Below are 113,757 nucleotides of genomic sequence, written 5' to 3'. Positions count from 1 at the left end.
AGCGCCCTTCATTTCTGGCAGGTAAATTGCATTCCGGTTCTCACTGTACGGCTCAGGCCGTCATGGTGCTGAGATCAACGGTGTCGGCGCCGGGGGAATTTCTCTTGATCGACTCAATCGCGTGAATGGCCGAGGCCTTGGCCTTATAGCCTTCAGAGACAAACATCGTCTCGCCGTTCGAAGCCTTGAAGCGAAAGCGAAACTCTCCGGCTTTGTCTTGATAGATCTCGAATTTGTACATCGGCTTTACGGCTCCTTCGCGCTGAAAAACGAACTCTACGCAATTCTGGTCTGGCACCATGATATTCGCAACAGAAAATCCGTCAGATGAGCCGCACCCAGGCACGGGCAATCTCCAGACCCGCTGCATCCGCCATCCCCGCGCGGAGATCGCGATGATCGGGATATTGTGCCAGCCAGCCGGGCGCCATTTTTTCGATGGAAGCGGGAAAGGCCTCGCACCAGCCGTCAACGACTGCGGCGGAGGCCTCAAAATGGAACTGTGTGCCATAGACCGCCCGTCCGAGGCGAAAGGCCTGATTCCGCGTCACGGCATTGGTCGCAAGCCGGGTGGCACCGGGTGGTAGTGTAAATGTATCGCAGTGCCATTGAAAAATCGGAAAAGCTCTATCCAGCCCGGCCAAAAGCGGATCGGATATGCCCTCTTCCGTGAGGGACACCTTTTGCCAGCCGAATTCCGGTGGACCGGATAGAATATTTTCGCCACCATAAGCGCGGGCCAGCAGCTGGCTGCCGAGGCAAACACCCATGACGGCCCTGCCCGCATCGCCAAAGGTTTTCATTAAACGCGCAAGCTCTGGAAGATAGGGATAGAGGGCATCGTCGAGTGCGTTCTGCTCCCCGCCCAGAACGATAAGGGCATCATGACCGCCCGCATTTTTCGGAAGCGGTTCCCCCGCATAGGCGCGAATGACGTGTACCTCCGCATTTGCCTCCGCCAATGCCACGCCGAGTTGTCCATGCGGCGTGCCCGCCATGTTTTCGATAATTGCGACGCGCATGCGACCTCTTGATGATAACAGATGATTCAGCCGGCGGGTTTCGCCGATTGAACCCAAGCTTCACCATGATGAAAAGGGATTTTCAAGAGGTACGGCAGCAGTGGCGTGGCACAGCATGGGCCCCGCCACTGGATATTAGAATTCCCGCGAGAGCTTCGCGTCGACCGAATGCCGGTTGCCGCCCCGAATCGCGAAGAACAGGAAAATCGCCGCCCAGAGAATCGATTTTTCCGCACCGCCCAGACCTTCCGCCTTCACCACACCATGGAACCAGACCGTTACCAGAAGGACGATCATGGCGGCGAAGGATGCCGGCCGCGTGAAAAGGCCGATGGCAACGAAAATACCGCCGAAGAATTCCGTTGCCGCCAGCAGCGGCGACCAGAAGACGCCCGGGTAAAAACCGAGGCTCTCCACCATGCCGACCGCCCTGAAGGGATTGAGAATCTTGCCAAAACCATGGGTAACCAGCAGAAGTCCCGCCGTGACACGCAAAATGGTCTCCACCACATCGTGTGTCCCTTTATAAAGCGGTGCAACGGCGGGAACGAACAGACGCTGACGATTATTGTCGAACTGGGCCATAGGATCTCTCTGCTTGAGCCTTCGATTGACTTATCTGTTCGCAAAGCCCCGTGATAAGAACAAGCATATGCCGGGTAAAAACATGAGCGTTAAAGTTAACATTATCGTGACTCGGCCGCGAAGGAGACGTGATGATGACCGACACCAAACCGCGCATAACGATACGCTACTGCACCCAGTGCAACTGGCTGCTGCGGGCTGGATGGATGGCGCAGGAAATCCTGCAGACCTTCGCCTCGGACATCGGCGAAGTGAGCCTTGTCCCCTCAACCGGCGGCGTGTTCGAGATCGGGGTGGACGGTACCATTATATGGGAACGCAAACGTGACGGCGGTTTTCCCGGCCCAAAAGAGCTCAAACGGAGAATCCGCGACATCATCGACCCGGAACGAGACCTCGGTCACGTCGACAGGACGAAGCACGAAGGCCTCGACACCTGACCCGGCGACGGGTTTCAACAGCACCAGACAAGTTTTTTCCCTTTAAAATCAATGACCGTCATAAAAGTTCAAAAAGCCTGTTGACACCGGGCGGCTGCCCTCGTACATCGCTCTCCGTCGCCCAGATGGCGGAATTGGTAGACGCGCCAGCTTCAGGTGCTGGTACTCGCAAGGGTGTGGAGGTTCGAGTCCTCTTCTGGGCACCATTCCATTTTTGATCTTAGCCAGATCAAATACTTAGACGAAAAAACAGCAACATTTGGTCCTCCTGCAGAACGCAGGGGTACATGTTGCGGTTTTTCGTTTTGCTGATGTCCAGCGCCAATCTTACCCTTAGGAAAAGATGCAGATGACGAGCCGAGGCTCACGCCTTCACGTCATCGAATGCGGCGGCTCGATCGTTCGGATTTGAGGCGGACCAAGCCCTGTTAAGGCTGGGCGTCTTTGTCGCCACTGTTTTGCGAATGCTGCTCACAATTGGGCGTACAGGAAAGAACGGTTCGCTCCGTCTGGCGGAAAACACGGACCGTATTGCCTTCATCAATGGAGACGAGAATCCGCTCATCGACGATTGGATTCCCTTCAGCGTCGAGAAGTACGAGATTTGTCGTGCCGAAACTGCGACCGGTCAGCACGATCGTGGTGGCGTCGGCAACCGTGGCATCGGCAACTTTCGAATTGCCGACGATAACCTTGCTGACAGGACGGTCGAGACGGAGGACGCGGGCGTGATTCATCGAGACGCGCAATATGTCTTCCTGGGCAAAACCGGGCTGGAACGCCGCTCCCAGAATGACGGACAAGCCGACCACAATTTTCGTCAGTTTTCCGGATGACACGCTTTTTGCCCTTGCTCACTAACCAGCAGTTTACCGCGTCAAAGAATGCGTGGTTTTAGTGAATGAAGCGTTAAGTGACGAAAATGCACGATTAAAGCGATAACCATGCGCATCTCAAGTCATTCCCCACTGCCGCAAACCCGCACCAAAAATGAACATATATGTCTCATCTATAGCGCGCTCTTCTCAAAACAGGAAACAGCTTGCAGCGGAATATATTCGTTTTCCAGCAAATATAAAAATACAGGCAATACTTTTTATATTTGTTTACCAAGAGAAACTCAACAGGACGTTTACTTTGGATTAATCCTTTTTTTTAAGTGCTTGGAAATTGCTCGGCGGTAGTTTGAACGCAACCGAACAACGGAGAACAGTTGTCGGCGTGCTGAACCAAACAAGAGTTAGGAGATACTCATGACCAAGATTTTCGCTCGTTTCCTCAAGGACGAATCCGGCGCCACGGCAATTGAATACGGCCTGATCGCCGCGCTTATTTCCGTTGCAATCATCGGCGGCGCTTCGGCCGTTGGTACGCGGCTCAATGCTTTCTTCACCGCTCTTTCTCAGAGAATCAACGCCAATGCGCCTGCCCCAACAAACTAAGCGTTACTGAATCAGAAGTGGACACGCCGCCCTTGAGGCGGCGTGTCTTTTTATGAATACCTTCGATAGAGTAGCTGCCGTGAAAAGCAGCACGAGGAGATGGTCGTGGTAGTCGCTGCAATTTTCCTGATATTGCCTTTTTGCCTCGCTTTTGCTGCTCTGAATGATCTCTTCAGCATGACGATACCGAACAGGATAACACTTTTCCTGCTATCGTCTTTTGTGGTCATAGCCCCTTTTTCCGGAATGGACTGGCATACTTTTGCCATGAGCCTCGCGGCCGCCGCTATTGTATTTTTTGCCTGTTTTGCGCTTTTCGCCGCCAATGTCATGGGTGGAGGAGATGCCAAGCTTCTGACGGCCGCTGCCGTGTGGTACGGCTTCAACATCTCCCTCATGGAATTTCTGCTCGCAGTGACCTTCATCGGCGGTGTGTTGACACTTGGCATCCTGCTTTTGCGATCCCGCTCACAGGAAATAATGGCGATAGGCATTCCTATCCCAGATTCACTGATGGTGGCAAAGAAAATCCCCTATGGGATCGGTATCGCCATTGCCGGACTTCTGACATACGGTGAAGCGCCGCTGGTAAAGGCCGCCATCGCCGGTCTTCTTTGAATGAATTACTTCAAGGACCGAAATTAAAGGCTCGTTAACCACAAACCCAAGTATAATATTAACCATAATTATACCAATGACGCGCCATCCTGACGGGAGAAGAATCTGATTCCCTCAAGGATCGAGCATGAAACCGTCGCGTATCGTCATTCTCTCCGTTGCCCTGGTTGCAGCCGGCCTTGCCGGTCTTGTCGCCATGCAGATTTCCGGTGCAAAACAGGTTATCGAAAAGGCGGAAACGATCATCCAGAAAGAGCCGACGGTCAACGTTCTCGTTTCCTCGGTCAATTTACCCGTCGGCAGCCGTCTGAATGACAGCTCGGTGCGCTGGACGCCCTGGCCGCAGGGCAATGTCGTCGACAGCTTCATAACCGAAGCCAAAAACCCCAACGCAATCACCGAACTCACCGGCGCCGTCGTGCGGTTGCCCCTGTTCGAGGGGGAACCGGTGCGGCCGGAAAAAGTCGTCGATTCCAGTACCCGCATCATGTCATCGCTTCTGCCGGCAGGAAAACGCGCCGTCGCCACGGAAATTTCCGTTTCAACCGGCGCGGGCGGCTTCGTACTGCCCAATGACCGTGTCGACGTCATCATGGTTCGCAAGGGTGAGAACGGAAACTTCCTGACCGAGAATGTTTTGAACAATGTCCGGGTTCTCGCGATCGACCAGCAGATCAAGGAAGGCGAAGACGGGATTTCCGCCGTCGTGGGCGCAACGGCCACACTGGAACTGACGCCTGAGCAGGCGAAGATCATAACGGTGGCGCAGCAGATGGCGGATCGCCTCACTCTCGCCCTGCGCTCGATCGCCGATGCACAGGAAAACGACACGCTTTCGGCGGGCTATCTTCTCAACGGTGGCTCCGGCCAACCGGAAATTCAGGTGATCAAATCCGGTTCAATCGTCAAGGGCAATCAGGGAGCATCACAATGACCAGGGGGTTCATGGCAAAGCGCGTTAAAAAACACCTGCGTTCATCGATGCTGGGCGGACTTGCATTCTGCGTGGCTTTTTCAGGCATTCCAGGCCCGCATTCGCCCGAATTTCTGCGTCTCGGCGAGGCCGCGGCACAAAGCGCCAGCATCGTGCGCATCACCGAGAGTGGCTCGGGCGTTCGCAAACGCCTGAAACTCGGCCTCAACAAGGCTTTGGTCATCGACCTGCCCGAGGACGCCCATGATATTCTCGTTGCTGACCCCAGCCTTGCCGATGCCGTGACCCGCACGTCGAGACGAATCTATCTCTTCGGAAAAACGGTGGGGCAGACCAATATTTTCATTTTCGGCGATAGTGGCCGTGAAATCGTCAGCCTCGATCTCGAGGTGGAGCGCGATATTGTCGGGCTGGAGACCAATATTCGCCGCTTTATTCCCGACTCCGACATCAAGGTCGAAATTGTTTCAGACAATATCGTTTTGACGGGAACGGTTCGTACACCGCAGGACTCGGCACGGGCAGTACAGCTTGCCGAAGCCTTTCTGAAGGGTGGTGAAGCCACCACCCGTAACATATCGCTGACAGGTGGCGACAATGGCGGAGACGCCGCAATTTTTGCCGAAAACCGCCAGGTATCGCAAATCGTCAATATGCTGACGATCGAAGGCGAAGATCAGGTAACGCTGAAGGTTACCGTCGCCGAGGTCAGCCGGCAGGTGCTGAAACAGCTGGGTTTCAATGGCTCCATCAGCAGTTCGACAAGCAATAACGGCTTCGAATTCGCAAATCCGTCCAATCTTGGAAATGCAATCAGCGGCGCCTCGCGGATCGCCAGCGGCGCGATCGGTTCCGGTTCGCTCAACTTTGCCACCTATCTCAATGCCATGGAGCAGGCCGGCGTCGTACGCACGCTGGCCGAACCCAGCCTCACCGCCATTTCCGGCGAGCAGGCAAAGTTCTATGTCGGGGGCGATTTCCGTCTGCCTGCGGAACAGGAAGTCACCATCGACAAGGATACGGGCCAGCAGACCATAACGCGCACGACCGACACGGTCGACTACGGCATAACCTTGAATTTCCGGCCGGTCGTGCTTTCGCCAGGACGGATCAGCCTCAAGATCGAGACCAATGTTTCCGAGCCTACCTATGAAGGTAACGTGGTAACCGGAAATGCAGGCCGGAACATCCCAGGTTCGACTTATATGTCGATCCGCAAGCGCGAGACCTCGACAACCGTCGAACTCCCATCGGGCGGCTCGATCGTCATCGCCGGCTTGGTCCAGGATAATATCCGCCAGGCCATGTCGGGGCTTCCGGGCATTTCAAAGGTTCCGATCTTCGGCACGCTTTTCCGCAGCAAGGACTTCCTTCGCAACGAAACGGAACTTGTCATCATTGCAACGCCCTATCTGGTGCGCCCGGTCGCGCGCAACCAGATCGCCCGGCCGGATGACAACTTCAATCCGGAAAACGATGCAGCCATGTATTTCATGAACCGTGTCAACAAGGTCTATGGCCGCAAGGATCAGGTTCAGGCAGCTCCCTATCAGGGATCAGTGGGGTTCATCTACAAATGACGACACGCGCACGAAACCCCCTCTTCAGAACAGGCCTCCTCAGGGCAGGAAACACCATGCGGGAAACGTCCTCCTCTTCTTCCCTGGGGCGCGCCGGGCTTGTCGCCGTGGTTGCACTCACCGCCGGCCTTCTGCAAGGCTGTGCGCGCGATCCGCTCACGACCAACGCCATTCCCGACGATTACCGGACCCGCCATCCGATCACCCTGTCGGAAGCGGAACATTCGCTTGATATACCGGTTTCGGCAGGCGATAGCCGTCTCACCACGGCGATGGCGGACAATATACGTGGTTTCGCCCAGAATTATGCGTCGATGTCGACGGGTGTCATCAACATCCAGATGCCATCGGGATCAGCCAATTCGGCAAGCGCCGCTAGAATGGCGAAACAGATCCGCACTACGCTGTCCGGCGCCGGGGTCGCACCGGGCAAGATCATGGAGACACGTTATGCGGCTTCGCCGAACGGCGACTCCGCCCCCATCCGACTGAGCTATGTCGCTATTACCGCCATGACCGGGCAATGCGGCCAGTGGCCGGAAGACCTTTCGGACAACACCTTCGCCAACAAGAACTGGTACAATTTCGGGTGCGCTTCGCAAAGCAATCTCGCGGCTCAGGTCGCCAATCCGATGGATCTGGTCGGCCCGCGCGGCATGAGCCCCATCGATGCCGAGCGCCGTGCAGTGGTTATCGATACGTATCGTAACGGCAAGAACACGGCCACCGCAAACTGATGCGGTCCCAACAATTGTCACGGCAGGAAAGACGATGAGCGCTGTAGAATACGACATCAAGTCAAGCGACGGAGCAGACACCCTGCAGCCGGTGCGCACCTCCGATATGGACCGCCTGCGGCCCCTGCCCCGCATCTCCATCCACGCCTTCTGCATCAGCGACAACATGCAGGGCGTCATGGACGCATTGTCCGGTGACAGGCGCATGAGCAAGGTAACATTGCGGGTGACGAAGGGTGACATCAACGCTGCGGCCACGATGTTCTCTGCCTCGCCTACGCCAAATCTCATCATTCTGGAGACGGCAAGCGCGCCGGCTTCGCTGCTGGATGATCTTGCTCCTCTCGCGGAGGTTTGCGATCCCTCCACCCGTGTCATCATTGTCGGCCGCCACAATGACATAACATTGTATCGCGACCTCATCCGCAACGGTATTTCCGAATATCTGGTCGCCCCGGTCAACATGGCCGATCTTCTGGCTTCGATCGCCGCGATCTTCGTCGACCCCGAAGCGGAGCCGCTTGGCCGCAACATCGCCTTCATCGGCGCCAAAGGTGGGGTTGGGTCCTCGACGGTCGCACATAATTGCGCCTTCGGCATCTCGACCCTGTTTTCGACGGAAACCATTCTCGCCGACATGGATCTGGCTTATGGCACAGCCAATATCGATTTCGATCAGGATCCGGCCCAGGGCATGGCGGAAGCGGTTTTCTCGCCGGAGCGGCTGGATGAGGTATTTCTCGACCGCCTTTTGACGAAATGCTCCGATCACCTATCGCTGCTCGCGGCACCGTCGCTTCTTGACCGGACTTACGATCTAGACCGCCAGGCCTTTCTGCCGATCCTTGAGGTTTTGCAGCGTAGCGCCCCCGTCGCCGTCCTCGACCTTCCCCACCAATGGTGCGACTGGACACGGGCTGTGCTTGCGGAAGCGGATGAGGTCGTCATCACCGCGGTTCCGGATCTTGCGAATCTTCGCAACACGAAGAACCTGTTCGACGCGCTGATAAAACTGCGTCCCAACGATAAATTGCCGCATCTCATCCTCAACCAGGTGGGCATGCCGAAGCGACCCGAAATCGCTCCGGCGGATTTTTTCGACCCGCTGGAAATCGAGCCGATTGCGATCATTCCATTCGAGGCGCAATTGTTTGGAAACGCCGCAAACAGCGGACGCATGATTAGCGAAATGGATGAAAAATCCCAGATCGCAGAAACCTTCTCGCAAATTGCCCATACCATCACCGGTCGCACGGTGCTGCGCAAAAGCCGGCGCGGCGGTCTGGACAGACTTAAGAATATTCTCAAGCGCAAGTAGGGATTCCCTCCGCGCCTATTGACGGAAACGCCGATGTTCGGAAAACGCGGGGCCGAGGGCCCAGCCAGAAACACGAAGCCGGATCCCGTCGCACCTGTCCCCATGCAGGTGGCGGCGCCCGAGCCGCGCTCTCTCTCCATCGACACGCTCGAGCCGGGCCAATCACCCGTAGCGCGACAGATGGCGGTCACGCAGCCGGCGCAAAAAAAGCGCGCCCGCACGGAGGATTATTACAATACCAAGGGCCAGGTATTTTCCGCGCTCATCGATACGATCGACCTTTCGCAGCTCGCCAAACTTGATGCGGAGAGCGCGCGCGAGGAAATTCGCGATATCGTCAACGACATCATCACGATCAAGAATTTCGCAATGTCGATTGCCGAGCAGGAAGAACTGCTTGAAGACATCTGCAATGACGTTCTCGGTTATGGGCCGCTTGAGCCCCTTCTTGCCCGCGACGATATCGCCGATATCATGGTCAATGGTTCTGGCCAGACCTTCATCGAAGTCGGCGGCAAGACCATCGAATCCGACATCCGCTTCCGCGACAACGCGCAATTGCTTTCCATCTGCCAGCGCATCGTCAGCCAGGTTGGCCGACGTGTGGATGAATCGAGCCCCATATGCGACGCCCGCCTGCCGGACGGCTCGCGCGTCAACGTCATCGCGCCGCCGCTCGCCATCGACGGCCCGGCGCTGACAATCCGAAAATTCAAGAAGGACAAGCTTACGCTCGACCAGCTCGTGCGTTTCGGTGCGATCACACCCGAAGGCGCGACACTGCTCAAGATCATCGGTCGTGTCCGCTGCAACGTCGTCATCTCGGGCGGCACCGGCTCCGGCAAGACCACGCTTCTCAATTGCCTGACGAGCTTCATCGACAGGGATGAGCGCGTCATTACCTGCGAAGACACCGCCGAACTGCAGCTGCAGCAACCGCATGTCGTCAGACTCGAAACGCGGCCTCCGAACATCGAAGGGGAAGGTGAGATCACGATGAGGGATCTCGTCAAGAACTGCCTTCGCATGCGGCCGGAACGCATCATCGTCGGCGAAGTGCGCGGACCGGAGGTATTCGACCTGCTCCAGGCGATGAATACCGGCCATGACGGTTCAATGGGAACGCTGCACGCCAATACACCACGCGAGTGCCTCAGCCGCATCGAATCCATGATCGCCATGGGCGGCTTCACCCTGCCGGCCAAAACCGTGCGTGAAATCATCTCGGGATCAATCGATGTCGTCATTCAGGCGCAGCGCCTGCGTGATGGTTCACGCCGGATAACCCAGATCACGGAAGTGATCGGCATGGAAGGCGACGTCATCGTCACTCAGGATTTGATGCGATACGAAATCGAAGGTGAGGATGCCAACGGCAAACTGATCGGCAGACATGTATCGACGGGCATCAGCAAACCCCATTTCTGGGACCGTGCACGCTATTATGGCGAGGAAAAACGCCTGGCCGCCGCGCTCGATGAAATGGAAAAGACCTCTTAACGGAAAGCGACCGCCATGGACCCGACAATCCTCTTATTGGCCGCACTCGTCGCCGTTTCGGCGGGCGCGCTCGCTTACGCTTTTCTTTTCCAGCAGATAGAGGTCGAAAAAAAGACCACCAGCCGCTTCAAGCGGGTCCAGGCCGCGGAGACTGACCACACCAACATCAAAGCCGCACGTGACCGCGTGCAGGAGCTCAGCAAACGTCGCAAATCCATGCAGGACAACCTGCGGGAAATGGAAAAAAAACAAAATGAGAGGGCAAAAAAGGCAAAAAATGTCGGTTTGCGCGAAAAGCTCGTTCAGGCAGGGCTGACGCTGTCCCTGCGACAGTTTCAGCTGCTGAGCGTCGGCGCGGCGGGCTTTGCCACCCTCATCGCACTTCTTTATGGCCTGTCATTGCTTATCGCCCTACCGATAGGCGCCGTTATCGCGCTGGGGCTGCCGCGCTGGGCACTGGCGTTCCTCCTCAAGCGCCGGCAGAAGAAATTCCTCGAAGAGTTTCCCAACGCACTTGATGTCATGTGTCGCTCGATCAAATCCGGCTTGCCGCTGAACGACGCGGTGCGATTGATCGCGTCTGACGGCCAGGAGCCGGTGAAAACGGAGTTCCAACGGGTTGTCGACGCGCAGCAGGTCGGCATCGGCATTCCCCAGGCGATCGAGCGCATGATGCTGACCATGCCGCTTTTCGAAGTGAGCTTTTTCAGCACCGTCATCAACATTCAGGCGCAGGCCGGCGGCAACCTCTCCGAAGCGCTGTCGAACCTTTCCAAAGTTCTGCGCGACCGCAAGAAGATGCGCGCCAAGGTGAATGCACTTTCGATGGAGGCAAAGGCGTCTGCGGTCATCATCGGCTCGCTGCCCTTTGTCGTCATGATGCTGGTGCACTTTACCTCGCCGGAATATCTATCGGTGCTTTTTACCGATATTCGCGGCCATATCATTCTTGGGGCGTCGGCCGTCTGGATGTTGATCGGGATATTCATCATGCGCCAAATGATCAATTTCGATATTTGAGGGCGCAGAATGAGCGGGAGTTTTCTTTCGAGCCTCACCAATCCGCAAACGATCGTCGCCGTTCTGGTGACGCTGGCGGTTTTCGCCACCCTTTATACGCTCATCATGCCGGTTTTCGAGCGGAAGGATTTTGCCAAACGCATGAAAGCCGTGTCGTCTGAACGCGATCTCATCCGCAGCCGCGAGCGCGAGCGGCTTGCGACCGTTACCAGGGAAGGCAAAACCTCCCTGCGCGGCACCAATAACAAGTCCGCCCGGCGCATCGTGGAAAAATTCAACCTCCAGGAAGCGCTTGCGGACAAGAACACGATGAACAAGCTGCGGGCAGCGGGTCTTCGTTCCCAAAACGCGTTCAACACGTTTCTCGCCGCCCGCTTCATCCTGCCTTTCATTTTTCTGGCCGTAGCCTTCACCTGGATCTTCGTGCTCGGCAATCTCTCCGACAAAGCCTTCATCGTCCGGCTGATGGCTGTGTTGCTGTTCGGCTATATCGGTTTCTATGCTCCCAATATCTATGTGTCGAACCGCATGAACAAACGGCAGGCATCGATCAAGAAGGCCTGGCCGGATGCGCTCGACCTCATGCTGATCTGCATCGAATCCGGCGTGTCCATGGAGGCCGCGATGCGCCGCGTGGCGGAGGAAATGGGCGAGCAGTCACCCGAACTGGCTGAAGAAATGATGCTGACAACGGCGGAACTGTCGTTCCTGCAGGACCGGCGCGTCGCTCTCGAGAATTTCGGCACGCGAACACAGCTCGAAGCCGTGAAAAGCGTGGTGCAAGCGCTTATTCAGGCGGAACGTTACGGAACGCCGCTCGCTCAGGCGCTGCGCGTTCTCGCACAGGAAGGCCGCGACGAACGCATGAACGAAGCGGAGAAAAAAGCGGCTGCACTACCGCCGAAGCTGACTGTGCCGATGATTGTATTTTTCCTGCCGGTCCTCATCGCCGTCATTCTAGGCCCTGCCATCATCCGCGTGCTGGACACGTTCTGAAAAACATTTCGCCCGAATTTCGCGGCGACGCGTCAAGTTCCGGATATAAGGACGCGGCATCGCGCGAAGCATCAGCCCGCCGGCTTTCCGTCTTTTTTTGCGAGCTGCTGCCAGGAATTTTGCTGGGACAGCATTGCCCGCAGATAAGTCAGGTTTGCCTGGGCCTGCTGCGGCGAGAGTTCCTGTACCGCAATGCGCTCTGCTTCGGCGAAGCGACCCTGGAGGCCGACAACGAGCGCGAGGTTCTGGCGAACGCGGCTGTCGGCGCCAGGCTGGGCGATGGCCGATTGCAGATAGGTTTCGGCAGTGCGCGGATCGCTCGATAGCACATAGGACATGCCGAGATTTGAAAGCACGCTCGGATCGTTCGGCTTCAGGTCAAGCGCCTGCCGATAGCGGGAGCGGGCTTCGCTGGAACGTCCAAGCTGGTCAAGCACCGCGCCTTCGGCCGAATAGAGGCGCCAATCGGGTCGATCGGGTGTCTGCGCCCGCTGGATGGTTGAAAGCGCCTGCTCCAGCTGTCCCGCGGCCGCCTGTGCCTTGCCATACGCGGCAAGCACGTCGCGGTCGGCGGGATTGGCGATGGCTATCTGCTGCATGACTGCAAGAGCCTGCGTGTTCTTGCCCGTCATCATCAAGACGCTGGCATAATTCATGCCCACCGACTTGTCCTTGGGATTGCGTTCATAGGCTTTGCCGGCGGTTTCTTCCGCCTGGCGAAGCTGGTCCATGTTCATGTGATCATAGGAGCGCGCGGCGGCGGGAATGGAGCCGGTAGACATCCGGTCCGGTTTGTTGGTGCTTGCACATCCAGAAACCGCAAGAACCAATGCGGCAAAACACACGCCCCGCAGCAACCCTGTCCGGCCTGTCTCAGCCAAAGAAAAAGCAGTCATGGCAGCGCCCTCGCCCAAGAATGATCAATCTTGCGCCCGACAAACGACAGACTCACATGACGCAACTTTCGCTTAAGCAATAATCTGTTAACCCTAACAGAGCGTTAATCGCACCGATTCTCGACATTTACGGAAGCATATAATGGCGCCCTATCAGTTCATCGAACGCCCGACCCCTTTCAGCTCAAAGGCAGGCAGTACACTGCCGGTTTTCGCAGTCACGCCGGCCCACATCGAGCAGGGCGCCATTGATCCCGTGGCTCTGGACTGGGCAAAGAAAGCAGGGTTCAAGGCCGAGGCCGGTGCCATCCTGCTCGTTCCCTCCGCCGATGGTTCGCTCGGCGGCGTGCTTCTCGGCCTTGGCGGCAATCCCTCTGAAATCCCGTTCATCACCGGTAAACTCGCCCGCGAACTGCCTGAAGGCGAGTGGCACATCGAGACCGCACCACTGACGGCCAATCGCCTCGCTCTCGGTTTCGGCCTCGGCAGCTACCGCTTCGACAAATACAAGACCACCAAAACCAGCGGGGCGAAGCTGCTCATTCCCCAGGATGCCGAAGACGGCGAGATCAAGCGCGTTCTCGCGGGCGTCTTCCTCGCGCGCGATCTCATCAATGTGCCTGCCAACGACATGGGACCGGATGAGCTGGAGATCGCTTTCCGGGGCCTTGCCGCCCATTACAAGGCGAAGGTGAAGGTGACCACCGGCGACGACCTGCTGAAGGAAAACTTCCCCCTCATCCACGCCGTCGGCCGCGCCAGCGAAAGCGCACCACGGCTTCTGGAAATGAACTGGGGTAAAAAGGGTAATCCGCGTCTGACGCTTGTTGGCAAGGGCGTGTGCTTCGACACCGGCGGTCTCGATATAAAACCCGCAGCGTCCATGGCCCTGATGAAGAAGGACATGGGCGGCGCCGCCAATGTCCTTGGCCTGGCGCTGATGATCATGGACGCGAAGCTGCCGGTCGACCTGCGCGTCCTCGTGCCCGCCGTCGAAAACTCCATCTCTTCCAACGCCTTTCGTCCCGGTGACATTTACCGGAGCCGCAAGGGGCTGACGGTGCAGATCGACAATACCGATGCGGAAGGCCGCCTCGTTCTGGCGGACGCTCTGGCCTACGCCGATGAGGACGCCCCAGACCTGATGATCGACATGGCAACATTGACCGGCGCCGCCCGCGTCGCACTCGGTCCCGATCTGCCGCCCTTCTACACCGACGACGACGATCTGGCCCATGACATCGCTGAAGCCAGCATCGATACCGACGATCCGCTGTGGCGCATGCCGCTCTATATGGGATACGACAAGGACATTCGCTCGCGCGCGGCCGATATCACCAATGCGCCTTCCGGCGGCATGGGCGGATCGATCACCGCCGCGCTGTTTCTCAAGCGTTTCGTGACCAACACCCGGCGCTGGGCGCATTTCGACATTTACGGCTGGTCGCTGAGTGAAAGGCACCACTCATCGATCGGTGGAGAAGCGCAGGGTATTCGCGCCCTCTTCCATTATATCGCACACCAGTTCACGAAATAGCGGCGTCGCGGGCGCTTCGTCGACCGGAGCGCCCTGCTTTGATCAAACCAGAACCTTCTGTTCCTTGTGATCTTCCTGGCCGAAGAATTTCAGGTAACGCTCCACTTCAGCCGGTTCACCAGTTGCTTTTTGCGGGTTGTCCGAGAGTTTCACAGCCGGTCGGCCATTGGCATCGCTGACCTTGCAGACGATGGAGATCGGCTTGAGGCTGGCGATGGTTTTTGGCGCGCAGCCAGCAAAATCATTGGTGAGGTTGGTGCCCCAGCCGAAGCTCATGCGAACGCGGCCTTCGAAATGCCTGTAAGTGTCAATGATGGCATCGACATCGAGGCCATCGGAGAAGATCAGCATCTTCTTGCGCGGGTCGCGACCCATCTTCTGCCACCACTCGATGATCTTCTCGCCACCCTCGATCGGCGGTGCGCTGTCCGGGCGGAAACCCGTCCAGTCAGCCACCCATTCCGGCGCATTGCGCAGAAACGCCGCCGTGCCGAAGGCGTCGGGCAGAACAATCAGCAGGTTGCCACCATAAAGCCGGTTCCAGTCCTTCAGAACCTGATAGGGCGCGGCAGCCAACTCCTCATCAGTCTGCGCCAGCGCCGCGACCACCATCGGCAGTTCATGCGCGTTCGTCCCGACGGCTTCAAGGTCCGAATCCATGGCGAGCAGCACGTTGCTCGTACCGGTAAAGGCCGGCCCGATGCCTTCCTTCAACGCCTCGACGCACCAGCGCTGCCACAGAAAGCTATGGCGGCGGCGGGTGCCGAAATCGGAAATGCGCAGGCCCGGCAGTTCCCGCAGCCGCTCAACCTTCTCCCACATCTTGGCCTTTGCGCGGGCATAGAGAACATCCAGCGTGAAGTAACCGAGCGAGCGCATGGCGCTACGCGAACGCAACTCGTTGATGATGGCGAGCGCCGGGATTTCCCAGAGCGTCGTATCCATCCAGCGGCCGTGGAAATTCAGCTCGTACTGCCCGTCGCGCTTGAAAAGCTCATATTCCGGCAGCTGATAGCTTGATAGCCAGGAGAGAAATTCCGGCTCGAAAATCTGCGAGCGGCCGTAAAACGTGTTACCCGCAAGCCAGATATTCTCTTTTTTGGAAAGACGCAGCGTACGCGCATGATCGAGCTGTTCGCGCAGCTCCATCTCGTCGATCTCCTCGGCCAACCGCACCGTCTTGGTGCGGTTGATCAGCGAAAACGTCGCGTCGACTTCCGGATAAAGCTTCCAGATCATCTGCAACATCAACAGCTTGTAGAAATCCGTGTCGATCAGGCTGCGGACGATCGGGTCAAGTTTCCAGGTATGATTGTGGACACGGGTGGCTATATCGGTCTTCGTCATACTTGCATTCCCCAGTATCGGCCAAAGGTCAGAATAGCCGATGTCAATCCGCACCCCGGCAGGTATCAACCCGTCATGTGGAAGATTTATCTGAAAAAGCGACAACAAGTCCAGAGCACCGGCCCGGCAAATGCCTCACCAGCCTGCTCGCGCGTTGATTTCCCGGCAACCTCATTATCGTTTTCAGCCCGGCGCTACGGGCACGCCGCGTCAGAAAGTCGGATCAACGGGATTGATGCCGGGGTACCAATCCTTGGAAACGGGGTTACGTCCGCCAAAGCTGGAAATACCGTTTTCATCGGTGCAGCGGTAACCCTGGACGGGAAGTCCGCGACTGCCGAAGACGGTCCGGTAGGGCCCCCGTGAATATCCGGTACTTCCCAGTTCGCTATGGCAGTTATAACGGACCTTGGGTTGGAGCGTTCGAGGGTCTTTTACACCGGGCAGGTTGGCATAGGCGTCGGGTGCCGGGGCAAAACCGTTCTGGAACACCGTCTGGGCCTCTGCCGAAGTGCTCAATAAGACCGCCGCGAGGATCGCTGCCAATCGTGCCGCCGTTCTTGTCTTCATGAGTGTCGGTCCCGTACCATTATTGACAGCATGTAGGCCGGCGACGGCTCTCCCACAAAGGGCAAGACGGGAACAATTTCGTGAAGCGCCCCCTCAGTCCTCCAGGCGACGGAACGCCGTCGGCTTTTCATAAAGCCAGCCGATGCGCTCAATGGCCGCATCGAGATTTTCGCGCGCGACATTCATGGTATGGCCGTTGGCGTGCAGCAGCGTTTCCTCATTTTCCATCAGCCCGACATGGCCTTTCCAGAAAACCAGATCGCCGCGCCGCAATTCGTCCCGCTCTATTTCCACACCGAGCGATTTTACCTGCATGTCGGTATCGCGCAGCACCCGCCGGCCCGCCATCGCCATGGAAAGCTGTACGAGACCTGAACAATCGATACCAAAGCCGGAGCGACCGCCCCAGAGATAGGGGGTTTCGATGAAGCGCAACGCCACCGCGACATAGTCGTCGTCTGCGGCAGCATCGACGGTTCGGCAGTGGGCGGCAATGATGCCTTCGCCATTTTCGGTCATGAGATACCGGGTGCCACGGGTCTCCTCTTCACCGACGATCCGGATCAGGCTGCCCATGGACAGCGCCGCCACCGGTGGCTTGCGCAGTTCGGCCGAAGGATAAACAAAGGTACGGGGAGCAACGATACGGTGAGTGGCCGCGACGACATCACCAATGGCCGTTTCCGGCACGTAACCCGCATAACCATCCGCATCCGCCTGCACCCAGGCCCAGCCGTTCGCCCTGTCGAAAACGCGCAGGGTCTCGCCGAACAGCAGTTCGGTATCGATACCGGCGACAAGGTCCGGCGTGGGCCGCAGGCCGATGACAGGTACCACGACCTGTGCGGGAGATCCGCTGACGAAACGATCGGCCTGCACCGCCCCTTGCAGTTTTTCGTCGGCGAGATCGGAGCGGAAGATATTCAGGCGGCGGTCGAGCATCATGGGGTTCACGTCCAGAGGTTAGATATTACGGGCCTGATCAATAATCAGATCGCAGAATTTTTCCAGATAAAGCGCGCCTGCGACGGTGCGCTTTATCACGACATTGCGCCTGTCCCGCTCATCCCGGGCCCGGTCAACCAGCCCTAGCGCGCCGAGACTGTCGAGCGCGCGGGTGATGACCGGCTTGGTCACGCCCAGCAGGCCGGCGAGGCCGCGCACGGTATGCGGCGGCGGCACAAGATAAATCTGCAGCAGGATGGCCGTCTGACGCAAGGTCAAATCGGGCGCATCGGCCGTGACCTGCGCCATCGAGACGCGATGCCAGAGCCCGAGGGCGGCCGTGGGCGAAAGTTCTGCAGGCAAGCCGATAAACCTTCCAGTCGTTGTCCTATCGTTTTCATGCAACAGCGCGAAAAACTCAAGAACCATCCCCACAAACAGAACCGCCGCACGGCGCAGATCCGAAAGATCGCGCGGCGCGGCGGTACTTGTTGACCCATTTTTGGGCCATATGTCCCCTCTGGACTTGCAAGATGAGGTGCAGAAATCGTGCCAGTTTTGCCGCGCCGCACAAGTATATTTTAAATCAGGGACTTAATGGATAAATGACGCGCGCAGCGAAGGCGTTTGCAAGGCGTAAATGGCGATAAAAAGAGGCAAGAACGAACTCAACGCTTAAAAACTGTCTCCCGCCGTGACGGCGGAAGACAGGGGTATTGTGGATCAAATCTCTGCGCCGCGTGCGGCATCGACTGCATCGGCATTCTGCTGCCGATTATAGCGGATCGACGACCAGAGCGAGATACCGATCAGGGTTGCACCGCCAAGGCCCGTGATGACTTCAGGTATGTGCACCATGGTCTGCACATACATGATGACGGACAGGATCAGGATCGCATAAAAGGCGCCGTGCTCCAGATAGCGATATTCGGCAAGCGTTCCTTTCTCGACCAGCATGATTGTCATCGAGCGCACGTACATGGCGCCGATGCCGAGGCCAATGGCGATGATGAACAGGTTCTGCGTCAGCGCGAAGGCACCGATCACGCCATCGAAGGAGAAGCTGGCGTCAAGCACTTCGAGATAAAGAAACGCACCGAAGCCGCCCTTTGCTGCGCCTTCCAGCATTTCCTGGCTACGATCAAGAATGCCGCCGACAACTTCTACCAGCAGGAAGGTCAAGAGGCCCCAGATCGCCGAATGGAAGAACGTGTTGGCCGCGACCGGACCGAGTTCCGGGTTGTCGCTGGCGCCGATGATGCGCGAAAAGATCAGCATGACAACAAGCACGAAGGCGATCTCGATCCCCTTGACGGAGGAATAGGTCGCAGCCTTTTCCTCGATCCAGCGCACCCAATGCACGTCCTTTTCATGGTCAAAGAAGAAGTTGAGACCGACCATCATCAGGAAGGTGCCGCCGAAAGCCGCAATCGGCAGATGGGCGTCCTGCATGATTTCCGCATAACGTTCCGGCTGGGTTGCCGCCATGACGATGGCCGTCCAGGGACCGACATTGGCGGCGACGACAACGATCAGCAGCGGGAAGACGATACGCATGCCGAAAACGGCAATGAGAATGCCCCATGTCAGGAAGCGGTGCTGCCAGACCGGCGTCATGTCCTTCAGCTTGTTCGCGTTGACGATGGCGTTATCGAAAGAAAGCGAGATTTCCAGCACCGCCAGAACGACGCAGATGAAGAAGATCGTCGCGGTACCGCCAACCGTACCGGTCATTTCCCAGCCAAGATAGCCGCCGAGGATGAGACCGACGATGGTGACGATAAAAGCCCACTTGAAGTAGGAGAGCGTGGTTTTCTGGGCAGCGCTCATGTCCGGTCACCGTTCATTACGAGGACGGTTGCAGACCGACGCGGGGCGTCAGGCCGCACGCAGAAAGCACGCGCGCGAAGCACATTCAGGTTTTTCATAGTTTTTAATCCGCCGGCGAATTTTGCAGGCGGTACCGACATCACGAGAGCGCCGTAAAACTCTCGCCAGAGGGGCCCGGCACCTTTGTTTCCTCTGCCCTTGCGAGACAAATCATCGCAGGGCCCCTTCTTACTCCCTGAAGATCACGCCTTCGTCAAGTCCCGTGATTGCAACCAGAGATCAAACCTGCTCTGCGGCCAGATCTTCGGCGGTTTCGCGGCGGCGTTTGAGCGTATTTTCGCGAAAGAAGATGTAAAGGCCCGAAAGAACAATCAGACCCGCGCCGACCACGATACTTGTCTGGGGCACATCGCCGAAGAACAGCCATCCAAAAATGACCGCCCAGAGCAGCAGCGTATATTGCAGCGGCGCAACCGTTGCAGCATCGGCAAGTTTGAGCGCCCGGTTGACCAGCACATGCGCCGCCATGGCGACGACGCCGAGCAGGCCGAGGAAAGCAAGATCAAAACCGGATTGCACCGGCAGCCATCCCGATGGCGTGACGAGCACGGCGACAATGCCCGCAAGCGCCGCGCCGATGATCTGCCAGAAGGCGAGCACCGTGTCGGGCGTATTGCGCAGCTGGCGGCCGGACAACATCATGAATGCAAAGGCGGCGCTGCCGAGGATAGAAAAGAGTGCAGCGGAGGTTAGGCTTGCCGAGCTCGGCTTGAGCGCGATGAGAACGCCGACAAAACCGATACCAATGGCCGTCCATCTACGCCAGCCGACCTTTTCTCCGAGCAGAAACGGGGAGAGCGCCGCCACGTAAATCGGCGCCGCGAGCCAATAGGTCATGACGTCCGCCAGGGGCAGCGCCGCGACCGCGAAATAGAAACAGAAAAGCTCGGCCGTGGAGAAAAAGACGCGCGCCGCCTGAAGGCCGGGCCGCTCGATTTTCACGAGGCCGGAGAGGCCGGCTCTCCAGACGATCGGAACAAGGATGACCAGCGCCGCGGCGCTTCGGATAAGGATCACCTGGCCCTGGCTGTAGGTCGATACGAGCCATTTTCCCATGGCGTCGTTCAACGCAAACAGCAGCATTCCAAGCAGCATCACGGCCACGCCGAGGCCCGTCGGCGAAAGCTTTTTTATCATAGTCGACATGTCAGTTCCGATCTCCCAATGGTTGCATTGGTCGTCCAACCAGCCGTCCTTTGTCAAGTCCAGAACGGACGGGTTTGCACAATTAATAGTACTATTACGCCGGGGCTTCGGATATCAGGTGAAGATGCGTCGTTCTTCGGCCACGAGTTCCTGGAGAAAATTGACCACCGTGCGGACACGGACCAACTGGCGAGCGGATTCGTGATAAGCCGTCCAATAGGACCGGCTGATGGTGAGATGCGGGATGATCCGTATAAGTTCGGGATATTGGCCCGCGATGTAATTGTGCAGGATGCCGATCCCTGCACCGGATCGTACTGCCTCCGTCTGGCCGGTAGCGCTTGAGATTTCAAAGGCGGCGTCCCAGTCACGCATGATTTCGCCGGTGAAGTTTAGCGAAGGCGAAAAGATCAGGTCCTCCACGTAACCGATCCGCCGGTGGCGTTTCAGTGCCTCGACATCATCAGGCGTTCCGTAGTCAGCCAGATAATTCGCCGAGGCATAGAGGCCGAGTGAATAATCGGTGAGCTTGGAAAACATCAGCCTGCCCTGTTCCGGCCTTTCGATGGTGATGGCGATATCAGCCTCACGTTGCGACAGCGAAAAGGAACGCGGCACCGGAACGAGCTGGATTTTCAGATCGGGATAACGCGCCGTCAGTCTGCCAAGCCTTGGCGCGAGGAAGGATACGCCGAGGCCGTCCGGCGCGCCGATGCGCACCGTTCCCGCAACCGCCGTATCGACGCGACCGAGATTAGCCTGGGCATTCAGCATTTCGGTTTCCATGCGCTCCGCACTCGCAAGAAGTCGCTGACCCTCCTCCGTCAGTTCGCAGCCATTGGTGCTGCGCAGGAAGAGCTGGGTACCGATGGCGGCTTCCAGTGCGGAAACCCGGCGGCTGAGAGTGGCGTGGTTCACACCGAGCTTTCTGGCCGCGGAAAGAAACTGGCCGCTTCGCGCCACGCTCAAGAACAAACGTACATCATCCCAGTTCACGCCACGTTCCTTGTGTCTGTTTTTGCACAATTGATGCTTATTTCAGGCGATTGATTTGTGCAAATCGAAAGGCAATGCTGCGCCATCACATTCTGGAGGAACACCATGAAGGAAATCGGTCATTTCATTAATGGCAAACATGTGCCGGGCACCAGCGGCCGCACATCGAATGTCTACAATCCGGCCACGGGCGAAGTTCAGGCTACGGTCGCGCTTGCCAGCGACGCCGAACTGCGCGCGGCTGTCGAAAGCGCCAAGGCGGCACAGCCGAAATGGGCTGCGACCAATCCGCAGCGTCGTGCCCGCGTTTTCTTCAAGTTCGTCGAACTTCTGAACCGAGACATGAACGAGTTGGCGGTGCTGCTCTCCAGCGAGCACGGCAAGACTGTCGAAGATTCCAAGGGCGATATCGTCCGCGGGCTTGAAGTCTGCGAATTCGTCTGCGGCATTCCGCATCTGCAGAAGGGTGAGTTCACCGAAGGCGCGGGCCCGGCCATCGACATGTATTCGATCCGCCAGCCGGTCGGCATCGGCGCAGGCATCACCCCGTTCAACTTCCCCGGCATGATCCCGATGTGGATGTTCGCCCCGGCGATCGCCTGCGGCAACGCCTTCATCCTCAAGCCTTCCGAGCGCGACCCGTCGCTGCCGATCCGCCTCGCGGAACTGATGATCGAAGCCGGTCTTCCGGCCGGCATCCTGAACGTCGTCAACGGCGACAAGGGTGCCGTCGACGCCATCCTCACCGATCCCGATATCGGCGCGGTTTCCTTCGTCGGCTCGACGCCGATCGCCCGTTACGTCTATGGCACCGCTGCCATGAACGGCAAGCGCGCGCAGTGCTTCGGCGGCGCGAAGAACCACATGATCATCATGCCGGACGCCGATCTCGATCAGGCCGTGAACGCGCTGATGGGCGCCGGTTACGGTTCGGCCGGCGAGCGCTGCATGGCTGTTTCCGTTGCAGTTCCTGTCGGCGAAGAGACGGCAAACCGTCTCGTTGAAAAGCTCATTCCGCAGATCGAGGCACTGAAGATCGGTCCTTACACCGACGACAAGGCCGATATGGGCCCGCTCGTCACCAAGGAAGCCCAGACGCGCGTCAAGGGCCTGATCGACAGCGGCGTGGAACAGGGCGCGAAGCTTCTGGTCGACGGCCGCGACTTCAAGCTGCAGGGCTATGAAGACGGCTATTTTGTCGGCGGCTGCCTGTTCGACCACGTCACCCCTGACATGGACATCTACAAGACGGAAATCTTCGGACCGGTTCTGTCGGTCGTTCGTGCCAAGAACTACGAAGAGGCGCTGGAACTGCCGATGAAGCATGAATATGGCAACGGCGTCGCCATCTTCACCCGCGACGGCGATGCAGCCCGCGATTTCGCAAGCCGCGTCAATATCGGCATGATCGGCATCAACGTTCCGATCCCGGTTCCGCTCGCCTACCATTCCTTCGGCGGCTGGAAGGCTTCGAGCTTCGGCGACCTCAACCAGCACGGCACGGATTCGATCAAGTTCTGGACGAAGACCAAGACCATCACCTCGCGCTGGCCGTCTGGCATCAAGTCGGGTGCCGAATTCGTCATGCCGACGATGAAATAAGCCGCAAGCAGGCATACAAAAAAGCCCCGCTGTTTTGCAGCGGGGCTTTTTTGACTGGAATTCATCGTGCTGGAAGCAGGGCCCGAGATCAGTTGGTCGGGCCGTCATTAAAGCCCACTTCGTCCACCAGTTCGGATGCCTGCTTGCGATGGGCGGCGATGTCCGTCAGCGGCAACTTGTCGGGATTGATGGGGCCGAAGCCCTTGACCACATCCGACGGCTCGGCGCCGGGCAGCACCGGATATTCGAAGACCTGCCTGGCGTAGATTTCCTGTGCCTCGCGCGATGCCAGGAATTCCATGAGTTTCAGGGCATTGTCCTTGTTGGGGGCGTATTTCGTCAGGGCCATGCCGGAAATATTCACATGGGTGCCGCGGTCGCCCGCATTGGGAAAAATGACGCGCACGGAACCCGCCCATTCCTTTTCTTCCGGCTCGCGGTCATTTGTCAGCATCAGGCCGACATAATAGGTGTTGCCAAGGGCAATATCACACTCCCCGGAAAAGATTGATTTCGCCTGGCTGCGGTCGGTTCCATCAGGTTTGCGGGCAAGGTTGTTCTTCAGGCCGGTAAGCCAGGTGCGGGTATAATCGACACCATGATGTGCAATCATTGAGGCGATCAGCGCAATATTATAGGAATGCTGGCCGTCGCGAATGCAGATCCTGCCCTTCCATTTCCGATCCGCCAGTTCCTCATAGGTGATATCCTTCTGGCTCACCCGCTCCTTCGAGGCATAGACAACCCGGCCGCGTGTCGTCAGGCCGAACCATTCGCCCTCGGGATCACGCAGATTGGCGGGGATATCCTTTTCGATGACGGGATCGTTGAGAACAGGCTGCGTGACACCGCCCTCCTTGGCCTCGACCAGCCGGGCGATATCGACCGTCAACAGCACATCGGCCGGCGAATTGACGCCTTCTGCCTGGATGCGTTCCACCAGTCCCTTGTCGAGAAAAAGAACATTCGTCTCTATTCCCGTTTCCTTGGTAAAGGCGTCGAGCAGCGGCTGGATCAATTCAGGCTGGCGATAGGAATAGACATTAACCTCTCCCTCTGCCCAGGCTTTGGGTGCGCAGGAAAGGATCATCATCCCTGAAAAAACGGCAGCGGAAAAATATGATTTCAAGCTTGCCATTGTGAATGCCTCCATTACATTCCGATTCTTGACTTGTTTGTTCATGAATCATGAAGGCGGTCAACAAGGCTGTTTGAGAAATCTCGGATGGATGCCAGTTTTTTCGGTTTCTGGAATTGTTCTAAACTGAAAAAGAGACTATATAACTCCACATTGAGAGTTAGGAGACCAGCATGCGCTTGACCAAACAGACCAACTATGCCGTGCGCATGTTGATGTACTGCGCCGCAAATGAAGGCCATCTGAGCCGCATTCCGGAGATTGCCAAGGCCTATGGCGTTTCCGAGCTGTTCCTGTTCAAGATCCTCCAGCCGCTCAACAAGGCCGGCCTGGTGGAAACAGTTCGCGGCCGCAATGGCGGCGTGCGGCTTGGCAAGCCTGCCGAAAAGATCAGCCTGTTCGATGTGGTCAGGGTCACCGAAGACAGCTTCGCCATGGCGGAATGTTTCGAGGACGGCGCCGTCGAATGTCCTCTTGTTGACAGCTGCGGCCTGAATTCGGCACTGCGCAAGGCGCTCAACGCCTTCTTCGACGTACTGGCCGAATATTCGATCGACGATCTCGTCAAGGCTCGGCCGCAGATCAACTTTCTGCTTGGCCTCGACACCACGATGCCGAAGGTCGCTGCCCTTCCGGCTGCATGATCGTCTTATTGCTTCCCTGGCGATTACACCATAGCCCGTGCCCATGAGGTCACGGGCTTTTCTTTAAGGAAGCCGCGCGAGACAGAATATTTTTGATCCCGCGTGTTGACCTCGCGAACGGAAGCGGCGCATTTGGTCGCGAGCTTTTTCAAGCAACCAATCAGCGTCGCAATGATCATCAAGCCTGAATTCCATACATTTGCGCTTACCGCGCTCATCGGCAGCATAGGTGCGCTGCTCGCCAGCCTCATCGATATCCCGGCACCCTTTCTATCCGGCCCGGCACTTGCGGTGACGATCTCTGGACTGGCAGGCCTCAGGCTTGGCATTCCCGCCTTCATACGCAATGCCTGTTTCGTCGTTGTCGGCATTTCGATGGGAACGAGCGTGACGCCCTCCGTGATAGACGCTGCGAAGACCTGGCCGGTGAGCTTTGTCGTCGTCCTCGTCGCTGTCGTCATCATGCTCTATGTCGCTTACTGGATACTGCATTACGGCTTCGGTTACGACAGGACCACGGCAATGCTCGGCGCTTCCCCCGGCCACCTCAGCTATATCATCAGCCTCGGGGCCGAGACGAAAAGCGACCTCGCAACCGTCAGCATCGTGCAAAGCGTCAGGGTACTTGCGCTCACTCTTTCCGTACCGCTGATCGTGGAATATTTCGATCTTGTCAGCACCGAACCGCTCCTCACCAAACCGCCGATGGATCTCCTTACCTTGGGACTGACCATCGTCGCTTCCCTGCTGACCGGCTGGCTTTTCCTGCGCTGGAAGTTTCCTGCTGCCCTGCTGCTCGGCGGCGTCGCGATCTCCATTGGCACGCATATTACCGGCCTCACTGAAGGCGGCGTCCCGACCTGGCTCAGCCTTCCAGTGTATGTGCTGATCGGCTGCCTGATCGGGACACGGTTTTCGAATGTCTCGCTGATGGAGGTGCGCAAGGGCTTTGTAGCGGGCTTTGTCGTCACCATCGCCGTCATGGTGATCGCCGGCAGTATTGCCTGGATGATTTCCCACGTGACCGGCGTTCCGCTCAATGCGGTAATGATCGCCTATTCACCGGGCGGCCTCGAAACCATGGCTGCGATGGCGGTCATGATGCACGCAGATACCGCCTATGTCGGCTCGCATCACGTCATCAGGCTTCTGTTCCTGTCGGTTCTTATGCCGCTCGTCATGGGAAAGGATGCCCGAAAACGAGACGGCGAAACCTGACATCTGCCGGAAAAATGCTGGCAGCATTGCAACCTTTTTCTCTCCGGTACGTTCACGCTTAGCCGCAATTGCGGGCGGCGACCTTTCGCCTGTTCGGCAGGCTGACCCATCGGAGGACCATTCATGAACCGCTTGATGACGTTGACGGGCGCCGGACTTGCGCTTGCCTTTTCTGTTTCGATCGCTCAGGCGCAAGTGGTCGTGTCGTCGAAAATCGACACGGAGGGTGGCGTTCTCGGCAACATCATTCTCGCCGTTCTCAGCAAGAACAATATCGAGACGACGGATCGCATTCAGCTCGGCGCAACGCCAGTCGTCAGAAAGGCGATTACCGCGGGCGAGATCGACATCTACCCCGAATATACCGGCAACGCCGCCTTCTTTTTCTCCAAGGCGGATGACCCGCTCTGGAAGGACGCCGCCAAGGCCTACCAGGAAGCAAAGACGCTCGACTATGACGCCAACAAAATCGTCTGGCTGACGCCCTCCCCGGCCAACAATACCTGGGCAATCGCGCTGCGAAAGGATGTTGCGGACAAAAACAAGCTGAAGACGCTCTCCGATTTCGGCAAATATGTTGCCGGCGGCGGTGAAGTGGTTCTTGCCGCTTCTTCCGAATTCGTCAACTCGGCTGCTGCCCTGCCGGCGTTTCAGACCACTTACGGCTTCACCATGAAGCCGGACCAGTTGATCACGCTGTCCGGCGGCGATACGGCCGCTACCATCGCAGCCGCAGCCAACCAGACCAACAACGCCAATGCCGCCATGGTCTACGGCACGGATGGCGGCATCGCCCCGTCCGGTCTCGTGGTGCTGGAGGACGACAAACATGTGCAGCCTGTCTATCAGCCGGCGCCCATCATTCGCGAAGAAGTCCTGAAAAAGCATCCGAATATCGAGGAACTTTTGAAACCCGTGTTTGAAAAGCTCGATCTGGCGACCCTGCAGGAGCTTAACGCCCGTGTGCAGGTGGGCGGCGAGCAGGCAAAAACCGTCGCGCTCGACTTCCTGACCAAGAACGGCTTCGTCAAGTAATAGTCTGTGGTTCCGGGCGACGGGTCGGGAAAATTCGTTCTTCCGGCCTTCGCCTGATCGATGAGACAGGGGAGCGGGATTTTGACGAAATGGCCTGACAAGGTGGGGGTGGTGATTTCATGCCTGCTTCTCTATGCGCTTCTCGTGGCGCCCTTCATGACATTCCGTGCGAACCGGATCGTTCAGGGTGAGACACGAACGGTTTTCGAAGCCCTCCCGGCTTCGGCTGCCGCAATTATCACCACCGTCGTTCTTCTTGCTGCTTTCATCGCGTTCTTTCGCTTTTCCACCAGCCTCAAACTCACGATTGCGCTGGTCGGGCTTGCAGTACTGGCGGTTTTCGTCGGTCAGGCTGCTTCTTTCCTGACACCGGAGGGCAATAGTTTTGCCCGCGTCTCGCCTGCCAGCGGTTTCTGGCTGATTTTTGCCGGGCTGGCTCTGCTTGCTACGGATTGTATAGCCCGTCTCAGGCCCAGGCCCGTCGTTCGGATTTTGCTGTTGCTGCTGGCGATGGCTGCGCTTGCGGCCGTGCTGACAAGCGGTCTCTGGAACGATCTCTCGATCATCAGGGAATATACCGGGAGAGCCGACACATTCTGGACCGAGGCACTGCGGCACGTGCAGCTCGCCATCGGCTCGCTCGTTGCGGCGACGCTCGTGGGCATTCCGCTCGGCCTCCTCTGCTACAAGGTGGAGCGGCTGAGGGCGGGCGTGCTGAACACCCTCAACATCGTCCAGACCATACCCTCCATCGCTCTTTTCGGTTTGCTGATCGCGCCGCTTGGATGGATCGCAGCGACGGTGCCGGGCGCGGCAAAGATCGGCATCGCCGGCATAGGCATGGCGCCCGCCTTCGTGGCGCTATTTCTCTATTCGCTGCTACCGGTGGTTTCCAACACGGTGGTTGGCCTTTCCGGCGTTTCGCGAGCAGTCCGGGAGGCGGCGCGCGGACTCGGGATGACTTCGACGCAAAGCCTGCTGCGGGTGGAGTTTCCGCTGGCCATGCCGGTCATCCTCACCGGCATCCGCATCGTGCTGGTGCAGAATATCGGGCTCGCGACGATCGCGGCGCTGATTGGCGGCGGTGGTTTTGGCGTTTTCGTCTTCCAGGGCATCGGGCAGACGGCGATGGACCTCGTGCTGCTGGGTACCGTGCCGACCGTTCTCCTCGGCTTTGCGGCTGCAATCATGCTTGACGCCCTCATCGACAGCAATCTCTTCAGCGCAGGCGGAAGGCAAAAGGCATGATCGAAATCGACACCATCACGAAGCGATATGGCGATACGACCGTTGTGGACCAAGTATCACTAACGGTCGCGCCGCGCACCGTCACCGTCATCGTCGGCACGTCGGGGTCGGGAAAAACCACCCTGCTGCGCATGATAAACCGGCTGGTGGAGCCAACTTCCGGCGCAATCCGGATAGACGGAAAAGATGCCAGCGCGATACCCGGATTCAAGCTTCGCCGCCAGATAGGCTATGCCATTCAGGGCCATGGCCTGTTTCCGCATCGAACGGTGGCGGAGAATATCGCGACCGTGCCGCAGCTGATCGGCTGGGACCGCAAACGCATCGCTGCGAAGATCGATGCGCTGATGCATCTCTTCCAGCTCGAACCTGCGCTTTATGCCGAGCGTTTCCCACATGAACTTTCCGGAGGCCAGCAGCAGCGTGTCGGCGTGGCGCGGGCGCTGGCCGCTGAACCGAACATTCTCCTCATGGACGAGCCATTCGGCGCTCTCGATCCGGTTATCCGCGCCAAGGCCCAGAAAGACCTCATCGATATACAGAAGAAGCTTGGCGTGACCATTGTTCTCGTCACGCACGACATGGACGAGGCTTTTCATCTGGCTGATCGTATCGCAGTCATGGACAAGGGACGTATCGTGCAGGACTGTCCGCCGGCAGAACTGGTGCTGAAACCCGCGAATGACTTCGTGCGCACCATGATCGGGGAAAACGAACGCGCGCTGAAACTGCTCTCGGTCCTCTCGGTTGCCGATGTTGTGGAGCCGGGAAGCGCCGAGGGCGAGCCGCTGAGCGAACATACAAGCCAGCGCGACGCGCTTTCGGCCATGTTATGGGCGGGCCGCGATGTCCTGCCAGTAATAAAAGACGGCGGACAGCCCGCGGGCCTGGTGCGGCGTGACGTTCTCCTCCAGCGCGCCGCCGGAAACCGATGAGAAAAGCCGCTTCTTTCTTCGCCCTGGGGCTTCTGGTGCTGGCGCTGATGGCGTTTCTTACCTCGCCCCAGAGCTTCTCGCCCCTGTTCAGCCCCCTTGTGCAGGCCAATGCGCCAGCCATCTACACGCAGGCCAATCTGCTTTCCCTCACCCTTTCGCATCTCGCCACTGTTGCTATCGCAACGGGGTTTGCCACGATGATGGCGGGTGCGCTCGCCATTCTCGTAACCCGGCCCTTCGGAAGGGATTTCCTTCCGCTCTCCCGCAGCATCGTCAATATCGGCCAGACCTTTCCCCCCGTGGCGGTGCTGGCGCTTGCGGTGCCGATAATCGGTTTTGGCGAAAAACCCACTCTGATCGCGCTGTTTCTTTATGCCCTGCTACCCGTCTTCGAAAATACGCTGACCGGACTTACCACCCTTCCGCCAGCAGTGGTGGATGCCGCAAGAGGCAGCGGCATGACCGGCTGGCAACGGCTCGTAAAAGTGGAGCTGCCGCTCGCCCTGCCGGCCATCCTCGCCGGGATCCGACTTTCGGCGGTCATCAGCCTTTCCACCACCACCATCGGCTCAACCGTTGCCGCAAGGACGCTTGGGGAAGTTATCATCGCCGGCCTGCAATCCAACAATCTCGCTTTCATCCTTCAGGGCGGGCTTACTGTTGCGGCACTGGCGATCCTGATACACACCGGCTTTTCCGCCCTGGAAAGGACCGCGGCCCGCAGAACCGGGCAATGACCCGGACATGCGTCACATTTTATATTCCCGACATTCGCCGCACATGGTAGGGGCAGACCGTCGAAACAGAAATTTCAGAGGTTCGGGTGACACAGGCAATCGTCGTGATGGGAGTGAGCGGTTCTGGCAAGTCCACGGTCGCGGAAGGTCTGGCGGAGAAACTGGGCATTGCCTTTATTGAGGGCGATAAACTCCACCCCAAATCCAATGTCGACAAGATGTCAGAGGGTATTCCCCTTACGGATGAAGACCGCTGGCCCTGGCTCGATCTCGTCGGCGCGGAACTGCGCAAAGGCAGCGAAAGCAACGGTGTTGTCGTTTCCTGCTCGGCGCTCAAGAAAATCTATCGCGACCGCCTCCGCCAGGCCGCAGGCGGCCCGCTGGCGTTCGTCTATCTGGATGGCAGCCTGGAACTGCTTAGCCGGCGGATGGGCGAGCGCAAGGGCCATTTCATGCCGCTCTCGCTGCTTCAGACCCAGCTTGCCACGCTGGAAGTACCAACGGGAGAGCCCGGCGTCGTGGCCGTCAGCATCGATACGACCCCGGAAGAGATCGTTTCGAACGCGCTTTCCGCTTTGAAAACGGTCGCGTTTTAAAGCCCGAGCCTGTCTCTCAGGCCATACCACCAGGCGCCAAGTACGGTCAGCGGAACGCGGAACGTCTTGCCACCCGGGAAGGGGTAGTTCGGCAAGGAGCTCCAGATATCGAAACGTTCGGCGTGGCCTGCAACGGCCTCGCCCAAAATCTTGCCGAGCAGATGCGTGGTCGTGACCCCGTGACCGCTGTCGCCATGGGAAAAGTAGATATTGTCCGACAGTTTGCCCATGTGCGGAATACGCGTCAGGGTCAAGGCGAAGTTGCCGCTCCAGGCATACTCAATCTTTATCTTTTCCAGCTGCGGGAAGGTCTTCAGCATGTTCGGGCGGATCACGCCTGTCAGGTCGGCCGGATCGCTGCCGCCATAACCAATACCTCCGCCGTAAAGCAGACGGTTGTCCGAGGTGCGACGGTAATAATCGAGAATGTAATTGGCATCTTCGACGCAGTAATTGGCGGGCAGAAGCGCCTCAATCAGATCGGCATTAAGGGGCTCCGTTGCCATGACCTGGCTCGAGACCGGCATCATCCTTTCGCCGATTTCCGGCAGCAATTTGCCGAGATAAGCATTGCCGCAAACGAGAACATATTTCGCCCTCACGCTGCCCGTTGCCGTCCGCACGACGGGGTTTTCCCCCTGCTCTACCGCAATGACCCGCGAATTTTCGAATATCCGAGCGCCCAGGCTTTCGGCAGCCGCCGCCTCGCCCTGCACGAGATTAAGAGGATGGATATGGCCACCGAAACGATCGATCATGCCACCGGCGTAACGATCGGTCTTCACGTAGCGGCCGACATCCGCTCCGGAGACCATTTCCAGGCCGCCATGACCATGTTTTTCCCAATGGGCCTTGTGTGCCTCCATTTCGCGAATCTGCTTTGACGTGAAGGCGGCGAAGAAACCGCCGTCGACCAGATCGCAGTCGATGGCATATTTGGTGACGCGGTTGCGGATGATCGCGCCGCCTTCAAGCGACATCTCCCCAAGCTTCACTGCCTTGTCATGCCCGTAGCGGCCGGCGATGGTTTCGAGATCCCGGCTGTAACCGTTGACGATCTGCCCGCCGTTGCGCCCCGACGCGCCGAAGCCCACCCGCACGCCTTCCAGCACAATGACCGCGTAGCCACGTTCACTGAGTTCAAGGGCGGCGGAAATGCCGGTGAAACCGCCGCCGATCACGCAGACATCGGCTTCCAGCGCGCCCTCAAGCGTCGGGCGCACGGTTTTGACATTGGCGGAGGCCGCATACCATGACGATGTGTGGCCGGGATTGGGAATGTTGGTGACCTCAGCCATTCACACAGTCCTGATATAGGCGTCATATTCGACGTCGGTTACACGCAGGGAGAATTCGGAAAGCTCCTGCTGTTTGCAGGCGGAAAACAGCGTACGGTATTTTTGGCCAAGCGTCGCATAGGCGAAGCTGGACCGCGTGAAGCGTTGCAGCGCATAGTCCCAGTTGGTGGGCAGCGGCTCATGGTTGATCGCGTGACTGTCGCCGGAAATCGCGCCGCCGGGCTGGCGCTTCTCCTTCATGCCGGCGAGCGCGGCGCTCAGTATCATCGCGAGAACCAGATAGGGGTTGGTGTCGGCGCCGGCGACGCGGTGTTCGATACGCGTCGCCGCCTTGCTGGCAACAATGACGCGCACCGCTGCCGAGCGGTTATCGATACCCCAGGAGGCATAGGTCGGCGCATGTTCGCTCGGTGTGAGGCGGCGATAGGAATTGGCATGAGGTGCAAAGATCGCCATGCTCTCTCCCATGTTTTCAAGGAGGCCGCCGACCGAATGCAGCAGCGCATCCGAAGGGCCGTTTTCTCCCGCGTAGATATTCCTGCCATCCCTGTCGAGAACGGAGAAATGCACATGCATGCCATTGCCTGCCTGCAGCCCATAGGGCTTGGCCATGAAGGTGGCGTCGAGGTCATGCCGACGCGCCACTCCTTTAACGATACGCTTTAGAAAAACGGCAAAATCGGCAGCCTGCAACGCGTCAGGCACGTGATTGAGGTTGATCTCATATTGGCCGGGACCGTTTTCCCGCAGCGTCGTATCGGCAAGCACGCCCTGCGCGCGGCACGCTGTCGCGATGTCGTGGAAAACATCTTCGAAATCCTGCAACTCTGAAATCGACAGGACCTGCGTCTGGCCCGTATGCCACCGGCCCTCGCGGCTGTGCGGCGGACGCACGGGATCGAGCGCCGAACGAACGGGATCGATCAGGTAAAACTCGAGTTCAGTGGCCACGACAGGGGTCAAACCCGCTTTTTTATAAGCATTGAGAACCTGCGCCAGAACATGGCGCGGATCGCCGTAAAAACCGGTTCCATCCGGATTCTTCATGGCGAGCAAAACCTGCGCCGTCGGCCGGCCGAGCCATGTCACACGCGACAGTGTGCCGGGAACGGGAAAGCAGAAGCCGTCCGGATCACCCGTGCCCTCCGCGAGGCCCGCAGCGTGGACATCACGGCCCCAAATATCCAGCGCATAAACGGAACGGGGAATGGCCATCCCCTTTTCAAGCACGTCGATTGCCCGTTCGCGCGGAATCCATTTGCCGCGCGGCACGCCGTTGGCATCTATGACAAAGGCTTCGAGTATTTCGATATCGGGGTTATCGACGAAAAATTTCTTTGCGTTTTCAATATCATCCATCATGCACCAGCAAGCCGTTTCCATCTCTGATCATGCGCAGCAATCTTCGCTAGCGAAAATCATCCTGCTGCTGATAGATGAGAAACCTCGCCACCATGATGACGTCTGCCCCTTTTCCCCTTTGCATGGGACCATGTTACGTGGCCCGCTCACAGAAGGCCAGCGGATTTCGTTCTCAGGGATTGAACCTTCCCGGGCGATACGCGTCAATCGCGATAACAGGTGTTTCGCCCAGTATCGTTTCAGCCAGAACACGACCAGTAATGGGCCCGAGCGTCAGCCCGTGATGGGCGTGGCCGAAGGCAAACCATAAAGTCCGGTGACGTGGCGCCTTGCCGATTATCGGCATCATATCCGGCGTGCAGGGCCGGGCACCCATCCACGGTTCCGCATCCAGCCGGCCGCCAAGAGGAAAGACGGTCCGCGCCACCCGCTCCGCCCGTTCAATCTGCACGGGCGATTTCGGCGCATCGCGTTCGGCAAATTCCGCACCCGTCGTCAGCCGGATACCTTTTCGCATCGGCGCAAGGAAATATCCCCGCTCGGCATCGATCAGCCAGTTATTGAGCTTAGCGCCTTCCTGCGGCGCGTAATGCATGTGATAACCGCGCTTCACGCCGAGCGGAAAACGGTAGCCCAGTCGCTCGGTGACGGTATCCGCCCAGGGGCCTAGTGCCACGACGGCATGTTCGGCCTCGACTGCGCCGGTTTCGGTGCGCACCGTCCAACCGCTTGCCGTCTGACTGAGGGTGGACGCATCGCCCCTTGACACTCGTCCACCGAGGCTCTCGAACAGCCGGACATAAGCGAGCGTCAGCGCATGCGGATCGAGCACCGACCAGGGATCGTTCCATTTCAGGCCGCCGACGAAATCATGGCTCAGATGCGGTTCGGCAGCGGCAAGTTCCTCAGCGTCGAGTTTCGTATGGGAAATGCCATGGTCTCGCGCCAGACGTTCGGCAAAGGCAAAATCAGCGTCCCGCCGTGCGGCTGTCCGGTAGGCTTCCATCCAGCCATTCTTGACGATCAGGTCACCGGCTTTGGCCTCCTCGATCAGGATGTTGTGCTCGGATACCGAATGCTCGATCAGCGGTGCATAGGCGCGGGCAATTGCCGCATGGCGCGCGGCTGCGGAATTATACCAGTAGCGGCCCAGAAAAGGCGCGATCTTGGGCAGAGCTGAGAGATGATAACGGGCATCGATGCTGTTATTCAGGGAATAGCGCAGCAGCAGGGCGATATCCTGCGGAAAGGCATAGGGCACCACACCTTCTCTCTGGATCAACCCGGCATTGCCGAAAGAGGTTTCCTCACCCGGTCCGCGCCGGTCGACCAGCACCACCGACCTGCCCCTGCGGGCCAGCTGCAAGGCGGTGGAAACCCCGATGATCCCCGCCCCCAAAACGATCACATCCGCTGCCATGGCAATCAATCCGTCTCTGGGTCACATACCCAGCAACATGGGTCGGCATTTTCCGCGAAGCAACAGAAAAATCATTGCCTTAACAGAAACACCACGCGGCCTACTGGCTAATCGCCTTCGTTTTCACGGCCTCGATGTGGAAGGCAGCCGCCAGGAGCGCCCGGGTGTAATCCTGCTGTGGACTGGCGAAGATTTCCGCCGCCGGGCCGCTCTCCACCACCTTGCCGTGACGCATGACGATCAGGTCGTTGGCAAGTGCCTTCACCACCTTCAAGTCGTGGCTGATGAAGAGATAAGCGAGTTCATGCTTTGCCTGGAGATCACGCAAGAGATCGACCACCTGCGCCTGCACACTCATGTCGAGTGCCGATGTCGGCTCGTCCAGCATGACAAAACGGGGTTTAAGCACCATGGCGCGGGCAATGGCGATGCGCTGGCGCTGGCCGCCGGAAAATTCATGCGGATATCGCCAGCGGGTGGCCGGATCGAGACCGACCTCTTCCAGCGCGGTGGCGACGCGCGTATCGCGTTCGTCGGCAGACAGCGACCGCTCATGCACCTTCAAGCCCTCGGCGACGATCTCACCCACCGACATGCGCGGGCTGAGTGAACCATAGGGGTCCTGAAACACGACCTGCAGCCGGTTCCTGAGCGGCTTCATCATCTCATAGGAATAGTGGTCGATCGACTGGCCGATGAAGCTGATACGTCCTTCAGATGCGATCAACCTGGAGAGCGCGAGACCAAGGGTTGTCTTTCCGGACCCGGATTCCCCGACCACACCCACCGTCTGGCCGGCACGCAGCGTGATATCGATACCGTCCACCGCCTTAACATGGTCGACAACGCGACGCATCAGCCCCGCCTTGATGGGAAACCAGACCTTGATATCGTCGCCCTGCATGACCACAGGCTTACTGCTGTCGGAAACCGGTGGCTCGCCCTTGGGCTCCGCCGCCAGCAGGTGGCGTGTATAGGCATGCTGCGGATCGTTGAAAACCTGTTCGACGGTCCCGGTTTCTACGATCTTCCCCTTCGTCATGACGCAGACGCGGTCGGCAAATTTACGGACGATGCCGAGGTCATGGGTGATGAACAGCATGGACATGCCGTGTTGCTTCTTCAGATCACCGAGGAGTTCAAGAATCTGGGCCTGAACCGTCACGTCCAACGCCGTCGTCGGCTCGTCGGCAATCAGCAGTTTCGGCCGGTTTGCCAGCGCCATGGCGATCATCACACGCTGTCGCTGGCCGCCGGACAATTCGTGCGGATAGGCTTTCAGGCGTTTTTCCGGTTCACGGATGCCGACCTGGCGCAGAAGCTCCAGTGTGCGTTCACGCGCCTCGCTCCCCGTGATTGCCTGATGCAGCTCAAGGATCTCTCCGATCTGACGCTCGATGGTGTGAAGCGGATTGAGCGAGGTCATCGGCTCCTGGAAGATCATGGTGATATCGTTGCCGCGCACCGCACGTAGCGAGCGCTCCGGCAATGTCAGCATGTCCTTGCCATCGAACAGGATTTTGCCCGAGGGGTGGCTTGCTGCCGGATAGGGCAGCAGTTTCAAGATGGAATTGGCTGTCACCGACTTGCCAGAGCCGGATTCGCCGACAAGGGCAACGACTTCGCCCGGCATCAGGTCAAAGGAGACGTGATCGACCGCAACACTTGTCGCGCCGCCCTGGTGGAAGGCGACGGAGAGATCGCGAACGGAGAGCAGCGGCTGGATATTTGTTTCCGTCATGGCGATCACCGGAACGTCTTGCGTGGATCGAAGGCGTCGCGAACGGCCTCGCCGATGAAAATAAGGAGCGACAGCATGATGGACATGGTGAAGAAGGCCGTGAGACCGAGCCAGGGCGCCTGAAGGTTATTCTTGCCCTGCGCGATCATCTCGCCCAGCGACGGTGAGCCCGGCGGCATACCGAAGCCGAGGAAGTCGAGCGAGGTAAGCGTGGTGATGGAGCCGGAAAGAATGAAGGGCAGGAAGGTCAGCGTCGCCACCATGGCATTGGGCAGAAGATGCCGGAACATGATCGTCCAGTTGCCGACGCCGAGCGCACGGGCGGCACGGACATATTCGAAGTTTCTGGCACGCAGGAATTCGGCACGAACGATGCCGACGAAGCCGACCCATGAAAACAGCAGCATGATCCCAAGCAACACGAAGAAGCCGGGCGGCAGAATGGCCGCAATGATGAGCAGGATGTAAAGCACCGGCATGGACGACCAGATTTCGATGAAACGCTGCAAAAGCAGGTCCGTCCAGCCGCCGAAATAGCCCTGAATTGCGCCGGCGGTGACGCCGACAATGGCGGAAGCAATGGTCAGCGTCAGGCCGAACAGCACGGAGATGCGGAAGCCGTAGATCATCCGCGCCGTGACGTCGCGGGCCTGATTGTCGGTGCCGAGCCAGTTCAGATTACCAAGCGTGCAGCCGGGATCGGCATCGCCCTGCGGATAGGCCGAGCAGCGCTCCTTTTTATCCATCAGCCAGAAAGGTGCCGTGGGCGCGGAATGCGGAATATTGGAATTGACCGTCTGGTAGGAGTAGCGGATCGGTGGCCAGATCATCCAGCCATTGGCGTTGATCTCGTCCTGAATGAAAGAGGATTTGTAGTCGGTCTGGGCCAAGAACCCGCCGAATTTCTCCTCCGGATAATCCACCATGACCGGCACCAGCAGCTCGCCCTTGTAGGAGGCGAGGATGGGTTTGTCATTGGCGATGAATTCCGCCATCAGGCTCAGGAAAAACAGGAGCAGGAACAGCCAGAATGACCAGTATCCACGGCGGTTTGCCTTGAAATTCTGCCAGCGGCGCTTGGTCGTCGGCGAAAACCACGGGCGGTTGGGATTTACCAGCGTCTCGGTTCCTGCAGGATGAGCGAGCGACATCACACGTCCCTCCGCTCGAAGTCGATACGCGGATCGATCCATGTGTAGATGAGGTCAGAGAGCAGGCCGACGACAAGGCCCATCAGCGAGAAGATGAACAGTGTGCCGAAGACAATCGGGTAATCACGGTTGACGACCGAGAGATAACCGAGGCGGCCGAGACCATCCAGCGAGAAGATATTCTCGATGAGCAGTGAGCCTGTGAAAAAGGCCGAGATGAAAGCACCCGGAAAGCCAGCGATCACGATCAGCATCGCGTTGCGGAAAACATGCCCATAAAGGACCTTGCGCTCGGTGAGACCCTTGGCGCGGGCAGTGATGACATATTGCTTCTTGATCTCGTCGATGAAGGAATTTTTGGTCAAAAGCGTCGTTGTCGCAAAGGCGGAGAGCGACAGCGCGATCAACGGCAGGGTAAGATGCCAGAAATAGTCGATGATCTTCTGCCACCAGTTCAGCTGGTCGAAATTATCAGACACCAAGCCCCGCAGCGGAAACCAGTCGAAAAACGATCCGCCGGCGAAAAGCACGATAAGCAGGATGCCGAACAGGAAACTCGGCACCGCATAACCGATGATGATGATGCCTGAGGTCCAGACATCGAAGGTCGAGCCATCGGAAACGGCCTTCTTGATGCCGAGCGGAATGGAAATCACATAGGATATGATGAGAATCCAGAAACCGAGCGAGGCCGAGACCGGCAGCTTGTCAATGATGAGATCGATGACCGACGAATTGCGGAAGAAGCTGTCGCCGAAGTCGAAGCGAATGTAATTCCACATCATTTCAAGGAACCGGGTGAGCGGCGGTTTGTCAAAACCGAACTGCTTTTCGAGCTTCTTGATCAGCTCCGGATCGAGCCCCTGCGCGCCGCGATATTTCGAACCGCTTTCATCGAAGCCGCCTGACTGTCCCATGAGATCGCCGCCGCCCGAGAGCCGGTCGGAGGCGCTGTCGCCCTGACCCGTCAGCTGCGCGACGACCTGTTCCACCGGCCCACCGGGGGCGAACTGGATGACAAGAAACGAAATGCCCATGATGCCGATGATGGTCGGGATCATCAGCGCCAGACGTCTGAGGATATAGGCGCCCATCAGCCTCTTCCCCCAGCCGTTCGGTCAGCGATTTTCGTCTCGGTCAAGCCCGGTCCTTTCCTCAAAGCGGCGTCACGCGCATTTCAAGCGATTCGTCTCGGCCTATGTGAATCAAGCCTTGATCGCGAAAGCAAGGCCGGCGTCATTTTCCGGCCTGGCTGGACCACCAGGCTTCAGGAAAACCGATGCCATATTCAGGCAGGTTTTCCGGGCGGATAATCGTGTTCCAATAGGCGATGAACAGCTCGCCGCGGTAGAATTGCGGAATGACATAGCTGTTGGCGAGCAGCACCCGGTCGAGCGCCCGGGCAGCAGCGACCTGCTCATCGCGATTGGGCGCAAAAATGACTTTGCGCACCAAAGCATCGACGGCCGGGTTCTTGATGCCGGCGAGGTTGTTCGATCCCTGACGATCAGCAGCCGCCGAACCCCAGTAATCGGCTTGCTCGTTGCCCGGATTGGCCGACGTCGCCCAGAGCTTGACGATAATGTCGTAATCGAAGCTGCGGGTGCGGTTGGTGAATTGCGAGGCATCGACTGTGCGGATGGTCGCGTTGATGCCGATTTTCTTCAGGCTCTGGACGTAAGGAAGGATCGTTCGTTCCATGCCGGCGGAATCAATCAGGAATTCCATATCGAGTTGCTGGCCGGTTTTCGCATTGACCATGCGATTGCCGCGCAGTTCATATCCCGCCTCCTTCATCAGCCTGACGGCTTCGCGCAGATTGTCGCGTTGCTTGGCCGGATCGCCCGCCACGGGATTCTTGTATTCCGTCGTGAAGACCTCAGGTGGAACCTGATCCTTGAGCTCCTGAAGCAGTTCCAGTTCGCGACCCGTTGGCAGGCCTGACGAAGCCAGTTCGCTGCCCATGAAGAAGCTGTTGATACGCTGGAACTGACCGTAAGCCAGCGTGCGGTTGAGTTCCTCAAAATCGAAAGCATAGTTCAGCGCCTTGCGCAGTTTCGGGTTCTGGAACTTTTCCCGCCGCATGTTCGGCACAAAGGCCTGCATGATGCCGACGGAACGGTAGATGTTCGGCAGCTCCTCCTTCTTCACCCGACCGTCTTTGACAGCGGGAAAATCATAACCCGTGACCCAGCGGCTGGAGGAAGCCTCCCGCGCGAAATCGATCGTGCCCGATTTAAACGCCTGGAATTCCACGTCCTGATCGGCAAAAAAGGTGTAGGCGATGGTTTTGAAGTTGTTCATCCCGACATTTACGTTGACGTCCTTGCCCCAATAATCGTCACGGCGTTCATAAGTGATGGTCGATCCGGGGGCGACGGCAGCGATCTTGTAGGGGCCGGAACCCATCACAGGCTCCAGCGTGCCGCGCGATATGTCACGCGGTTTGCCGTCCGGGCCGGTGCCCTCCCACCAGTGCTTGGGAACGATCAGCAATTGACCGACGATCTGCGGCAGCTCGCGATTGTTCTTTTCATCGAAGGTGAAGGTGATGTCCCTGTCACCGCTCACCTCCGCCTTGGTGACGTGGGTGTAATAGGTCGCAAGCTGCGGGCTCAGGTCCTTGGCTTTTTCGAAGCTGAACACGACATCCTCAGGCGTCACAGGCTTACCATCCGCCCACTTGGCCTCCTGACGCAGGCGAAACGTCGCTTTGGAGATATCCTCGGGATAGCTGACGCCTTCCGCCAGCAAACCATAGGAGGCCGAGAGTTCCTCTTCCGTCGATTTCATCAGCGTATCGAAGACGAGCGAAAGGCCCGTCGCAGCCTCGCCCTTCGCCAGCAGCGGGTTCAGCGTATCGAAGGTGCCCGATGTGGAGAGGCGCAACGTGCCGCCTTTTGGTGCATTGGTGTTTACATAATCGAAATGGTCAAATCCATCGGGATGCTTCAGCTCCCCGACCGTCGAAATCCCCTTTCGCCAGACATCGCCCGACTGGGCGGAAGCCGCCGCCGGCATCAGAAGGGCGGACGCCATAAGGGCGATAAGAAGTCGGGATTTCAGTGGTGCCAATATCATCGGGTCAATGTCCCTGTTTTTGTGCCTGTTGCGGAGAGCATAAAAGAAACATTGGCAAAAAACAGATGCGCTGTCTCACAAGCTCTTTATCAGCGTCGTTATCCCGCCCTGAAGGGCAACACGAAACACGGTTTTAACAAAATCCCGTTCCAGTTTATTCTTGGGGCAAGAGAATCAACTGATCGGGCGGGCACGGCTATATGACGGCGGGATCATCGAGAATTTTCAAGGCGACCATGCTGGCGATGTCGGTCGTCTCGTCGCTGCAGCTGCAGATCGAAACCGCGTCAGCCGAAGACAGGCCCGCAAAAGAAGTGTTCGGCCACATGGCGCTGCCTTCCGCCGCCGCATCGCAGCCGATCGGCTCCTATGCCAAGGGTTGCCAGTCCGGCGCAGTCGCCATGCCAACGGATGGTCCCGGCTGGCAGGCCATGCGCCTTTCGCGCAACCGGCGCTGGGGCCAGCCGCAGTTGATTTCCTTCCTTGAGCAATTTTCGCAGGACGCCCAGAAAATCGGCTGGCCGGGCCTGCTGCTTGGCGACATTTCCCAGCCGCGCGGCGGTCCGATGCTGACAGGCCATGCCTCGCACCAGATCGGCCTCGATGTAGATGTCTGGTGGCGGCCCATGCCCACGCCTCGGCTCACTGTCGAACAGCGCGAAACGGTGCCCTTCATCTCCATGCTGGACAAGAGCAAGTTTCTGACGGTTGACGACCGCAAGTGGTCGCCGCTGAACGCACGGCTGGTGATGATGGCGGCAAGTTACCCGCAGGTGGAGCGTGTTTTCGTCAACCCGGCGATCAAGCAGAAGCTCTGCCAGACCTGGACCGGCGATCGCACCTTCATGGGCAAGATCAGGCCGATCTACGGCCATGACGAGCATTTCCACATCCGTCTCGAATGCCCGCCCGGCGCGCCGAACTGCAAGCCGCAGGCCGCCGTCGGCAGGGGCGATGGCTGCGATAAGTCTCTTGCCTGGTGGTTCACCAAGGAGCCATGGGCGCCGCCGAAAAAGGACCCCAATGCCAAGCCGGTGAAACCGCGTCCCGTCATGGTTTCCGACCTGCCCGCTGCCTGCGCCGCCGTGGCCGCCGCTCCTTCCGCCAACCCCGAGGGTATTGCTGCCCAGGCTTATTCAACTTCGCCGACCCAGGCCGTGCGCCAGCAAAGCGTGGAACAGGTCATTCAGGCGGCCCCCGCCCTGCAGCCGCCTTCGGATATTCCACTTCCGACCCAGCGCCCGACATTGAACTGAAACAGAAATGAGGCATTCAACAGCTTCCCTTTTCAAATGGCGGCAAGCTGTTATAGAAGGCTTCAAATCGATTTAATTCTACGGGGACGGGCTGGGACCATGGAAGGACAACGCTGTATCGCGCTCATCGCTCACGACGAGAAAAAGGACGATATGGCGGATTTCGCCCGTCATCATCAGAAGGCGCTTGCCAATTTCAAGATTGTCGCAACCGGCACCACCGGTGGACGGGTGCAGGAAGCCTGCCCCGGGCTTGAAGTCATTCGCCTCAAAAGCGGCCCTCTCGGCGGCGACCAGCAGATCGGCGCGATGATCGCCACTGGCCAAGTGGACATGCTGATCTTCTTTACCGATCCACTGACGGCAATGCCGCATGATGTCGACGTGAAGGCTTTGACGAGGCTTGCCACGGTCTATGATATTCCCATGGCGCTCAACCGCGCCACCGCAGAAAATCTCATCGACTTCCACGTCGCCAACTGACCCTCCCACCATGGAACAGGCAATGCCGAAGACGTCCGATACCGAATATCTGTCCTTTCCAATCCTTCTTGGCGACATCGGCGGCACCAATGCCCGCTTTTCCATCCTGATCGATTCCTTTGCGGAGCCCGTGCACCTTACAACGGTGAAGACGGCGGAATACCCAACTATTGACGACGCCATCCAGCAGGCTGTTCTGGACAAGACCTCGCTTCAGCCCGTCTCGACCATCCTTGCCATTGCCGGCCCGATCGAAGGTGACGAGATACCGCTCACCAACTGCCATTGGGTCGTCAAGCCGAAGGGAATGCTCGCCAATCTCGGCCTGAAGGACGTCATCGTCATCAATGACTTCGAGGCGCAGGCGCTCGCGATTGCGGCTCTGGATGACAACAACCGCGACGCCATCGGCTCCGGCAAAAAAGACGTGCTGGCCTCTCGCGTCGTTCTTGGACCGGGCACGGGACTTGGTGTGGCCGGCCTGGTTTATGCGCGCCATATGTGGTTTCCGGTTCCGGGCGAAGGCGGCCATATCGATATCGGCCCGAGAAGCGCGCGTGATTACGCGGTTTTCCCGCATATCCAAACCATCGAAGGTCGCGTCGCTGGCGAACAGATTCTGTGCGGGCGCGGGCTGGTCAATCTTTACCGCGCCGTCTGCAAGGCCGATGGCATCGAAGCCGTCTTTTCCGATCCGGCCGATATTACCGCGCAGGGGCTCACGGGCGAGAATGCACAGGCCAAAGAAACGCTTTCGCTTTTCAGCACCTATCTCGGCCGCGTGGCGGGCGACCTCGCGCTAATCTTCATGGCCAAGGGCGGCGTTTATCTCGCGGGCGGCATTTCGCAGAAGATCATTCCGGCGCTCAAGAGCCCGGAATTCCGGACCGCCTTTGAAGACAAGGCGCCGCACAGCGCGCTGATGCGGACCATCCCCACTTTCGTCGTCACCCACCCTCAGGCGGCCCTTTCCGGCCTCGCCACCTATGCGAGAACACCTTCCGATTTCGGCCTGGCGCTGGACGGGCGGCGCTGGAGGGTCTGATCGCCCGAACCGTTCCAACGTGATGCTTGCGAAGCGGGCGGACGGTCTTTAACGTCAATGCGGAACACATCAAACATCCGATACCGGCGGGTTCCGATCCGCCCGACATGAGAAGTGAGTGACAGCATGGGCAGCAGCGGCATGAAACTGGTGGTGGTCGGCGCGGCGGGCCGCATGGGACAGGCGTTGATCCGCCTCATTCACCAGACGCCGGGCGTTCAGCTGCATGCTGCGGTCGCGCGCGAGGGTTCGGCCTTTGTCGGCCGCGATGCCGGGGAGATTGCCGGTCTCGGCCCCATCGGCGTCGAAATCACCAGCGATCCGCTGCAGGCATTTCTCCACGCCGAAGGGGTGATCGACTTCACTTCACCGGCAACCAGCGTCACCTTTGCGGGTCTCGCTGCACAGGCCCGCATCGTGCATGTCATCGGCACCACGGGCTGCGCGCCGGAAGATGAGGAAAAATTCAAGGCGGCGTCGCGCCATGCCCGCATCGTCAAGTCGGGCAATATGAGCCTCGGTGTCAACCTGCTCAGCGTCTTGACGCAGCAGGCGGCGCAGGCGCTGGATGCGCAGAACTGGGATATTGAAATCCTGGAAATGCACCACAAGCACAAGGTGGATGCACCTTCCGGCACAGCGCTGCTGCTGGGCGAAGCCGCCGCCGCCGGCCGCAACGTCGATCTTTCCACGTCATCCGTTCGTGTGCGTGACGGCCATACCGGGGCGCGAGAGACCGGAACCATCGGCTTTGCCACACTGCGCGGTGGTTCGGTGATCGGTGAACATTCTGTCATCTTCGCCGGCGAAGGCGAGCGCGTCGAACTTTCCCATTACGCCGGCGACCGCTCCATCTTCGCGCGCGGCGCGATCACGGCAGCGGTCTGGGCCTTCGACAAGAAGCCCGGTTTCTATTCGATGCTGGATGTGCTGGGGTTGTCGCAGGCGGAATAGTCTTCCACCTCGATTTTGACCCTAGTTTTCCACCGTGAATTCGACCGTATCGGCCGAGAAGCGGCTGATGGCGTATTGCACCGGCACGCCGTCCATATCTGCGTTCAGTGCCTGGGTTATCAGCAGGATGGCGCCTGGTGACAATTCGAGATCGGCGAGATCGCGCGTATCCGCGTGACTAGCGGAAATGACGGTCGAAATGCGCACGTAGTCAGCCACGCCAAGCATCTTGAACGCAGCCGTAATGGAGCCGCTTTTCTGATAAGCCTCTCCTATTCCGGCAAAACGGTCGGCGGGGAACCACGTGGTCGAGCGAGAGACCGGGCGAGTGTCCGCCTTGCGGAGCGTTTCGAGACGTATGAGCGGCGCACCCACCGGCAATTGTAGTCGCGCCGCCAGATCGGCATTGGCCGGCTCGGTGATGTGGGAAAGCAGCAGCGCCTCCATTTCCTTTACCTGATCGCCGATGCCAGCAGTGAAGCGCGTGCGTAGCGATATCGGAAAGCTGAGACGCTCCTTGCGGGCGATGATCGTGCCGCGTCCTTGCATCGGCTCGAGTATGCCCTCGCTCGCCAGTGCGGCAATGGCACTCCGGACAGTATGGCGGTTGACGCCGAATTTTTGCGCCAATGTCATTTCCGGCGGTAACATGCCGGTTTCGTCGTGATCACCAGCGGCGATTTCGCCTCTGATCCGGTCGGCGATCTGCCGCCAGAGCGCCACTCCATTCTTTCTTTTCATCGTTGCCGAAGGGCTCATGTCACACGCTTGTCATTCATCGCCATTACTTGTAGCTTATATTGTATAGTTGTCTATATCAATAGACATTAGAGGTCAAGCGATGACAAACGATACGGCAGACATACACGCAGGCAGAAAAAGAGCGGCAGCGCTTCTTGCCCGCGCCACGGTTCAGGAACTTGAAACGGCCTGGAACCGCCAGGGTGAGAACCCCAAAACGGAAACCGTACGCGGGCCGGAAACCGGGTTGGTGATGGTCAAGGGCCGGATCGGCGGTGGCGGCGCTCCTTTCAACCTCGGTGAAACGACAGTCACCCGGGCGACGATCAAGTTGGCCTCCGGCACTGTGGGTCATGCGCATGTTCTCGGCACCGGTCGCAAAAAAGCCTGGTACGCCGCCGTTTTCGATGCGCTCTGGCAGGAAAGCCCGACACGGGATTTCATCGAGACCGAGCTTCTCTCGCCTCTCGAAAAAAGGCTGACCGCAGAGAAAGAGCGGACAATGAAAGAGACTGCCGCCACACGGGTCGATTTCTTCACCATGGTTCGAGGAGAAGATTGATGGGTGTCAAGGCCGAAGCACTGACGGGCGGTTTCTCCGACGCCGTCTTCGATTCCCAACGGGTTTTCAAAAAACTGATGGACGGCATGGCCCGTCCGGGCACCACACAGGCGGTCGAAACAGCAGTCTTTCCGCCGCTGCCGCTTGCCGCGGCGACCGGAGCGGTTCTGCTGGCGCTCTGTGACCATGACACTCCGGTCTGGCTGAGCAGCGCACTACGAAAAACCGCTGTCCCCGGCTGGATCGGTTTTCACACTGGCGCAGCTGCGACAGAAGAAAAGGGCGCGGCACATTTCGCGGTCTTCGAGGCCGGCAGCGCCATTTCGTCCTTCGGTCTCTTTGCTGTGGGAAGCCAGGAATATCCCGACCGTTCCACCACGCTCATCATCGAGTTGCCTGATCTGGATGGCGGCCGGGAATTGCAGCTTTCCGGCACTGGCATCCGCCACGTCAACGTGATCAGTCCTTCCGGTCTGCCCGACATATTCCCGAGGCTCTGGGCGGAGAACAACGCCTTCTTCCCGCGCGGCGTCGACGTGATCCTGACGGCTGGCGATAGATTCGTCTGCCTGCCGCGCACGACGCGCATCAAACTCGTGGAGTCATAAGATGTATGTTGCTGTCAAAGGCGGTGAAACCGCCATCGCCAATGCCCACCGGCTTCTGGCCGACAAGCGGCGCGGAGACCGGGACCTGCCTGCCATGACGGTCGCGCAGATCGTTTCACAGCTTTCGCTCGCTGTCGACAGGGTAATGGCGGAAGCGTCTCTCTACGATCAGTCGCTCGCGGCCCTAGCCATCAAGCAGGCGCGCGGCGACATGATCGAAGCCATCTTTTTGCTGCGTGCCTACCGCACCACGCTGCCGCGCTTCAGTTACTCGGTACCGGTGGACACAGCTGATATGACGGTGAAGCGGCGCGTTTCCGCGACTTACAAGGACCTGCCGGGCGGACAATTGCTGGGGCCGACCTTCGATTATACCCACCGCCTGCTCGACCCCTCTCTTCTCGAAGACCAAACGGTCGAAGCAGCAACCCAGCGGGATAGCGAGCCGGAACATGTCATGCGCGTTTCCGATATTCTCGCCCAGGAAGGGCTGATCGAAAGCGATGGCGAGTTGCCGGACGACCATATTGCCGGTGACCTGACGCGGGAACCGATGGAATTCCCGATGTCGCGCGATCTGCGCCTGCAATCACTGGCACGCGGCGATGAGGGTTTTCTTCTGGCGCTCGCTTACTCCACGCAGCGCGGCTACGGCCGGACACATCCTTTTGTCGGCGAGATTCGCATCGGTGAAGTTGAAATCCAGCTAGACGTGCCGGAACTTGGCTTCGCGGTCTCATTGGGCGATATCCAGGTTACCGAATGCCAGATGGTGAACCAGTTCAAGGGTTCGTCCAAGGCCCCTCCGCAATTCACGCGCGGTTATGGCTTGGTGTTTGGTCAGAGCGAGCGCAAGGCGATGGCGATGTCGCTGGTCGACCGTGCACTACGCGCCGGCGAATTCGGCGAAGATGTCGTCGCGCCAGCGCAGGACGAAGAATTTGTCATCTCACACGCCGACAACGTGCAGGCAACGGGCTTCGTCGAACATCTGAAACTGCCGCATTACGTGGATTTCCAGGCGGAACTCGGGCTCGTCCGAAAAATGCGTGCTGATTTCGAAGCGACGAACGCGACTGGCGCGGAATGGATGGGCGATGCGGCCGAATGACTCAGCGGCTGTGCTGCTCGCCGAACCAGTAAGCACAAAAGACGGTCGTTGCTGCAAAGACAGCAAAGAACACGGCTACAAGAATTCCAATCTCCATGAGCTTGTACTCCTTTTTTCACAAGGCTAACGCGCAATGCTTGAAGAAGTTTCATTTGACGACGGACTGGCTGCCTACAACTTCGCCTATCTGGACGAACAGACCAAGCGGATGATCCGCCGGGCAATCCTGAAAGCCATCGCGATTCCGGGTTATCAGGTTCCCTTCGCTTCCCGTGAAATGCCCATGCCCTATGGCTGGGGCACGGGCGGTGTGCAATTGACCGCCTCCATTCTTGGCCCCGACGACGTGCTGAAGGTAATTGACCAGGGCGCCGATGACACGACCAATGCGGTTTCCATCCGCGCCTTCTTCCAGAAGGTGTCGAATGTTGCCGTCACGACCCGAACGAAGGATGCGACCATCATCCAGACGCGGCACCGCATTCCGGAAGAGGAACTGCATTCGGGCCAGGTGCTTGTCTATCAGGTTCCCATTCCCGAGCCGTTGCGTTTCCTTGAGCCGCGCGAGACCGAAACGCGCGTCATGCACGCGCTAGAGGAATATGGCCTGATGCACGTCAAGCTCTATGAGGACATTGCCCGCAACGGCCGCATCTCCACCACCTACGCCTATCCGGTGAAGGTGGCCGGGCGTTATGTGATGGATCCATCGCCAACCCCGAAATTCGACAACCCGAAAATGCACATGTCGGACGCGTTGCAGCTGTTCGGCGCCGGGCGCGAGAAGCGCATCTATGCCGTACCGCCCTACACCGACGTCGTCAGCCTCGATTTCGAGGATCATCCTTTTGAAATCCAGCGCTTCGACAAGCCCTGCGCGCTGTGCGGCGCAGAAAATGTCTATCTCGACGAGGTGGTGCTTGATGACAGAGGCGGACGGATGTTCGTCTGCTCCGATACCGATCATTGCGAGGACCGCCGCGCCCATGGCCACAAGGGCCATATGCTGGCGGATGTGAAGGAGGCCGCAGAATGAGCGACGCACCGCTTCTCAAAGTCCGTGACGTTTCAAAATATTACGGTGACCGAGCCGGTTGCCGCAATGTTTCTTTCGAACTTTATCCAGGTGAAGTTCTCGCCATAGTCGGCGAATCCGGTTCCGGCAAAACCACGCTCCTCAACTGCATTTCCACCCGGCTGATGCCAACGGCAGGCAGCGTGGAATATCGCATGCGCGACGGCTCTATGCGCGATCTCTACCATATGGGTGAGGCCGAACGGCGTTTCCTGATGCGCACCGACTGGGGCTTCGTGCATCAGAACCCGGCAGACGGGTTGCGAATGGCGGTTTCGGCCGGTGCAAACGTCGGCGAGCGGCTGATGGCAGTTGGCAACCGGCATTACGGGAATATCAGGCAATCTGCCAGCGAATGGCTGGAGAGGGTGGAAATCAGCACCGACCGTATCGATGATCAGCCGCGCGCCTTCTCAGGCGGCATGCGCCAGCGTTTGCAGATCGCCCGCAATCTCGTCACCTCGCCGCGCCTGGTTTTCATGGATGAGCCAACAGGTGGTCTCGATGTGTCCGTGCAGGCGCGTCTGCTTGATCTTGTGCGTGGCCTCGTCAACGATCTCGGCCTCGCCGTCGTCGTCGTCACCCACGACCTCGCGGTAGCCCGGCTGCTGTCTCACCGCATGATGGTGATGAAGGGCGGCGACGTCATCGAGCACGGCCTGACCGACCGGGTGCTGGACGATCCGCGCGAGCCCTATACGCAATTGCTTGTTTCCTCCATCTTGCAGGTCTGACGCCATGCCGACGCCTCTCATCGTTTCGGAAGTCTTCAAAAGCTTCACCATGCATCTTCGCGACGGCATCGAACTGCCTGTCGTCCGCGATGTCAATTTCTCTGTCTGCAGCGGCGAATGCGTCGTGCTCGGCGGACCCTCCGGCATCGGCAAGAGCTCGATCCTGAAGATGCTCTATGGCAACTATGCCATAGACAGCGGACAGATTCTGATCCGCCATGAGGGTGAAGTTGTCGACATCGGCAGCGCTTCCCCTCGCACGATCCTCGACATTCGCCATCGCACCATCGGTTATGTCAGCCAATTCCTCCGCACGGTACCCCGAGTCGCCGCCATAGACGTTGTTGCCGAACCGCTTCTGGCGCGCAGGATTGCCACTGAAGAGGCACGTGAGCAGGCGGCCGCTCTGCTTTCGAAACTTAACCTGCCGCGCGAATTGTGGTCGTTGCCGCCCGCCACTTTCTCAGGTGGTGAACAACAGCGCGTCAACATCGCCCGCGGCTTCATCACCGATCATGCGATCCTGCTGCTCGACGAGCCAACTGCTTCCCTTGATGCCACCAACCGGCGTGTCGTCGTTGAGATGATCAGGGAGAAAAAGGAAAAGGGCACGGCACTGCTCGGCATCTTTCATGATGAAGAAGTGCGGGAAGCCGTGGCCGACCGCATTCTCGACGTTTCGCAGTTTTCTCCACGGAAGGCTGCAGCATGAGTGTGAAGGTCGGCCTCGAGCCCGTCATCCACGAAACCGCCCGCGTCACCAACAGCGCGATCGGCCGCTACACCGAAATTTCGGAGCGCTGCCGGATCGAGGAGGTCGAGATGGGCGACTATTCCTATGTCATGCAGGACGGCGCCATCTGGTGCGCGACCATCGGCAAATTCGTCAACATCGCTGCCTCCGTCCGCATCAATGCCACCAATCACCCCATGCAGCGGGCGACCTTGCATCATTTCACCTATCGCGCGCGCAATTACTGGGACGATGCGGAAGACGAGACCGATTTTTTTGCCGCTCGCCGCGCCAGACGCGTGGTGATCGGTCACGATGTTTGGATCGGCCACGGCGCCACCATCCTGCCTGGGGTCGCCGTTGGAAACGGCGCGGTGATCGGAGCAGGTGCTGTCGTCTCGAGGGACGTAGCGCCCTACACCATCGTGGGAGGTGTACCCGCAAGACTGATCCGGGAGCGTTTCCCCTCAGAACTGGGCCGGCAGATGGATGACCTCGGCTGGTGGGATTGGGATCACAGAAGACTGCGCGACGCGCTCGATGATTTTCGCAGCATGTCGGCCGAGGATTTCATCAGAAAATATCGCGGCTGAAACATTACAGACCTGATCGACCCCGGGAAGTTCCCGGGGTTTGCTTTTTCAGTTTGGTGTCCTGAAGACGCGGCGGGCTGGTTCCCAGACATTCGCCGGCAAACATGCGGCCGTAATACATGAGCTCTTTGTAATATTTTCTTCATCAAACTGACATTCGCACTTCACGCACCGCTGTTACGCCGAACCCCGTCAAAAGAAGATTGGACGGGGAAATGAGCTTTCACCTGAAGCAAGTCACGCGCCGTTTCGGCAATCACACTGCGGTCGATTCCGTGAATGTCGAAATTCCGCAGGGCCAGATGGTCGGCGTGATTGGACGTTCGGGCGCCGGCAAGTCGACGCTGCTGCGCATGATCAACCGCCTCGTCGACCCGTCCTCGGGTTCCATTTATTTCAATGACACGGAAGTCTCGTCACTAAAGGGGGCTGCACTGCGCAACTGGCAGCGCGACTGCGCCATGATCTTCCAGCAATTCAATCTTGTTCCGCGCCTCGACGTGCTCACCAATGTCATGCTTGGACGCCTCAACCACCGTTCCACGGCATTGAGCCTCTTTAACATCTTCACACATGAAGAGCGTCTGATGGCCATCGCCGCGCTGGAGCGGCTTGGTATCGAACATGTGGCCATGCAGGCGGCCGGTACGCTTTCCGGCGGTCAGCAGCAGCGCGTCGCCATAGCCCGCGCCCTGATGCAGTCTCCGAAGATGGTCCTTGCCGACGAGCCGATCGCCTCGCTCGACCCGCTGAACGCCAAGATCGTGATGGATGCGCTGCGCGACATCAATGAGCGCGAAGGCATCACCGTCATTACCAACCTGCACACGCTGGATACCGCGCGCAACTATTGCGAACGCATCATCGGCATGTCTCAGGGCCGCGTCGTTTTCGACGGAACGCCCGCCGAACTGACGGCCGCAGCCGTTACCGAGATTTACGGAACCGACTCTCAGGGATCCGGCATCGACGAGACCATGACCTCGACCAGCATCAATATTCCCGGCGCGCAACTTGCCGCGCGTCCGGTGCAGCAATCTGCCGGTCCCGAACCGCTCGCTCTCGCCGGGCTCTGAGGGAACCGCCCAGCATCGTTTGCGCCCGCGTCAAGGGCCGATGGTTCACAACAAACTCCGGCTTGCCGGGAAACAGGAGAAAGTCCATGTTGAAGAAAATCCTTCTTTCGGCAGTCGCCCTTGGCGTTCTGGCCGGTTCCGCCATGGCCCAGGACGTCAAGGTCCTGCGCATCGGTCTCGACGGTTCCGAAAACGAAGCGGACCAGATCCGCAACACGAAGTGCGTAGCCGACGGCCTGAAGGCCGCGACCGGCGTTTCCGAAGTTCAGATCTTCCCATCGCCGGACTATAACGGCGTCATCCAGGGTCTGCTCGGCGGCACCATCGACATCGCCTCCATGGGCGCTTCTTCCTACGCCAAGATCGCCCTGGCCGATCCGAAGGCCGTTGATCCGATTCTGACCACCGCCGGCGCTGACGGCTCGACCGGTTATTACACGATCATGGTTGCCCGCAAGGACAGCGGCATCAAGACGCTGGCTGATGCCAAGGGCAAGAAGATCGGCTTCGCGGACCCCGATTCCACCTCCGGCTTCCTCGTTCCCAACGTCGCTATTCCGAAGGAAACCGGCGTTCCGGTCAAGGAATACTTCTCCGAAACCGGCTTTGGCGGCGGCCATGAGAACCTCGTTCTCGCCGTTCTCGACAAGAAGTTCGATGTCGGTACCACCTTTGGTTCGGGCGTGGGCAAGTGGGAAGAAGGCTACACGGCCGGCAACCTCTACCAGATGGTCAAGAAGGGCAACCTTGACATGGACGATATCGTCGAAGTCTGGAAGTCGCCACTGATCCCGAACGGCCCGCTGATGGTCGCCAACAAGCTCGGCGACGCGATGAAGCAGAAGGTCGAAAACTTCTTCATGGAACTGCCGAAGAAGGACCTCGCCTGCTTCCAGGGCTTCACCCAGGGCAAGAACACCGCCTACATCAAGGTCGATCCGTCTTTCTACCAGACGATCATCGACGCCCGTAAGTCGGTTATCGGCGGCTGATCCTCAGATCATATCCGGAAGCGGCGGTGCCTTGCGGCGCCGCCGCTTTTGCAAATAAAGGAAAAGCGGCATGGCGACCACACTGCACCATGGTACCTTCTCGCCAGAAGGATTGAGCGCATCGTCACAGACGGTCATGCGTCATTATCAACAGCAGCTTGCGACTCGGCGAATCTATACCGTCATTTCGCTCGTGATCTTTCTCGTCATCCTTGCCGCCTCCCTGAATTTCGCCAATGCGGCCAATTCAGGCAAATTTTTCGAGCGCCTGCCCTATTTCTTCGATTTCATGAAGACCTTCGTACCCGATAGTCCGCTGGAAATCTTCCGGGCCATGTTTGACCTGCCGTCGCCCTATGCGGACGGTTCGCTGAAATACAACTATGTCGCGGATCGCGTTTACATCACCAGCGGTTTCTACATCCCGCACTTCATCTACCAGCTGATCATCACTCTCAATATTGCGCTGGTCTCGACAATCATCGGCACCGGCTTCGCCTTCGTGCTCTGCTTCTTCGCCTCCACCAATCTCGTTGGCGCCGGCCTTGTGCGCTGGTTGGTGCGCCGGGTGATGGAAGTGCTGCGCGCCTTTCCTGAAATCGTCGTCGCCGGGCTTTTGACAGCCATTCTGTCGATCGGTCCGATCGCGGCGATCATCGCAATCTCGGTCCACACCATCGGCGCTCTCGGCAAGCTCTTCTTCGAAGTGGTGGAAAATGCCGACATGAAGCCGGATGAAGGCCTTCGCGCCGCCGGTGCCAACTGGCTGGAGCGTGTGCGTTTCGCCATCGTGCCGCAGGTGCTGCCAAATTTCGTTTCTTATGCGCTGTTGCGCGCCGAAATCAACGTGCGCGCCTCCACCATCATCGGCGCCGTGGGCGGCGGCGGCATCGGCGAAGTGTTCCGGCTGTCCATCGGCAATGATCATGCGTCGAAGACCTATGCCATCATCATTCTGCTGCTGATCACCATCATCGCCGTCGATCAGTTTTCCGGCTGGCTGCGCCGCAGGCTGATCGGCCATCAATCCTTCGAATTCGGACGGGGAGCGGCCTGATGTCTTCCAGCTTCATTCTCAACACTGCCGAGCGCGAGAGGCTGACGGCTGCGCATCCTGAGGTATTCAATCGCAGTTTCATGCAGCGATATGGTCTGCTTGTCGGACTTCTTGCCGTCACCGCCTACCTCGTCGGCTGCTTTTTCCTCTTCAATGTTGGTCCGGCTTTCATGCAGGGCCGATGGGATCGCGCCTCCAGCTACATCCAGGACTGGTATTCCTGGCGCGCCCAACCGCGCCTCCGTTTCGAAGCCGGCAAGGTTGAACCGCAATGGTCGAGCCGCGGTCAATATCCGGTCGATGCGAAGATCGACTGGCTGCAACCCCTGCCCGATGGCGGTTACAGCGTTGTTTATGTGGGTTCGGAAAACCGCCTCGATGTGACGCCAACCCGCGTGGATGTCTATGTCGACGGCAAGAACTATCCCGTCATGATCAACGACGACGGCGTTGTTGCACCACAGGGGCTGCCTGCCGAAATCCAGCAGGACGGCAAGAAGGTGCTGGTGCATTACGGCTTTGCCGGTCAGGCGGAAATCCGCACCAGTCAGGTTTATGTGCAGCGCCGTTTCCTTGGATGGGCGAACTTCCTGTTCGATACGAAATCGGAATTCTGGGGCAAGGGTTATGGCGAGCTTGCCGCTCTCGCTCTCTGGGAAGAGAGGCTCGATCCCGCGCGCTCCAATCTCAGCCATATGGTCGATGATTTTCTCGACAACAGTGTCTGGCAACACGCCGACATCCTGTCCAAGCTGATGCAAACGCTGGTCATGGCTTTCGTGGGTACGCTTTTCGGCACCGTCGTTGCCCTGCCGCTCGCCTTTATCGCCGCACGCAACATCACCGCGAACAGGGCGGCGAACTGGGGCATGAAGCGCCTTTTCGATTTTCTGCGCTCGATCGACATGCTCATCTGGGCACTGTTCTTCACCCGCAGCTTCGGCCCGGGACCGATCCCCGGCATTGCCGCGATCTTCTTCACCGATACCGGCGCGCTCGGAAAGGTCTATGCCGAGGCGCTGGAGAATGTCGACGACAAGCAGCGCGAGGGTGTCAAATCGGTCGGCGCCTCGCCGATTGCCGTCAATCGCTTCGGCGTGCTGCCGCAGGTTCTGCCGGTGTTCATTTCACAGTCACTCTATTTCTGGGAGAGCAACACCCGGTCCGCCACCATCATCGGTGCGGTGGGAGCCGGGGGTATCGGCCTGAAATTGCTGGAAGCGATGGGCACCAATGCCGACTGGGACAAGGTGGCCTATATGGTCCTGCTGATCCTCTTCGTCGTTTTCCTGTTCGACCACATTTCTAACTCGCTGCGTTCGCGTCTGATCGGAAAAACGCAGCATTAAACCCGGCAAGGCGGGACTTCACGTGACGCCGCAAGCGTTGGTCATCCCGCCCCGCACATCAGGAGAAGCGACTGATCCTTTCTCCGTCCCGCGTGCGTAGGGCTAACTTATCCTCAAGCGCACCCCTTAACCTCTATGAGGTTCCGGGTGCGCTTTTTTCCATCCGCATCATCATTCTGTCACGGAAAGAGATTACTTCGCACTCCTGACCTTGCGGGAGGCGGGCGAGTCACGCCAAATAGCTTCTCATCCCTGGTTTTCCATGACACCGAAGAGTGCTTGCCGTGCGCTATGCCATCTATTTTTCTCCGGCTAAAGATCATCCTCTGACCGAAACGGCATCCCGCTGGCTTGGACGAAACGCGTTTTCCGGCAGACTGCATGATGACCAAGCCCACTATGCGGAGATGACGGAAGAGCCCCGCCGTTATGGCTTCCACGCAACCCTGAAAGCGCCTTTCGAGCTGTCCGAGAAATACAGCGAAGCAGAGCTGCTGGCGGCCGTCGCGGACTTTGCTGCAAGCCAGCCGGCCTTTGACATTCCGCGTATCGTGGTTGGTGCACTTGGGCCATTCTTCGCCCTGGTGCCGGATCGCATTTACCAGCCGCTGCAAGACTTTGCGGCGGAGATCGTGGATCATTTCGACCGGTTCCGCGCGCCCCTGTCCGAAACAGATATTGCCCGCCGCCGGCCGCAGATGCTGACCGAAAGCCAGCGGGAAAATCTGTCGCTCTGGGGCTATCCGCATGTCATGGATGATTTCCGTTTTCATATGACGCTGACCGGCCGGATCGACGAAAGCGAACAGCCCGCCGTGCGTGAGCTTCTCACCGCACGATTTGCCGAATTCACCGACAAACCCCTCACCGTTTCCGGCCTCGCCCTGTTCATTGAAGAAACGCGCGGCGCCCCCTTCACCGTTCACAGCTGGCACCCGCTTGACCAGCAGCCAAAGGAAGATGCGACACCATGACTGAGCACGCCCTTTCCAACGCCCGTATCGTTCTGGAAGACGATATTATTCTGGGCTCCGTTCTGATCCGCGACGGCAAGATCGCCGATATCAGCGAAGGCGCCTCCAAGACCGGAGAAGATCTTGAAGGCGATTTCCTGATTCCCGGCCTGGTGGAACTGCATACCGACCATCTCGAGCAGCATTATTCGCCGCGCCCCGGTGTCATCTGGGACAAGATTGCCGCCATTCAGGCCCATGACGCACAGGTGGCGGCCTCCGGCATCACCACCGTATTCGATTGCCTGCGACTTGGCTCGGATGAAGACGGTGGTTTCAAAAAAGGTGAAATGCGGGAAATGGCTGACGCCATCGAGGCGGCGGCGGATCAGAACCGCCTGCGCTCGGACCACCTGCTGCATCTGCGTTGTGAGGTCGCTTCCGCCGATGTGCTGGAGCATTTTGAAGATTTCGAAACCGATCCGCGCGTGCGGCTGATTTCGCTGATGGATCATTCCCCGGGCCAGCGCCAGTTCCAGTCGATGGACCAGTATATTTTCTATTATCAGAAGAAGCGCGGTCTGAGCGACGAGGCGTTCGCCGAATTCGTGCGGCGCAGGCAGGCGGCATCGGCGGAATATTCCGCCAAGCATCGTGATTATCTGGCTGCCCGCTGCGCCGAGCGTGGAATCACCGTTGCGAGCCACGACGATGCAACAGAAGCGCATGTCGGCGAAGCGATTGGTCACGGTGTGAAGCTGGCGGAATTTCCCACCAGCGTCGAGGCGGCAAAAGCTTCGCACAGCGCCGGCATGAGTGTCTTGATGGGCGCCCCGAACATCGTTCGCGGCAAATCCCATTCCGGCAACATCGCCGCCCGCGATCTGGCCGAAATTGGTGTTCTGGATGTTCTCTCTTCCGACTACGTGCCCTTCAGCCTGCTCTTCGCGCCGTTCCTGCTTGCCGATCAGGTGGAAGCCATCACGCTGCCGGAAGCTCTGCGTATGGTCACCGCCACGCCGGCGCGGACCGTTGGTCTTCACGACCGCGGCCGCATAGCCGGCGGTCTGCGGGCCGATCTGGTCCGGGTTCACCGCGAAGATGGCGTTCCCGTGGCACGTTCCGTCTGGCGTCTGGGCAAGCGCGTGGCATGACCGGCGACGGACAAGATAGCCGGCGCGAGGGATCGCCCGGAACCATGATTGTCATTGTCGGCCCCAGCGGGGCAGGCAAAGATACGCTGATGGATTATGCGGCAATGCAGCTGTCCGGCCGGCCGGGCTTTCACTTCACCCGCCGCGTCATTACCCGCAGCGGCGACGCGGGCGGTGAAAACCACGACGCAGTTTCCATGCAGGAATTCAACCGGCTTGAGAGTGAAGGCGCTTTCGCAGTCTCCTGGGAGGCGCATGGGCTGAAATACGGCATTCCGGCCGCTGTCTATCGTCAGCTGGACGCCGGGGACGTGGTTATCGCCAACGGTTCCCGGTCGGCCCTGCCTCAGTTCGGCATTGCATTTTCCCGCCTGAAGGTCGTGAATATCGTGGCGCGACCGGAGGTTCTAGCACGAAGGCTGGAACAGCGAGGACGGGAGAGCCGCGACGATATCCTGCGACGGCTTGAACGTAGTTCTCTCTGTGTCGACGGCGATTTTGACGTGATCACTGTGGACAACAGCGGCGCGATCGAAGATGCGGGAAAAACAATGATGCAGCTTCTGGAGCAAAGCGTCCGCAACCGTACATAAAATCCCCGGCCGCACTGCTCGACAAACGGGTGCGCGAGGCTTACCATCAGGCGACAATTTCCAAACATGGTACGCCAAGGCTAGGGATGCCCGAAAAGAGGCTCAGCGACGAAATAACTGTGGTGGCCGGTCTGGCCGCCGGCGTCAGCAATTATGCGCGGGGGCGTGGCATCGATATCGCACCCATCTGCAAGGCTCTTGAGATCGATCCCGGCAATTTCGGAAGTCTCACAGAGCGCATCAGCCTCGATAGATTATGCCGTCTGCTGGAAACCTGCGCCCTGATATCCGGCGACGACGCTTTCGGATTGCAGTGCGCCTCCACTTTTCCCGCCGGCGCGTCCGGTGCTTTCGGATATGGCCTGATCAGCGCCCCGACGGTGCGGGCGTTTCTGCGCTTTCTTCAGGATCACGTCTATTATGCGACCAATAACAGCAATTTCACCATGGTTGCAGATGCGACCGGGGTGACGCTGTCATGGTCCTTTGCACCGGTGATTGTCAAGCGTGATCAATATGTCGATCTGTCCCTGGCAATCCTGATACAGCGGCTCCGCGATATTCTGGGAGAGCGCATCCATCAGATCGAGATTGGGATGGAGCGACAGAAACCCGATAATATTCAATTATTTAAAGAAAGAATGACGAAGCGGATCAGCTTTTCCCAACCGATCCATACCATGCGCCTTCCCCTATCTCTCCTTGAGGTGGCCAATCCGAACGCCGATGAACGCCTGTTCGAATTGATGAATTTGCAGTGCCGGATGCTTCGACCGGAGACATCGGCCGACGCGACGCATTTCATCGATCAGGTGAAGCGGTATATGCAGATGAGGCTTTCCGATGCGGAGCTTTCGCTCAGCGAGATTGCCCCCTATTTCAACCTCTCGGAACGCAGTTTTCAGCGGCGCCTTGCCGAACTCGGGACCAATCTCAACGAGATAAAGGATGCCATTCGCAAGAATGCCGGATTCAAGCTTCTGGTGGAAAGTGATCTTCCGGTCTCCGACATCAGTTACCGGCTTGGATATTCGACCCCAGGTGCATTTTCCCGCTCCGTTTCCCGCTGGTTCGGGGCAACACCTACGGATATTCGCCGGAAACACGCGCATCATTCCGCCGGATAATACATGGCTACAGCATCAATATTTCGGAACGAGGCATTAAAGTTGATGAATATATCAACAGTTGTCGCGATGTGTGCCGAAACATAACAATAAAATGAAAAACTTGGCGCGTCATGTTATTTTATCGGTGGAATACATCGATTATTAGAGCGCCGATCTCCTTCAGGTGTGACGAAAACATTCCAAAGCTTTGAAACTGCATTTTACGCCAGACAGATTGTCGTCGCTGGGCGTCGTTGTCGCAGGCCCTCAATGGCTGGAATAGAACGTCCGCATCGGATTTACAGGCTGCGAAAGCGGCCCCTTACCGCAAAACTCCTGAGGCCAGATGAAACCTATTGGCGAAATTGGCGTTTCTGTTCGCGTGTGGACGGAGCGGCCAACGAGCTGGTGTCGGAGAATGAACACTGCCTGCTCCTGCCGGGGAAGGCCAATCTTTTTTGAGGCTGAAAGAAATGTCTTCAAATACGCCGCATGAATATCGCCAGACGCATGAAGTCGTCCTCTCGGAGCGTGAGCGGCAATATCTGGGGCTGGTCGCGCGGGGCAAACATCCCTCGCACGTCGCCGTGATAGTCGGCGCCGACGAAGCGGACGTCAAGGATACTCTGGAAAAGGTGCGCCACAGGCTCGGTGCGACCAATCTGCTGAATACCGTCAGTATTGCCCTGCTGCGCGGCCTGATCGAACAGGAGGCATAATCGCCACCTGCTCAACTCAAGCTTCCGCGACAAAGTCCTTTCCGGAAGCTGAAAACCGAATGAGCGGCTTTCTGCGTCAAAATCCTTCCATATCAATGGCGGGATCGGCGGACCAAATGGCGGCTGGACATGATGTCCGGTCCCATCGATGCAGATAAACGCAGCCATTTACGGTTTACCCGGCGGGTCACGGTCGACCCGCCGGGTTTAATGTCCGGTCAAAGCGATTGAATTTCGCCAAGAATATCGCTTTCGATCACGATACCGCTTTCCAACGCCTGTTTGCGGATACCCTGGCTGCGGCGACCGGGCAGGCGGACATTTTCCTGTTTTTCTATCTCCTGGGCGATAAGAGCCAGCCTTTCGGTAAAGGCAGAGCCGCCTGATGATACAGGGTCTATTGCGATAATGGTGTGTCCGAGCGAGGGGGGCGCACCCTTGTCGTCCAGAAGGGAGGAGGCCTCGAAGGCGAAGTTTCCGCCGGTAATTGCAGCGGCCATGATTTCCACCATCAGCGCCAGCGCTGCGCCCTTGGCTTCGCCCGCAGGAACCATGGTTCCTTCTATGGCCTCCTCCGGATCGGTGGTCGGTCGGCCATTTCTGTCAAGCGCCCAGTCGCCCGGGATCGTCTCCCCCTTCTGGCGCGCCGCCATGATTTTTCCGCGTGCGACCTTGGAGAGAGCCAGATCGATGACGAGTGGATCGGCGCCGCCAACGGGCGTGGCAAAGGCAATCGGGTTCGTACCATAAAGCGGCTTGCTGCCGCCCCATGGCGCCATGGACGCAGGCGCATTGGCGAACATCAGCGCCACGAGACCCGTTTCGGCAATACGTTCGACAGTCAGCGCCATGACGCCGGCGTGATGGGAACGGTGGATGGCGGCGAGCGCGATCCCCTGCTGGCGCGCCATTTCAGGCAATCCCTCAAGCGCGAGATCGATCGCCGGATAGGCATAACCATGATTGGCGTCGACAGAGAGGACGCCGGGCTTCACCCGTGTGGCCACCGGACGCGCCTTGCCATCGACCTTGCCTACACGGGCCTGACGCACGTAAACGGGTATACGGCGAAAACCATGACCACCCTGCCCGGCGGCCTCGGAGGCGACGAGCGCCTTTGCCACCGAGCGGGCGTTTTGCGGTAGGACGCCGTTGCGCTCAAAGATAGAGGATACGAGATCCTCCGCCTCTGCGATTGAGAATTTCATTCCGGAATGCCTCTGCTTGTGATGTCGTCAAGACCTACACCATCGAAAACATTCGCGAAATATCATTGAGGCCACACCACGGGACAGGTCGGAAAAAATCGGTCCCGCCAGGGGAGCTGCTAGCGGATGCTGATCGGCAGCGTGATCGTCCTGTTTGCTTCCGGCGGCGGGGCGGGCACGGGCGACGCGCTCTGAATCCAGGCGGCGATCTGCTGATCCACGGACGAATCGCCGGTGGACTGAACAACGCTGACACCGCTGATGGCACCGGCATCATTGACGCGGAACCGCACCGTCGCAGTCATTGCATCGCTGCGGAGTGAACGTGGTTTGCGGCGCTGAATATGCGAGCGGACTTTCGATCCCCATTTTGCCGGAGAGGCGGATGACGAAGAAAAGAAGCCGGCATTGCTGCGCGGTGCGGCCGTGCGGTCGGATTGCTGGGCTTCCGCTTTCGCAGTTTCACGCAGTTCCGAGGCCTGCTGCGGTTTGGGGCGCTGGCGCTCGACCTTCTTTTTCTCTTCAGGCTCTTTCTTTTCCACCTTCTTTTCGACCGGCGGAGGCGGAGGCCGCATGACGGGCAAGGGAACCTCGACATTTTCAAGTTCCGCCATCATCTGCTCCTGAACGGGATCGACAGGGTCAACCGGCTCGGGAATTTCCTGCGGTTCGACGATCTCCTCGACCGGTGGCTCAGGCGGCTGCACCGGCTCCGGTGGCGGCGTTTCGGCAACCGGTTCAGGTGGTGGCGGCGGCTCTTCGGGGACAGCTTCCTCAACCGGTTCGCTGCTGTCGCTCTTCACTTCTTCGGCGTCCTCGACATCCTGCGCCTGCGTCGTTTCTTCCGTTTGGACGGCTTCCGGTATCGCGGCCATTTCGATCATGATGGCGGCGGGGGGCGGCCCGCCGGCCTCAAGCTCATCCGGCTCCTGCATCAGATAATAAGCGAACCCGGCATGGACGCTGAGCATCAGCAACGCCGCGGCGGACCACAGCGTCACCTCCCAAAGGCGGGAATGTCGGGCCTGTGGATAGCCGTTTTCACTCATGGCGTCGCTTCCTGCACCGCCGACGGGGCGGGCTGGCCAGCAGCCGGAGGCTGCGACGCGGCAGCGGCATTTTCCAGCCCCACAAGGGCGATCTTCAGATAACCCGCATCTCTCAGCAGGTTCATGATTTCCATGAAGTGGCCGTAATCAACCGCCTTGTCTGCACGCAGGAAGATGCGGGTATCCTTCTTGCCACCCGTCTGGCGGTCGATGGCGGCCGCCAAGGCTTCACGGGCGACCGCATCATTGCCCAGATTAAGCGAGAGATCGTCCTTGACCGTAAGATACAGCGGCTCCTCCGGTCGTTCCGCGGGTTTTGCGGTGGATGCGGGAAGATCGACATTCACATCGACGGTGGCGAGTGGCGCGGCCACCATGAAGATGATGAGCAGAACCAGCATCACATCGATGAAGGGCGTCACATTGATCTCATGGTTTTCGGAGAGATCGTCACCGCTGTTTTCGCGAATTCCTCCAGCCATGTCCGATCACCGTCCAACCAGCGATACTGCGGGTTTGCTGGTGCTGCCCGGCGGAATGCGGCGAAAATCGAGGTCGCGGCTGACGAGGCGCTCCACGCCCGCTGCGGCATCCGCCAGCAGATGGCGGTATCCGGTGATCGAGCGCGCGAAGACGTTATAGATCACCACTGCGGGAATGGCGGCAACGAGGCCGATGGCGGTGGCCAGAAGCGCTTCGGCAATGCCGGGCGCGACGACGGCGAGATTGGTGGTCTGCGATTCCGAAATGCTGATGAAGGAGTTCATGATGCCCCAGACGGTGCCGAACAGGCCGACAAAGGGGGCGGTGGAACCGATCGTTGCCAGAACGCCCGTCCCGCGTGACATGCGGCGACCGGCGTGGGTTTCGATACGCGACAGCGCCGAGGAGACACGTTCCTTGATACCGCCGCCATCGGTATGTTCGACCACAGCATCGGAAAGCTGCATTTCATGAGTTGCCATGCGCAGCATGAGCGCCGCAGGTCCGCCCTTCTTCTCGACAGCCTCGGTAGCCTCGTTAAGAGTTTTCGCCTTGCGAATGACCTTCAGCGTTGCGCCGGCCCGAACACGCGCACCTGCAAGTTCAACCGACTTTGCAACCCACACCGTCCAGGTCACCAGCGAGGCGAAGGCCAGACCGATCATGACACCCTTCACGACCCAGTCCGCCGCCATGAACATGCCCCAGGGGGACAGGTTGTGTGGGATATCCGCGCGATGTTCGGCACTTGCCGGGTCGGCGCCGACGGGCTCTACCGGGGTTGAAACCTCGTTGGTCGGCGCGGCACCTTCTGGTGTCAGGGCGGGAGCGACTGGAGATTGTGCGCGCTCTGCAGGCGCTGCTTCATTGCCTTGAGGTTGTGCAGGCGCCACGGCTGCCGGCCGTTCCTGTGCAGGCGTGGAAGGCTGGTTCGGCTGAACGACCGGAGCGTCCGGCGCCGCCGGGGTTTGTGGAGACGGCTGTGCCGGCTGGACCGTTTCCGCTTGCGGTGCGGACTGAATCTGGGGTTCGGATGCCGTCTGAGCGAAAACCGCACCGGCACTCAATCCAACCAGTAAGGTAACCGTCGTGGCAAGGGAAATGCGCCGTGTCCTGCTTGCCTTGTTGAGAGACGCGGAAGAAGTGGTGGTCGCAACTGACATGTTTTTTATCCCGGATTTCCGTCGATGAACCCATCCGCAGATTGACCGGTTTGAAACCGGGGTCATAACGGATGCCGTCGTAAAAGCTTGACGTTCCGATAATAAACCTGAGTTCTTTTGACAACTATTATATTGCCAAAAGACGACCCGTAAACTCTTCTTTACAAAAAATTGACCGATCTACCGTCTTCAGCTGCTCTGCGAAGGCGAAAACTGCGCAACGAGCGCGTGTCGGTCACCGGGATAGGTGACCGACACGCGGGTGATGTAATCCGTTCCGTGCCAGGTCCGGCGATCGATGACCAGACAGGCGGCTCCCGATCCGATACCCAGCGCGGCGGCATTTTTGCGGTCGGCCGATACGGCGCTGATGCGATGTTCAGCAGCGCTCCAGGGCACCATCTTCAGCAGCCACGTTCCGGGGCCGATCTGCGAAAAATCGGCAAACTCGGCCTCCGGAACAGCAGTGACATTGATGAGGCGCTCTTCCAGACAAAATGGGACGCCACCGGCAAAATGCGTGCAGGTGAGTTCCAGCACGGGCGCATCGGCCGCAAGCGCCATAGCCGCACCATCGTCTTTACCCGCAGGCCGCAGACGCCGCTTGTCGAGGCGATACCCGTAAACCAGCCCGAGTGCCTGCACCTCGCGTTCGATATCGTGGATTTCCAGCACGGCCGATTGCGCGTGGGGCTGACGGACGAAACTACCGAGACGCCGGCGTCTTTCGATAAGACCCCGCTGCACCAGTTCTCCCAAAGCCTTGTTCACCGTCATGCGCGAACAGGCATATTGGCGGGTCATTTCGTGTTCGAATGGGATACGATATCCCGGCGGCCATTCGCCTGACATGATGTGGCGCTCCACATCGTTGCGGATTCGCTCGTGCAGTGACTTTTCCTGAAGATCGGTGCCTGTGCGCCTCATCCCGATGCTTCTATCCTCCCCGTTCCATGCCCTGCTATCCGTGAGCGGCGGCGGCGATCGCTTCGCTGCGGATTTCTTCCGTCAGCCTTGCACGCAGTTCGGAAAATTCCGGGCTGGCCTTGACGGTGTAGTGGCGCGGATGCGGCAGGTCGACCGGCGTGATCGATTTGATACGGCCCGGCCTCGCAGACATGGTCACCACGCGCGACGCCATGAAAACCGCCTCCTCAATATCGTGCGTGACGAAAATGACCGTCTTTTGCTCACGCTCCCATATGCCGAGCAACAATTCCTGCATCAGCCCGCGGGTCTGATTGTCGAGAGCGCCGAAAGGCTCGTCGAGCAGCAGGATTTTTGGGCCATTTGCCAGGGCGCGGGCAATGGCCGTTCTCTGCTGCATGCCGCCGGAGAGTTGTTTCGGCCAATGGTTTTCGAAACCACGCAGGCCGACCTTGTCGATATAGCTGTCAACAATCTCCCATTTTTCCTTCTCGGCAACGCCGCGTTCGCGCAGGCCGAAAGCGACGTTTTCACGGATCGTCAGCCAAGGGAACAGCGTATAGGACTGGAACACCATGCCGCGGTCCGCCCCGGGGCCAGTCACCGCCCTGCCTGACAACAGCACCTCGCCCGTCGTCGGACGGTCAAGCCCGGCGATGATGCGCAGCAGGGTCGATTTTCCGCATCCCGAAGGACCGAGGATGGTGACGAAATCATTGCGCGGGATTTCGAGATTGGTGGGCTGCAGGGCCAGCGTCGGCTGCCCGCCATGTACGCCTGGAAAGGTGCGGCTGACGCCCGTGATAACGAGTTCGCTCATCAGGCAAGCCTCCAGGCAAAAAGCTTCCGGTTCAGCGATTTGAACGCGAAATCCGAGATAAGGCCGATAACACCGATGACGATGATGCCAAAGATGATCTGGCCGGTCGCCATCAGCGCCTGGCTGTTGATGATCATGTAGCCGATACCGGAGGAGGCGCCGATCAGTTCCGCGACGATGACATAGGTCCAGGCCCAGCCGAGGACGAGACGGAGGATTTCGGCAATGTCAGGCGCGTTGGCGGGAATGAGGACTCGACGCACCACACCCCGATCCCTCGCCCCCAGCGTATAGGCGGCCTCCACCAGATCCCGCCGCGTGCCGGCGACGGCCACAGCCACCATCAGGATGATCTGGAAGACGGCGCCGATGAAGATCACCAGCAGCTTCTGCATCTCGCCGATGCCGGCCCAGAGAATGAGCAGCGGCACAAAGGCGGAAGCCGGAAGGTAACGCGCGAAGGAGACAAAGGGCTCAAGCAGCGCCTCGATGGGCTTATAAGCCCCCATGGCGATACCGAGAGGGACGGCGACTACGGAGGCCAGCACGAAACCGCCCACGACACGCCAGATCGTCATGCCGATATCGCTGGCAAAACCCTGATTCGTCAGCAGATAGATACCATCCTTAAGCATGGTAACGGGGTCGGCCAGAAAGGTCGGCGACACGAAACCGCCCAGCGTGGCAAAGCCCCAGGCAGAGAAAAAAAGCACGAAGAACAGGATGCCAAGCGCTATCCTCGTGCTGTTCTTTATGGGTTGAAGTGGTTGCATTCTGTCGCCTGTCCCGAACCGGCGCGGCACTTCGCCACGCCATCAACATGTTCCCGCACTCAAGACGCGGGAACACTGTCGCGCTTCTTACTGACTGCAATATCCGGAGAGGGAAATGCAGCTGGCTGTTTCCGTCACTTGATGAAGGACGTGTCCGCGAGGGTCGAAAGATCAGGCTTCGACTTGATCACGCCGATTTCGAGCAGCAGGTCAGCCGATTTTTCGGAAAAAGCCTTGAACTCGCCCTCGAAGAATTTCTGGTTGGCGGCCTTGTCCTGCCATTCGAGGAATTTTGCCGAAGCGGCAAAGGCCTCGCCGGACTGTTTCACATCCGCGCCCATCGTCGCATAGGATTTTTCGGGATCGGCCTTGATAAGATCAAGTGCCTGGAAATAGCTGTCCGCCAGAGCCTTGGCTGCCTGCGGATTGGCCTTCAGGAAGTCTGGCGTGCAGCCAAACGTATCCATGACCGCGGGATAATCCAGTGTCGTGGCAAGAATCTTACCCTTGTCGGGAGCGGCGCGCACGGTAGAGAGATAGGGTTCATAGGTCATGGCTGCATCGTTCTGTCTGGCGACGAAAGCCTGCGCGGCCGGCCCCGGCTCAAGGTTGACGACCTTCACATCCTTCAGTGTCAGGCCGTTTTCCTTGAGGATCCAGGCGAGGAAGAAATAGGGAGAGGTGCCCGGTGCGGACGCGGCCACCGTCTTGCCCTTGAGGTCCGCGACCTTTGCGACATCGCTGCGCACCGCGATGCCATCGGCACCGTGCGATTTGTCCATCTGGAAAATCTGGGTGGATTTCACGCCATTGGCGTTCCAGGCGATCCAGGTTTCCACCGTGGTGGCGGCGCACTGGATGTCGCCGGAAGCGAGAGCGAGATGGCGGCTGGCCTGCGGGATTTTCTTGATCTCGACCTTCAGGCCGTTCTTTTCGAAAATGCCGGCCTGTTTTGCAAGCGTCAGTGGTGCAAAACCCGTCCAGCCCGACATGCCTATCGTCACGGACGTTTCGGCATAGGCGGAAGCGGATGAGAAAAGTGCCGCCAGAGTGGCGAAAACCCAGGTTATTTTCATGATCGGAACCCCTTTTGATTTATTTTTGTGCGACATTGTTTTTCGCTTTATTTGAGGCATCGTAGGCAGGCATTTTGTATTTGTCTAGACAAAACAGAAGCGCACGAACATCCCTGGAACGATTGCAAATGCACGGCCAGCCATTCTAGACATAGAAGAACGCGGCCGGCGAGCAGGCCCAACGATTTCCCGTATCGAGCTCTCCATGACCAGACAGAGACGTCGTAATATCATCAAGGCCAGAAGGACCGGCACGGGTATCGCGCTGGTTGCCGCCATTTCCTTCATCGCGGGCATGACGGACGCGGTTGGACTGCATATTTCCGGCGACTTCGTATCCTTCATGACCGGCAATACCACGCGCGCCGCGGTTTCAGCGGAAGCGGGCATCTATTCCCACGCCGTGAAACTCCTTGTCGCGATCATTGCCTTTGTGGCGGGCAACGCGGGCGGGATCGTGGTGGCCCACAAGTTCGAGCGGCGTATATTTGCAGTCCTCATGGCCGTCGGATCGCTTGTGGCCATTTCGGCACTGCTTCGTGGCGAGAGCTCGGGCCTCGTGCAATTTTACCTCGTGGTCTTCGCCATGGGCATGGTCAACGCGGCCGTCGAGCATATCGAGGGACTGCCGATCGGCCTTACCTATGTGACGGGTGCCCTTTCCCGTTTCGGCCGAGGCATCGGCCGCTTTCTTCTCGGTGACCGGAGCTTTGATTGGGGCATCCAGATCGTGCCGTGGCTGGGCATGCTGAGCGGCGCGATATGCGGTGCCGTTCTCGGGGCCAAGCTGCAATCGGATGCCCTCTGGGTCGTGGCGGTCGCTGTCTTCGTTGTCGCCATCGCCACACTCATCATTCCGCGCTCACTCCGACAGCGCTATAATCAGAGGGTGAAAATCCGGCGGATTACGCCGTAGCAACCGTTGCGCTCACTTTCGCGAGATCGTGACGAATTTTGTCCCGCGCACCCGCACTGTCATCAGGCAGGGCTCCTTATCAGTACGCTCGCAATAACGCGGATGCATCTTCAGCACGAAGACCATGTTGCCGAACCGCTTGATGAAGTCATAACCGTAGATGCGGGCCGTCGCGATCATCAGGTAGCCGCCTTCTTTCACCTGCACGTAAAAATTATAGGGGCATCCCTCGTCATCACAGGCGCGGCCTTTTTCGCCGTCGCAATCCAGAACTCCGTGATTGACGACGGCATCCATCAACCCGTCATTGTTGATATCCAGCCGTGTGACGAAATCGTCGCCGAATGCTGCCACCTTGCACTCGTTGCGGAAATGATCCTTCTCGTAAATCTCCGGATCGCTCACCAGCTGCTGCTGCGCCGAGAGCGCCACCGGGAACATCAAGAGAACCAGCGCCTGAAGAGCGGCAACGAGAGCGATTCGCACGGCATTTTCCTTTGCATCCGTTTGGGTTATGGATGTTGCGATCATCCGGGCGGCCAGCCTAGAGTTTAGTGCTTGCGCGACACTGACGTGTTCGCCGCCCGTGTTCCGGGGGGAACCTTTTCATGACACTTCTGGGGTTTCTCGACTATGCCGGCGTGGCAGTGTTTGCCGCAACCGGTGCGCTTGCCGCTTCGCGCAAGCAGCTCGACCTGATCGGCTTCCTGTTTTTTGCGGCGGCCACCGGTATCGGCGGTGGCACGGTGCGTGATCTCGTGCTCGGCAGAACGCCGGTGTTCTGGGTCATCAACCCCACCTATATTCTCGTCTGCGTCTCGGTGGCGGTGCTGCTGTTCTTCACGGCACATCTGTTCGAATCCCGTTACCGGGTATTGATCTGGCTCGATGCGCTCGGCCTTTCTGCTTATTGCGTCATGGGAGCGGCGAAGGGCCTTGCAGCAAGCGGTTCGGCCACTGTCGCCATTGTCACCGGCGTTCTGACGGCAACATTTGGTGGGGTTTTGCGCGATATTCTCGCCGGTGAGCCTTCCGTGCTCTTGCGGCCGGAAATCTACATCACCTGCGCGCTTCTGGGCTCTTCCACCTTCATTGTCGTCTATTTCTTCGGCGCGCCGCTTTATGCCGCTTCGGCAGCGGGCGTGCTGATGGCCTTTGGGATCCGGTCCGGCGCGCTGATCTTCGGCTGGACTTTCCCGCCCTATAAAGGCAAGCCCGGCAGACGTCCGGAAGATGTCATGAAGTGACCCATGGAACGTCGCTGAAAACAGAAATGGCGCCCGCGGGCGCCATTTGCACATCCATTGTCGAACCGAAGAACTTCAGCCGCGCTTGCGGCGGAGGCGGATCACCACATCCACATGGGCGATTTCCATGCCCTCAGGCGCTTCCGGCAGATTGCCGATCTGGAGATTGTTGACAGGTATATCGAGAACCTCGTTCTCGCCTTCCACGAAGAAGTGATGGTGGTCCGACACGTTGGTGTCAAAATAGGTACGGGCACCTTCCACGGCGAGAACACGGATGAGACCGGCCTCGGTGAACTGATGCAGCGTGTTGTAGACCGTGGCGAGAGAAACGGGCACGCCAGCTGTCACAGCCTCATCATGCAGTTCCTCGACGGTGAGGTGGCGGTCACCTTTCGCGAAGAGAAGATCGCCCAAAGCCACGCGCTGGCGCGTGGGCCTCAGCCCAGAGCGCCGCAGCCTCGTTCCGATATCCAATGTGGCGTCAAATGCCATGCAATCCCATTCCAAACAGAGGTATGCCACCCGTCAATTGCAATAGCATATATCTTTTGCAGGGAATGCTTTCAATAGTTTCAGCGCCGCCGAGTGTCGCAAATGGCCGCAAACCGGCCATTCCTGCAAATTTCCTCTGGTTCCGACCGGATGGTTCCTGTATGCGGACGGCATATTGAGGTAATGACTTCTGCAAAGAAGGTTCGAAGACAAAGAATGGGGGCGGAACCGCCTCTGCCCTTGCAGCGCTTCATTTTGAACCTAACTTGCTCTAGTGAAGTCGATCAACACCAGTAATTGGGGAAGTGAAAGCGGTATGGCAACGAGGCAATCAAGTTACAATTACGAGGAGATCCTGTCCTGCGGTCGCGGCGAATTGTTCGGCCCGGGAAATGCACAGCTCCCATTGCCTCCCATGCTCATGGTTCACCGCATCACCGAAATTTCAGAAACCGGTGGCGCGTTCGACAAGGGTTTCATCCGTGCCGAATATGATGTCAGCCCCGATGACTGGTATTTTCCCTGCCATTTCCAGGGCAACCCGATCATGCCGGGGTGCCTCGGCCTTGACGGCATGTGGCAGCTGACCGGCTTCTTCCTCGGCTGGCTGGGCGAAGAAGGCCGCGGCATGGCGCTTTCCACCGGCGAAGTGAAGTTCAAGGGCATGGTGCGCCCTCACACCAAGCTCCTTCAATATGGTATTGATTTCAAGCGCGTGATGCGTGGCCGTCTGGTGCTTGGAACTGCTGACGGCTGGCTGAAGGCGGACGGCGAAACCATTTATCAGGCGACAGACCTGCGGGTCGGCCTGTCCAAGGAAAAGGCTGCCTGAGGCAGACGGAATAGTTCAGACAAACGCCGGGCGGCTTCGGTTGTCCAGCCGAAATCTTAAGAAAAGGTCCCTTTCATGAGACGAGTTGTTGTCACCGGCCTCGGTATTGTTTCTTCCATCGGCGGTGATGCCGCTGAAGTCACCGCGTCGCTGCGCAATGCCAAATCCGGCATTTCTTTTTCGCCGGATTTTGCCGAACACGGTTTCAAGTGCCAGGTCTGGGGCAAGCCTTCTCTCGACCCCACCGATCTGGTCGACCGCCGCGCCATGCGTTTCCTGTCACAGGGCGGCGCGTGGAACCATGTTGCCATGAAGCAGGCAATCGCCGATTCCGGTCTGGAAGAGAGCGATATCAGCGGCAATGAGCGCACCGGCATCATCATGGGCTCGGGCGGTCCTTCGACCCGCACCATCGTCGAAGCTGCCGATATTACGCTGAAGAACAACAGCCCGAAGCGCATCGGTCCGTTTGCCGTGCCGAAGGCGATGTCCTCCACCGCTTCGGCCACGCTCGCGACCTGGTTCAAGATCCACGGCGTCAACTACTCCATCTCTTCGGCCTGCTCCACCTCGGCGCACTGCATCGGCAACGCCGCCGAGATGATCCAGTGGGGCAAGCAGGACGTGATGTTCGCTGGCGGCCACGAGGACCTCGACTGGTCGATGTCGAACCTTTTCGACGCCATGGGCGCCATGTCGTCCAAATTCAACGAGACCCCCGACGTCGCCTCGCGCGCCTATGACGTCAACCGCGACGGCTTCGTCATCGCCGGCGGTGCGGGCGTTCTGGTTCTCGAAGAGCTGGAACACGCAAAGGCACGCGGTGCCAAGATTTATGCCGAAATCGTCGGTTATGGCGCGACCTCTGACGGTTACGACATGGTTGCCCCTTCAGGCGAAGGCGCGATCCGCTGCATGCGGCAGGCTCTTTCCACCGTCAAGGGCGACATTGACTACATCAATACCCACGGCACCTCGACGCCGGTTGGCGATAGCAAGGAAATCGGCGCGATCCGCGAAGTCTTCGGCGACAAGATCCCGCACATCCAGTCGACAAAATCTCTCACTGGCCACTCGCTTGGCGCGGCCGGGGTGCAGGAATCGATCTACGGCCTCTTGATGATGCAGGAACGTTTCATCGGCGAGAGCGCGCATATTTCCGAACTCGATCCGGAATTTGCGGGCGTTCCGATCGTTCGCAGCCGCATCGACAATGCCGAGATCGACACCATCCTATCCAATTCCTTCGGCTTCGGCGGTACCAACGCCACGCTCGTCTTCCAGCGTCATAACGGATAATTGCCCATGAACGGCATCATGCAGGGTAAACGCGGCCTCATCATGGGCGTCGCTAACAATCACTCCATCGCCTGGGGTATCTCCAAGGCACTTGCGGCACAGGGCGCGGAACTGGCCTTCACCTATCAGGGTGAAGCGCTCGGCAAGCGTGTCAAACCGCTCGCCGCGGAACTTGGCTCCGACTTCATCGTGCCTTGCGATGTCGAAGATATCGCTTCTGTGGACGCGCTGTTTCAGACGATTCGCGAAAAATGGGGCGCGCTGGATTTTGTCGTGCATGCCATCGGCTTTTCCGACAAGAACGAGCTGAAGGGCCTTTACGCGGATACGACGCGCGAGAATTTCAGCCGCACCATGGTCATTTCCTGTTTCTCCTTCACGGAAATCGCCAAGCGCGCCGCCGAGCTGATGACGAATGGCGGCTCCATGCTGACACTGACTTATAACGGTTCGCAGCGCGTCATTCCCAACTATAACGTCATGGGCGTTGCCAAGGCGGCGCTCGAGGCTTCCGTGCGTTATCTCGCTGCCGATTTCGGCCCTCGGGACATTCGCGTCAACGCCATCTCGGCCGGCCCGGTCCGCACGCTCGCAGGTGCGGGCATCTCCGACGCGCGCGCCATTTACGCATGGAACCAGAAGAACGCGCCGCTGAGACGGACGGCGGATATCGACGATATCGGCGGGTCTGCGCTCTACCTTCTGTCCAACCTCTCGCGCGGCGTGACGGGTGAGTGCCATTACGTAGACTGCGGCTATAATATCACCTCGACACCCACGCTCGAGGTTCTGTCGAAAGCGGACGCGGAATAATCACGTCCCTGGTTTATTTAAGCCCGGCCCCGTGCCGGGCTTTTTTCATTTGGCGTCTGTGTCATTTTCATAAATCACTAAAGTATAAATCACCGAGGTAACTGATTTTAAACATCGGTTGATTATGGTCCGCAACAATTCAACGGTTGCGCTTGCCGCATATGCTTAGAGATCGACACTGCCTCATGCGACTGGCCAAACTGAAGCCATTGCTGGAAAAATTCGGAGTTTCGCGCGACGGGACCGCAGCCATCGAATTCGCGATCCTCGCCATCCCTTATTTCCTGGTTGTTTTCGCAATCATCGAAACCTTCATCGCCATGATCGCGGAGCAGGTGGTCGTCAATGCCACCGAAAGCATGGCCCGGCGGCTGAGGACGGGGCAGATCAGCAGTTCAATTTCGAAAGAAGACTTCCGAAAGAACTTCTGCAACGAAGTCTCGGTGATAATCACCTGCTCCGCGGATGAGATCAAAACGGAACAGAAGCTCTATATCGATCTTCGCTCTTTCACCACCTTCAAGGATATCCCCACCGCCATACCTTTGAAGGCCTTCGGAGAATATTACGATCTTGATACGGCGCAATTCGGCTTCAAGCCGGGTGGGCCGGAAACGATCAACATGCTGCGTGTCTATTATCGCTGGCGCGTGACCGCCGATATCATTCGCCCCTATCTTACAAAAATTCGCCCGGCCGATGGATCGATGCCTTCTCACTTCCTGATCGTCGCGACCGACGCTTTCATGAACGAAAAATACACGACAAGCGGGGGCTCCTGATGGCAGGTCTGATTGCCGCCGTGACGCAAGGCAATCTGCGTTTCATTGCGCTTGCTTCACGCTTCGCAAGAGATCGCCGCGGTGTTGGCGCGGTGGAATTCGCGATCATTTTCCCGATATTGCTCGCACTTTATGTGACGTCCTTCGAACTCACCATCGGCTACAATACCTACAAGCGGGCAAGCAGCGCCGCCGCGACGATCAACGACCTGATTTCGAAAACGGGTTCTGTAGACAAGACCTATCTTGCAGGCATGGGGGATGTAGCATCCGCAGTCTTCGCGCCCTATAGCACGAAGGGTCTCCGCCTAAAGATCAGCGGTATCAAGATCGATGCCCAGAAACAGGCGAAAATCACCTGGTCCTGGGATGAGAAGAACCAACGGCCCTATGCGGTCGGCTCTGCGGTGGTGGTGCCGACCCGCCTGCTGATTGCTGACAGCTTCCTCATCCATGTCGAACTTTCTGTCCCGCATGAACTGCTGATGTTCATGACCGACATCTCCTCCTCTGGCGTCAAGTCGATCACCATCGGCCGCGATTATTTCTTCAAGCAGCGCGATGCGGAGACAGTCTGCAGCAATTGCTGAATGCACCGTTGCATCCGGATCCCCTCGCGCTGACGGCTAGTAGACATCACGAAGATAGCGCTTCTCGCGCTTCAGCTGGCTGACATATTCGCTTGCTGCTTCCGCCGACAGGCCGGCCTCGTCAATGATGATCCGGTGCAGGGCATCGTCTACGTCCTTCGCCATGCGGGTCGCGTCACCGCAGACGTAAAAATAGCCCCCCTCTTCGAGCCACTGATAAAGCGCCTTGCCATTCTGCCGCATGCGCGTCTGCACGTAGATCTTTTCCGCCTGATCGCGCGAAAAGGCGAGATCGAGACGCGTCAGCACGCCCGCACGGCTCATTTCACCCAGCTCACTCTCGTAAATGAAGTCCGACTGCCGGTGCTGGTCACCAAAAAACAGCCAGTTCCTGCGGGTGGCGCCCCGCGCCAGCCGTTCCTGCAGGAAGGCCCGGAACGGCGCTATTCCCGTGCCCGGACCCACCATTATAACCGGCGCATCGTCGTTCTGCGGCACACGGAACGCCTTGTTGGGCGAAACGAAAACCCCGGCAGTCGCCCCTGGCTCCACCCGATCTGCCAGATAGGTGGAGCACACGCCGCCGCGCTCGCGGTCGTGAGCGCGATAACGCACGCTGGCGATCGTCAGATGCACGCTGTTTCTCGCGGCAAGGGGGCTGGAGGAGATGGAGTAAGCCCGATGCTGCAGCGGTTTCAGGAAAGTCACGAATTCAGCAAGATCGAAAAGACGCCTGCCGCCAAGATTGAGCAGGTCGAGAATATCCTTAGCCCAGAGAAAGGCGGCCAGCTGCTCCCTGTCGCCGTTCGCAAGAACATGCGCCAGTTCGTCATGACCCGCGCGCTTGCCGATTTCGGCGACCAGTTCGCGCGAAGGCGTCGAGATTTCGAACATGCGGAGAAATGCGTCTCCCACCGAACGATCCAGCCCGGCCACTTCGCTATCGGCTTCCGCCCCGAAATGGTCGAGCAACGCACCAGCCAGTTTCGGGCAGTTGACCGGAACGACACCAAGCGCATCACCCGCCTCATAGCTGAGGCCGCTTTCCCCGAGATCGAATTCGTAATGCCTGATTTCCTTCGATGAAGCCGGACCGGAAAGACGGTGATTGACGCTTAGCCGCGCCAGATAGGGATTCTTCCGATTCCATTCCTGTTTCGCCCGCCTGGGGAGTTGGGCCGGCCGAGGCATGACGATAGTCGCCGCCTGGTCGCCATCGAGCGCAAGTGCAATTGGCAGGGTCTCATCGATCCAGGCGGCGGCGGCGTCCTCGAAGTCGATATCGCAATCAATCCGCGTTTTCATACGTTTGCCGCCGAGCTGCTCAAAGCGCGTATCGATGAGTTTGCCGGCCTGGCAAAATCCGTCATACCCCGTATCACCCAGCGCCAGCACGGCGAAATTCATCGCCTCCAGTCGTGGCGCACCGTCAGCGGCAAGCGCTTCCCAGAATAGCTGCGCATTATCGGGCATTTCACCCTCGCCATAGGTCGAGGTCACGACAATGACCCGTTTCATCGAACCGAGGCGCTCCATGGACACGTCGTCAAGCGCCATCACCGCCGGCTGCATACCCCGCGTGCGGGCGGCGGCGGCGATATCCATCGCCAGCGCCTCGGCATTGCCGGTCTGTGTGCCGAAGAGGATGTTCAGCACGCTCGCTGCCGTCTTGGGAGCGGCAGCGGCGACAGATGCCTCCAGGCCAATGGCCGCGCGGGAGTGGAGCCCGGCTAAAAAACCCGCAAGCCAGGCGCGCTGGTCGCCGTTAAAGGGCGCGTCTTCGGGAATGTAAGGTATCTTCATCATGCTGCCCTGTTCTGGCTGGATGCGGCGGTTAGGTCAGGAATGGCGCGGGCCGCGAAAAGCTCTTCGAAGCCCGGCAGACGACCGATCTTCTCGATGTTTTTGCGGCTCTGCTGAATGATCCAGCCATAGGTGCCTGGACTGTCCACCGACCAGATGTTGCGGCGCGCCAGTGCCTGCTTGTAGTCATCAAGTCGCTTGGCGGCGATCATCACCGCAAGCTGTGCGTCGTTATGGTCGGAAAGAGCCTCGCGCGCATATTTCAGCAGACGCTGCATCAGGGCATAATCTTCCGTAAGGATGAGATTGCGCACCGCCTTTTCGATGGCGGCGTCGGAAGGACCCGATGCCATCGGCAATCGCTGCAAGGCAATGGCCTGCGCCATGCTCAACACAGTGTAATTGTTGATCAGTGCGTACATGTCTTCCGTATCCGTTTCGCCATAGGCCGGCACGGTGCCGTTCAATACGGACTTGCGATCTCGATAGGCCAGCTTGAACTTCCGCAGCTGATGGGCAGCAAGTGCGGAAGCCAATTCCTCCAGCAATTCCTTGCGCGGCTTGGCCTTGAGAATTTCGTCGCTGTCCTGATAAAGCAGCAGCGCGCGTGGCATGCCGTAAACGAAATTGTGCTGTTCGCTCTCCCAGTTTTCCAGCAGCCATGCGGCCTTCGCTGAGCCAGTCTCCACCGCGTGCCAGTTCAGAAGCTGGTGAACGGCGTGACGATGGATCGCCGCCTGCTCGTCCTCGCCCGTGATGGAGCCAAGCAGGATCGAATCGTGGCTGACTTTCTTCGGCAGGTCGCCATAGGGATCGTATTGATAGACGAAACCGCCACTCATGCCGTTGCCGAAGCCCTTGCCAAAACTGCCGAGGTTAAGCACCGCACCGTTGGTCATGTATTCGCAGGCAAAATCCCCCACGCCCTCCACAACGGCGGTCGCGCCGGAGTTGCGCACCGCGAAACGGTCGCCTGCCTGCCCTTCCACAAAGGTGCGGCCGCCGGTTGCGCCGAACAGTGCGAAATTGCCGACCAGCACATTCCCGCCCGCCTCCTGCGAACCGCCGCCGGGAGAACGCACGACGATGGTGCCACCGCAGGCGCTTTTGCCGACGCCGTCATTGCAGGTACCGGTATGGACCATGACCATGCCGTCGTTGCAGAAAGCGCCAAAGGATTGTCCAGCCGAACCTGATGTATCGATGCGCACGGAACCCGCTTCCAGAAATCGACGGCCACGGCTGTCCCGCCTGACGGCCGGCAGCGCATCCGCCTCTTCGTCGGAAAGCTCATGGTTCAGCATACGTTCGATATCGACGGCGAGCTGGCCGCCGACGCTCTTGTTGCAATTGTTAAGGAAACGGTTGCCGCCAAGCTCGATGCTTTCGCGCCCGCCGTCGACCAGTGCCGAGCGCACGAGTTCGATGAAGGCATCGTCCAGCGCGAAGTCCTTTTCCATATAGACCGGGCTGTCGATCTTCACTTCCTCGACCACTGTTAGCATTGCCCGGAGGTCAAGCTGGCCAACGCTTGCGGGATGATCGAGTAGGTGAAGAAGATCTGAGCGGCCTCGCGCTTCCCGCAGCGAACGGAGCCCGAGTGCGGCCAGGATCTCGCGCGTTTCATGGGCGATGTTCATGAGATATTGCGCCAGCGCCCGCGGATCGCCGTTAAACGCCTCCTGATTGGTGGTGAGGCCGGCCGGGCATTTGATGTTGCAGTTCTTCGCCATGACGCATTTCAGCATCATCAGCACCGTGGTGCCGAATTCGAAACTATCCCCGCCGAGAAGAGCCGATTTCACGACATCGCTCGCCGTCTGGTGCGCGCCGGAGCAGCGCAACAGCACCTTGGCGCGCAGGCCGGTGGCGCAAAGCGCCTGATGCACCTCGGCAACGCCAATTTCTGCGGCGCGCCCAGTATATTTGAGGCTGGTAACGGCCGCCGCCCCCGTGCCGCCGGTATTGCCGGCGACGTTGATGACATCCGCTCCCGCCTTGGCGACACCGACCGCGATCGTGCCGATGCCTTCTGACGAGACCAGCTTGACGATGACCCGCACGCGCGCTGCCTTGGCGTCGTGGACGAGTTGGGCCAGATCCTCGATGGAATAGGTATCATGATGCGGCGGCGGCGAGACAAGCTCGACGCCCGGCGTACCGCCACGCGCGGCGGCGATTTCCACCGTGACCTTTGGAGACGGCAATTGTCCGCCTTCGCCGGGCTTTGCGCCCTGGCCGATCTTGATCTCGATCTCTTCCAGCATCGGATCGGCAAGATAGCCGGCCCAGACACCGAAGCGGCCCGATGCGAACTGCTTGATGCGCGAGGCGCGAATGGTGCCGTATCGCGATATATGCTCGCCGCCCTCACCGGAATTTGACATGCCGCCAACCATGTTGGTGCCATGCGCCACAGCCTCATGAGCGGCCGCGACAAGCGCGCCATGGCTCATTGCACCAGAGGCGAGGGTCATGGTGATCTCGCTGGCTTTTTGCACGGCATTGAGCGAAATGCTCGCCGGCGCGGTGCGAACAAGCGAGAGGTAATCGGAAGCCTCGCCCCTCGCCTGAACCAGAAGAGCGCCCCCTTCAAGCCAATGTCCAACTATGTCCTCGCCGAAGCGATCGATCAGCGATTGGCCAAGTGCTGCGAGCCTGGCAAGCTCATGGCCGTCCGGGCCGGTCAATTGCAGCCGGAAGGCGCCTTCCTCTGCGCCTTCGCAGAGCAAGCCCCGTACCATGAAGCTGTTATTGCCCTTGCGGGAAAACCGACCCATTTCACGGCGAAACTCTTCCGCCGAACCGGCGAACGTCACATCCGCCGGCAATTCCAGGACATCGCGCAGGGCGGCGGGGCGACGCGCTCTTTCTTCCGCCATCATACTGGCAAATGCGCGGTAGCCGGGCGTTACCTCGAAGGCATCGATCGCCTCCGGGGTCAACCGGTCAAAACTGGTGTGATAATAGGCCGCGTCGCCGAGACCGAAGGCATCTTCCAAGCGGTTGAGCGGCAGGAGACGCAGCGCCTCTTCGTTTTCGGTTCCCTTGTCGAAGCCGATCTTTTCCTCCGTCATATCCACGAAACCGCGGACGGCCGTCGTGCCATAGGAATGGCCGGCCCCTTCGGCACGCTCCTTGAAAAGACCGAGCAGCGGAATGTCGCTTTCTCCCTTTACAGACAGCGCCTTGCGGTGCCAGTCCGCCACGGCCTGGGCGATGACGGCGAAGCTCACGCCGCCGACCGGCGTTTTCACATTCGGGAAATAACGCTTCAGCACGTCATCTTCCGTATCGAGGAAGTTCGGCTCGAAGAACTCGCCCCCGATATAGCTTTCCGCCGTACACAGGCCCACCTTGCCCATGGTCTTCATCAGCGATTTTTCCGCCGCCTTGGCGAAGCGCTTGAAGGCCTTGTCGGCTTCGCTGCCGAATTTCTCCTCGGCGCGGAACTGCACGGCGAGCGGATAGACCGCCGAAGCGCCAAAGCCGAGACCGGCTGCAATGTGATGGGAGGAGGAGAATTGTCCGCTTTCGACGATCAGCGACACACGCAGCCTGAGGCCTTCCTCGATCAGTCGCTGATTGATGGCGGAAACGACCATGATCATCGGCAAAGCGGCACGACGTGCGGAAACATGCCGGTCAGTGATCACGGCAATGCCACCTTCGCCAGCGGCAAAAGCGGCGACCGCGGCGCACAGTCCGTCTATCGCCTCTCTCAATGCCGCTTCATTGGCCTCCCCTTGATCGAAGACGGGCGCATAGAGCATTTCGAAACGGCACACCGGCGTCTCGGTCTGCTCGCGGATGCGCAGCATGTCCAGGTGGCTAAGGATTGGCGAGCGCACGACGATCTGGCGTGCCTTCTTAGCGCCGCTGTTCGGCTTGGCACCCAGGGCCACCCGTAGCGTCATGCCATCAGCTTCGCGAATACTGTCTAGCGGCGGATTGGTGACCTGCGCGAAACGCTGCGAAAAATACTTGGCGACCCCACCTTCCTGATCGGAAAGCGCGTTGATGGCATTGCCGTATCCCATCGCCGAAATTTTTTCGGAACCGGAAGCCAGCATCGGGTCCATCAGGAATTTAAAACTTTCCTGATTGTGCGAATAGGCGACGTAACGCTGGTGACGTTCGAGATCACCATTATAACGCAGCGGTGAGCCCTGCTTTTCCGCTGGCACTTCCGGCAGATCCTCCAGCATGACACGGGCTTCGCGCAGCAGGGATGAATAGTCGCGGCGCGCGGCAAGAAGCTCCAGCGCCTCGACGGTGGAAAAGGCGCGGCGCGCGGCGTGGTCGTAATAAAGCATGCCGCCCGCCTCGATGCGGCCGCGCCGGATAACGCTCTCCGCCGGAAAGGCGATCTGCCCGGCCTCCGACATGACACAGAGATATTCGTCCGTCTCGACGGTGCGCAGCGGGCGCAGGCCAAGCCGATCGAGCCGCGCGCCAACGATAGTGCCGTCGCCGAAGATCAGCGCGGCCGGACCGTCATTTTTCTCCTCATAGAGAGAGAAATATTCCAGCATCTCCTTCACGCCCGGCGACAGGGTGTCGTCGTTTTCCCAGGCTGGTGGCATCATCGAGACCACAGCGGTAACGAGGTCAAGACCGTCCTCCATAACCCGCGCCTGCAAGGTCTGGTCCAGACGGCAGCTATCCGACTGGCCTTTCGGCCTGATGATGCTGGCATTCTTCGCCAGGGCGACTGCCGCTTCCGACAGGCGGTTCTTCTTGTCGGTGTTGAGTTCGCCATTATGCGCCATCAGGCGGAAAGGCTGCGCCATGGATGGGTGCGGATCGGTATTGGTGGAGAACCGCGTGTGGAAATACATCGTATGCACTTCATGGCGCGGATCCGTCAGGTCGCAGAAATAGGGCATCACCTCATGGGAGTTCAGACGGCCCTTCAAGACCTGCGTGCGGGCGCTGAGCGAGAGCGGATAAAAGCCGGCGAGGTCAGGCACGCTATACGCAAGCGCCTCGATGGCAATCAGTGCCTTGTGGATACGCCAGTCGAATTCCGCCAGAGTTGCGCATTCGGCCGGAGCAGAGAAAACCCATTGGCGGATCGGCAACTGGTAAGGGATGGCGGCAGCACGGATGGCCGCGTCATTTACCGGTACATCACGGACGGTGAGGACCGAAAATCCCTGCTCCTGCAGCGCGCTGCCGATAATGCCAACCGCCTCATCATGGAACGCGGAGTTCTGCGGCAGGAAAAAATTGCCGACGCCGAAACGGCCGGCCTGCAAACCGTGTTCGCCAGTCAATTTCCGAAAGAAGGAGAGCGACAAATCCAGCGACACCCCGGCACCATCGCCGACACCTTCTGCCGACATGCCACCGCGATGCGGGACGGCGCAGAGCGCCTCGTGGCCGCGCTTCAACACATCGTGAGTCTGCACGCCGTCCTTGCGGGTGATGAAACCAACGCCACAGCTGTTTTTTTCAAATGCGGCATCGTAAAGGCCGAATTTTTGCTCCGTCACGCTCAAGGCACTCTCCTCTCATTGCGCAATTCGCGCGGCATCGCCTTTTTTCCGAATCCGGCGCGTCAGCCGGCGCTCTGCGGGCGGAGCCGCAGGCGACCTGGCTGCTCCTCTTCTTCTGCTTATCGGCGTTTGATGGCGCGAACGGTCGTTTTGCGGCCGTCAAACGGCTGGGCGGCAATCGCCGCTTTTTCGCAAATAATGATCGTGTTCGTTCGCATCGCGTTCCCTAGTGGCCGACTTTCAAGCGCTGAGATACGCCGAATTACGTCAGTATTGCTTACGTAATATTTCATGATTGGGAAAGTCAAGATTAAAATCGGTCCGACGCAATAAAAAAACAAAAAAGCCGCGAAATCCGACAGGATTTCGCGGCGTGACGGCTTCAGGAATTTTTTAAATTGCTCGGATCACTCAGACGGCATTTCGAGCGTGCGGCTAAACCAGAGTGCAATAAGCGTACAAAGGGCGCCCGACATGAGGTAGATGCCGACCGCAAAAAGGCCGAATTTGGACGAAAATCCGAGCGCAACGAGCGGCGCGAAGCCAGCACCGATCAGCCAGGAAATGTCCGAGGTCAAAGATGCGCCGGTGTAGCGGTACTCGCGGCTGAAGCGGGAGGCGAGCGCGCCGCCCGCCTGACCGAAGGACAGGCCCAGCAGCGAGAAGCCGATCAGCACGAAGAGATAACGGCCGATATCACCGGAACTGAGAAGAACGGGGGCCACAAGGCTGAAGAGACCAATCAGGACCGCCGCGATGGCCAGAAGTTTCCGCCGCCCTATACGATCCGCCAGAATGCCCGAAACGACAATCATGCCGCCGGCAATGATGGCGCTGACGAACTGCACGAAGAGGAAGTCCGACACGCGCTGGCTGGTGTTGAGAGAAACCCAGCTCAGCGGGAAGACGGTGACGAGATGGAAGAGCGCAAAGCTCGCCAGCGGCACGAATGCACCGGTGACAACCACCGGGAACTGCGACCGCAGCATTCTGAACATGGGACGCGGCTCCAGTTCATGCTGTTCCAGCATGGCCTGGAACTCCGGCGTCACGATCATGCGAAGGCGGGCAAAGAGCGCAAGCACATTCAGCGCCAGCGCCACGAAGAAGGGGAAACGCCAACCCCAGGCCAAAAACTCTGCGCTGGAAAGCTGCGTGACGAAAACGATGAAGAAGGCGCTCGCGAGGCCAAAACCCATAGCCGCCCCGATTTGCGGCATCATGGCGTACCAGCCGCGCTGCCTCGGCGGAGCGTTCATGGCGAGCAGCGAGACAAGGCCATCCCAGGCGCCGCCGAGACCAAGGCCCTGGCCGATACGGAAAACCGCCAGCAGGCAGGGGGCCAGCATGCCAGCCTCGGCGTAAGATGGCAGGAAGCTGATCGCCATGGTGGAACCGCAGAGCGTGAAGAGCGCGGCCATCAGCTTGACGGCGCGGCCGAACCTGCGGTCGATCTGGAGGAAGATCAGAGAACCGATCGGCCTTGCGATAAAAGCGAGAGAGAAGACAGCGAAGGAATAAAGCGTGGCCGTCAGCGGATCCACATAAGAGAAGAAGACATGCGGAAAAACGAGCGCGGAGGCGATGGCGTAAATGAAAAAATCAAAAAACTCCGTCATTCTCGCAAGGATGACTGCAATCGTAATGCGATCCGGATCGACCTTTACGGGGCCGGCACCGTGTCCGTTCGCCTCTGGCGCCTGCCCAAAAGATGGAGCAGCATTCGTATAACTCATAATATTCCTCCTGCGTCATGGACGAACCATTTCCTGTAACGCGCAGGCTCCTCTTCCGTTGCGTTACGATGTGACGGATTGTCACACGCACCCTACGTAACGTCAATTGAAGTTTGAGAAGAAAGGCTTGCCCCACGGGCTTCCTATGCGATAATGCACGCGCTCCGCCTGTAAACGCAGCTTTGACCGCCATATGGTGCATCGCAACGATTTCGCTGCACCGCGACAATATACCTCATTTGAAAAATGATGTTCGGCAATTATTCGCGGCATAATCCAAACTGTACGAGTTCAAAGAACGTGCGCATGATCAAAAAACTCCCATCCGCCCTCCTGGCAATTCCGGCAATGCTGCTGCTCAGCGGCTGTAACCTTGTTGTCATGAATCCGTCGGGCGACGTCGCCATCCAGCAGCGCGATCTTATCATCACGTCCACGGTCTTGATGCTGCTGATCATCGTTCCCGTCATTGCCCTGACGCTGTTCTTCGCATGGAAGTACCGCGAGTCGGCCAAGGCCGAGGATTACGATCCCGAGTGGCACCATTCCACGCGCCTTGAGATGGTGATCTGGTCGGCACCCGTCGCGATCATTCTGATGCTCGGTACCGTGACTTGGATTTCCACCCACCGACTCGACCCTTATCGGCCGCTGGAGCGCATCGACGAGAACCGTCAGGTCACCGCCGATATCAAGCCGATCACCGTCGAAGTTGTGGCCATGGACTGGAAGTGGCTGTTCTTCTACCCTGAACTCGGCATTGGAAGCGTCAATGAATTCGCCGCTCCGGTCGATGTTCCGATCAATTTCAAGATCACCGGCACGACGGCGATGAACTCCTTCTTCGTTCCAGCACTGGCCGGCCAGATTTATGCCATGGGCGGCATGCAGACCAAGCTGCATGCCGTGATCAACAAGGAAGGCGTCTATGACGGCTTCTCGGCCAACTTCTCCGGCCCCGGCTTCTCGCATATGCGCTTCAAATTCCACGGCCTCAGCCAGCAGGGCTTCGACCAGTGGGTGGCCAAGGCAAAGGAAGGCGGCAAGGGCTTCGGGCGCCAGGAATATCTCGAATTCGCCAAGCCTTCGGAGCGCGAGCCGGTGCAATATTTCGCTTCGGTCGATCCGGAACTCTACAGCGCCATCCTCAACCGTTGCGTGGAGCCCAACAAGCTCTGCATGCGCGACATGATGCATATCGACGCCAATGGCGGCGGCGGCAAGGAAGGCATCGACATCGCCAAGGCGCTTAACTCCGTCGTCTGCACCCCGCTTGCGCCTTATGGCGTCGCCAGCGGTCCACAATCCACTCCGGCTGCTATCGAAGGCCAGACTTTCGAACCTGCGGCGCTGCCGGAAACCAAACAAGTCGCTGGCTGACGATACGTCCCGGCATTCTGCGGCGCGGCCTGTCCGCGCCGAATTTACGTCTTTGAATCGCAAGAGGCTAAAATGGTCGTCAACTCCGATCAAACGTCGTTCCTGTTCGGACGGCTAACCTGGGAGTCAATCCCGCTTCACGAGCCCATTCTTGTCGCCACCTTCGCGGCCGTGGCTCTGGGTGGCATCGCCGTCGTCGGCGCCATCACCTATTTCAGGCTGTGGGGCTACCTCTGGAATGAATGGTTCACGAGCATCGATCACAAGAAGATCGGTATCATGTACATCATTCTGGCGCTTATCATGCTTCTGCGCGGTTTTGCCGACGCCATCATGATGCGCGTGCAGCAGGCCATCGCCTCCGGCGGATCGGAGGGATATCTTCCGCCGCATCACTACGACCAGATATTCACCGCCCACGGCGTCATCATGATCTTCTTCATGGCCATGCCGATGATCACCGGTCTCATGAACTTCGTCGTGCCGCTGCAGATCGGCGCCCGCGACGTTTCATTCCCGTTCCTCAACAATTTCTCCTTCTGGATGACCACGGCTGGCGCCGTCATCACCATGATCTCGCTGTTCATCGGTGAATATGCGCAGACGGGCTGGCTTGCCTATCCGCCGCTTTCCGGCATCGACGGAAGCCCCGGAGTGGGGGTCGACTATTATATATGGGGTCTGCAGATCGCGGGTGTCGGAACGACGCTGTCAGGCATCAACCTGATCGTGACCATCATCAAGATGCGCGCGCCGGGCATGACCATGATGCGTATGCCGATCTTCGTCTGGACGTCGCTGTGTTCGAACATCCTGATCGTGGCATCCTTCCCGATCCTGACCGCAACGCTCGCGCTTCTGACCCTTGACCGCTACGCTGGTACGAATTTCTTCACCAACGACCTTGGCGGCAATCCGATGATGTATGTCAACCTCATCTGGATCTGGGGCCATCCGGAAGTTTATATTCTGGTACTGCCGGCTTTCGGTATCTTCTCCGAAATCGTCGCCACCTTCTCAGGCAAGCGCCTCTTCGGTTATGCGTCGATGGTCTACGCCACTGCCGTCATCACCATCCTGTCCTATATCGTCTGGCTGCACCACTTCTTCACCATGGGGTCGGGCGCAAACGTCAATGCCTTCTTCGGCATCACGACGATGATCATCTCGATTCCGACGGGTGCGAAGATCTTCAACTGGCTCTTCACCATGTATAAGGGCCGCATCAAGTTCGACGTGCCGATGCTGTGGACGATCGGCTTCATGATCACCTTCGTCATCGGCGGCATGACCGGCGTCCTTCTCGCCGTACCGCCAGCGGACTTCGTGCTGCATAACTCGCTGTTCCTGATCGCCCACTTCCACAACACGATCATCGGCGGCGTGGTGTTCGGCGTTCTCGCCGGCATCGTCTACTGGTTCCCGAAGGCCTTCGGCTATCGTCTCGATCCGTTCTGGGGCAAGCTGTCCTTCTGGTTCTGGTTCACCGGCTTCTATTTCGCCTTCATGCCGCTCTATATTCTCGGCCTGATGGGCATTACCCGCCGCCTCAGCCAGTTCGAAGACAACTCTCTTCAGATCTGGTTCCTGATTGCCGCCTTCGGCGCCTTCCTGATCGCGCTCGGCATCGCCTCCTTCGTCATCCAGCTCATCGTCAGCTTCCTGAAGCGCGACAAGCTGCGTGACGTCACCGGCGACCCCTATAATGGCCGCACGCTGGAATGGTCGACGTCTTCGCCGCCGCCGCAGTATAATTTCGCCTTCACGCCCGTCATTCACGATGTTGACGCCTGGACGGACATGAAGAAGCGCGGTTACAGCCGCCCGCTGGAAGGCTTCATCCCAATCCACATGCCGAAGAATACCGGCTCGGGCGTCATCATCAGCGCCATCAGCGTGGTGCTGGGCTTTGCCCTGGTGTGGCACATCTGGTGGCTGGCAGTTCTGTCATTCATCGGCATCGTCGCGGTATCGATCGCCCATACCTTCAACTACAATCGCGAATACTACATTCCAGCCTCCGACGTCTCTACGGTTGAGGCGGAACGTACCAAGCTGCTCGCGAAACAGGCGTAACGAAACATGGCTCATACACCTGCACAAAGCGTCGACGGCGCTGAACCACCGGTCTTTTACCTGAAGGAAGACCATCATCCCGAGAACGGCACTTCGATCGGCTTCTGGCTCTACCTGATGAGCGACTGCCTGATTTTTGCCGTGCTCTTCGCCACCTACGCCGTCCTCGGCCGCAGCTATGCGGCCGGACCTTCGGGCGCGGATCTGTTCGATCTCAAGCTCGTCGCCATCAACACCGGCTTCCTGCTTTTCTCCTCCATCACCTATGGCTTCGCCATGCTGGAAATGGAAAAGCAGAAGGTGAAGACGACCCTGGTCTGGCTCGGAATCACCGGTCTCTTCGGCCTCGCCTTCCTTGCCGTCGAACTTTACGAGTTCCACCACCTGATCGAAGAAGGAGCCGGTCCGCACCGTTCGGCTTTCCTGTCGTCGTTCTTCGCGCTGGTCGGCACCCACGGTTTGCACGTCACCTTCGGCATCATCTGGCTCGTCACGCTGATGGTGCAGGTCGCCAAGCATGGCCTGATCGCGGCGAACAAGCGTCGCCTGATGTGCCTGTCGATGTTCTGGCACTTCCTCGACGTCATCTGGATCGGCGTCTTCTCCTTCGTTTACCTCATGGGAGTTCTTTGATGAGTTCCGAAGCACACGCACATCACGACGCGCATGGCGACGACCATCATCACCATGATGGCGCGAGCCACGGCACGTTTAAAAGCTACATGATCGGCTTCATCCTTTCGGTCATTCTGACGGCGATCCCCTTCTGGCTTGTCATGGGCGACGTCCTTGAAAACAAGACGCTGCTCGTCATCGCTATCATGGGCCTTGGCGTCATCCAGATCTTCGTGCACATGATTTATTTCCTGCACATGGACACGAAGTCGGAAGGCGGCTGGACCTTCATGGCGCTGATCTTCACCGTCGTGGTGCTGCTGATCACGCTCTCCGGTTCGCTGTGGGTCATGTACAACATGAACAAGAACATGATGCCGCTGCACATCGAAGATGTGAAAAACCTGCCTTAACCAGAAATTGCGGCCTGCCGGGAGCCCGGCAGGCCGCCTTCCGCGCCAACACATGACCCCATGAATCGTGGCGCGATTTATGGGGTTATCTGCTGGAAGAAGCGCATTCGGGGCGATGAGGCCCGGTCAGGTGGACGACACCTCTGCCAGACACGCTTCTCAAGGACCGTGACATGACCAAAACAACGCCCCCCAAGCGCGGCATTCGCCCCGCAGCCATCGTCGTTCTGTTTCTGACCGTCGTCCTGACAGGGCTGCTGCTGGCTCTTGGAACCTGGCAGGTCAAAAGGCTTTCCTGGAAGCTCGACCTGATTGAGCGTGTCGAGGCCCGTGTGCACGCAGAACCCACCGAAGCGCCCGCCGCCGGGCAGTGGCCGGCGCTCGGCGAGCCAGCGGAGTACGAATATCGCCGTGTGAGACTTTCGGGCACTTTCCTCAACGACAAAGAGGTCCAGGTCTATACCGTTACCGATCTCGGCCCGGGTTACTGGATCATGACACCGCTGAGACGGGATGATGGCACGAGCATCATCGTCAATCGCGGCTTCGTCCCGTCCGACAGGCGAGACCCGTCATCGCGACAGGAAGGTCAGCCGGCAGGCCGCGCGGAGGTCATCGGGCTGATGCGTGCCCCCGAAACAGGCGGGCTTTTCCTCCGCACCAATGACCCCGCAAATGGACGCTGGTACTCCCGCAATATTCCGCAGATATCGCAGGCCTCCGGCCTTTCGGGCGTCGCACCGTTTTATGTCGATGCCGATGCGGCGCCCAATCCCGGCGGTCTGCCGGTCGGTGGCAAGACCATGCTTACCTTCCCCAACAACCATCTCTCCTACGCCATTACCTGGTACATTCTCGCGGCCATGGTCGTCGCGGCGGGCTGGTATGTGCTGCGCAATCTGAACGCCCCGAGGTCAAAGCGGGGCAAGGATTGAGCGGCCGGTTTTACCGGATGGTTCACAAAACCCCTTCCTTCTTCACGTTTTGCTGATCTATAACGACAGTTCGGCCTGACATGCCCGTCGGCGCAGCTTCGTTTCGGTGAGTTATGGCAAGAGCATTTCTTCTCGTTCTGGATTCCTTCGGCGTCGGCGGTGCGCCGGATGCGGAGCACTATGGCGATCTTGGAGCGAATACGCTCGGTCACATCGCGGAATTCTGCGCTGCCGGTGCAGCTGACAGAACGGGACTACGGTCCGGACCGCTGAAGCTGCCGAACATGTGTTCACTCGGCCTGCTGGAGATCGCAAGGCAGGCAAGTGGTGACATTCCCGCCGGCATGGAGGCGCCGGAACGCATTTTTGGCCTGCATGGCTGCGCCAGCGAGGTTTCGAAGGGCAAGGACACTCCGTCCGGTCACTGGGAGATCGCGGGAACGCCGGTGACGTTCGACTGGGGATATTTTCCGACGGAGGGCGATGCGTTTTCGCCGGAACTGGTGAAAGCGATCTGCGAGGAGGCGGATCTTCCGGGTATTCTCGGCAATTGCCATGCTTCCGGCACCGAGATCATCGCGCGGTTCGGCGAAGAACATATCCGGAGCGGCAAGCCGATCTGTTACACATCTTCGGATTCCGTGTTCCAGATTGCCGCGCACGAAACGCATTTTGGCCTGGGGCGGCTCATCACGCTCTGCGAGACGGTACGCAAGCTGCTCGATCCGCTGAACATAGGCCGCGTCATCGCGCGCCCCTTCGTCGGCGAAACGGTCGCGACCTTCGAACGCACCGGCAACCGCCGCGATTTTTCCGTGCTGCCACCGGAGCCTACTCTGCTCGACCGGCTTGTGGAGGCCGGCCGAAAAGTGCACGCCATCGGCAAGATCGGCGATATCTATGCCCACCAGGGCGTTTCACGCGTCATCAAGGCAAACGGCAACGCCGCCCTGATGGATGCGACGCTGCAGGCTATCGACGAGGCAGAAAACGGCGATCTCGTCTTTACCAATTTCGTCGATTTCGACATGCTTTATGGCCATCGGCGCGACGTTGCCGGTTACGCCGCCGCCCTTGAGGCTTTCGATGCGCGAATTCCCGAAATCCACCGCAAGATGGCGCCTGGCGATATCGCTCTTCTTACCGCCGATCACGGCTGCGACCCCACATGGCGGGGCACGGACCACACACGGGAAAGGGTGCCGATCATGGCATTCGGCCCGGGCATTCGCTCGCGCGATGTCGGCATTCGTTCAAGCTACGCCGATATCGGCGAAAGCATCGCCCACCATCTAGGTATCGAGGCCGGTTCTCACGGCAGGAGCTTCATTTGACATCGCATTTGCTGAAGGCGGAAATTCACTGCCACATCGAAGGTGCGGCCCCGCCCGCCCTCGTCGCGAAACAGGCTGAGAAATACGGAATCGACACCAGCAGCTTTCTGCGGGACGGCCAATATGTATGGTCGGATTTCGCCGAATTCATTCGTTGTTATGATGCGGTGGCGCAAGTGTTCAAGACGGATGAGGATTATGCCGTTCTGACCGAGGCCTATCTGACCGAACTCGCAGAAGCCAATACCATCTATAGCGAACTGATCATTTCGCCCGACCATGGCGACCGCATCGGGCTTGGCGCCGACGCTTATCTGGCCGGCATTGCCGAAGGCATCCGGATTGCAAAAGAGAAGACGGGTATCGAAACCCGCATCATCGTCACAGGCGAGCGGCACTTCGGTCCGGAGCGAGTGATCGCCGCGGCCGAATATGCGGCGCGCACCCAACATCCGCTGGTGACGGGGTTCAACATGGCGGGCGAGGAGCGTATGGGCCGCGTCGCCGATTATGCGCGCGCCTTCGATATCGCACGCGATGCCGGCCTTGGATTGACCATTCATGCCGGCGAGGTTTGCGGGCCGGAAAGCGTGGCCGATGCACTTGATCTCGTCAAACCATCCCGCATCGGGCATGGCGTGCGGGCAATCGAGAATGCCGGTCTCGTTGCACGGCTCGCCGAAACCGGAACAGTCCTTGAAGTCTGTCCCGGCTCCAATATTGCGCTCAAGGTCTATCCCGACTTCGCCAGCCATCCGCTGAGAGCCCTCAGCGACGCGGGAGTGCGGGTCTGCATCAACTCCGACGACCCGCCATTCTTCTTTACATCACTTGCACGGGAATATGCGCTGGCCGCCGACGAGTTCGGCTTCAGCGATGGCGAGATAAACCGCATGACCCGCACCGCACTGGAATGTGCCTTCGTTGACGAGGCAACGCGCGGAAGGCTGCTTAAAAAACTCGACGGCGCCTGATGCAGCTGTTGGCAGGGTAAAACCACGAAGAAGGCTTGCGAAAAGCCGACTTTCGGTCAATTACAGGGGCACAAGAAAAAAGGAAGGCCAGTTTCATGGACGGCGTCACAGTCATCGAACATCCGCTGGTGCGGCACAAACTCACCATCATGCGCAAGAAGGAAACCTCCACAGCCGGCTTCCGCCGCCTGCTCAGGGAGATTTCGACGCTGCTCTGCTATGAAGTGACGCGCGATCTTGAAATGACGATGGAAACCATCGATACGCCGCTCGAGACCATTCAGGCACCGGTGCTGGAAGGCAAGAAGCTGGTTTTCGCCTCCATTCTGCGCGCCGGCAACGGCCTTCTGGAAGGCATGCTCGAACTGGTGCCTTCGGCGCGCGTTGCCCATGTCGGCGTCTATCGCGACCACGATACGCTTGAGGCCGTCGAATATTATTTCAAGGCTCCCGAAAGCCTCGATGCCCGTCTGGTCATCGTTGTCGACCCCATGCTGGCGACCGGCAACTCCTCCATCGCCGCCGTGGAAAAGCTAAAGGAGCGTGGTGCGAAGAACATCCGCTTCCTGTGTCTTCTGGCAGCCCCCGAAGGCATCAAGAATTTCCGTGAGGCACATCCCGATGTGCCGATCTACACCGCCGCGATCGACAGGCATTTGAACGAGAAGGGTTACATTGTCCCCGGCCTCGGTGATGCCGGCGACCGCATGTACGGCACCAAGTAACCATTCATCATCGCTTAACCTTTTACGCCATTCGCCGCCCGATCAGCGGCGGGTGGCTTTTTCTTTTAAGATTTCGGCATGTTTTGCGTCTATTCTTGCCAGGGGTAACCGGCCCTCGGAGGAGTGAAGACTTGCTGGCGCGCGCGATTTTTCTGCTTGTTGGCCTTTCCATCGGCGCCACACAAATACCCGTTCTGATGGACAAATTTCAGCCGCGCCCGGAAAGCAGCGTAGCAAAAACCGAAATTGTGGCCGAAGCAGCCAAACCCCAGCCTGTTTCGTTGGGCGGAGTCAATCTGAAAGCTGACGCCCGCGGCCACTTCAACGCCACCTTTCGTATCAACGGCAAATCATTCGACGGACTTATCGACACCGGTGCTTCAACGGTTGCCATCAATGAGACGATTGCACGTCGGCTCGGATACGGCGTCAACAGTCTGGATTTCAAATACGCGATCTCAACCGCCAACGGTCAGACCATGGCCGCCTATGTGAAGCTCGACCGGGTGGAGATAGGCACGATCCGCGTGCAGAATGTCGACGCCATGGTGCTGAAGGACAATGCACTGAGCAACATGCTGGTCGGCATGAGCTTCCTGAAGCAATTATCGTCGTTCAAGGTTTCTGGCGGCGAAATGCGGCTGGTCAGGTGATACGCTCGAGAACGGGTGCAGCGACTTCCGGCGCGTCGTCGCTGATTCCATAGCAGGCCGTTATCGCTTTAATGGCGTAGGCTGCGTCTTCTCCGGACGCTGCATGGACAATGGCAATCGGTTCTCCCTTTTCCACCTTCATCCCAAGCGGCAGGATATTCGAAATACCAACGGCGGGATTGATCCTGTCCGAGGGTTTTCGTCTGCCGCCGCCAAGTCCGACGACGGCGATGCCGAGTTCGCGCGTTGCGCAGGATGTCAGCCAGCCGCTGCTCACGGCCTGGACCGGAAGAGTGACTGGCGCGGACGGCAGATAAAGGAAAGGATTTTCAACGAAATCCGTTGGCCCGCCCAATGCCGAAATCATTCGCGCGAAAATTTCCATTGCCCGGCCGGAGGAGAGGGCGGCCGACGCCAGTGCTGCGCCTTCTTCCAGTGTGGCCGTTTTTTGAGCCTGCACGAGCATTTCCGCCGCGAAAGACAGAACCACGTTTTCCAGACGGCTGCCAGCCTTGCGACCAGCCAGAAAATCGAGACAATTGACGATTTCAACGGCATTGCCGGCGGCATCGCCGAGCGGCTGGTTCATATCTGTTATCAGCGCCGTTGTCGGCAAACCTGCGCCAACAGCCACATCGACCAGCGCGCGGGCGAGCGTTCGTGCATCGTCAATGCTTTGCATAAAGGCGCCGTTGCCGACCTTGACATCAAGCACAAGCGTCTGCAGCCCGGCCGCCAGCTTCTTCGACAGGATGGAAGCCGTAATCAGCGGTATGGAATCGACCGTCGCGGTCACATCGCGAATGGCATAGAGGCGTCTGTCAGCGGGGGCGAGGCCACCCGTCTGACCGATGATGGCACAGCCGACCGTCTTCACCGCCCGGCGAAACAGAACCTCGTCCGGCATGACATTGTAACCGGGAATCGCTTCCAGCTTGTCCAGCGTGCCGCCGGTATGCCCAAGGCCCCTGCCGGAAATCATCGGCACAGCGAGACCACAGGCGGCTACGATCGGGGCGAGCATCAGAGAGACATTGTCTCCAACGCCACCGGTCGAGTGCTTGTCGGCAACCGGCCTGCCGATATCGCTCCAGGACAGGACATCACCGCTGTCACGCATGGCAAGTGTCAATGCCACCATCTCATCCCGATTCATGCCACGGAAAAACACCGCCATGGCAAAAGCCGCCGCCTGCCCTTCCGAGATGCCGTCTTTCGACAGCGCTTCGATGAATGCGGCGATCTCCTGCGGCGAGAGCGCCAGGCCATCGCGTTTGCGGCGGATGGTTTCCTGCGGGATCAAGCTCAATACCCGCTGGCGGTCCTGGCGGGCTCTCCGCCGGCCAGAACGTTCAGCACGTCGTCAAGGAGACCTGAAGCGCCGAAACGGAACGTCGAAGGCATGGCCCAGTTCGGCGCCATGATGGTTTCCGCCAGCCGCAGGTAAAGTGTCGCGTCCTCCACGGTACCGATCCCGCCGGCCGGCTTGAAGCCCACCTTCTGTTTGCTGTCGCGGATCGCCTGCAACATGATGTCAGCCGCCTCCAGCGTGGCGTTGACGGCAACCTTTCCTGTCGAGGTCTTGATGAAATCGGCGCCTTCGGCGATTGAAATTTCGGAAGCCCGACGGATCAGGGCCCTGTCCTTCAGCTCGCCGGTTTCGAGAATGACCTTGAGCAGCACGGGTGTAGCGCAGGCCTTGCGAACGGCGGCCACCATGTCGGAAACCGCGGTTTCATCGCCCGCGATGAATTTGCGATAGGGAATGACAAGATCGATTTCATCCGCACCGTCGCGGATCGCCACCTCGGTTTCCGCGACCACGGTTGCGACATCAAGATCACCCGACGGAAAATTGACGACCGTTGCAATGCGGATCGTGTGGTCCTTTCCGAAGGCGGCGCGCGCCTGCGCCACGAAACGCGGCCAGATGCAGATGGCGGCCGTATTGCCAAACTCCGTATGCGCCCGCTGGCAAAGCGCGGCGATCTGCTGTGGCGTGCAGTCTTCCTTGAGGTTGGTGAGGTCCAGCAAGGACAAAGTGAGGGCAGCCGCTTCGCGCGGACGCTGGAGTTCCATGGTCACGCTCCTCCTGCGATCATTTCCTTCAGAATGGCGGCAAGCCTTTTGCCACCCACGGGAGCCATGTCCTTGGTTTCTTCATGGCTCAGTTCCGCGCCGGTCATGCCGGCACCGTAATTGGTAATAACCGATGCGGCAGCGACGCGCATCCCGAAAAAGCGCGCAAGGATGACTTCCGGCACGGTAGACATGCCCACGGCATCCGCCCCCAGCAGACGCGCCATGCGGATTTCCGCCGGTGTTTCGAAGCTGGGGCCAGAGAACCACATATAGACACCGCCGAACAATGGCACCGTCGCACGGATGGCGGCATTGCGCATGGCAAGCATAAGATCAGGATCATAAGCCGTCGTCATGCCGACGAAGCGGCGGTCGCTTTCCTCACCGATCAGCGGGTTCATGCCGGAATAATTGATGTGATCGGTGATCTGCATGACGGAGCCGGGTGGCATATCCTGCCTGACCGAACCCGCCGAATTGGTGAGGATGAGCGACTGCACGCCCAGGCCGGCGAGCGCTTCGATGACCGGGCGCATCGCTGCGGGATCACCCTTTTCGTAGAAATGGACCCGACCCGACAGCATCATGACGGGCTCACCGCCGAGATAACCGGCCACCAGTTCGCCCGCATGGCCGGAAACGCCGCCAGCGGGAAAGCCGGGCAGCTCGGCGTAAGGAATGCGGATCGGCTCGCTCACCTCTTCCACCAGCGATCCCAGACCGGAGCCAAGCACGATGGCGACGCGCGGCATGAGGCCGTTCAGGCGGTCCACCAGAATGTCGATCAAACCGTCGGTCATCAGGGCAGCTCGGTCTTGAAGACGGAGGGTAGCAGCTCTTCCATGGTCATGACCTTCTGGACGCCGGTTTCGTCACAAAGATAAATCTTTGTCTCCGGCGTGGCGAACTCGGCGATCTTCTGGCGGCAGCCGCCACAAGGAGAGCAGAGCGGCAGCTTCTCGGCGATAACGGCGACTTCATTGATCTTTTTCGCCCCGCCCATGATCATGGCGCTGATGGCTGATGGTTCTGCGCACCAGCCCTGCGGGAAGGAGATGTTCTCGATATTGGCGCCCTTGTAGATCTTGCCGTCTTCGGCGCGGATTGCCGCACCGACGGGAAATTTTGAATAGGGGGCATGGGCGAAGGCCATGGCCTCTACTGCCGCCTCAAACAGGGCATGGGCCTGCGGATCGGATTTCGGGTCGGAGGACATGGGGTTAACGCTCCTTCGCATAAGCAACGCCACCGGCCTTCGGGGGCTTGGCAACGCCGATGAAACCCGCAAGCAGGATGCAGGTCAGAATATAGGGCATGGCCTGGAATATCTGCACCGGCACTTCGCCGATGCCAGGCACGGATTTACCCTGCATGAAGTTCGCGACAGCATCCAGAAAACCGAACAGAAGGCAGGCGAACATGACTGGCACCGGCTTCCATTTCGCAAAGATCAACGCTGCGAGCGCGATGTAGCCCTTGCCCGCCGACATGTTGGCGATGAAAGCAGCGGATTGAGCCACAGCAAGATAGGCGCCCGAAAAACCGCAGAGAAAACCGGCGACAATGACAGCGCGGAAGCGCATCCATGTCACCGAAATACCAGCCGTATCGACAGCGCCCGGATTTTCACCGACCGCGCGCAGGCGCAGGCCGAAACGCGTTCGGTAAAGCACCCACCAGGACAGCGGCACCGCCAGGAAGGCAAGATAGGTGAGGATGTTGTTGCCGGAAATGACGTTTGCATAGAGCGGGCCGATGAAGGGAACCTCGCGCATGGCATCAGCGCCGGGCAGGATGATCGGGGCAAAACGCCCCTCGCCCGGAAGCTGCGGTGTGCGTCCGCCCTGGCCAAACCAGGCCTGTCCCAGTACCACGGTCAGGCCGGCGGCAATGAAGTTCAACGCCACGCCCGACACGATCTGGTTGCCGCGATTGGTGATGACGGCAAAGCCGTGGATCAGCGAGAACAGGATCGAGACGGCAATACCGGCCAAGAGGCCAGCCCAGGGGTTCGCCGTGATATAGGCAACGCAGGCGGAAGCGAAGGCCGCTGCCAGCATCTTGCCCTCAAGGCCGATATCGAACACGCCGGCCCGCTCGGAAAAGAGCCCGGCCAGTGCGGTAAAGAGAAGCGGAATGGTGAGACGAACGGTCGAGCCCAGAATGCTGACCAGCATATCGAAGAAATCCATGTCAGCTCACCCCTTTGCCAGACGCTGGTAAATGCGGACGATTGCAGGCCGGTACATATATTCCAGCGCGCCGGCGAAAAGGATCACAAGACCCTGAATGACCACGATCATCTCGCGGGTAATGTTGGGCATCTCGAAGGAAAGGTCTGCGCCGCCCTGATAGAGAATGCCGAACAGCAATGCCGCGAAGATGATGCCGAGCGGATGGCTTCGGCCCATCAGCGACACGGCGATACCGACGAAGCCCGCACCGGCGACGAATTCCACCTGCAGACGGGCCGACGCGCCCATAACCGGGTTCAGCGCCATCATGCCCGCCAGACCGCCTGAGATGAGCATGGCGATGATGACGGTGCGTGCATAGGGAATACCGGCATAAATGGCGGCGGAGGGGCTGATGCCGAGCGTGCGCATTTCATAACCGAGCTTGGTGCGCCAGATGAGCACCCACACCAGAAAACACATCACCAGCGCTATCAGGAAGGAGACGTTAAACGGCGCCGGACCAAGCTTCAGGCCGAAGAGCGCCATCAGCCAGTCGAGTTTCGGCAATTGGCCGCCCGGCAGAAAAGTGCGGGTTTCCGGCGCCATCTTGCCGGGCACGATCAGCACGTTCACCAGCAGGTAAACCATCAAGGCCGCAGCAATGAAGTTGAACATGATGGTGGTGATGACCACGTGACTGCCGCGTTTTGCCTGCAACCAGGCCGGAATGAAGGCCCAGGCAGCGCCAAAAACAGCAGCGCCGATGACGGCGAAGGGCATCGTCACGTACCATGGCACATAACGATCGAGTGCCAGCGCCACCAGCGCCGCGCCAAGGCCGCCGACATAGGCCTGACCTTCGGAGCCGATATTGAAGAGCCCGGCATGGAACGCGACGGCGACCGAGAGGCCGGTGAAGATGAAACTCGTCGTATAAAACAGCGTGAAGCCGATGGCATCACCACGGCCGAGCGCCCCTTCGATCAGCAGGCGCAGCGCTGCCAGCGGGTTTTCACCGATGGACCAGACAACGAGGCCGGAAATCAGAAAGGCGGTAACGACATTGAGAAACGGCAGGAGGCCGTAGGTAATCCAGTTTGGCAGCGGTACGGAAGCGGTGCTCATTCATGCCTCATGCGGCGATGCCGGCCATCATCAGGCCCAGCGTCTGTTCTTCGGCTTCCGCCGTTTTTTCTCCGACGACCCGGCCTGCGAACATGACCATGATCCTGTCCGACAGCGACCGGATTTCATCGAGTTCGACGGAAACCAGCAAAATCGCCTTGCCAGCATCGCGCATTTCGATGATGCGGCGATGAATGAATTCGATCGCGCCGATATCCACGCCGCGTGTCGGCTGGCCGATGATCAGCATCTTGGGGTCACGCTCGATTTCACGGGCGACAACGATCTTCTGCTGGTTGCCGCCGGAAAAGTTGGCGGTCTTCAGCTGCGGGTTTGGCGGGCGGATATCGTATTTCTCGATCTTCTCGACCGCATCCCTGCGAATGGCCTCGGGGTTGAGGAACGGCCCTTTGCCGTACCTTTCGTCGTGATGATAACCGAGGATGGAGTTTTCATATTCCTCGAATTTCAGCACCAGCCCCATGTGATGGCGGTCTTCCGGGATATGGGCGAGGCCAAGCCTGCGTAAAATTGCGGGATCGGGGCGATCCACCTTCTGTCCGTCGATCCAGATTTCGCCGGAATAGGGCTTTCGGATGCCGGCGATGGCTTCCAGCAGCTCCGACTGGCCGTTGCCTGCGACACCGGCAATGCCGACGATTTCCCCGGCGCGGACATCCAGCGAAACGTCATCCACCATGGTGACGCCGCGGCTATCCTTGACGGTGAGATTGCGGATCGACAAAAGAACGTCGCCCGGCGTCGTTTCGCCCTTTTCCACCCGCAGCAGCACCCGTCTGCCGACCATGAGTTCGGCCAGCTCCTCGACGCTCGTTTCGGAGGTTTTCCGGGTCGCCACCATCTCGCCGCGACGCATGACGGAGACGGAGTCCGTGATCGCCATGATCTCGCGCAGCTTATGGGTGATGAGAATGACTGTCTTGCCCTGATCACGCAACACGCCGAGGATCTTGAACAGGTGATCGGCCTCTGCCGGCGTCAGAACGCCGGTCGGCTCGTCAAGGATCAGGATTTCCGCGCCACGATACATGGCTTTCAGAATTTCGACGCGCTGCTGGAGGCCGACTGGCAATTCCTCGATCACCGCATCGGGATCGACTTCCAGTCCATAATCGTCCTCCAGGCGCTTCAGCTCCCTGCGTGCACCAGCCCGGCCATTGGCCAGCAGCGCACCGCCTTCTGCGCCCAGCATGACATTTTCCAGCACGGTAAAATTTTCGACCAGCATGAAGTGCTGATGCACCATGCCGATACCGGCATTGATGGCGGCCTGACTGTCGCGGATCGAAACCGGCGTGCCGTTCACCCGGATTTCACCGGCATCCGCCTGGTAAAAACCGTAGAGGATCGACATCAAAGTCGACTTTCCGGCACCGTTTTCCCCGATGATGCCGTGGATCGTACCCCTGGCAATTGTCAGATTGATGTTCTTGTTGGCGTGTACGGCACCGAATTTCTTGTCGATGCCCACGAGTTCGATTGCAGGGTCCATATTCAAACCGAAACCTCTCCGAAGGCTGGATATGAAAAGGGCGCAAGATGAAAAACATCATGCGCCCCAGCCACATATCATATCATTTCGGGCAGGAATTGTCCGCCATGTAATCATGGACCTTGACGGCGCCGGAGATGATGTCGGCTTTGGCCTTGTCCACGGCAGCAGTCATTTCAGGCGTGATGAGCGCCTTGTTGTTATCATCGAGCGCGTAGGCAACGCCGTCTTCCTTGACGCCGAGAGCGACGATGCCAGGCGTGAACTTGTCATCCTTGGCGTCCTTATAGGCGTTGTAAACGGCCAGATCGACGCGCTTGACCATCGAGGTCAGAACCGAACCGGGATGCAGGTGGTTCTGGTTGGAATCGACGCCGATCGAGAATTTCTTGTTGTCGGCGGCAGTCTGGAGCACGCCGATACCGGTCGCACCGGCTGCCGCGTAAATCACGTCCGCGCCCTGATCGATCTGGTTTTTGGTAAGCTCGCCGCCGCGCACAGGGTCGTTCCAGGCAGCGCCGGTGGTGCCGGTCATGTTCTGGAAGACTTCGATTTTGTCGTTGGCAGCCTTGGCGCCTTGAGCGTAACCACAGGCGAACTTGCGGATCAGCGGAATGTCCATGCCGCCGATAAACCCGACCTTGCCGGTCTTGGAAGCCATGCCGGCCAGCAGACCGACGAGGTAAGAACCTTCGTGCTCCTTGTAGACGACCGAGCGGACGTTCGGCAGTTCAACGACGGAATCGACGATGACGAACTTGGTGTCGGGGAACTCGGCGGCAACCTTTTCCATGGCCGACGTCCAGGCGAAGGATACGGCGACGACAGGGTTGAAACCCTTGCTGGCGAAGTTGCGGATGGCCTGTTCGCCCTGCGTGTCGCTGGTCGGTTCGAAGTCGCGGAATTCGATGCCCGTTTCCGCCTTGAACTTTTCAGCGCCGGCCGCAGCGGCCTCGTTGAACGACTTGTCGAACTTGCCGCCCGTGCCATAGACCAGCGCAGGCTTGATATCCGCGGCGAGCGCGGAGGCCGACATCGCGGCAAGCGCAAAAAGCGTCAGAAGGGATTTTTTCATTGTGCAGCCCTGTTGTTGCAATTGATATTTTAAGGGTCCTCCCGCAATCCCGTTTCCCGGGAATGTCTGCGGAACCGCCAGCCGTTATACCGGCTGTGCTTGCCTCATATCCTTGCATGGCTCAATGAAAAATTCATCCGGTTTTTTTGACCCGGTGGAAAAACTTTGATCTGGCGATTTTTTAGTCTTTCCACCGGGCAGAACTGCAAAAAAACTAGTCGATATTACAGCTTACGCCGGTTCCCCTGAGGCCGCAGTAGCCACCCGGGTTCTTGGCAAGATATTGCTGGTGATAGTCCTCAGCATAATAAAACGTTTCAAGCGGGCCGATCTCGGTGGTGATGGCGCCGGCATGGCCAGCCTCTTCCAGAGCCTGCTGAAATGCGTCTCGAGCTTTCTGTGCCTGCTGCAGCTGCCCTTCCGTCGTCGCATAAATGGCGGAACGATAGGTCGTGCCGACGTCGTTGCCCTGCCGCATGCCTTGAGTGGGATCGTGCTCCTCGAAAAATATCTTCAAGAGCGCCCCGAGCGAGATCACCGCCGGATCGTAGACAACCTTGACCACCTCGGCATGGCCCGTCTGACCCGTCGTCGTTTCCTGATAGGTCGGATTGCGGGTAAAGCCGCCGGCATAACCGACCGCCGTCACCCAAACGCCGGGCGTCTTCCAGAACAACCGCTCCGCGCCCCAGAAGCAACCCATGCCGAGATAGATGGTCTCGAAGCCATCCGGATAAGGCCCCTTCAGAGGTCTGCCGTTGACGAAGTGAAGTTCCGGCACAACGAGAGCCTCTTCACGGCCAGGCAACGCCGTCTCTTCGGTCGGCATCGTCGTTTTTTTAGAAAGCGTATCGAACAGGAACATTCGGTCCTCCATGCGGCCAGTTCCGCCGCTTCTCACGGTTCACATCCGCGGGCGCCAGCCCCGTCAGACCGACAAACGTCTCGTCGCCTTGTATTTTCTGTAACCGGCCATCCAGCACAGGAGGGACAGAGCGAGGAAAAAGGCAAATGCAGGCAGTGCCGACAGGGCATTTTCTATGAAGCGCCACGCTTCAGGGTGAATATAGTGAGCCAGAGACGCTTCCACCATGGTTCGCGAAGCAGGAAGAAGATAGTTCCAGACTGACAATATGCCGGTGATGGTGACTGATGACGTGGAAACAGAGCGGATCGAATCGAGCACACCCAGAAAAATCGCTGCGGCGAGGAAAAGAAAGCTCAAAAACCGCAAAAAAGCTTTCATTGGGATACCTCGCTCACGGTCTGCCGCTTACGGCAGCCACATTTTGAAACATTTCCTGCATGGATAAAGGCCGGAAAACGCGATTGCAATCGCATCGAAAGGCATGAAATTGCCGACAATTCAAAAAACTGTCAGATTCGTGTTGATCCCTGCGAATTCATCGGTATATATCGCGCCGTTCCAGTGATTTGCATTCTTCATGACATGCAGACTTGAAAAAGGACAGGTGGCCGAGTGGTTTAAGGCGCACGCCTGGAACGCGTGTGTGCGTGAAAGCGTACCGTGGGTTCGAATCCCACCCTGTCCGCCATTTCGCCCACTTCAAACCTTTATAATGGCATCCCTGAAGTCCTTGTGCCTGCGGCGCCGGACGACTGCGCAGCATAGCGTCAAAGTCGCGTTTTTCGGCTTACGCAAGCCTTGATGGCTATGCATCTGCAAAGAAAGAGTTTCCGGCGCTTTTTTGCTGCCTTTCCCCTGCTCTTGCGCCTTGCAGCCGCAAAAATCGCTCCTTATATACGCCGCATAACAGCAGCGAAGGCTGCAAATCCAAGTCAAGGTGCTGTCAAAGGAATGCCTCACGGGGTTCAGACAGCGCGCTTCAAGGAGAGAAGAGCATGGCAAAAGTAATCGGTATCGACCTTGGCACAACCAACTCCTGCGTCGCAGTGATGGATGGCAAGGACACGAAAGTTATTGAAAACGCGGAAGGCGCACGTACCACGCCGTCCATGGTGGCATTTTCCGACGATGGCGAACGCCTTGTCGGCCAGCCGGCCAAGCGCCAGGCGGTCACCAATCCGACTAACACCCTGTTTGCGGTAAAGCGCCTGATCGGCCGCCGTTATGAAGACCCGACCGTCGAGAAGGACAAGGCTCTTGTTCCTTTTGAGATCGTCAAGGGTGACAATGGCGACGCCTGGGTGAAGGCGCAGGACAAGAATTATTCCCCTTCGCAGATTTCCGCGATGATCCTGCAGAAGATGAAGGAAACCGCTGAAGCCTATCTCGGTGAAAAGGTCGAGAAGGCCGTCATCACCGTTCCCGCCTACTTCAACGACGCGCAGCGCCAGGCAACCAAGGATGCCGGCCGCATCGCCGGCCTTGATGTTCTGCGCATCATCAACGAGCCGACCGCGGCAGCACTCGCTTACGGCCTCGACAAGAAGGACGGCAAGACGATCGCCGTTTATGACCTTGGCGGCGGCACCTTCGATATTTCCGTTCTGGAAATCGGCGACGGCGTCTTCGAAGTGAAGTCCACCAACGGCGATACCTTCCTTGGCGGTGAAGACTTCGACATGCGTCTGGTCGAGTATCTGGCCGGCGAGTTCAAGAAGGATCAGGGCATCGACCTGAAGAACGACAAGCTCGCTCTGCAGCGCCTCAAGGAAGCTGCTGAAAAGGCGAAGATCGAACTGTCGTCCTCGCAGCAGACCGAAATCAACCTGCCGTTCATCACGGCTGACGCTTCCGGTCCGAAGCACCTGACGCTGAAGCTGACCCGTGCGAAGTTCGAAAGCCTGGTCGACGACCTCGTGCAGCGCACCGTTGCACCTTGCAAGGCAGCGCTCAAGGACGCCGGCGTCTCCGCTTCCGAGATCGACGAAGTCGTTCTCGTCGGTGGCATGAGCCGCATGCCGAAGGTGCAGGAAGTCGTCAAGCAGCTGTTCGGCAAGGAGCCGCATAAGGGCGTGAACCCTGATGAAGTTGTTGCCATGGGCGCGGCCATTCAGGCTGGCGTTCTGCAGGGCGACGTCAAGGACGTTCTGCTGCTCGACGTGACCCCGCTGTCGCTCGGCATCGAAACGCTGGGTGGCGTCTTCACGCGTCTGATCGATCGCAACACGACGATCCCGACGAAGAAGAGCCAGACCTTCTCGACCGCCGAAGACAACCAGTCGGCCGTGACCATCCGCGTCTCGCAGGGTGAGCGCGAAATGGCGCAGGACAACAAGCTGCTTGGTCAGTTCGACCTCGTTGGCCTGCCGCCGGCACCGCGTGGTGTTCCGCAGATCGAAGTTACCTTCGATATCGACGCGAACGGTATCGTGCAGGTTTCGGCCAAGGACAAGGGCACCGGCAAGGAACAGCAGATCCGCATCCAGGCCTCCGGTGGCCTTTCTGACGCCGACATCGAAAAGATGGTCAAGGACGCCGAAGCCAATGCTGAGGCCGACAAGAAGCGTCGTGCGGGCGTGGAAGCCAAGAACCAGGCTGAAAGCCTCATCCATTCCACCGAGAAGTCGGTGAAGGAATATGGTGACAAGGTTTCCGAAACCGACCGCAAGGCGATCGAAGACGCCATTGCCACCCTGAAGACCGCGGTTGAGGCTTCCGAGCCTGACGCCGACGACATCCAGGCGAAGACCCAGACCCTCATGGAAGTCTCCATGAAGCTCGGTCAGGCCATCTATGAAGCGCAGCAGGCCGAAGCTGGCGATGCTTCCGAAGGCGGCAAGGATGACGTCGTCGACGCTGACTACGAAGAAATCAAGGACGACAAGAAGTCCGCATAATCGCGCGACTTTCCGTCTCCTGACAATTTATGCAAGACATCCGGCTGCCGCGTGCAGCCGGAAATCCATTTGCGGGGCTTGTTAACTGAATGGCGAAAGCAGACTTTTACGAAACACTCGGCGTCAGCAAGACTGCGGACGAAAAAGAGCTGAAAAGCGCCTTCCGCAAACTCGCGATGAAGTACCATCCGGACAAAAACCCTGATGATGCCGATTCCGAACGGAAATTCAAAGAAATCAACGAAGCATACGAAACGTTGAAGGATCCGCAGAAGCGCGCGGCCTACGATCGTTTCGGCCATGCGGCCTTTGAAAATGGCGGCATGGGCGGCGGTGGCGGCTTTGGCGGCGGCGGTTTCGCCAATGGCGGCTTCTCGGATATTTTCGAAGACATCTTCGGCGAGATGATGGGCGGCGGTCGCGCGCGCCGATCTTCCGGCGGTCGCGAACGCGGTGCCGATCTTCGCTACAACATGGAAATCACGCTGGAAGAAGCCTTCACCGGCAAGACGGCGCAGATCAGGGTTCCGACCTCGATCACCTGCGACGTCTGTTCCGGCTCGGGCGCCAAGCCCGGCACGCAGCCGAAGACATGCGCCACCTGCCAGGGTTCAGGCCGCGTGCGCGCCGCTCAGGGCTTCTTCTCGGTGGAGCGCACCTGCCCCACCTGCCATGGCCGTGGACAGACGATCTCCGACCCCTGCGGCAAGTGCCATGGTCAGGGCCGCGTAACGGAAGAGCGCTCGCTCTCGGTCAACATTCCCCCGGGCATCGAGGACGGCACACGCATTCGCCTGCAGGGCGAGGGCGAAGCCGGCATGCGTGGCGGTCCGGCGGGCGATCTCTATATCTTCCTGTCCGTGCGCCCGCATGAGTTCTTCCAGCGCGACGGTGCCGATCTCTATTGCACCGTGCCGATCTCGATGACGACGGCAGCGCTTGGCGGCACCTTCGATGTCACGACGCTCGATGGCACGAAGTCGCGCGTCACGGTTCCGGAAGGCACCCAACCGGGCAAGCAGTTCCGTCTGAAGGGCAAGGGCATGCCGGTGCTGCGTTCGGCGCAGACGGGCGATCTCTATATCCAGATTCAGATCGAGACGCCGCAGAAACTCAGCAAGCGACAGCGCGAGCTGCTGCAGGAGTTCGAGCAGCTGTCTTCCAAGGAGAATAATCCGGAATCGACGGGCTTCTTCGCCCGGATGAAGGAATTCTTCGACGGCTGAGTGCCGCCGTTCTTCACCATCAGAAACGCCGCCATCCCTTGGACTGGCGGCGTTTTCTTTTTGGGGTCAGCCTGAAAAGCCGCCCTCTTCCAGATATCGCCGCTCCTCCGGTGTCGTTTCCCGCAACAATATCTTGTTACGATGCGGAAAGCGGCCGAAACGCTCGATGATCTCGCGATGTTCTTCGGCGTGATGCAGATAAAGCCCGCCAAGCGCCCGATTGAGACGGCACGCCCGGTGCTGCGCCTCCAGATCTTCTGCGTGAGAAAACGGTAGATAGAAGAAAACCCGCAGATCCTCACTCACTGCCTGATCATGTCCGCGCCGGACGGCTTCATCGGCCAAAAGCCGCGCCAGAGGATCGGTCGCATACATGTGGGCCGTGTCGCGAAAGCAGTTGCGTGGAAACTGATCCAGCAGCAGCATCAAGGCGAGGCTGCTTTCTGCACCCTCCAGCCAGCCATCCAGTTCCCGCCTTGCGGCAGCGAAATGAGCGTCACGGAACCGGTCGTGAAAGTGACTGTCGAAGGCGGCGTCCTTGTCGAACCATTTTTCCGGGCCAGCCTTCTTCCAGAAGTCGACGATTTCTTCAGCGAGCTTGGCTGTGTCGTTTTTCATGCTGTTCTCCCGTCAGTAATGCGGTGGCCTTGTGATGGCAGGCGCGTCCAGCGATTGCTCCTCAAGACTCAGGAACCGCTCCGTCAGGCGATCAAGCTTGGCGCGGGTCTGTTCAACAACCTTCCACTGCTCCGCCAGCTGGTCGGACAGTTCCTCTATCACCTTCAACTGATGCGCGACCGTTTCCTCGAGCGCGATGATCCGTTCTTCGGTTTCCGACGTCATGGTGACCTCTCTTTCCAGCCCTTCCTTGGGCCTAAAGGCTCGCGAGTCAACTATATGTCGCTTTCGTGAAGCGAATTCGGCATGGCGGAAACAGAGACAGAAAAGCCGGCGATGGAGACATCGCCGGCCTTTTGAGTTTATCGCATTCTCAGTCTTCTTCTACGAAAACCTCTTCGCGCTTCTTCTTCACGCTGGGGAGGAAGACGATGATCAGCACGGCGAGCGCAATGAAAAGCAGGGTTGCGCTGATCGGCCGGGTCACGAAGGTCGACGGATCGCCACGCGACAGGATCATGGCGCGCCGCAGGTTCTCCTCCAGCAGCGGACCGAGCACGAAGCCGAGCAGCAAAGGGGCAGGTTCGCAGCGCAGTTTCACCAGTACGTAGCCGATGAAGCCGAAGAAGGCGACGGCATAGAGATCGAAGACGTTTGAATTGACGCTGTAGACCCCGATGGCGCAGAAGGCCATGATGATCGGGAAGAGCACGTAGTAGGGCACCGTCAGCAGCTTCACCCACAGCCCGATCAGCGGCAGGTTGAGGATGACGAGCATCAGATTGCCGATCCACATGGAGGCGATGATGCCCCAGAACAGCGCCGGCTGTTCGGTCGCCACATTCGGACCGGGAACGATGCCCTGAATGATCATCGCGCCGATCATCAGCGCCATCACCGGATTGGCCGGAATGCCGAGCGTGAGCAGCGGAATGAACGACGTCTGGGCGCCGGCATTGTTGGCTGATTCCGGACCGGCCACACCGGCGACCGCACCATGACCGAATTCTTCCGGGTTCTTGGAGACACGTTTCTCCACGGTGTAGGAGGCAAAGGCGGCAAGGATCGCCCCGCCACCCGGCAGGATGCCGAGAGCCGAACCAATGGCCGTGCCGCGCAGAACCGGCCCTACCATGCGCTTGAAATCATCCTTGGTCGGCATCAAGCCGCTAACCTTGGCGATCAGCACCGAACGGGTCAGCTCGTTTTCGAGGTTGCGCAGGATTTCGGCGATACCGAAGACACCCACAGCCACAGCCACGAAATTCAGGCCATCGGCATATTCGCGGATACCGAGGGTGAAACGCGGCGTGCCGCTATAGATATCCGTGCCGACGAGACCGAGCAGCAGGCCAAGCACGACCATGGCCAACGCCTTGACGATGGAGCCATGGGCGAGCGCGATGGAAGACACAAGGCCGACGACCATCAGCGAGAAATACTCCGCCGCGCCGAATTCCAGCGCGATTGCCGTGAGCGGCGGCGCAAAGATTGCGACGAGGAAGGTTGACACCGTGCCGGCGAAGAACGATCCGATGGCGGCGATGGCAAGCGCTGCACCCGCCTTGCCCTTGCGTGCCATCTGGTAACCATCGATGGCGGTGACGGCAGAGGACGATTCGCCGGGCATATTGATCAGGATCGCCGTGGTCGATCCACCATATTGCGCACCGTAATAGATGCCGGCGAGCATGATCAGCGACGAGACGGGCTCAAGCTGGAAGGTGATCGGCAGCAACATGGCGATCGTCGCCGTCGCGCCGATGCCGGGCAGAACGCCGATGAGGGTGCCAAGCAGCACGCCGATCAGGCAGAAAAAGAGGTTTGCCAGCGACGAGGCGGTGACGAAACCGAGCGCAAGATTATCGAGCAAATCCATCGCTATACCTCAGAAGTTGAGCCAGGGGCCGAAGCGCTGGAAAGGCAGGCCAAGACCATAATTGAAAACAGCGACGGAAAAGACAGTGATAGCCGCGGAAAGAACGACCGCCATCAACGGGCTCATCTTGTGTGAGGCGAAGGACGCAATGAGCGCGCTGAAAAACAGCGCCGGCACAAAACCCAGGCCCCGAACAGTGAAACCAAAAAAGATCGGCGCGGGCAGGATGAAAAATATGCCGCGCCAGGCGATTGCGCCGATGCCCTCGCCAGCCGGCCGGGTTGCGCGCAGGAATATGACGCCGCCAAGCAGGATCAGGATGATCGCGAGTACCAGCGGGAAGTAGCCCGGCCCCATACGGAAGGCGGTTCCGATTTCCAGACCATAGGACTGCAAGGCAAAAAAGACGCCAAGCCCCATAAAAATTGCCCCGCAGACTGCTTCGGCAGGTTCATTAAATAACGACTTCATGAAAGATGCCCCTCCACGGCGCCCGACATTCAGCCGGTTCGCCTGTTAAAGTTGATCACGGTCGACCGGCGGCAGGAAACCGCCGGTCTTTCCGCGTTCATCAGTCGGCATATTGGCCGGCAGCCTCAATCACCGGCTTCCAGCGGGCGATTTCGCTCTCAAGCTTGGCCTTCAGCGCCGCCGGTGTCGCATCGCTTTCCGGCGACGGCGTAGTGCCGAGCTCCGCAAAACGCGCCGCGACATTCTTGTCCTTCAGCGCGACCTGCAGCGACTTGGAGAGCTTTTCGTTGATTTCCGCAGGCGTGCCCTTCGGCGTGTAGATGCCGTGCCAGATGCCGACTTCGAGTTTGGGCAAGCCAGCTTCGGCAACTGTCGGCACGTCCTTCAGCACATCCAGCCGCTTCGGCGAGGTTACGGCGTAAGCCTTCACAGTGCCGCCCTGGATTTGCTTGGTGGTGTTGGTGGTCTGGTCGCACATGATGTCGACCTGACCGCCCAGCAGATCGGTCATGGCAGGACCGGTGCCCTTGTAGGGCACGGTAACGAGCGGCGTCTCGATGGCGCTCATGAACAGCATGCCGCACAGATGAGAGGCCGCGCCGATGCCGGCATTGGCAACGGTGACCTTGTCCTTGTTCGCCTTGGCGTAATCGATCAGCCCCTTGAGGTCCGTGGTCTCAAGGTTCTTGCGCGACAGGATGGTCATCGGCACTTCCGTGACCAGACCAACATATTCGAAAGCACTGGTCGTGTCGTAAGCGAGCTTTCGATAGAGCGTGGCGCTGGTCGCCATGCCGATGTGGTGGAGAAGGATGGTGTAACCGTCGGGATCTGCGGAGGCAACGCGGCCAGCGCCAAGCGTGCCGCCAGCGCCGCCGACATTTTCCACGATGATCTGCTGGCCGAGATCCTTCGACATGGATTCAGCCACAAGACGCGCCACCGTGTCCGTCGGGCCACCGGCCGAGAAAGGCACGACCATGGTGATGTTACGCTCGGGATAGGTCTGAGCGGATGCGGACAGCGCGAAAAGGGAAACGGCAGCGGCGGCAGCAAGGCCGGAAACTGTCTTCAGTATTTTCATCGATTCCTCCCGGATGAAAATGATCGCCACTTCAGCCGCGCATGCTCCTCCATGGCGGCCGGGGTGACGATATTTGCGATCCCGAAGTGACATTCAGCAACGGCACTGTTGCGATGAAACGCAGTTTTATCCGTGTAACCAAAGATAATGGGTGGATTTCAACCCATGACGGCCTAAAGATGGGTGGAAATCCACCCATCAGATCTCGGTCATATGCCGGTGAAGCTCGTATTTCTGCATCTTCTCGTAAAGGGTTTTGCGGGAGATGCCGAGGTTCTCATAAACGGATTTCAGATTTCCCCCATGGGCTGCGATGGCCTGCGCAATCAGGCTTTTTTCATATGCCGCGACCCTCGGGGCAAGAGCCGACCTGCCATCATCCTGAAACGCCGGCGACGCATCGGATACGTCGGTTTCCAGGCCCAGCGCGAAGCGGTCCGCAGCGTTGCGCAATTCCCGGACGTTGCCCGGCCATTCCCTGAGCGAAACAGCGGAGAGCAGGTGCTGCGGCACCTCCATATCCTCCCGCCCGTAGCGGGCGGCAGCTTCTCGTACCAGATGGAGGAAGAGCAGCGGAATATCCGCGCTGCGCTGCGAGAGCGATGGCACGAGAATTGTCGCGACGTTGAGGCGGTAAAGAAGGTCGGCGCGAAAACGGCCAGCCGCAACTTCCTGTTCCAGATCTACCTTGCTGGTGGCGATGAAGCGCACGTCAAGTTCGACCGTTTCATTCGAGCCGAGACGGGTAATCACTCTTTCCTGCAGCACGCGAAGCAATCGGCCCTGCAGTTCGAAAGGCATAGAGCCGATTTCATCCAGCAGGATGGTGCCGCCGCGCGCGTGTTCGAACTTGCCATAACGCGGGCGCAGCGCGCCCGGAAAGGCGCCGGCCTCGTGACCAAACAACTCGCTCTCAATCAATGTCTGCGGAAGCGCCGCACAGTTGATCGCGACAAAGGGCCGGTTGGCTCTGCTGCTGATATCGTGCAATGCCCGCGCAACCACCTCCTTGCCTGCGCCTGTATCTCCGACGATCAATGTATCGGCATCCGTCGCACCGATGGCGCGAATGCGGTACCGCAGATCGACCATCACCTGGGTTCTGCCCGGCAGGCGCGTTTCGAGATCGTCATGCTTGCCCGCCACCGCCTTGAGACGGCGATTTTCCAGCACCAGCGCCCGCCGGTCATTGGCCCGCCTAATGATGCCCGCGAGATATTGCGGTGTGAACGGCTTCTCGATGAAATCATAGGCGCCATTACGCATGGCGTTGACCGCCAGCTGAACATCCCCGTGACCCGTCATCAGAATCACAGGTATTTCCGCATCGAGCTCCCTCACCTTCTGCAGCAGTGTCATGCCGTCCATGCCGGGCATGCGGATGTCGCTGACCACGACACCATCAAAACTGTAGCCGATGAGTTCGAGCGCGTGTTCGGCGCTCGCCAGCATGGTAACGGTAAAACCGGAAAGCTCCAGCGCCTGGGCAGTGGAGAAGCGCAGTTCCTCTTCGTCATCGATCAGCAAAACCCGCGACATGGTCATTCCGCAGCCGCCTCCATGCGCCAGGCGGCTGCGGGCAATTCGATCTCGAATTCCGCGCCCCCTTCCTCATGATTTCTCACCCGCAACTGGCCGCCAAAATCCTTGATGATGTTATAGGAGATGGAAAGCCCGAGGCCGAGGCCACGCCCCACACCCTTGGTGGTGAAAAACGGATCGAAGATGCGATCCGAAATTGCCGGCGGAACGCCTGGTCCCCGGTCGCGGATGAAGACGGAAACCGTCTGGCCGTGCTGTACGGCCTCGAGCGCGATGCGCCGATCCTCGCGCCCCTCCACGGCGTCCGCCGCGTTGGAAATGATGTTGACGAGCACCTGCTGCAGCCGCACCGGACCAGCTTTCACCGCAAGTGGCACCGGGCCGAGATTGACATCCAGCACCGCATTGGCGGCCTTCAACCGGGCACCGACGATTTCAAGCGTGTCGCGAAGCACGGTTTCCAGGCTGACCGCAGTCATTTTTTCGTTCGGCTTTCGGGCGAAATTCCTGAGGTGCCTGCTGATCGAGGCCATGCGATCGATCAGCCCCGATATGCGCCTGAGGTTTTCCCTGACCTCGTCCAGCCGCCCGCGCTCTACAAGAAGCGACGCGTTTTCGGCATAATTCTTGGCTGCGGCAAGCGGCTGGTTGATTTCATGCGACAAGGCAGCCGACATCTGTCCGAGCGCCGCAAGCTTGCCTGCCTGCACCAGATCATTCTGCATCTTGCGTAATTGTTTTTCCGTCTGGCGACGTTCGGCGATTTCGTGTTCGATCTCCTGGTTCACACGCGCCAGATCGGCAGTGCGTTCCTCGACCCGCCGTTCCAGCTCCGCCTGGGCTTCTGCCTGATGGGTCAGCCGTTCACGCAGCCGTCGCCGTCTCTGCAGCATCGCCGCAATCAGCGCGGCTGCCAGACACAGGCACAGGATGATCGCGATCATTGCCGTCTTCACCTGTGTTCGCAATGAACCGGTATCCATCAGCACGCTGACGGTCCATCCTGCATCCGCCATCGGCTGAGACAGGACCATATATTCCCTGTCCCCCTCATTCTGGGTAATCGTCATCAGCTGATGCGAGCCGAAACTGCCGTGTTTCAGCGGCAGTTCCTTCAGTGTGGCATTGGCGTAACGGCGTGAGGCCTCGGTACGCGCCAGTCTCTCGGGCGTCAGCGGCATCAGGCCGGAGTAAAGCCATTGCGGCGTGCCGGTCATGAAAATGATGCCTTCGGGATCCGACACAAGAATACGGTTTTCGCCATCGCCGAAGGAGGCCTCTATGCCTTCGATGTCGACCTTGAAGACGATGACGCCCTTTATTTCCGCATTGAAGAGAATAGGCGCGGAGAAATAATATCCGCGCTTGTGCGAGGTCGTGCCGAGCGCGAAGAACCGCGACTGCAGGCCCTTCGCCGCATCCTGGAAATAGGGACGGTAGCTGAAATTCTCACCGACGAAGCTTGTCGGACCATCATAGTTGCTGGCCGCGATTGTCTCGCCATCCAGCGTAATGATGTAGATATCGGAGGATTCCAGCAGGGTGTTGATGGATTTGAGGTAAACATTGGCGCGCTGTCGCAGGGCTTCATCCTTGGGATGTGCGACCAGCTCCTCAATGTCATCATGATCTGCAATCAAGGCAGGCAGCGGCTCGTAACGGTTCAACAGCCCGCCAAGGGCGGAGACGGCAAGCCGGAGCGTCGTGCGCCCCTGCTCGGACATTTCACCGAAATAGCTTTCTGCAATGACGCCGCTTCCTCTTGTCACGGCGCCGTAACCGAGGCCAAGACCGAGCATCATCAACAAAATCCAGCGATATTTCACCGAAACTCCCCTCATGCCGCAGGTAGCCAACCCGCTCTCCCGAAGCGAGTGTAGGAGGAGTGACGACATTTTCCAAGTGAGCGCTGGACACCGTGAGAGAACGCTCAAAACAAAAAACCGGCCACGAGGGCCGGTTTTTGTAAAGTCACGTCGGAGAAGCTTATGCGCTTTCCTTCGGCGTCAGAACCTGACGGCCGCGGTACATACCGGTCTTCAGATCGATATGGTGCGGACGGCGCAGTTCGCCGGAGTTCTTGTCTTCAACATAGGTCGCAGACTTGAGACCGTCAGCCGAGCGGCGCATGCCACGCTTGGACGGGCTTGTTTTTCTTTTTGGTACAGCCATTTTTGTTACTCCACTTAAGCGGCGAAACAACGGAACCGGCCAGAACCAAAGGCCGAATGTCGGATGTCTCGATATCGGAAATTTGGCGCGCTTATACATGCCCAAACGGGCTTTGACCAGCCCTGACGCGCATTTTTTCCGATTCGGCAAAAACCATGCGGCAAACTGCCCTCAGGCAATGCAAATCATGCTTCACCTTCTATCGAAAACAACGAGCTCCTTGAAGTGGTTCATATCCCTGAATTCACAGAAAGCCGGCGGACGCATCTCCATAACTGGCGCCGCGGCACGCAGCTTTTCCAGTTCCTCGTCAAGCATCGCCTGCCAGCGCGGCAGGCACTCGGGCTTGAACCAGCTGATGATGTAGGAAAGGGTGATGTGAAACTCGTAGCTGTCATGATCAGGATGGCGATATCCGAAGAAATCGGCGAATGTATCCCGCCACAGGGCCACAATGCGATCATCCTCGGCGGTGGCTCCCGTCAGGACCAGACCTACCGGCCGCAAACCGGTGACCTGCATGTTGAATCCCGGCAGCGCCGGAAAAGCAGAAAGGCGGTCGCGATAATAATCCGTCAGCGTGTCGATCGGTGTATCAAGCGGCATTGTCTGCGGCCAATAGGGCAGAGCACGCCGAAACTCGATGATGCCCTGAAACACCGTCATGTGCAGGCTGGAAGCCGGTGTGAAAGCAAGCTGGGATGCCTCCGGCATATCCAGGAAGCGCTGACGCGTCGCAATGATCGCGTTTTCGGTCTGCGAGCCCCCAACAAGATGGCACACGACCG

General features: G+C 58.8%; 110 protein-coding genes and 2 tRNA genes (1 of these 112 only partly in view). 59 read left to right on the top strand and 53 right to left on the bottom strand.

The window, feature by feature from the left end; translation table 11 throughout:
* Positions 1-52: 52 nt before the first annotated feature.
* The 3 genes from BTN45_RS14190 to BTN45_RS14180 all read right to left on the bottom strand — a co-directional run bounded on the left by BTN45_RS14190 (position 53) and on the right by BTN45_RS14180 (position 1,607).
* On the bottom strand, positions 53-241 hold the full coding sequence (locus BTN45_RS14190) for a YegP family protein (RefSeq protein ID WP_004439314.1): 189 nt from the start codon (positions 239-241) through the stop codon (positions 53-55).
* Between the two features lie 82 nt (positions 242-323).
* Positions 324-1,022: a type 1 glutamine amidotransferase gene (locus tag BTN45_RS14185; RefSeq protein WP_207588384.1), complete on the bottom strand. Its 699-nt coding sequence runs from the start codon at positions 1,020-1,022 to the stop codon at positions 324-326.
* A gap of 135 nt (positions 1,023-1,157) precedes the next feature.
* Positions 1,158-1,607 carry a DoxX family protein gene (locus BTN45_RS14180; protein WP_207588382.1) on the bottom strand — a complete coding sequence of 150 codons (450 nt, stop codon included), beginning with the start codon at positions 1,605-1,607 and terminating at the stop codon, positions 1,158-1,160.
* Positions 1,608-1,741: 134 nt separating this feature from the next.
* On the opposite strand from BTN45_RS14180, the gene BTN45_RS14175 reads away from it, so the two are divergent.
* Together BTN45_RS14175 and BTN45_RS14170 are read left to right on the top strand one after the other, a co-directional pair.
* A complete protein-coding gene (locus BTN45_RS14175) occupies positions 1,742-2,047 on the top strand; it encodes a SelT/SelW/SelH family protein (RefSeq protein ID WP_207588380.1) in 306 nt (101 codons plus the stop codon).
* A gap of 119 nt (positions 2,048-2,166) precedes the next feature.
* Positions 2,167-2,253, top strand: a tRNA-Leu gene (locus tag BTN45_RS14170).
* A gap of 222 nt (positions 2,254-2,475) precedes the next feature.
* Here BTN45_RS14170 and BTN45_RS14165 read toward each other — a convergent pair.
* Positions 2,476-2,859 (bottom strand): pilus assembly protein N-terminal domain-containing protein, encoded by a 384-nt coding sequence (locus BTN45_RS14165; RefSeq protein WP_246751692.1) that lies wholly within the window; start codon positions 2,857-2,859, stop codon positions 2,476-2,478.
* Positions 2,860-3,300: 441 nt separating this feature from the next.
* Between BTN45_RS14165 and BTN45_RS14160 the strand changes: the two genes are divergently transcribed.
* From BTN45_RS14160 to BTN45_RS14120, 9 genes are all read left to right on the top strand, one after another.
* Complete coding sequence (locus BTN45_RS14160; RefSeq protein ID WP_207588376.1) at positions 3,301-3,489, top strand: Flp family type IVb pilin; 189 nt, start codon at positions 3,301-3,303, stop codon at positions 3,487-3,489.
* Positions 3,490-3,594: 105 nt separating this feature from the next.
* The gene (locus BTN45_RS14155) at positions 3,595-4,107 is read left to right on the top strand and encodes a prepilin peptidase (RefSeq protein WP_006699753.1); all 513 of its coding nucleotides are present in this window, start codon (positions 3,595-3,597) and stop codon (positions 4,105-4,107) included.
* Between the two features lie 127 nt (positions 4,108-4,234).
* Positions 4,235-5,041 (top strand): Flp pilus assembly protein CpaB, encoded by an 807-nt coding sequence (gene cpaB, locus BTN45_RS14150; RefSeq protein ID WP_006699754.1) that lies wholly within the window; start codon positions 4,235-4,237, stop codon positions 5,039-5,041.
* A complete protein-coding gene (locus tag BTN45_RS14145) occupies positions 5,038-6,621 on the top strand; it encodes a type II and III secretion system protein family protein (RefSeq protein WP_207588374.1) in 1,584 nt (527 codons plus the stop codon). Before cpaB ends, BTN45_RS14145 begins: the two co-directional genes overlap by 4 nt.
* A 56-nt stretch (positions 6,622-6,677) precedes the next feature.
* Positions 6,678-7,358 carry a CpaD family pilus assembly protein gene (locus BTN45_RS14140; RefSeq protein WP_022555428.1) on the top strand — a complete coding sequence of 227 codons (681 nt, stop codon included), beginning with the start codon at positions 6,678-6,680 and terminating at the stop codon, positions 7,356-7,358.
* A 34-nt stretch (positions 7,359-7,392) separates the two neighbouring features.
* Complete coding sequence (locus BTN45_RS14135) at positions 7,393-8,676, top strand: CpaE family protein (RefSeq protein WP_207588372.1); 1,284 nt, start codon at positions 7,393-7,395, stop codon at positions 8,674-8,676.
* A gap of 33 nt (positions 8,677-8,709) precedes the next feature.
* Positions 8,710-10,176 carry a CpaF family protein gene (locus tag BTN45_RS14130; RefSeq protein WP_207588370.1) on the top strand — a complete coding sequence of 489 codons (1,467 nt, stop codon included), beginning with the start codon at positions 8,710-8,712 and terminating at the stop codon, positions 10,174-10,176.
* A gap of 15 nt (positions 10,177-10,191) precedes the next feature.
* Entirely contained in the window at positions 10,192-11,196 is a 1,005-nt protein-coding gene (locus BTN45_RS14125) for a type II secretion system F family protein (protein ID WP_207588367.1), read from the top strand.
* Between the two features lie 9 nt (positions 11,197-11,205).
* On the top strand, positions 11,206-12,192 hold the full coding sequence (locus tag BTN45_RS14120) for a type II secretion system F family protein (protein WP_207588365.1): 987 nt from the start codon (positions 11,206-11,208) through the stop codon (positions 12,190-12,192).
* Between the two features lie 71 nt (positions 12,193-12,263).
* Here the strand turns inward: BTN45_RS14120 and BTN45_RS14115 are convergent, their stop codons facing one another.
* The gene (locus tag BTN45_RS14115) at positions 12,264-13,088 is read right to left on the bottom strand and encodes a tetratricopeptide repeat protein (protein ID WP_246751649.1); all 825 of its coding nucleotides are present in this window, start codon (positions 13,086-13,088) and stop codon (positions 12,264-12,266) included.
* A 142-nt stretch (positions 13,089-13,230) separates the two neighbouring features.
* Between BTN45_RS14115 and BTN45_RS14110 the strand changes: the two genes are divergently transcribed.
* A complete protein-coding gene (locus tag BTN45_RS14110) occupies positions 13,231-14,625 on the top strand; it encodes a M17 family metallopeptidase (RefSeq protein WP_207588363.1) in 1,395 nt (464 codons plus the stop codon).
* 42 nt (positions 14,626-14,667) lie between these two features.
* On the opposite strand, the gene pncB is transcribed toward BTN45_RS14110, so the two are convergent.
* The 7 genes from pncB to BTN45_RS14075 all read right to left on the bottom strand — a co-directional run bounded on the left by pncB (position 14,668) and on the right by BTN45_RS14075 (position 21,519).
* Positions 14,668-15,972: a nicotinate phosphoribosyltransferase gene (gene pncB / locus BTN45_RS14105; protein ID WP_004439297.1), complete on the bottom strand. Its 1,305-nt coding sequence runs from the start codon at positions 15,970-15,972 to the stop codon at positions 14,668-14,670.
* A gap of 210 nt (positions 15,973-16,182) precedes the next feature.
* Positions 16,183-16,542: a hypothetical protein gene (locus tag BTN45_RS14100; protein ID WP_072493832.1), complete on the bottom strand. Its 360-nt coding sequence runs from the start codon at positions 16,540-16,542 to the stop codon at positions 16,183-16,185.
* A 93-nt stretch (positions 16,543-16,635) separates the two neighbouring features.
* A complete protein-coding gene (locus BTN45_RS14095) occupies positions 16,636-17,487 on the bottom strand; it encodes an NlpC/P60 family protein (RefSeq protein ID WP_207588361.1) in 852 nt (283 codons plus the stop codon).
* An 18-nt stretch (positions 17,488-17,505) separates the two neighbouring features.
* Positions 17,506-17,850, bottom strand: a complete 345-nt coding sequence (locus BTN45_RS14090; RefSeq protein WP_207588359.1) for a MarR family winged helix-turn-helix transcriptional regulator — start codon at positions 17,848-17,850, stop codon at positions 17,506-17,508.
* Positions 17,851-18,210: 360 nt separating this feature from the next.
* Positions 18,211-19,317, bottom strand: coding sequence for a DUF475 domain-containing protein (locus BTN45_RS14085; RefSeq protein ID WP_004439293.1), 1,107 nt, complete (start codon positions 19,315-19,317; stop codon positions 18,211-18,213).
* 279 nt (positions 19,318-19,596) lie between these two features.
* Positions 19,597-20,523, bottom strand: a complete 927-nt coding sequence (locus BTN45_RS14080; RefSeq protein WP_004439290.1) for a DMT family transporter — start codon at positions 20,521-20,523, stop codon at positions 19,597-19,599.
* Positions 20,524-20,637: 114 nt separating this feature from the next.
* Positions 20,638-21,519, bottom strand: a complete 882-nt coding sequence (locus tag BTN45_RS14075) for a LysR family transcriptional regulator (protein ID WP_004439288.1) — start codon at positions 21,517-21,519, stop codon at positions 20,638-20,640.
* Positions 21,520-21,624: 105 nt separating this feature from the next.
* On the opposite strand from BTN45_RS14075, the gene BTN45_RS14070 reads away from it, so the two are divergent.
* On the top strand, positions 21,625-23,121 hold the full coding sequence (locus BTN45_RS14070) for a CoA-acylating methylmalonate-semialdehyde dehydrogenase (protein ID WP_004439286.1): 1,497 nt from the start codon (positions 21,625-21,627) through the stop codon (positions 23,119-23,121).
* An 88-nt stretch (positions 23,122-23,209) separates the two neighbouring features.
* Here BTN45_RS14070 and BTN45_RS14065 read toward each other — a convergent pair whose 3' ends face one another.
* A complete protein-coding gene (locus BTN45_RS14065; protein ID WP_246751691.1) occupies positions 23,210-24,214 on the bottom strand; it encodes a Fe(3+) ABC transporter substrate-binding protein in 1,005 nt (334 codons plus the stop codon).
* 218 nt (positions 24,215-24,432) lie between these two features.
* On the opposite strand from BTN45_RS14065, the gene rirA reads away from it, so the two are divergent.
* The 7 genes from rirA (at position 24,433) to BTN45_RS14030 (ending at position 30,672) form a co-directional block, all read left to right on the top strand.
* Entirely contained in the window at positions 24,433-24,903 is a 471-nt protein-coding gene (gene rirA, locus BTN45_RS14060; protein WP_004439283.1) for an iron-responsive transcriptional regulator RirA, read from the top strand.
* Between the two features lie 171 nt (positions 24,904-25,074).
* A complete protein-coding gene (locus BTN45_RS14055) occupies positions 25,075-26,121 on the top strand; it encodes an AbrB family transcriptional regulator (protein ID WP_035206796.1) in 1,047 nt (348 codons plus the stop codon).
* Between the two features lie 123 nt (positions 26,122-26,244).
* Positions 26,245-27,156, top strand: a complete 912-nt coding sequence (locus BTN45_RS14050; RefSeq protein WP_142182046.1) for an ABC transporter substrate-binding protein — start codon at positions 26,245-26,247, stop codon at positions 27,154-27,156.
* Between the two features lie 81 nt (positions 27,157-27,237).
* Positions 27,238-28,404, top strand: a complete 1,167-nt coding sequence (locus BTN45_RS14045; RefSeq protein WP_207588355.1) for an ABC transporter permease — start codon at positions 27,238-27,240, stop codon at positions 28,402-28,404.
* Positions 28,401-29,339, top strand: coding sequence for an ABC transporter ATP-binding protein (locus BTN45_RS14040; RefSeq protein ID WP_207588353.1), 939 nt, complete (start codon positions 28,401-28,403; stop codon positions 29,337-29,339). The genes BTN45_RS14045 and BTN45_RS14040 overlap by 4 nt, the downstream gene beginning before the upstream one ends.
* Complete coding sequence (locus BTN45_RS14035) at positions 29,336-30,076, top strand: ABC transporter permease (protein WP_207588351.1); 741 nt, start codon at positions 29,336-29,338, stop codon at positions 30,074-30,076. Before BTN45_RS14040 ends, BTN45_RS14035 begins: the two co-directional genes overlap by 4 nt.
* 107 nt (positions 30,077-30,183) lie before the next feature.
* Complete coding sequence (locus BTN45_RS14030) at positions 30,184-30,672, top strand: gluconokinase (protein WP_207589745.1); 489 nt, start codon at positions 30,184-30,186, stop codon at positions 30,670-30,672.
* On the opposite strand, the gene BTN45_RS14025 is transcribed toward BTN45_RS14030, so the two are convergent.
* The 7 genes from BTN45_RS14025 to BTN45_RS13995 form a co-directional block, all read right to left on the bottom strand.
* Positions 30,669-31,970 (bottom strand): FAD-binding oxidoreductase, encoded by a 1,302-nt coding sequence (locus BTN45_RS14025; protein ID WP_037089485.1) that lies wholly within the window; start codon positions 31,968-31,970, stop codon positions 30,669-30,671. The genes BTN45_RS14030 and BTN45_RS14025 overlap by 4 nt on opposite strands.
* Positions 31,971-33,332: a glutamine synthetase family protein gene (locus BTN45_RS14020; protein ID WP_004439273.1), complete on the bottom strand. Its 1,362-nt coding sequence runs from the start codon at positions 33,330-33,332 to the stop codon at positions 31,971-31,973.
* 172 nt (positions 33,333-33,504) lie between these two features.
* Positions 33,505-34,752 (bottom strand): FAD-binding oxidoreductase, encoded by a 1,248-nt coding sequence (locus BTN45_RS14015; RefSeq protein ID WP_207588349.1) that lies wholly within the window; start codon positions 34,750-34,752, stop codon positions 33,505-33,507.
* Positions 34,753-34,852: 100 nt separating this feature from the next.
* Positions 34,853-36,493 carry an ABC transporter ATP-binding protein gene (locus BTN45_RS14010; RefSeq protein WP_037089634.1) on the bottom strand — a complete coding sequence of 547 codons (1,641 nt, stop codon included), beginning with the start codon at positions 36,491-36,493 and terminating at the stop codon, positions 34,853-34,855.
* A gap of 5 nt (positions 36,494-36,498) precedes the next feature.
* The gene (locus BTN45_RS14005; RefSeq protein ID WP_072493824.1) at positions 36,499-37,644 is read right to left on the bottom strand and encodes an ABC transporter permease; all 1,146 of its coding nucleotides are present in this window, start codon (positions 37,642-37,644) and stop codon (positions 36,499-36,501) included.
* Positions 37,644-38,738, bottom strand: coding sequence for a microcin C ABC transporter permease YejB (locus BTN45_RS14000; RefSeq protein ID WP_004439268.1), 1,095 nt, complete (start codon positions 38,736-38,738; stop codon positions 37,644-37,646). The genes BTN45_RS14005 and BTN45_RS14000 overlap by 1 nt, the downstream gene beginning before the upstream one ends.
* Positions 38,739-38,880: 142 nt before the next feature.
* Positions 38,881-40,725 carry an extracellular solute-binding protein gene (locus tag BTN45_RS13995; protein WP_184285138.1) on the bottom strand — a complete coding sequence of 615 codons (1,845 nt, stop codon included), beginning with the start codon at positions 40,723-40,725 and terminating at the stop codon, positions 38,881-38,883.
* A 200-nt stretch (positions 40,726-40,925) separates the two neighbouring features.
* On the opposite strand from BTN45_RS13995, the gene mepA reads away from it, so the two are divergent.
* The 4 genes from mepA to dapB all read left to right on the top strand — a co-directional run bounded on the left by mepA (position 40,926) and on the right by dapB (position 44,463).
* Positions 40,926-41,981 carry a penicillin-insensitive murein endopeptidase gene (gene mepA, locus BTN45_RS13990; RefSeq protein WP_207588346.1) on the top strand — a complete coding sequence of 352 codons (1,056 nt, stop codon included), beginning with the start codon at positions 40,926-40,928 and terminating at the stop codon, positions 41,979-41,981.
* Positions 41,982-42,080: 99 nt separating this feature from the next.
* Positions 42,081-42,464, top strand: a complete 384-nt coding sequence (locus BTN45_RS13985; RefSeq protein ID WP_004439265.1) for a methylglyoxal synthase — start codon at positions 42,081-42,083, stop codon at positions 42,462-42,464.
* Between the two features lie 22 nt (positions 42,465-42,486).
* Positions 42,487-43,509 (top strand): glucokinase, encoded by a 1,023-nt coding sequence (locus BTN45_RS13980; protein WP_207588337.1) that lies wholly within the window; start codon positions 42,487-42,489, stop codon positions 43,507-43,509.
* A gap of 126 nt (positions 43,510-43,635) precedes the next feature.
* The gene (gene dapB, locus BTN45_RS13975) at positions 43,636-44,463 is read left to right on the top strand and encodes a 4-hydroxy-tetrahydrodipicolinate reductase (RefSeq protein WP_137069307.1); all 828 of its coding nucleotides are present in this window, start codon (positions 43,636-43,638) and stop codon (positions 44,461-44,463) included.
* A gap of 21 nt (positions 44,464-44,484) precedes the next feature.
* On the opposite strand, the gene phnF is transcribed toward dapB, so the two are convergent.
* The gene (phnF, locus tag BTN45_RS13970) at positions 44,485-45,222 is read right to left on the bottom strand and encodes a phosphonate metabolism transcriptional regulator PhnF (protein ID WP_207588335.1); all 738 of its coding nucleotides are present in this window, start codon (positions 45,220-45,222) and stop codon (positions 44,485-44,487) included.
* 82 nt (positions 45,223-45,304) lie between these two features.
* Between phnF and phnG the strand changes: the two genes are divergently transcribed.
* The 16 genes from phnG to BTN45_RS13890 all read left to right on the top strand — a co-directional run bounded on the left by phnG (position 45,305) and on the right by BTN45_RS13890 (position 59,622).
* Positions 45,305-45,766 carry a phosphonate C-P lyase system protein PhnG gene (gene phnG, locus BTN45_RS13965; RefSeq protein ID WP_004439260.1) on the top strand — a complete coding sequence of 154 codons (462 nt, stop codon included), beginning with the start codon at positions 45,305-45,307 and terminating at the stop codon, positions 45,764-45,766.
* Complete coding sequence (gene phnH, locus BTN45_RS13960) at positions 45,766-46,374, top strand: phosphonate C-P lyase system protein PhnH (protein ID WP_207588334.1); 609 nt, start codon at positions 45,766-45,768, stop codon at positions 46,372-46,374. The genes phnG and phnH overlap by 1 nt, the downstream gene beginning before the upstream one ends.
* A gap of 1 nt (position 46,375) precedes the next feature.
* On the top strand, positions 46,376-47,485 hold the full coding sequence (locus tag BTN45_RS13955; RefSeq protein WP_207588333.1) for a carbon-phosphorus lyase complex subunit PhnI: 1,110 nt from the start codon (positions 46,376-46,378) through the stop codon (positions 47,483-47,485).
* Between the two features lie 133 nt (positions 47,486-47,618).
* Positions 47,619-48,521 carry an alpha-D-ribose 1-methylphosphonate 5-phosphate C-P-lyase PhnJ gene (locus BTN45_RS13950; RefSeq protein WP_004439252.1) on the top strand — a complete coding sequence of 301 codons (903 nt, stop codon included), beginning with the start codon at positions 47,619-47,621 and terminating at the stop codon, positions 48,519-48,521.
* A complete protein-coding gene (gene phnK / locus BTN45_RS13945) occupies positions 48,518-49,294 on the top strand; it encodes a phosphonate C-P lyase system protein PhnK (RefSeq protein ID WP_153776420.1) in 777 nt (258 codons plus the stop codon). The genes BTN45_RS13950 and phnK overlap by 4 nt, the downstream gene beginning before the upstream one ends.
* A gap of 4 nt (positions 49,295-49,298) precedes the next feature.
* On the top strand, positions 49,299-50,006 hold the full coding sequence (gene phnL / locus BTN45_RS13940) for a phosphonate C-P lyase system protein PhnL (protein WP_004439247.1): 708 nt from the start codon (positions 49,299-49,301) through the stop codon (positions 50,004-50,006).
* Positions 50,003-50,620, top strand: coding sequence for a DapH/DapD/GlmU-related protein (locus tag BTN45_RS13935; protein WP_153776421.1), 618 nt, complete (start codon positions 50,003-50,005; stop codon positions 50,618-50,620). Before phnL ends, BTN45_RS13935 begins: the two co-directional genes overlap by 4 nt.
* 215 nt (positions 50,621-50,835) lie before the next feature.
* Positions 50,836-51,696 carry a phosphonate ABC transporter ATP-binding protein gene (gene phnC, locus BTN45_RS13930; protein ID WP_006699785.1) on the top strand — a complete coding sequence of 287 codons (861 nt, stop codon included), beginning with the start codon at positions 50,836-50,838 and terminating at the stop codon, positions 51,694-51,696.
* An 86-nt stretch (positions 51,697-51,782) separates the two neighbouring features.
* Complete coding sequence (phnD, locus tag BTN45_RS13925) at positions 51,783-52,688, top strand: phosphonate ABC transporter substrate-binding protein (protein ID WP_207588332.1); 906 nt, start codon at positions 51,783-51,785, stop codon at positions 52,686-52,688.
* Between the two features lie 70 nt (positions 52,689-52,758).
* Positions 52,759-53,745, top strand: a complete 987-nt coding sequence (phnE, locus tag BTN45_RS13920) for a phosphonate ABC transporter, permease protein PhnE (RefSeq protein WP_004439242.1) — start codon at positions 52,759-52,761, stop codon at positions 53,743-53,745.
* The gene (gene phnE / locus BTN45_RS13915; protein WP_037089497.1) at positions 53,745-55,094 is read left to right on the top strand and encodes a phosphonate ABC transporter, permease protein PhnE; all 1,350 of its coding nucleotides are present in this window, start codon (positions 53,745-53,747) and stop codon (positions 55,092-55,094) included. Before phnE (BTN45_RS13920) ends, phnE (BTN45_RS13915) begins: the two co-directional genes overlap by 1 nt.
* A 284-nt stretch (positions 55,095-55,378) precedes the next feature.
* Entirely contained in the window at positions 55,379-56,068 is a 690-nt protein-coding gene (locus BTN45_RS13910) for a DUF1045 domain-containing protein (RefSeq protein WP_348649825.1), read from the top strand.
* Entirely contained in the window at positions 56,065-57,201 is a 1,137-nt protein-coding gene (locus BTN45_RS13905) for an alpha-D-ribose 1-methylphosphonate 5-triphosphate diphosphatase (protein ID WP_004439239.1), read from the top strand. The genes BTN45_RS13910 and BTN45_RS13905 overlap by 4 nt, the downstream gene beginning before the upstream one ends.
* Positions 57,198-57,794 carry a phosphonate metabolism protein/1,5-bisphosphokinase (PRPP-forming) PhnN gene (gene phnN / locus BTN45_RS13900; protein WP_194842352.1) on the top strand — a complete coding sequence of 199 codons (597 nt, stop codon included), beginning with the start codon at positions 57,198-57,200 and terminating at the stop codon, positions 57,792-57,794. Before BTN45_RS13905 ends, phnN begins: the two co-directional genes overlap by 4 nt.
* 86 nt (positions 57,795-57,880) lie before the next feature.
* A complete protein-coding gene (locus tag BTN45_RS13895; protein WP_022555392.1) occupies positions 57,881-58,921 on the top strand; it encodes an AraC family transcriptional regulator in 1,041 nt (346 codons plus the stop codon).
* Positions 58,922-59,376: 455 nt separating this feature from the next.
* Positions 59,377-59,622 (top strand): LuxR C-terminal-related transcriptional regulator, encoded by a 246-nt coding sequence (locus BTN45_RS13890; protein ID WP_207588327.1) that lies wholly within the window; start codon positions 59,377-59,379, stop codon positions 59,620-59,622.
* Positions 59,623-59,840: 218 nt separating this feature from the next.
* Here the strand turns inward: BTN45_RS13890 and BTN45_RS13885 are convergent, their stop codons facing one another.
* The 8 genes from BTN45_RS13885 to BTN45_RS13850 all read right to left on the bottom strand — a co-directional run bounded on the left by BTN45_RS13885 (position 59,841) and on the right by BTN45_RS13850 (position 67,121).
* A complete protein-coding gene (locus BTN45_RS13885; RefSeq protein WP_207588325.1) occupies positions 59,841-60,830 on the bottom strand; it encodes an Ldh family oxidoreductase in 990 nt (329 codons plus the stop codon).
* A gap of 119 nt (positions 60,831-60,949) precedes the next feature.
* A complete protein-coding gene (locus BTN45_RS13880; protein ID WP_207588324.1) occupies positions 60,950-61,879 on the bottom strand; it encodes a TonB family protein in 930 nt (309 codons plus the stop codon).
* Positions 61,876-62,361, bottom strand: a complete 486-nt coding sequence (exbD, locus tag BTN45_RS13875) for a TonB system transport protein ExbD (protein ID WP_207588323.1) — start codon at positions 62,359-62,361, stop codon at positions 61,876-61,878. The genes BTN45_RS13880 and exbD overlap by 4 nt, the downstream gene beginning before the upstream one ends.
* A gap of 6 nt (positions 62,362-62,367) precedes the next feature.
* Positions 62,368-63,525, bottom strand: a complete 1,158-nt coding sequence (exbB, locus tag BTN45_RS13870; RefSeq protein WP_207588322.1) for a tonB-system energizer ExbB — start codon at positions 63,523-63,525, stop codon at positions 62,368-62,370.
* Positions 63,526-63,714: 189 nt separating this feature from the next.
* Positions 63,715-64,452 carry a histidine utilization repressor gene (gene hutC, locus BTN45_RS13865; protein WP_207588321.1) on the bottom strand — a complete coding sequence of 246 codons (738 nt, stop codon included), beginning with the start codon at positions 64,450-64,452 and terminating at the stop codon, positions 63,715-63,717.
* 34 nt (positions 64,453-64,486) lie between these two features.
* Positions 64,487-65,272, bottom strand: a complete 786-nt coding sequence (locus BTN45_RS13860; protein WP_207588320.1) for an ABC transporter ATP-binding protein — start codon at positions 65,270-65,272, stop codon at positions 64,487-64,489.
* Positions 65,272-66,045, bottom strand: coding sequence for an ABC transporter permease (locus tag BTN45_RS13855; protein WP_207588318.1), 774 nt, complete (start codon positions 66,043-66,045; stop codon positions 65,272-65,274). Before BTN45_RS13855 ends, BTN45_RS13860 begins: the two co-directional genes overlap by 1 nt.
* A gap of 134 nt (positions 66,046-66,179) precedes the next feature.
* Entirely contained in the window at positions 66,180-67,121 is a 942-nt protein-coding gene (locus BTN45_RS13850; RefSeq protein WP_207588316.1) for an ABC transporter substrate-binding protein, read from the bottom strand.
* Between the two features lie 205 nt (positions 67,122-67,326).
* Between BTN45_RS13850 and BTN45_RS13845 the strand changes: the two genes are divergently transcribed.
* Entirely contained in the window at positions 67,327-68,037 is a 711-nt protein-coding gene (locus BTN45_RS13845; RefSeq protein ID WP_207588312.1) for a YoaK family protein, read from the top strand.
* A gap of 12 nt (positions 68,038-68,049) precedes the next feature.
* On the opposite strand, the gene BTN45_RS13840 is transcribed toward BTN45_RS13845, so the two are convergent.
* Positions 68,050-68,568: a hypothetical protein gene (locus BTN45_RS13840; protein WP_006699798.1), complete on the bottom strand. Its 519-nt coding sequence runs from the start codon at positions 68,566-68,568 to the stop codon at positions 68,050-68,052.
* 77 nt (positions 68,569-68,645) lie between these two features.
* On the opposite strand from BTN45_RS13840, the gene BTN45_RS13835 reads away from it, so the two are divergent.
* Positions 68,646-69,284: a trimeric intracellular cation channel family protein gene (locus BTN45_RS13835; protein ID WP_004439220.1), complete on the top strand. Its 639-nt coding sequence runs from the start codon at positions 68,646-68,648 to the stop codon at positions 69,282-69,284.
* Positions 69,285-69,359: 75 nt separating this feature from the next.
* On the opposite strand, the gene irrA is transcribed toward BTN45_RS13835, so the two are convergent.
* Entirely contained in the window at positions 69,360-69,779 is a 420-nt protein-coding gene (irrA, locus tag BTN45_RS13830; RefSeq protein WP_003493135.1) for an iron response transcriptional regulator IrrA, read from the bottom strand.
* Positions 69,780-70,095: 316 nt separating this feature from the next.
* On the opposite strand from irrA, the gene fabA reads away from it, so the two are divergent.
* The 5 genes from fabA (at position 70,096) to BTN45_RS13805 (ending at position 74,095) form a co-directional block, all read left to right on the top strand.
* Positions 70,096-70,611, top strand: coding sequence for a 3-hydroxyacyl-[acyl-carrier-protein] dehydratase FabA (gene fabA, locus BTN45_RS13825; protein WP_003507274.1), 516 nt, complete (start codon positions 70,096-70,098; stop codon positions 70,609-70,611).
* Positions 70,612-70,686: 75 nt separating this feature from the next.
* Positions 70,687-71,910 carry a beta-ketoacyl-ACP synthase I gene (gene fabB / locus BTN45_RS13820; protein WP_207588311.1) on the top strand — a complete coding sequence of 408 codons (1,224 nt, stop codon included), beginning with the start codon at positions 70,687-70,689 and terminating at the stop codon, positions 71,908-71,910.
* 6 nt (positions 71,911-71,916) lie between these two features.
* A complete protein-coding gene (fabI, locus tag BTN45_RS13815) occupies positions 71,917-72,723 on the top strand; it encodes an enoyl-ACP reductase FabI (protein WP_022555382.1) in 807 nt (268 codons plus the stop codon).
* A 185-nt stretch (positions 72,724-72,908) separates the two neighbouring features.
* Entirely contained in the window at positions 72,909-73,505 is a 597-nt protein-coding gene (locus BTN45_RS13810; protein WP_004439213.1) for a TadE/TadG family type IV pilus assembly protein, read from the top strand.
* Positions 73,505-74,095 (top strand): TadE/TadG family type IV pilus assembly protein, encoded by a 591-nt coding sequence (locus BTN45_RS13805; protein ID WP_022555381.1) that lies wholly within the window; start codon positions 73,505-73,507, stop codon positions 74,093-74,095. Before BTN45_RS13810 ends, BTN45_RS13805 begins: the two co-directional genes overlap by 1 nt.
* Positions 74,096-74,131: 36 nt before the next feature.
* On the opposite strand, the gene BTN45_RS13800 is transcribed toward BTN45_RS13805, so the two are convergent.
* From BTN45_RS13800 to BTN45_RS13790, 3 genes are all read right to left on the bottom strand, one after another.
* Entirely contained in the window at positions 74,132-75,901 is a 1,770-nt protein-coding gene (locus BTN45_RS13800; RefSeq protein ID WP_207588309.1) for a sulfite reductase flavoprotein subunit alpha, read from the bottom strand.
* Complete coding sequence (locus tag BTN45_RS13795) at positions 75,898-81,402, bottom strand: glutamate synthase-related protein (protein ID WP_207588307.1); 5,505 nt, start codon at positions 81,400-81,402, stop codon at positions 75,898-75,900. Before BTN45_RS13795 ends, BTN45_RS13800 begins: the two co-directional genes overlap by 4 nt.
* 404 nt (positions 81,403-81,806) lie before the next feature.
* Positions 81,807-83,135, bottom strand: a complete 1,329-nt coding sequence (locus tag BTN45_RS13790; protein ID WP_004439203.1) for an MFS transporter — start codon at positions 83,133-83,135, stop codon at positions 81,807-81,809.
* A gap of 306 nt (positions 83,136-83,441) precedes the next feature.
* Between BTN45_RS13790 and cyoA the strand changes: the two genes are divergently transcribed.
* The 9 genes from cyoA (at position 83,442) to BTN45_RS13745 (ending at position 92,240) form a co-directional block, all read left to right on the top strand.
* On the top strand, positions 83,442-84,515 hold the full coding sequence (gene cyoA, locus BTN45_RS13785; protein ID WP_034496355.1) for a ubiquinol oxidase subunit II: 1,074 nt from the start codon (positions 83,442-83,444) through the stop codon (positions 84,513-84,515).
* Positions 84,516-84,587: 72 nt separating this feature from the next.
* A complete protein-coding gene (gene cyoB / locus BTN45_RS13780; RefSeq protein WP_004439200.1) occupies positions 84,588-86,591 on the top strand; it encodes a cytochrome o ubiquinol oxidase subunit I in 2,004 nt (667 codons plus the stop codon).
* Between the two features lie 6 nt (positions 86,592-86,597).
* Positions 86,598-87,224, top strand: coding sequence for a cytochrome o ubiquinol oxidase subunit III (gene cyoC / locus BTN45_RS13775; RefSeq protein WP_006699805.1), 627 nt, complete (start codon positions 86,598-86,600; stop codon positions 87,222-87,224).
* Positions 87,224-87,619, top strand: coding sequence for a cytochrome o ubiquinol oxidase subunit IV (gene cyoD / locus BTN45_RS13770; protein WP_004439196.1), 396 nt, complete (start codon positions 87,224-87,226; stop codon positions 87,617-87,619). Before cyoC ends, cyoD begins: the two co-directional genes overlap by 1 nt.
* A 173-nt stretch (positions 87,620-87,792) precedes the next feature.
* The gene (locus tag BTN45_RS13765) at positions 87,793-88,554 is read left to right on the top strand and encodes an SURF1 family protein (protein WP_207588305.1); all 762 of its coding nucleotides are present in this window, start codon (positions 87,793-87,795) and stop codon (positions 88,552-88,554) included.
* Between the two features lie 113 nt (positions 88,555-88,667).
* A complete protein-coding gene (locus BTN45_RS13760; RefSeq protein WP_207588303.1) occupies positions 88,668-89,888 on the top strand; it encodes a phosphopentomutase in 1,221 nt (406 codons plus the stop codon).
* Positions 89,885-90,862 carry an adenosine deaminase gene (locus BTN45_RS13755; protein WP_207588301.1) on the top strand — a complete coding sequence of 326 codons (978 nt, stop codon included), beginning with the start codon at positions 89,885-89,887 and terminating at the stop codon, positions 90,860-90,862. Before BTN45_RS13760 ends, BTN45_RS13755 begins: the two co-directional genes overlap by 4 nt.
* A 95-nt stretch (positions 90,863-90,957) precedes the next feature.
* Entirely contained in the window at positions 90,958-91,587 is a 630-nt protein-coding gene (upp, locus tag BTN45_RS13750) for a uracil phosphoribosyltransferase (protein ID WP_004439188.1), read from the top strand.
* 131 nt (positions 91,588-91,718) lie between these two features.
* Complete coding sequence (locus tag BTN45_RS13745) at positions 91,719-92,240, top strand: TIGR02281 family clan AA aspartic protease (RefSeq protein ID WP_004439183.1); 522 nt, start codon at positions 91,719-91,721, stop codon at positions 92,238-92,240.
* On the opposite strand, the gene deoA is transcribed toward BTN45_RS13745, so the two are convergent.
* From deoA to BTN45_RS13695, 10 genes are all read right to left on the bottom strand, one after another.
* Positions 92,233-93,549: a thymidine phosphorylase gene (gene deoA, locus BTN45_RS13740; protein WP_207588299.1), complete on the bottom strand. Its 1,317-nt coding sequence runs from the start codon at positions 93,547-93,549 to the stop codon at positions 92,233-92,235. The genes BTN45_RS13745 and deoA overlap by 8 nt on opposite strands.
* The gene (deoC, locus tag BTN45_RS13735; protein WP_022555369.1) at positions 93,546-94,319 is read right to left on the bottom strand and encodes a deoxyribose-phosphate aldolase; all 774 of its coding nucleotides are present in this window, start codon (positions 94,317-94,319) and stop codon (positions 93,546-93,548) included. The genes deoA and deoC overlap by 4 nt, the downstream gene beginning before the upstream one ends.
* 2 nt (positions 94,320-94,321) lie before the next feature.
* On the bottom strand, positions 94,322-95,122 hold the full coding sequence (locus tag BTN45_RS13730) for a purine-nucleoside phosphorylase (RefSeq protein WP_006699811.1): 801 nt from the start codon (positions 95,120-95,122) through the stop codon (positions 94,322-94,324).
* Positions 95,122-95,538, bottom strand: a complete 417-nt coding sequence (locus BTN45_RS13725) for a cytidine deaminase (RefSeq protein ID WP_004439175.1) — start codon at positions 95,536-95,538, stop codon at positions 95,122-95,124. The genes BTN45_RS13730 and BTN45_RS13725 overlap by 1 nt, the downstream gene beginning before the upstream one ends.
* Positions 95,539-95,542: 4 nt before the next feature.
* Positions 95,543-96,514, bottom strand: a complete 972-nt coding sequence (locus BTN45_RS13720) for an ABC transporter permease (RefSeq protein WP_004439173.1) — start codon at positions 96,512-96,514, stop codon at positions 95,543-95,545.
* 6 nt (positions 96,515-96,520) lie between these two features.
* On the bottom strand, positions 96,521-97,624 hold the full coding sequence (locus BTN45_RS13715; RefSeq protein WP_004439171.1) for an ABC transporter permease: 1,104 nt from the start codon (positions 97,622-97,624) through the stop codon (positions 96,521-96,523).
* 7 nt (positions 97,625-97,631) lie between these two features.
* Positions 97,632-99,137 carry an ABC transporter ATP-binding protein gene (locus tag BTN45_RS13710; protein WP_207588297.1) on the bottom strand — a complete coding sequence of 502 codons (1,506 nt, stop codon included), beginning with the start codon at positions 99,135-99,137 and terminating at the stop codon, positions 97,632-97,634.
* Between the two features lie 82 nt (positions 99,138-99,219).
* Positions 99,220-100,212 carry a BMP family ABC transporter substrate-binding protein gene (locus BTN45_RS13705; RefSeq protein WP_004439166.1) on the bottom strand — a complete coding sequence of 331 codons (993 nt, stop codon included), beginning with the start codon at positions 100,210-100,212 and terminating at the stop codon, positions 99,220-99,222.
* A gap of 214 nt (positions 100,213-100,426) precedes the next feature.
* A complete protein-coding gene (gene msrA / locus BTN45_RS13700; RefSeq protein WP_112766027.1) occupies positions 100,427-101,077 on the bottom strand; it encodes a peptide-methionine (S)-S-oxide reductase MsrA in 651 nt (216 codons plus the stop codon).
* A 63-nt stretch (positions 101,078-101,140) separates the two neighbouring features.
* Complete coding sequence (locus BTN45_RS13695; protein ID WP_004439161.1) at positions 101,141-101,458, bottom strand: hypothetical protein; 318 nt, start codon at positions 101,456-101,458, stop codon at positions 101,141-101,143.
* Between the two features lie 220 nt (positions 101,459-101,678).
* Between BTN45_RS13695 and BTN45_RS13690 the strand changes: the two genes are divergently transcribed.
* The 3 genes from BTN45_RS13690 (at position 101,679) to dnaJ (ending at position 105,203) form a co-directional block, all read left to right on the top strand.
* Positions 101,679-101,768: transfer RNA gene (locus BTN45_RS13690), tRNA-Ser, on the top strand.
* A gap of 307 nt (positions 101,769-102,075) precedes the next feature.
* On the top strand, positions 102,076-103,977 hold the full coding sequence (dnaK, locus tag BTN45_RS13685) for a molecular chaperone DnaK (protein ID WP_004439158.1): 1,902 nt from the start codon (positions 102,076-102,078) through the stop codon (positions 103,975-103,977).
* An 89-nt stretch (positions 103,978-104,066) separates the two neighbouring features.
* Positions 104,067-105,203 carry a molecular chaperone DnaJ gene (gene dnaJ, locus BTN45_RS13680; protein ID WP_207588295.1) on the top strand — a complete coding sequence of 379 codons (1,137 nt, stop codon included), beginning with the start codon at positions 104,067-104,069 and terminating at the stop codon, positions 105,201-105,203.
* Between the two features lie 66 nt (positions 105,204-105,269).
* Here the strand turns inward: dnaJ and BTN45_RS13675 are convergent, their stop codons facing one another.
* The 9 genes from BTN45_RS13675 to BTN45_RS13635 form a co-directional block, all read right to left on the bottom strand.
* Complete coding sequence (locus BTN45_RS13675) at positions 105,270-105,821, bottom strand: DUF924 family protein (protein ID WP_207588293.1); 552 nt, start codon at positions 105,819-105,821, stop codon at positions 105,270-105,272.
* A 12-nt stretch (positions 105,822-105,833) separates the two neighbouring features.
* Positions 105,834-106,046: a SlyX family protein gene (locus BTN45_RS13670; RefSeq protein ID WP_004439151.1), complete on the bottom strand. Its 213-nt coding sequence runs from the start codon at positions 106,044-106,046 to the stop codon at positions 105,834-105,836.
* Between the two features lie 148 nt (positions 106,047-106,194).
* A complete protein-coding gene (locus BTN45_RS13665; RefSeq protein WP_207588291.1) occupies positions 106,195-107,700 on the bottom strand; it encodes a tripartite tricarboxylate transporter permease in 1,506 nt (501 codons plus the stop codon).
* A 9-nt stretch (positions 107,701-107,709) separates the two neighbouring features.
* Positions 107,710-108,171, bottom strand: coding sequence for a tripartite tricarboxylate transporter TctB family protein (locus tag BTN45_RS13660; RefSeq protein WP_207588289.1), 462 nt, complete (start codon positions 108,169-108,171; stop codon positions 107,710-107,712).
* Positions 108,172-108,271: 100 nt separating this feature from the next.
* Positions 108,272-109,255 carry a tripartite tricarboxylate transporter substrate-binding protein gene (locus tag BTN45_RS13655; RefSeq protein WP_004439144.1) on the bottom strand — a complete coding sequence of 328 codons (984 nt, stop codon included), beginning with the start codon at positions 109,253-109,255 and terminating at the stop codon, positions 108,272-108,274.
* Between the two features lie 198 nt (positions 109,256-109,453).
* The gene (locus tag BTN45_RS13650) at positions 109,454-110,800 is read right to left on the bottom strand and encodes a sigma-54 dependent transcriptional regulator (protein ID WP_207588287.1); all 1,347 of its coding nucleotides are present in this window, start codon (positions 110,798-110,800) and stop codon (positions 109,454-109,456) included.
* Positions 110,797-112,599: a sensor histidine kinase gene (locus tag BTN45_RS13645; protein WP_207589743.1), complete on the bottom strand. Its 1,803-nt coding sequence runs from the start codon at positions 112,597-112,599 to the stop codon at positions 110,797-110,799. Before BTN45_RS13645 ends, BTN45_RS13650 begins: the two co-directional genes overlap by 4 nt.
* 184 nt (positions 112,600-112,783) lie before the next feature.
* Positions 112,784-112,969 carry a 50S ribosomal protein L32 gene (gene rpmF, locus BTN45_RS13640; protein ID WP_003507205.1) on the bottom strand — a complete coding sequence of 62 codons (186 nt, stop codon included), beginning with the start codon at positions 112,967-112,969 and terminating at the stop codon, positions 112,784-112,786.
* A 192-nt stretch (positions 112,970-113,161) separates the two neighbouring features.
* Positions 113,162-113,757 carry the 3' portion of a DUF1868 domain-containing protein gene (locus tag BTN45_RS13635; protein ID WP_207588285.1) on the bottom strand. The gene runs 124 nt beyond the window's last position, so the window shows 596 of its 720 coding nt (coding positions 125-720); the start codon falls outside the window, past its right edge; the stop codon is at positions 113,162-113,164.

It is taken from the genome of Rhizobium sp. ZX09, from assembly GCF_017357485.1.
Taxonomy (GTDB): Bacteria; Pseudomonadota; Alphaproteobacteria; order Rhizobiales; family Rhizobiaceae; genus Agrobacterium; species Agrobacterium pusense.
The sequence above is the reverse complement of the archived record's forward strand: the minus strand, read 5'-3'. Positions and strand labels throughout refer to the sequence as shown.

What these genes read in the sequence shown, in the direction of transcription:
- BTN45_RS14190 (WP_004439314.1), bottom strand. Translation starts at nt 241, where the DNA reads ATGTACAAATTCGAGATCTATCAAGACAAAGCCGGAGAGTTTCGCTTT.
- BTN45_RS13950 (WP_004439252.1), top strand. Translation starts at nt 47,619, where the DNA reads ATGCTTGAAGAAGTTTCATTTGACGACGGACTGGCTGCCTACAACTTC.
- cyoB (WP_004439200.1), top strand. Translation starts at nt 84,588, where the DNA reads ATGGTCGTCAACTCCGATCAAACGTCGTTCCTGTTCGGACGGCTAACC.
- BTN45_RS14095 (WP_207588361.1), bottom strand. Translation starts at nt 17,487, where the DNA reads ATGATGCTCGACCGCCGCCTGAATATCTTCCGCTCCGATCTCGCCGAC.
- BTN45_RS13845 (WP_207588312.1), top strand. Translation starts at nt 67,327, where the DNA reads ATGACCAGACAGAGACGTCGTAATATCATCAAGGCCAGAAGGACCGGC.
- BTN45_RS13885 (WP_207588325.1), bottom strand. Translation starts at nt 60,830, where the DNA reads ATGAAATTCTCAATCGCAGAGGCGGAGGATCTCGTATCCTCTATCTTT.
- rirA (WP_004439283.1), top strand. Translation starts at nt 24,433, where the DNA reads ATGCGCTTGACCAAACAGACCAACTATGCCGTGCGCATGTTGATGTAC.
- BTN45_RS14065 (WP_246751691.1), bottom strand. Translation starts at nt 24,214, where the DNA reads ATGATGATCCTTTCCTGCGCACCCAAAGCCTGGGCAGAGGGAGAGGTT.
- BTN45_RS13835 (WP_004439220.1), top strand. Translation starts at nt 68,646, where the DNA reads ATGACACTTCTGGGGTTTCTCGACTATGCCGGCGTGGCAGTGTTTGCC.
- BTN45_RS13880 (WP_207588324.1), bottom strand. Translation starts at nt 61,879, where the DNA reads ATGAGTGAAAACGGCTATCCACAGGCCCGACATTCCCGCCTTTGGGAG.
- phnK (WP_153776420.1), top strand. Translation starts at nt 48,518, where the DNA reads ATGAGCGACGCACCGCTTCTCAAAGTCCGTGACGTTTCAAAATATTAC.
- BTN45_RS13645 (WP_207589743.1), bottom strand. Translation starts at nt 112,599, where the DNA reads ATGATGCTCGGTCTTGGCCTCGGTTACGGCGCCGTGACAAGAGGAAGC.
- BTN45_RS14100 (WP_072493832.1), bottom strand. Translation starts at nt 16,542, where the DNA reads ATGAAGACAAGAACGGCGGCACGATTGGCAGCGATCCTCGCGGCGGTC.
- upp (WP_004439188.1), top strand. Translation starts at nt 90,958, where the DNA reads ATGGACGGCGTCACAGTCATCGAACATCCGCTGGTGCGGCACAAACTC.
- BTN45_RS14185 (WP_207588384.1), bottom strand. Translation starts at nt 1,022, where the DNA reads ATGCGCGTCGCAATTATCGAAAACATGGCGGGCACGCCGCATGGACAA.
- dnaJ (WP_207588295.1), top strand. Translation starts at nt 104,067, where the DNA reads ATGGCGAAAGCAGACTTTTACGAAACACTCGGCGTCAGCAAGACTGCG.
- BTN45_RS14080 (WP_004439290.1), bottom strand. Translation starts at nt 20,523, where the DNA reads ATGTCGACTATGATAAAAAAGCTTTCGCCGACGGGCCTCGGCGTGGCC.
- cyoA (WP_034496355.1), top strand. Translation starts at nt 83,442, where the DNA reads ATGATCAAAAAACTCCCATCCGCCCTCCTGGCAATTCCGGCAATGCTG.
- BTN45_RS13855 (WP_207588318.1), bottom strand. Translation starts at nt 66,045, where the DNA reads ATGCAACCACTTCAACCCATAAAGAACAGCACGAGGATAGCGCTTGGC.
- BTN45_RS14050 (WP_142182046.1), top strand. Translation starts at nt 26,245, where the DNA reads ATGAACCGCTTGATGACGTTGACGGGCGCCGGACTTGCGCTTGCCTTT.
- BTN45_RS13670 (WP_004439151.1), bottom strand. Translation starts at nt 106,046, where the DNA reads ATGACGTCGGAAACCGAAGAACGGATCATCGCGCTCGAGGAAACGGTC.
- mepA (WP_207588346.1), top strand. Translation starts at nt 40,926, where the DNA reads ATGACGGCGGGATCATCGAGAATTTTCAAGGCGACCATGCTGGCGATG.
- phnD (WP_207588332.1), top strand. Translation starts at nt 51,783, where the DNA reads ATGTTGAAGAAAATCCTTCTTTCGGCAGTCGCCCTTGGCGTTCTGGCC.
- BTN45_RS14035 (WP_207588351.1), top strand. Translation starts at nt 29,336, where the DNA reads ATGAGAAAAGCCGCTTCTTTCTTCGCCCTGGGGCTTCTGGTGCTGGCG.
- irrA (WP_003493135.1), bottom strand. Translation starts at nt 69,779, where the DNA reads ATGGCATTTGACGCCACATTGGATATCGGAACGAGGCTGCGGCGCTCT.
- BTN45_RS14175 (WP_207588380.1), top strand. Translation starts at nt 1,742, where the DNA reads ATGACCGACACCAAACCGCGCATAACGATACGCTACTGCACCCAGTGC.
- BTN45_RS13985 (WP_004439265.1), top strand. Translation starts at nt 42,081, where the DNA reads ATGGAAGGACAACGCTGTATCGCGCTCATCGCTCACGACGAGAAAAAG.
- dapB (WP_137069307.1), top strand. Translation starts at nt 43,636, where the DNA reads ATGGGCAGCAGCGGCATGAAACTGGTGGTGGTCGGCGCGGCGGGCCGC.
- hutC (WP_207588321.1), bottom strand. Translation starts at nt 64,452, where the DNA reads ATGAGGCGCACAGGCACCGATCTTCAGGAAAAGTCACTGCACGAGCGA.
- BTN45_RS14135 (WP_207588372.1), top strand. Translation starts at nt 7,393, where the DNA reads ATGAGCGCTGTAGAATACGACATCAAGTCAAGCGACGGAGCAGACACC.
- phnN (WP_194842352.1), top strand. Translation starts at nt 57,198, where the DNA reads ATGACCGGCGACGGACAAGATAGCCGGCGCGAGGGATCGCCCGGAACC.
- BTN45_RS13760 (WP_207588303.1), top strand. Translation starts at nt 88,668, where the DNA reads ATGGCAAGAGCATTTCTTCTCGTTCTGGATTCCTTCGGCGTCGGCGGT.
- BTN45_RS13890 (WP_207588327.1), top strand. Translation starts at nt 59,377, where the DNA reads ATGTCTTCAAATACGCCGCATGAATATCGCCAGACGCATGAAGTCGTC.
- BTN45_RS14025 (WP_037089485.1), bottom strand. Translation starts at nt 31,970, where the DNA reads ATGGCTGAGGTCACCAACATTCCCAATCCCGGCCACACATCGTCATGG.
- BTN45_RS14115 (WP_246751649.1), bottom strand. Translation starts at nt 13,088, where the DNA reads ATGACTGCTTTTTCTTTGGCTGAGACAGGCCGGACAGGGTTGCTGCGG.
- phnE (WP_037089497.1), top strand. Translation starts at nt 53,745, where the DNA reads ATGTCTTCCAGCTTCATTCTCAACACTGCCGAGCGCGAGAGGCTGACG.
- BTN45_RS13810 (WP_004439213.1), top strand. Translation starts at nt 72,909, where the DNA reads ATGCGACTGGCCAAACTGAAGCCATTGCTGGAAAAATTCGGAGTTTCG.
- BTN45_RS13980 (WP_207588337.1), top strand. Translation starts at nt 42,487, where the DNA reads ATGCCGAAGACGTCCGATACCGAATATCTGTCCTTTCCAATCCTTCTT.
- phnE (WP_004439242.1), top strand. Translation starts at nt 52,759, where the DNA reads ATGGCGACCACACTGCACCATGGTACCTTCTCGCCAGAAGGATTGAGC.
- BTN45_RS14015 (WP_207588349.1), bottom strand. Translation starts at nt 34,752, where the DNA reads ATGGCAGCGGATGTGATCGTTTTGGGGGCGGGGATCATCGGGGTTTCC.
- BTN45_RS13840 (WP_006699798.1), bottom strand. Translation starts at nt 68,568, where the DNA reads ATGATCGCAACATCCATAACCCAAACGGATGCAAAGGAAAATGCCGTG.
- BTN45_RS13675 (WP_207588293.1), bottom strand. Translation starts at nt 105,821, where the DNA reads ATGAAAAACGACACAGCCAAGCTCGCTGAAGAAATCGTCGACTTCTGG.
- BTN45_RS13655 (WP_004439144.1), bottom strand. Translation starts at nt 109,255, where the DNA reads ATGAAAATACTGAAGACAGTTTCCGGCCTTGCTGCCGCCGCTGCCGTT.
- BTN45_RS14030 (WP_207589745.1), top strand. Translation starts at nt 30,184, where the DNA reads ATGGGAGTGAGCGGTTCTGGCAAGTCCACGGTCGCGGAAGGTCTGGCG.
- BTN45_RS13650 (WP_207588287.1), bottom strand. Translation starts at nt 110,800, where the DNA reads ATGACCATGTCGCGGGTTTTGCTGATCGATGACGAAGAGGAACTGCGC.
- BTN45_RS14130 (WP_207588370.1), top strand. Translation starts at nt 8,710, where the DNA reads ATGTTCGGAAAACGCGGGGCCGAGGGCCCAGCCAGAAACACGAAGCCG.
- BTN45_RS14085 (WP_004439293.1), bottom strand. Translation starts at nt 19,317, where the DNA reads ATGAGCGCTGCCCAGAAAACCACGCTCTCCTACTTCAAGTGGGCTTTT.
- BTN45_RS13665 (WP_207588291.1), bottom strand. Translation starts at nt 107,700, where the DNA reads ATGGATTTGCTCGATAATCTTGCGCTCGGTTTCGTCACCGCCTCGTCG.
- BTN45_RS13725 (WP_004439175.1), bottom strand. Translation starts at nt 95,538, where the DNA reads ATGTCCTCCGACCCGAAATCCGATCCGCAGGCCCATGCCCTGTTTGAG.
- BTN45_RS14000 (WP_004439268.1), bottom strand. Translation starts at nt 38,738, where the DNA reads ATGGGCGCCTATATCCTCAGACGTCTGGCGCTGATGATCCCGACCATC.
- BTN45_RS13715 (WP_004439171.1), bottom strand. Translation starts at nt 97,624, where the DNA reads ATGAGCACCGCTTCCGTACCGCTGCCAAACTGGATTACCTACGGCCTC.
- BTN45_RS13905 (WP_004439239.1), top strand. Translation starts at nt 56,065, where the DNA reads ATGACTGAGCACGCCCTTTCCAACGCCCGTATCGTTCTGGAAGACGAT.
- BTN45_RS14125 (WP_207588367.1), top strand. Translation starts at nt 10,192, where the DNA reads ATGGACCCGACAATCCTCTTATTGGCCGCACTCGTCGCCGTTTCGGCG.
- BTN45_RS14070 (WP_004439286.1), top strand. Translation starts at nt 21,625, where the DNA reads ATGAAGGAAATCGGTCATTTCATTAATGGCAAACATGTGCCGGGCACC.
- deoC (WP_022555369.1), bottom strand. Translation starts at nt 94,319, where the DNA reads ATGGAACTCCAGCGTCCGCGCGAAGCGGCTGCCCTCACTTTGTCCTTG.
- BTN45_RS13790 (WP_004439203.1), bottom strand. Translation starts at nt 83,135, where the DNA reads ATGAGTTATACGAATGCTGCTCCATCTTTTGGGCAGGCGCCAGAGGCG.
- phnL (WP_004439247.1), top strand. Translation starts at nt 49,299, where the DNA reads ATGCCGACGCCTCTCATCGTTTCGGAAGTCTTCAAAAGCTTCACCATG.
- BTN45_RS13995 (WP_184285138.1), bottom strand. Translation starts at nt 40,725, where the DNA reads ATGATATTGGCACCACTGAAATCCCGACTTCTTATCGCCCTTATGGCG.
- BTN45_RS13695 (WP_004439161.1), bottom strand. Translation starts at nt 101,458, where the DNA reads ATGAAAGCTTTTTTGCGGTTTTTGAGCTTTCTTTTCCTCGCCGCAGCG.
- cyoD (WP_004439196.1), top strand. Translation starts at nt 87,224, where the DNA reads ATGAGTTCCGAAGCACACGCACATCACGACGCGCATGGCGACGACCAT.
- BTN45_RS13705 (WP_004439166.1), bottom strand. Translation starts at nt 100,212, where the DNA reads ATGAAAAAATCCCTTCTGACGCTTTTTGCGCTTGCCGCGATGTCGGCC.
- BTN45_RS14055 (WP_035206796.1), top strand. Translation starts at nt 25,075, where the DNA reads ATGATCATCAAGCCTGAATTCCATACATTTGCGCTTACCGCGCTCATC.
- BTN45_RS14140 (WP_022555428.1), top strand. Translation starts at nt 6,678, where the DNA reads ATGCGGGAAACGTCCTCCTCTTCTTCCCTGGGGCGCGCCGGGCTTGTC.
- phnG (WP_004439260.1), top strand. Translation starts at nt 45,305, where the DNA reads ATGACAAACGATACGGCAGACATACACGCAGGCAGAAAAAGAGCGGCA.
- BTN45_RS13850 (WP_207588316.1), bottom strand. Translation starts at nt 67,121, where the DNA reads ATGAAAATAACCTGGGTTTTCGCCACTCTGGCGGCACTTTTCTCATCC.
- BTN45_RS13805 (WP_022555381.1), top strand. Translation starts at nt 73,505, where the DNA reads ATGGCAGGTCTGATTGCCGCCGTGACGCAAGGCAATCTGCGTTTCATT.
- BTN45_RS14145 (WP_207588374.1), top strand. Translation starts at nt 5,038, where the DNA reads ATGACCAGGGGGTTCATGGCAAAGCGCGTTAAAAAACACCTGCGTTCA.
- cyoC (WP_006699805.1), top strand. Translation starts at nt 86,598, where the DNA reads ATGGCTCATACACCTGCACAAAGCGTCGACGGCGCTGAACCACCGGTC.
- rpmF (WP_003507205.1), bottom strand. Translation starts at nt 112,969, where the DNA reads ATGGCTGTACCAAAAAGAAAAACAAGCCCGTCCAAGCGTGGCATGCGC.
- BTN45_RS14120 (WP_207588365.1), top strand. Translation starts at nt 11,206, where the DNA reads ATGAGCGGGAGTTTTCTTTCGAGCCTCACCAATCCGCAAACGATCGTC.
- phnH (WP_207588334.1), top strand. Translation starts at nt 45,766, where the DNA reads ATGGGTGTCAAGGCCGAAGCACTGACGGGCGGTTTCTCCGACGCCGTC.
- BTN45_RS13800 (WP_207588309.1), bottom strand. Translation starts at nt 75,901, where the DNA reads ATGATGAAGATACCTTACATTCCCGAAGACGCGCCCTTTAACGGCGAC.
- BTN45_RS13765 (WP_207588305.1), top strand. Translation starts at nt 87,793, where the DNA reads ATGACCAAAACAACGCCCCCCAAGCGCGGCATTCGCCCCGCAGCCATC.
- exbB (WP_207588322.1), bottom strand. Translation starts at nt 63,525, where the DNA reads ATGTCAGTTGCGACCACCACTTCTTCCGCGTCTCTCAACAAGGCAAGC.
- BTN45_RS14160 (WP_207588376.1), top strand. Translation starts at nt 3,301, where the DNA reads ATGACCAAGATTTTCGCTCGTTTCCTCAAGGACGAATCCGGCGCCACG.
- BTN45_RS13730 (WP_006699811.1), bottom strand. Translation starts at nt 95,122, where the DNA reads ATGACCGACGGTTTGATCGACATTCTGGTGGACCGCCTGAACGGCCTC.
- cpaB (WP_006699754.1), top strand. Translation starts at nt 4,235, where the DNA reads ATGAAACCGTCGCGTATCGTCATTCTCTCCGTTGCCCTGGTTGCAGCC.
- BTN45_RS14020 (WP_004439273.1), bottom strand. Translation starts at nt 33,332, where the DNA reads ATGATGGATGATATTGAAAACGCAAAGAAATTTTTCGTCGATAACCCC.
- msrA (WP_112766027.1), bottom strand. Translation starts at nt 101,077, where the DNA reads ATGTTCCTGTTCGATACGCTTTCTAAAAAAACGACGATGCCGACCGAA.
- BTN45_RS14110 (WP_207588363.1), top strand. Translation starts at nt 13,231, where the DNA reads ATGGCGCCCTATCAGTTCATCGAACGCCCGACCCCTTTCAGCTCAAAG.
- BTN45_RS13710 (WP_207588297.1), bottom strand. Translation starts at nt 99,137, where the DNA reads ATGGACCCTGCAATCGAACTCGTGGGCATCGACAAGAAATTCGGTGCC.
- BTN45_RS14010 (WP_037089634.1), bottom strand. Translation starts at nt 36,493, where the DNA reads ATGACGGAAACAAATATCCAGCCGCTGCTCTCCGTTCGCGATCTCTCC.
- fabI (WP_022555382.1), top strand. Translation starts at nt 71,917, where the DNA reads ATGAACGGCATCATGCAGGGTAAACGCGGCCTCATCATGGGCGTCGCT.
- BTN45_RS13955 (WP_207588333.1), top strand. Translation starts at nt 46,376, where the DNA reads ATGTATGTTGCTGTCAAAGGCGGTGAAACCGCCATCGCCAATGCCCAC.
- fabA (WP_003507274.1), top strand. Translation starts at nt 70,096, where the DNA reads ATGGCAACGAGGCAATCAAGTTACAATTACGAGGAGATCCTGTCCTGC.
- BTN45_RS13895 (WP_022555392.1), top strand. Translation starts at nt 57,881, where the DNA reads ATGCCCGAAAAGAGGCTCAGCGACGAAATAACTGTGGTGGCCGGTCTG.
- BTN45_RS13660 (WP_207588289.1), bottom strand. Translation starts at nt 108,171, where the DNA reads ATGAAGTCGTTATTTAATGAACCTGCCGAAGCAGTCTGCGGGGCAATT.
- pncB (WP_004439297.1), bottom strand. Translation starts at nt 15,972, where the DNA reads ATGACGAAGACCGATATAGCCACCCGTGTCCACAATCATACCTGGAAA.
- fabB (WP_207588311.1), top strand. Translation starts at nt 70,687, where the DNA reads ATGAGACGAGTTGTTGTCACCGGCCTCGGTATTGTTTCTTCCATCGGC.
- phnC (WP_006699785.1), top strand. Translation starts at nt 50,836, where the DNA reads ATGAGCTTTCACCTGAAGCAAGTCACGCGCCGTTTCGGCAATCACACT.
- BTN45_RS14180 (WP_207588382.1), bottom strand. Translation starts at nt 1,607, where the DNA reads ATGGCCCAGTTCGACAATAATCGTCAGCGTCTGTTCGTTCCCGCCGTT.
- BTN45_RS13860 (WP_207588320.1), bottom strand. Translation starts at nt 65,272, where the DNA reads ATGAGCGAACTCGTTATCACGGGCGTCAGCCGCACCTTTCCAGGCGTA.
- BTN45_RS14040 (WP_207588353.1), top strand. Translation starts at nt 28,401, where the DNA reads ATGATCGAAATCGACACCATCACGAAGCGATATGGCGATACGACCGTT.
- BTN45_RS14005 (WP_072493824.1), bottom strand. Translation starts at nt 37,644, where the DNA reads ATGTCGCTCGCTCATCCTGCAGGAACCGAGACGCTGGTAAATCCCAAC.
- BTN45_RS13720 (WP_004439173.1), bottom strand. Translation starts at nt 96,514, where the DNA reads ATGGATTTCTTCGATATGCTGGTCAGCATTCTGGGCTCGACCGTTCGT.
- phnF (WP_207588335.1), bottom strand. Translation starts at nt 45,222, where the DNA reads ATGAGCCCTTCGGCAACGATGAAAAGAAAGAATGGAGTGGCGCTCTGG.
- exbD (WP_207588323.1), bottom strand. Translation starts at nt 62,361, where the DNA reads ATGGCTGGAGGAATTCGCGAAAACAGCGGTGACGATCTCTCCGAAAAC.
- dnaK (WP_004439158.1), top strand. Translation starts at nt 102,076, where the DNA reads ATGGCAAAAGTAATCGGTATCGACCTTGGCACAACCAACTCCTGCGTC.
- BTN45_RS13935 (WP_153776421.1), top strand. Translation starts at nt 50,003, where the DNA reads ATGAGTGTGAAGGTCGGCCTCGAGCCCGTCATCCACGAAACCGCCCGC.